123 protein-coding genes, 5 tRNA genes, 3 other RNA genes and 2 pseudogenes (1 of these 133 running past the window's edge) are annotated in these 109854 nt (G+C 57.8%); 94 read left to right on the forward strand and 39 right to left on the reverse strand.

The window, feature by feature from the left end; all coding sequences use genetic code 11:
• Nucleotides 1-191 precede the first annotated feature (191 nt).
• The 3 genes from fldA to ybfF all read right to left on the reverse strand — a co-directional run bounded on the left by fldA (nucleotide 192) and on the right by ybfF (nucleotide 2313).
• Nucleotides 192-731: a flavodoxin FldA gene (fldA, locus tag WA302_RS02150; RefSeq protein ID WP_025301862.1), complete on the reverse strand. Its 540-nt coding sequence runs from the start codon at nucleotides 729-731 to the stop codon at nucleotides 192-194.
• Nucleotides 732-995: 264 nt separating this feature from the next.
• On the reverse strand, nucleotides 996-1283 hold the full coding sequence (ybfE, locus tag WA302_RS02155) for a LexA regulated protein (protein ID WP_004939936.1): 288 nt from the start codon (nucleotides 1281-1283) through the stop codon (nucleotides 996-998).
• A 256-nt stretch (nucleotides 1284-1539) separates the two neighbouring features.
• On the reverse strand, nucleotides 1540-2313 hold the full coding sequence (gene ybfF, locus WA302_RS02160; protein ID WP_169540789.1) for an esterase: 774 nt from the start codon (nucleotides 2311-2313) through the stop codon (nucleotides 1540-1542).
• A 224-nt stretch (nucleotides 2314-2537) separates the two neighbouring features.
• Here ybfF and seqA point away from each other — a divergent pair, with 224 nt between their 5' ends.
• The 4 genes from seqA (at nucleotide 2538) to WA302_RS02180 (ending at nucleotide 5932) form a co-directional block, all read left to right on the forward strand.
• Nucleotides 2538-3080 carry a replication initiation negative regulator SeqA gene (gene seqA, locus WA302_RS02165; RefSeq protein WP_025301864.1) on the forward strand — a complete coding sequence of 181 codons (543 nt, stop codon included), beginning with the start codon at nucleotides 2538-2540 and terminating at the stop codon, nucleotides 3078-3080.
• Between the two features lie 77 nt (nucleotides 3081-3157).
• The gene (pgm, locus tag WA302_RS02170) at nucleotides 3158-4801 is read left to right on the forward strand and encodes a phosphoglucomutase (alpha-D-glucose-1,6-bisphosphate-dependent) (protein ID WP_016928750.1); all 1644 of its coding nucleotides are present in this window, start codon (nucleotides 3158-3160) and stop codon (nucleotides 4799-4801) included.
• 190 nt (nucleotides 4802-4991) lie between these two features.
• A complete protein-coding gene (locus WA302_RS02175) occupies nucleotides 4992-5633 on the forward strand; it encodes a PadR family transcriptional regulator (protein ID WP_025301865.1) in 642 nt (213 codons plus the stop codon).
• On the forward strand, nucleotides 5633-5932 hold the full coding sequence (locus WA302_RS02180; protein ID WP_004939927.1) for a DUF3861 domain-containing protein: 300 nt from the start codon (nucleotides 5633-5635) through the stop codon (nucleotides 5930-5932). The genes WA302_RS02175 and WA302_RS02180 overlap by 1 nt, the downstream gene beginning before the upstream one ends.
• Before the next feature lie 27 nt (nucleotides 5933-5959).
• On the opposite strand, the gene kdpE is transcribed toward WA302_RS02180, so the two are convergent.
• The 6 genes from kdpE to WA302_RS02210 form a co-directional block, all read right to left on the reverse strand.
• Nucleotides 5960-6649 (reverse strand): two-component system response regulator KdpE, encoded by a 690-nt coding sequence (gene kdpE / locus WA302_RS02185; RefSeq protein ID WP_016928747.1) that lies wholly within the window; start codon nucleotides 6647-6649, stop codon nucleotides 5960-5962.
• Nucleotides 6650-6665: 16 nt separating this feature from the next.
• Nucleotides 6666-9362: a two-component system sensor histidine kinase KdpD gene (gene kdpD, locus WA302_RS02190; protein ID WP_049208642.1), complete on the reverse strand. Its 2697-nt coding sequence runs from the start codon at nucleotides 9360-9362 to the stop codon at nucleotides 6666-6668.
• Between the two features lie 73 nt (nucleotides 9363-9435).
• Nucleotides 9436-10005, reverse strand: coding sequence for a potassium-transporting ATPase subunit KdpC (kdpC, locus tag WA302_RS02195; RefSeq protein WP_025301867.1), 570 nt, complete (start codon nucleotides 10003-10005; stop codon nucleotides 9436-9438).
• An 18-nt stretch (nucleotides 10006-10023) separates the two neighbouring features.
• Complete coding sequence (gene kdpB / locus WA302_RS02200) at nucleotides 10024-12093, reverse strand: potassium-transporting ATPase subunit KdpB (RefSeq protein WP_025301868.1); 2070 nt, start codon at nucleotides 12091-12093, stop codon at nucleotides 10024-10026.
• Nucleotides 12094-12119: 26 nt separating this feature from the next.
• The gene (gene kdpA / locus WA302_RS02205; protein WP_043136574.1) at nucleotides 12120-13808 is read right to left on the reverse strand and encodes a potassium-transporting ATPase subunit KdpA; all 1689 of its coding nucleotides are present in this window, start codon (nucleotides 13806-13808) and stop codon (nucleotides 12120-12122) included.
• The gene (locus tag WA302_RS02210; protein WP_016928742.1) at nucleotides 13808-13897 is read right to left on the reverse strand and encodes a K(+)-transporting ATPase subunit F; all 90 of its coding nucleotides are present in this window, start codon (nucleotides 13895-13897) and stop codon (nucleotides 13808-13810) included. Before WA302_RS02210 ends, kdpA begins: the two co-directional genes overlap by 1 nt.
• 441 nt (nucleotides 13898-14338) lie before the next feature.
• On the opposite strand from WA302_RS02210, the gene WA302_RS02215 reads away from it, so the two are divergent.
• The 12 genes from WA302_RS02215 to nei all read left to right on the forward strand — a co-directional run bounded on the left by WA302_RS02215 (nucleotide 14339) and on the right by nei (nucleotide 24639).
• Entirely contained in the window at nucleotides 14339-14548 is a 210-nt protein-coding gene (locus WA302_RS02215; protein ID WP_004939916.1) for a YbfA family protein, read from the forward strand.
• A gap of 142 nt (nucleotides 14549-14690) precedes the next feature.
• Complete coding sequence (locus tag WA302_RS02220; protein ID WP_025301870.1) at nucleotides 14691-15647, forward strand: YbgA family protein; 957 nt, start codon at nucleotides 14691-14693, stop codon at nucleotides 15645-15647.
• Between the two features lie 15 nt (nucleotides 15648-15662).
• Nucleotides 15663-17093, forward strand: a complete 1431-nt coding sequence (phrB, locus tag WA302_RS02225; protein ID WP_089180627.1) for a deoxyribodipyrimidine photo-lyase — start codon at nucleotides 15663-15665, stop codon at nucleotides 17091-17093.
• 22 nt (nucleotides 17094-17115) lie between these two features.
• Nucleotides 17116-18096: an MBL fold metallo-hydrolase gene (locus WA302_RS02230; RefSeq protein ID WP_025301872.1), complete on the forward strand. Its 981-nt coding sequence runs from the start codon at nucleotides 17116-17118 to the stop codon at nucleotides 18094-18096.
• A gap of 18 nt (nucleotides 18097-18114) precedes the next feature.
• The gene (locus WA302_RS02235; RefSeq protein WP_025301873.1) at nucleotides 18115-18858 is read left to right on the forward strand and encodes a type 2 GTP cyclohydrolase I; all 744 of its coding nucleotides are present in this window, start codon (nucleotides 18115-18117) and stop codon (nucleotides 18856-18858) included.
• Nucleotides 18859-19017: 159 nt separating this feature from the next.
• Nucleotides 19018-19674: a 5-oxoprolinase subunit PxpB gene (gene pxpB, locus WA302_RS02240; RefSeq protein ID WP_025301874.1), complete on the forward strand. Its 657-nt coding sequence runs from the start codon at nucleotides 19018-19020 to the stop codon at nucleotides 19672-19674.
• Nucleotides 19668-20600 carry a 5-oxoprolinase subunit PxpC gene (pxpC, locus tag WA302_RS02245; protein ID WP_025301875.1) on the forward strand — a complete coding sequence of 311 codons (933 nt, stop codon included), beginning with the start codon at nucleotides 19668-19670 and terminating at the stop codon, nucleotides 20598-20600. Before pxpB ends, pxpC begins: the two co-directional genes overlap by 7 nt.
• Nucleotides 20590-21330 (forward strand): 5-oxoprolinase subunit PxpA, encoded by a 741-nt coding sequence (gene pxpA / locus WA302_RS02250; protein WP_025301876.1) that lies wholly within the window; start codon nucleotides 20590-20592, stop codon nucleotides 21328-21330. The genes pxpC and pxpA overlap by 11 nt, the downstream gene beginning before the upstream one ends.
• 62 nt (nucleotides 21331-21392) lie before the next feature.
• A complete protein-coding gene (locus WA302_RS02255; RefSeq protein ID WP_016928734.1) occupies nucleotides 21393-22124 on the forward strand; it encodes a DUF969 domain-containing protein in 732 nt (243 codons plus the stop codon).
• Nucleotides 22121-23140, forward strand: coding sequence for a DUF979 domain-containing protein (locus WA302_RS02260; RefSeq protein ID WP_049205782.1), 1020 nt, complete (start codon nucleotides 22121-22123; stop codon nucleotides 23138-23140). The genes WA302_RS02255 and WA302_RS02260 overlap by 4 nt, the downstream gene beginning before the upstream one ends.
• 8 nt (nucleotides 23141-23148) lie before the next feature.
• Nucleotides 23149-23793, forward strand: coding sequence for a pyroglutamyl-peptidase I (gene pcp, locus WA302_RS02265; protein WP_016928732.1), 645 nt, complete (start codon nucleotides 23149-23151; stop codon nucleotides 23791-23793).
• A gap of 54 nt (nucleotides 23794-23847) precedes the next feature.
• Nucleotides 23848-24639 carry an endonuclease VIII gene (gene nei / locus WA302_RS02270; RefSeq protein ID WP_025301879.1) on the forward strand — a complete coding sequence of 264 codons (792 nt, stop codon included), beginning with the start codon at nucleotides 23848-23850 and terminating at the stop codon, nucleotides 24637-24639.
• Between the two features lie 60 nt (nucleotides 24640-24699).
• Here the strand turns inward: nei and WA302_RS02275 are convergent, their stop codons facing one another.
• Nucleotides 24700-25992 carry a citrate synthase gene (locus WA302_RS02275; protein ID WP_016928730.1) on the reverse strand — a complete coding sequence of 431 codons (1293 nt, stop codon included), beginning with the start codon at nucleotides 25990-25992 and terminating at the stop codon, nucleotides 24700-24702.
• Nucleotides 25993-26721: 729 nt separating this feature from the next.
• On the opposite strand from WA302_RS02275, the gene sdhC reads away from it, so the two are divergent.
• The 8 genes from sdhC to sucD all read left to right on the forward strand — a co-directional run bounded on the left by sdhC (nucleotide 26722) and on the right by sucD (nucleotide 36477).
• Nucleotides 26722-27111: a succinate dehydrogenase cytochrome b556 subunit gene (gene sdhC / locus WA302_RS02280; protein WP_004939893.1), complete on the forward strand. Its 390-nt coding sequence runs from the start codon at nucleotides 26722-26724 to the stop codon at nucleotides 27109-27111.
• Nucleotides 27105-27452 carry a succinate dehydrogenase membrane anchor subunit gene (sdhD, locus tag WA302_RS02285; RefSeq protein WP_004939891.1) on the forward strand — a complete coding sequence of 116 codons (348 nt, stop codon included), beginning with the start codon at nucleotides 27105-27107 and terminating at the stop codon, nucleotides 27450-27452. Before sdhC ends, sdhD begins: the two co-directional genes overlap by 7 nt.
• Nucleotides 27453-29219: a succinate dehydrogenase flavoprotein subunit gene (sdhA, locus tag WA302_RS02290; RefSeq protein ID WP_015376974.1), complete on the forward strand. Its 1767-nt coding sequence runs from the start codon at nucleotides 27453-27455 to the stop codon at nucleotides 29217-29219.
• 16 nt (nucleotides 29220-29235) lie between these two features.
• Complete coding sequence (locus tag WA302_RS02295) at nucleotides 29236-29952, forward strand: succinate dehydrogenase iron-sulfur subunit (protein ID WP_025301880.1); 717 nt, start codon at nucleotides 29236-29238, stop codon at nucleotides 29950-29952.
• A 275-nt stretch (nucleotides 29953-30227) separates the two neighbouring features.
• Nucleotides 30228-33035, forward strand: a complete 2808-nt coding sequence (gene sucA, locus WA302_RS02300) for a 2-oxoglutarate dehydrogenase E1 component (protein WP_025301881.1) — start codon at nucleotides 30228-30230, stop codon at nucleotides 33033-33035.
• Between the two features lie 63 nt (nucleotides 33036-33098).
• Nucleotides 33099-34316 (forward strand): 2-oxoglutarate dehydrogenase complex dihydrolipoyllysine-residue succinyltransferase, encoded by a 1218-nt coding sequence (gene odhB / locus WA302_RS02305; protein WP_060447623.1) that lies wholly within the window; start codon nucleotides 33099-33101, stop codon nucleotides 34314-34316.
• Nucleotides 34317-34438: 122 nt separating this feature from the next.
• The gene (gene sucC, locus WA302_RS02310; RefSeq protein ID WP_025301883.1) at nucleotides 34439-35605 is read left to right on the forward strand and encodes an ADP-forming succinate--CoA ligase subunit beta; all 1167 of its coding nucleotides are present in this window, start codon (nucleotides 34439-34441) and stop codon (nucleotides 35603-35605) included.
• Nucleotides 35605-36477, forward strand: a complete 873-nt coding sequence (gene sucD, locus WA302_RS02315) for a succinate--CoA ligase subunit alpha (protein WP_004939878.1) — start codon at nucleotides 35605-35607, stop codon at nucleotides 36475-36477. Before sucC ends, sucD begins: the two co-directional genes overlap by 1 nt.
• Nucleotides 36478-36549: 72 nt before the next feature.
• On the opposite strand, the gene WA302_RS02320 is transcribed toward sucD, so the two are convergent.
• Entirely contained in the window at nucleotides 36550-38448 is a 1899-nt protein-coding gene (locus WA302_RS02320; RefSeq protein ID WP_313259669.1) for a bifunctional metallophosphatase/5'-nucleotidase, read from the reverse strand.
• A gap of 683 nt (nucleotides 38449-39131) precedes the next feature.
• On the opposite strand from WA302_RS02320, the gene cydA reads away from it, so the two are divergent.
• From cydA to pnuC, 21 genes are all read left to right on the forward strand, one after another.
• Nucleotides 39132-40700, forward strand: coding sequence for a cytochrome ubiquinol oxidase subunit I (gene cydA, locus WA302_RS02325; protein WP_019454034.1), 1569 nt, complete (start codon nucleotides 39132-39134; stop codon nucleotides 40698-40700).
• Between the two features lie 14 nt (nucleotides 40701-40714).
• On the forward strand, nucleotides 40715-41854 hold the full coding sequence (cydB, locus tag WA302_RS02330) for a cytochrome d ubiquinol oxidase subunit II (RefSeq protein ID WP_019454033.1): 1140 nt from the start codon (nucleotides 40715-40717) through the stop codon (nucleotides 41852-41854).
• 17 nt (nucleotides 41855-41871) lie between these two features.
• Nucleotides 41872-41985: a cytochrome bd-I oxidase subunit CydX gene (gene cydX / locus WA302_RS02335; RefSeq protein ID WP_004939868.1), complete on the forward strand. Its 114-nt coding sequence runs from the start codon at nucleotides 41872-41874 to the stop codon at nucleotides 41983-41985.
• Nucleotides 41985-42281: a cyd operon protein YbgE gene (gene ybgE / locus WA302_RS02340; protein ID WP_025301885.1), complete on the forward strand. Its 297-nt coding sequence runs from the start codon at nucleotides 41985-41987 to the stop codon at nucleotides 42279-42281. The genes cydX and ybgE overlap by 1 nt, the downstream gene beginning before the upstream one ends.
• 130 nt (nucleotides 42282-42411) lie before the next feature.
• Nucleotides 42412-42816 (forward strand): tol-pal system-associated acyl-CoA thioesterase, encoded by a 405-nt coding sequence (ybgC, locus tag WA302_RS02345; protein WP_025160034.1) that lies wholly within the window; start codon nucleotides 42412-42414, stop codon nucleotides 42814-42816.
• Nucleotides 42813-43496, forward strand: coding sequence for a Tol-Pal system protein TolQ (tolQ, locus tag WA302_RS02350; RefSeq protein ID WP_004939862.1), 684 nt, complete (start codon nucleotides 42813-42815; stop codon nucleotides 43494-43496). Before ybgC ends, tolQ begins: the two co-directional genes overlap by 4 nt.
• 12 nt (nucleotides 43497-43508) lie before the next feature.
• Nucleotides 43509-43937 carry a colicin uptake protein TolR gene (gene tolR, locus WA302_RS02355; RefSeq protein WP_336062618.1) on the forward strand — a complete coding sequence of 143 codons (429 nt, stop codon included), beginning with the start codon at nucleotides 43509-43511 and terminating at the stop codon, nucleotides 43935-43937.
• Between the two features lie 81 nt (nucleotides 43938-44018).
• Nucleotides 44019-45224: a cell envelope integrity protein TolA gene (gene tolA, locus WA302_RS02360; protein ID WP_336062619.1), complete on the forward strand. Its 1206-nt coding sequence runs from the start codon at nucleotides 44019-44021 to the stop codon at nucleotides 45222-45224.
• 136 nt (nucleotides 45225-45360) lie between these two features.
• Entirely contained in the window at nucleotides 45361-46653 is a 1293-nt protein-coding gene (gene tolB, locus WA302_RS02365) for a Tol-Pal system beta propeller repeat protein TolB (RefSeq protein ID WP_025301887.1), read from the forward strand.
• Between the two features lie 44 nt (nucleotides 46654-46697).
• A complete protein-coding gene (gene pal, locus WA302_RS02370) occupies nucleotides 46698-47207 on the forward strand; it encodes a peptidoglycan-associated lipoprotein Pal (RefSeq protein WP_025160033.1) in 510 nt (169 codons plus the stop codon).
• A 9-nt stretch (nucleotides 47208-47216) separates the two neighbouring features.
• Nucleotides 47217-48011: a cell division protein CpoB gene (gene cpoB / locus WA302_RS02375; protein ID WP_025301888.1), complete on the forward strand. Its 795-nt coding sequence runs from the start codon at nucleotides 47217-47219 to the stop codon at nucleotides 48009-48011.
• A gap of 178 nt (nucleotides 48012-48189) precedes the next feature.
• Nucleotides 48190-48265, forward strand: a tRNA-Lys gene (locus tag WA302_RS02380).
• A gap of 131 nt (nucleotides 48266-48396) precedes the next feature.
• Nucleotides 48397-48472, forward strand: a tRNA-Val gene (locus tag WA302_RS02385).
• A gap of 7 nt (nucleotides 48473-48479) precedes the next feature.
• Nucleotides 48480-48555: transfer RNA gene (locus WA302_RS02390), tRNA-Lys, on the forward strand.
• Between the two features lie 13 nt (nucleotides 48556-48568).
• A non-coding RNA gene (locus WA302_RS02395) (RtT sRNA) lies at nucleotides 48569-48691 on the forward strand.
• Between the two features lie 35 nt (nucleotides 48692-48726).
• Nucleotides 48727-48802: transfer RNA gene (locus WA302_RS02400), tRNA-Val, on the forward strand.
• A 6-nt stretch (nucleotides 48803-48808) separates the two neighbouring features.
• A tRNA-Lys gene (locus WA302_RS02405) sits at nucleotides 48809-48884 on the forward strand.
• Between the two features lie 75 nt (nucleotides 48885-48959).
• Nucleotides 48960-49084: non-coding RNA, RtT sRNA (locus tag WA302_RS02410), on the forward strand.
• 75 nt (nucleotides 49085-49159) lie between these two features.
• Nucleotides 49160-49284, forward strand: a non-coding RNA gene (locus WA302_RS02415) — RtT sRNA.
• Nucleotides 49285-49608: 324 nt separating this feature from the next.
• Nucleotides 49609-50670, forward strand: a complete 1062-nt coding sequence (gene nadA, locus WA302_RS02420; RefSeq protein WP_015376982.1) for a quinolinate synthase NadA — start codon at nucleotides 49609-49611, stop codon at nucleotides 50668-50670.
• Nucleotides 50671-50690: 20 nt separating this feature from the next.
• On the forward strand, nucleotides 50691-51416 hold the full coding sequence (gene pnuC, locus WA302_RS02425; RefSeq protein ID WP_060432602.1) for a nicotinamide riboside transporter PnuC: 726 nt from the start codon (nucleotides 50691-50693) through the stop codon (nucleotides 51414-51416).
• Nucleotides 51417-51451: 35 nt separating this feature from the next.
• Here the strand turns inward: pnuC and zitB are convergent, their stop codons facing one another.
• From zitB to WA302_RS02440, 3 genes are read right to left on the reverse strand one after another with little or no spacing between them, the layout of a single operon-like run.
• Nucleotides 51452-52414: a CDF family zinc transporter ZitB gene (gene zitB, locus WA302_RS02430; RefSeq protein ID WP_025301890.1), complete on the reverse strand. Its 963-nt coding sequence runs from the start codon at nucleotides 52412-52414 to the stop codon at nucleotides 51452-51454.
• On the reverse strand, nucleotides 52414-55611 hold the full coding sequence (locus tag WA302_RS02435; protein WP_197832610.1) for an ATP-binding protein: 3198 nt from the start codon (nucleotides 55609-55611) through the stop codon (nucleotides 52414-52416). Before WA302_RS02435 ends, zitB begins: the two co-directional genes overlap by 1 nt.
• Nucleotides 55608-56213 carry a response regulator transcription factor gene (locus WA302_RS02440; RefSeq protein WP_025301892.1) on the reverse strand — a complete coding sequence of 202 codons (606 nt, stop codon included), beginning with the start codon at nucleotides 56211-56213 and terminating at the stop codon, nucleotides 55608-55610. Before WA302_RS02440 ends, WA302_RS02435 begins: the two co-directional genes overlap by 4 nt.
• 212 nt (nucleotides 56214-56425) lie before the next feature.
• On the opposite strand from WA302_RS02440, the gene aroG reads away from it, so the two are divergent.
• The 3 genes from aroG to WA302_RS02455 all read left to right on the forward strand — a co-directional run bounded on the left by aroG (nucleotide 56426) and on the right by WA302_RS02455 (nucleotide 59974).
• On the forward strand, nucleotides 56426-57478 hold the full coding sequence (gene aroG / locus WA302_RS02445; RefSeq protein WP_336062627.1) for a 3-deoxy-7-phosphoheptulonate synthase AroG: 1053 nt from the start codon (nucleotides 56426-56428) through the stop codon (nucleotides 57476-57478).
• Nucleotides 57479-57735: 257 nt separating this feature from the next.
• On the forward strand, nucleotides 57736-58926 hold the full coding sequence (locus tag WA302_RS02450) for a YjgN family protein (protein ID WP_049208997.1): 1191 nt from the start codon (nucleotides 57736-57738) through the stop codon (nucleotides 58924-58926).
• Nucleotides 58927-58933: 7 nt separating this feature from the next.
• Entirely contained in the window at nucleotides 58934-59974 is a 1041-nt protein-coding gene (locus WA302_RS02455; RefSeq protein ID WP_149570856.1) for a M48 family metallopeptidase, read from the forward strand.
• A 52-nt stretch (nucleotides 59975-60026) separates the two neighbouring features.
• On the opposite strand, the gene gpmA is transcribed toward WA302_RS02455, so the two are convergent.
• From gpmA to modE, 9 genes are all read right to left on the reverse strand, one after another.
• Entirely contained in the window at nucleotides 60027-60779 is a 753-nt protein-coding gene (gpmA, locus tag WA302_RS02460; protein ID WP_004939834.1) for a 2,3-diphosphoglycerate-dependent phosphoglycerate mutase, read from the reverse strand.
• Nucleotides 60780-60994: 215 nt separating this feature from the next.
• Entirely contained in the window at nucleotides 60995-61342 is a 348-nt protein-coding gene (locus WA302_RS02465; protein WP_025301896.1) for a PsiF family protein, read from the reverse strand.
• 197 nt (nucleotides 61343-61539) lie between these two features.
• The gene (gene galM, locus WA302_RS02470; protein ID WP_261456129.1) at nucleotides 61540-62583 is read right to left on the reverse strand and encodes a galactose-1-epimerase; all 1044 of its coding nucleotides are present in this window, start codon (nucleotides 62581-62583) and stop codon (nucleotides 61540-61542) included.
• Nucleotides 62577-63728, reverse strand: a complete 1152-nt coding sequence (gene galK / locus WA302_RS02475; protein WP_261456130.1) for a galactokinase — start codon at nucleotides 63726-63728, stop codon at nucleotides 62577-62579. Before galK ends, galM begins: the two co-directional genes overlap by 7 nt.
• Entirely contained in the window at nucleotides 63725-64777 is a 1053-nt protein-coding gene (gene galT / locus WA302_RS02480; protein WP_197835217.1) for a galactose-1-phosphate uridylyltransferase, read from the reverse strand. The genes galK and galT overlap by 4 nt, the downstream gene beginning before the upstream one ends.
• Nucleotides 64778-65060: 283 nt before the next feature.
• Nucleotides 65061-65879 carry a CPBP family intramembrane glutamic endopeptidase gene (locus WA302_RS02485; protein WP_025301900.1) on the reverse strand — a complete coding sequence of 273 codons (819 nt, stop codon included), beginning with the start codon at nucleotides 65877-65879 and terminating at the stop codon, nucleotides 65061-65063.
• 167 nt (nucleotides 65880-66046) lie between these two features.
• A complete protein-coding gene (locus WA302_RS02490) occupies nucleotides 66047-66619 on the reverse strand; it encodes a cysteine hydrolase family protein (RefSeq protein WP_261456131.1) in 573 nt (190 codons plus the stop codon).
• Nucleotides 66620-66714: 95 nt separating this feature from the next.
• Entirely contained in the window at nucleotides 66715-68202 is a 1488-nt protein-coding gene (gene modF, locus WA302_RS02495) for a molybdate ABC transporter ATP-binding protein ModF (RefSeq protein ID WP_261456132.1), read from the reverse strand.
• 90 nt (nucleotides 68203-68292) lie between these two features.
• A complete protein-coding gene (modE, locus tag WA302_RS02500) occupies nucleotides 68293-69084 on the reverse strand; it encodes a molybdenum-dependent transcriptional regulator (RefSeq protein WP_043136636.1) in 792 nt (263 codons plus the stop codon).
• Nucleotides 69085-69272: 188 nt separating this feature from the next.
• Between modE and WA302_RS02505 the strand changes: the two genes are divergently transcribed.
• The 9 genes from WA302_RS02505 to modC all read left to right on the forward strand — a co-directional run bounded on the left by WA302_RS02505 (nucleotide 69273) and on the right by modC (nucleotide 77986).
• Nucleotides 69273-71435, forward strand: coding sequence for a TonB-dependent siderophore receptor (locus WA302_RS02505; RefSeq protein ID WP_261456133.1), 2163 nt, complete (start codon nucleotides 69273-69275; stop codon nucleotides 71433-71435).
• Nucleotides 71436-71439: 4 nt separating this feature from the next.
• Complete coding sequence (locus WA302_RS02510) at nucleotides 71440-72435, forward strand: ABC transporter substrate-binding protein (protein ID WP_261456134.1); 996 nt, start codon at nucleotides 71440-71442, stop codon at nucleotides 72433-72435.
• 1 nt (nucleotide 72436) lies between these two features.
• Entirely contained in the window at nucleotides 72437-73192 is a 756-nt protein-coding gene (locus WA302_RS02515; RefSeq protein ID WP_169540803.1) for a class I SAM-dependent methyltransferase, read from the forward strand.
• A gap of 1 nt (nucleotide 73193) precedes the next feature.
• Entirely contained in the window at nucleotides 73194-74219 is a 1026-nt protein-coding gene (locus tag WA302_RS02520) for a FecCD family ABC transporter permease (protein WP_099816704.1), read from the forward strand.
• Nucleotides 74216-75004: an ABC transporter ATP-binding protein gene (locus tag WA302_RS02525; RefSeq protein ID WP_049208976.1), complete on the forward strand. Its 789-nt coding sequence runs from the start codon at nucleotides 74216-74218 to the stop codon at nucleotides 75002-75004. Before WA302_RS02520 ends, WA302_RS02525 begins: the two co-directional genes overlap by 4 nt.
• 146 nt (nucleotides 75005-75150) lie before the next feature.
• Nucleotides 75151-75300: an AcrZ family multidrug efflux pump-associated protein gene (locus tag WA302_RS02530; protein ID WP_004939813.1), complete on the forward strand. Its 150-nt coding sequence runs from the start codon at nucleotides 75151-75153 to the stop codon at nucleotides 75298-75300.
• Between the two features lie 158 nt (nucleotides 75301-75458).
• Nucleotides 75459-76232 carry a molybdate ABC transporter substrate-binding protein gene (gene modA / locus WA302_RS02535; RefSeq protein WP_060447615.1) on the forward strand — a complete coding sequence of 258 codons (774 nt, stop codon included), beginning with the start codon at nucleotides 75459-75461 and terminating at the stop codon, nucleotides 76230-76232.
• Entirely contained in the window at nucleotides 76229-76918 is a 690-nt protein-coding gene (modB, locus tag WA302_RS02540) for a molybdate ABC transporter permease subunit (protein ID WP_049203784.1), read from the forward strand. The genes modA and modB overlap by 4 nt, the downstream gene beginning before the upstream one ends.
• Nucleotides 76919-77986, forward strand: coding sequence for a molybdenum ABC transporter ATP-binding protein ModC (gene modC, locus WA302_RS02545; protein ID WP_049203786.1), 1068 nt, complete (start codon nucleotides 76919-76921; stop codon nucleotides 77984-77986).
• A gap of 31 nt (nucleotides 77987-78017) precedes the next feature.
• On the opposite strand, the gene WA302_RS02550 is transcribed toward modC, so the two are convergent.
• The 16 genes and pseudogenes from WA302_RS02550 to WA302_RS02625 form a co-directional block, all read right to left on the reverse strand.
• Nucleotides 78018-78836, reverse strand: coding sequence for a pyridoxal phosphatase (locus WA302_RS02550; RefSeq protein ID WP_043137190.1), 819 nt, complete (start codon nucleotides 78834-78836; stop codon nucleotides 78018-78020).
• A 128-nt stretch (nucleotides 78837-78964) separates the two neighbouring features.
• Nucleotides 78965-79216 (reverse strand): pyocin activator PrtN family protein, encoded by a 252-nt coding sequence (locus WA302_RS02555; protein WP_336062661.1) that lies wholly within the window; start codon nucleotides 79214-79216, stop codon nucleotides 78965-78967.
• A 56-nt stretch (nucleotides 79217-79272) separates the two neighbouring features.
• Complete coding sequence (locus WA302_RS02560; RefSeq protein ID WP_262211109.1) at nucleotides 79273-79617, reverse strand: hypothetical protein; 345 nt, start codon at nucleotides 79615-79617, stop codon at nucleotides 79273-79275.
• Nucleotides 79610-80191 carry a hypothetical protein gene (locus tag WA302_RS02565; protein ID WP_336062663.1) on the reverse strand — a complete coding sequence of 194 codons (582 nt, stop codon included), beginning with the start codon at nucleotides 80189-80191 and terminating at the stop codon, nucleotides 79610-79612. Before WA302_RS02565 ends, WA302_RS02560 begins: the two co-directional genes overlap by 8 nt.
• 172 nt (nucleotides 80192-80363) lie before the next feature.
• Entirely contained in the window at nucleotides 80364-81218 is an 855-nt protein-coding gene (locus WA302_RS02570) for a hypothetical protein (protein ID WP_336062665.1), read from the reverse strand.
• On the reverse strand, nucleotides 81215-81385 hold the full coding sequence (locus WA302_RS02575) for a hypothetical protein (protein ID WP_197837056.1): 171 nt from the start codon (nucleotides 81383-81385) through the stop codon (nucleotides 81215-81217). Before WA302_RS02575 ends, WA302_RS02570 begins: the two co-directional genes overlap by 4 nt.
• Complete coding sequence (gene sra / locus WA302_RS02580) at nucleotides 81382-81588, reverse strand: stationary-phase-induced ribosome-associated protein (RefSeq protein ID WP_336062668.1); 207 nt, start codon at nucleotides 81586-81588, stop codon at nucleotides 81382-81384. The genes WA302_RS02575 and sra overlap by 4 nt, the downstream gene beginning before the upstream one ends.
• Complete coding sequence (locus WA302_RS02585; protein ID WP_336062670.1) at nucleotides 81581-81829, reverse strand: hypothetical protein; 249 nt, start codon at nucleotides 81827-81829, stop codon at nucleotides 81581-81583. Before WA302_RS02585 ends, sra begins: the two co-directional genes overlap by 8 nt.
• A complete protein-coding gene (locus tag WA302_RS02590; protein WP_336062672.1) occupies nucleotides 81816-82037 on the reverse strand; it encodes a DNA translocase FtsK in 222 nt (73 codons plus the stop codon). The genes WA302_RS02585 and WA302_RS02590 overlap by 14 nt, the downstream gene beginning before the upstream one ends.
• A pseudogene (locus tag WA302_RS02595) lies at nucleotides 82034-82276 on the reverse strand (morphogenetic protein); the annotation flags it as partial. The pseudogene WA302_RS02595 and the gene WA302_RS02590, both read right to left, overlap by 4 nt.
• Before the next feature lie 213 nt (nucleotides 82277-82489).
• Nucleotides 82490-82768, reverse strand: a pseudogene (locus WA302_RS02600) (HNH endonuclease); the annotation flags it as partial.
• Between the two features lie 233 nt (nucleotides 82769-83001).
• Nucleotides 83002-83448: a hypothetical protein gene (locus tag WA302_RS02605; protein ID WP_336062674.1), complete on the reverse strand. Its 447-nt coding sequence runs from the start codon at nucleotides 83446-83448 to the stop codon at nucleotides 83002-83004.
• Nucleotides 83445-84065 (reverse strand): 3'-5' exonuclease, encoded by a 621-nt coding sequence (locus WA302_RS02610; RefSeq protein ID WP_336062675.1) that lies wholly within the window; start codon nucleotides 84063-84065, stop codon nucleotides 83445-83447. Before WA302_RS02610 ends, WA302_RS02605 begins: the two co-directional genes overlap by 4 nt.
• The gene (locus WA302_RS02615) at nucleotides 84065-84595 is read right to left on the reverse strand and encodes an HD family hydrolase (protein ID WP_336062677.1); all 531 of its coding nucleotides are present in this window, start codon (nucleotides 84593-84595) and stop codon (nucleotides 84065-84067) included. Before WA302_RS02615 ends, WA302_RS02610 begins: the two co-directional genes overlap by 1 nt.
• A gap of 968 nt (nucleotides 84596-85563) precedes the next feature.
• On the reverse strand, nucleotides 85564-85719 hold the full coding sequence (locus tag WA302_RS02620) for a hypothetical protein (RefSeq protein WP_187961418.1): 156 nt from the start codon (nucleotides 85717-85719) through the stop codon (nucleotides 85564-85566).
• A gap of 208 nt (nucleotides 85720-85927) precedes the next feature.
• Nucleotides 85928-86563 (reverse strand): LexA family protein, encoded by a 636-nt coding sequence (locus WA302_RS02625; RefSeq protein ID WP_261162319.1) that lies wholly within the window; start codon nucleotides 86561-86563, stop codon nucleotides 85928-85930.
• 99 nt (nucleotides 86564-86662) lie between these two features.
• Here WA302_RS02625 and WA302_RS02630 point away from each other — a divergent pair, with 99 nt between their 5' ends.
• The 37 genes from WA302_RS02630 to WA302_RS02805 all read left to right on the forward strand — a co-directional run.
• Nucleotides 86663-86860, forward strand: a complete 198-nt coding sequence (locus WA302_RS02630) for a Cro/CI family transcriptional regulator (protein ID WP_336062681.1) — start codon at nucleotides 86663-86665, stop codon at nucleotides 86858-86860.
• 27 nt (nucleotides 86861-86887) lie between these two features.
• Nucleotides 86888-87421 carry a YmfL family putative regulatory protein gene (locus tag WA302_RS02635; protein ID WP_336062683.1) on the forward strand — a complete coding sequence of 178 codons (534 nt, stop codon included), beginning with the start codon at nucleotides 86888-86890 and terminating at the stop codon, nucleotides 87419-87421.
• A 198-nt stretch (nucleotides 87422-87619) separates the two neighbouring features.
• Nucleotides 87620-88507 (forward strand): helix-turn-helix domain-containing protein, encoded by an 888-nt coding sequence (locus WA302_RS02640; protein WP_336062685.1) that lies wholly within the window; start codon nucleotides 87620-87622, stop codon nucleotides 88505-88507.
• On the forward strand, nucleotides 88504-89226 hold the full coding sequence (locus WA302_RS02645; RefSeq protein ID WP_336062687.1) for a replication protein P: 723 nt from the start codon (nucleotides 88504-88506) through the stop codon (nucleotides 89224-89226). The genes WA302_RS02640 and WA302_RS02645 overlap by 4 nt, the downstream gene beginning before the upstream one ends.
• Nucleotides 89223-89570: a hypothetical protein gene (locus WA302_RS02650; protein ID WP_336062689.1), complete on the forward strand. Its 348-nt coding sequence runs from the start codon at nucleotides 89223-89225 to the stop codon at nucleotides 89568-89570. Before WA302_RS02645 ends, WA302_RS02650 begins: the two co-directional genes overlap by 4 nt.
• Nucleotides 89567-90136, forward strand: coding sequence for an MT-A70 family methyltransferase (locus WA302_RS02655; protein WP_336062690.1), 570 nt, complete (start codon nucleotides 89567-89569; stop codon nucleotides 90134-90136). The genes WA302_RS02650 and WA302_RS02655 overlap by 4 nt, the downstream gene beginning before the upstream one ends.
• The gene (locus tag WA302_RS02660; protein ID WP_336062692.1) at nucleotides 90133-90777 is read left to right on the forward strand and encodes an adenylosuccinate synthase; all 645 of its coding nucleotides are present in this window, start codon (nucleotides 90133-90135) and stop codon (nucleotides 90775-90777) included. The genes WA302_RS02655 and WA302_RS02660 overlap by 4 nt, the downstream gene beginning before the upstream one ends.
• Entirely contained in the window at nucleotides 90768-91139 is a 372-nt protein-coding gene (locus WA302_RS02665; RefSeq protein ID WP_336062694.1) for a RusA family crossover junction endodeoxyribonuclease, read from the forward strand. The genes WA302_RS02660 and WA302_RS02665 overlap by 10 nt, the downstream gene beginning before the upstream one ends.
• Nucleotides 91136-92134, forward strand: a complete 999-nt coding sequence (locus tag WA302_RS02670) for a DUF968 domain-containing protein (protein ID WP_336062696.1) — start codon at nucleotides 91136-91138, stop codon at nucleotides 92132-92134. Before WA302_RS02665 ends, WA302_RS02670 begins: the two co-directional genes overlap by 4 nt.
• A gap of 52 nt (nucleotides 92135-92186) precedes the next feature.
• Entirely contained in the window at nucleotides 92187-92879 is a 693-nt protein-coding gene (locus WA302_RS02675) for a bacteriophage antitermination protein Q (RefSeq protein ID WP_336062698.1), read from the forward strand.
• A 245-nt stretch (nucleotides 92880-93124) separates the two neighbouring features.
• Nucleotides 93125-93502, forward strand: coding sequence for a phage holin family protein (locus WA302_RS02680; protein ID WP_261162330.1), 378 nt, complete (start codon nucleotides 93125-93127; stop codon nucleotides 93500-93502).
• The gene (locus tag WA302_RS02685) at nucleotides 93492-93812 is read left to right on the forward strand and encodes a phage holin family protein (RefSeq protein WP_315902334.1); all 321 of its coding nucleotides are present in this window, start codon (nucleotides 93492-93494) and stop codon (nucleotides 93810-93812) included. The genes WA302_RS02680 and WA302_RS02685 overlap by 11 nt, the downstream gene beginning before the upstream one ends.
• On the forward strand, nucleotides 93809-94420 hold the full coding sequence (locus WA302_RS02690) for a glycoside hydrolase family 19 protein (RefSeq protein ID WP_336062703.1): 612 nt from the start codon (nucleotides 93809-93811) through the stop codon (nucleotides 94418-94420). Before WA302_RS02685 ends, WA302_RS02690 begins: the two co-directional genes overlap by 4 nt.
• On the forward strand, nucleotides 94417-94803 hold the full coding sequence (locus WA302_RS02695; RefSeq protein ID WP_336062705.1) for a hypothetical protein: 387 nt from the start codon (nucleotides 94417-94419) through the stop codon (nucleotides 94801-94803). The genes WA302_RS02690 and WA302_RS02695 overlap by 4 nt, the downstream gene beginning before the upstream one ends.
• Nucleotides 94733-94957, forward strand: a complete 225-nt coding sequence (gene lysC, locus WA302_RS02700) for an Rz1-like lysis system protein LysC (protein ID WP_336062707.1) — start codon at nucleotides 94733-94735, stop codon at nucleotides 94955-94957. The genes WA302_RS02695 and lysC overlap by 71 nt, the downstream gene beginning before the upstream one ends.
• Nucleotides 94958-95128, forward strand: coding sequence for a hypothetical protein (locus tag WA302_RS02705; RefSeq protein WP_160312414.1), 171 nt, complete (start codon nucleotides 94958-94960; stop codon nucleotides 95126-95128).
• Nucleotides 95129-95671: 543 nt separating this feature from the next.
• Entirely contained in the window at nucleotides 95672-95917 is a 246-nt protein-coding gene (locus WA302_RS02710; RefSeq protein WP_336062710.1) for a DUF2560 family protein, read from the forward strand.
• 115 nt (nucleotides 95918-96032) lie between these two features.
• Nucleotides 96033-96242: a hypothetical protein gene (locus WA302_RS02715; protein ID WP_336062712.1), complete on the forward strand. Its 210-nt coding sequence runs from the start codon at nucleotides 96033-96035 to the stop codon at nucleotides 96240-96242.
• A gap of 9 nt (nucleotides 96243-96251) precedes the next feature.
• Nucleotides 96252-97712: a glycosyltransferase family 2 protein gene (locus WA302_RS02720; protein WP_336062714.1), complete on the forward strand. Its 1461-nt coding sequence runs from the start codon at nucleotides 96252-96254 to the stop codon at nucleotides 97710-97712.
• Complete coding sequence (locus tag WA302_RS02725; RefSeq protein ID WP_336062716.1) at nucleotides 97694-98293, forward strand: hypothetical protein; 600 nt, start codon at nucleotides 97694-97696, stop codon at nucleotides 98291-98293. Before WA302_RS02720 ends, WA302_RS02725 begins: the two co-directional genes overlap by 19 nt.
• On the forward strand, nucleotides 98280-98648 hold the full coding sequence (locus WA302_RS02730) for an HNH endonuclease (RefSeq protein ID WP_336062718.1): 369 nt from the start codon (nucleotides 98280-98282) through the stop codon (nucleotides 98646-98648). Before WA302_RS02725 ends, WA302_RS02730 begins: the two co-directional genes overlap by 14 nt.
• Nucleotides 98649-98838: 190 nt before the next feature.
• Nucleotides 98839-99300, forward strand: coding sequence for a terminase small subunit (locus tag WA302_RS02735; RefSeq protein WP_072628214.1), 462 nt, complete (start codon nucleotides 98839-98841; stop codon nucleotides 99298-99300).
• Between the two features lie 3 nt (nucleotides 99301-99303).
• A complete protein-coding gene (locus WA302_RS02740) occupies nucleotides 99304-100965 on the forward strand; it encodes a terminase large subunit (RefSeq protein WP_336062720.1) in 1662 nt (553 codons plus the stop codon).
• A 58-nt stretch (nucleotides 100966-101023) separates the two neighbouring features.
• Nucleotides 101024-102961 (forward strand): phage major capsid protein, encoded by a 1938-nt coding sequence (locus WA302_RS02745; protein ID WP_336062721.1) that lies wholly within the window; start codon nucleotides 101024-101026, stop codon nucleotides 102959-102961.
• Nucleotides 102962-102998: 37 nt separating this feature from the next.
• Nucleotides 102999-103169, forward strand: a complete 171-nt coding sequence (locus WA302_RS02750; protein ID WP_176167126.1) for a hypothetical protein — start codon at nucleotides 102999-103001, stop codon at nucleotides 103167-103169.
• Nucleotides 103169-104518: a phage portal protein gene (locus WA302_RS02755; RefSeq protein WP_336062723.1), complete on the forward strand. Its 1350-nt coding sequence runs from the start codon at nucleotides 103169-103171 to the stop codon at nucleotides 104516-104518. Before WA302_RS02750 ends, WA302_RS02755 begins: the two co-directional genes overlap by 1 nt.
• Nucleotides 104515-105417: a hypothetical protein gene (locus tag WA302_RS02760; protein ID WP_336062724.1), complete on the forward strand. Its 903-nt coding sequence runs from the start codon at nucleotides 104515-104517 to the stop codon at nucleotides 105415-105417. Before WA302_RS02755 ends, WA302_RS02760 begins: the two co-directional genes overlap by 4 nt.
• Complete coding sequence (locus tag WA302_RS02765) at nucleotides 105414-105740, forward strand: head-tail connector protein (RefSeq protein WP_079451447.1); 327 nt, start codon at nucleotides 105414-105416, stop codon at nucleotides 105738-105740. The genes WA302_RS02760 and WA302_RS02765 overlap by 4 nt, the downstream gene beginning before the upstream one ends.
• A gap of 67 nt (nucleotides 105741-105807) precedes the next feature.
• The gene (locus tag WA302_RS02770; RefSeq protein WP_336062726.1) at nucleotides 105808-106017 is read left to right on the forward strand and encodes a hypothetical protein; all 210 of its coding nucleotides are present in this window, start codon (nucleotides 105808-105810) and stop codon (nucleotides 106015-106017) included.
• Nucleotides 106018-106019: 2 nt separating this feature from the next.
• Nucleotides 106020-106352 (forward strand): phage head closure protein, encoded by a 333-nt coding sequence (locus WA302_RS02775; protein ID WP_336062728.1) that lies wholly within the window; start codon nucleotides 106020-106022, stop codon nucleotides 106350-106352.
• Entirely contained in the window at nucleotides 106345-106827 is a 483-nt protein-coding gene (locus WA302_RS02780; RefSeq protein WP_336062730.1) for an HK97-gp10 family putative phage morphogenesis protein, read from the forward strand. Before WA302_RS02775 ends, WA302_RS02780 begins: the two co-directional genes overlap by 8 nt.
• Nucleotides 106827-107192, forward strand: coding sequence for a tail completion protein gp17 (gene gp17, locus WA302_RS02785; protein ID WP_079451443.1), 366 nt, complete (start codon nucleotides 106827-106829; stop codon nucleotides 107190-107192). Before WA302_RS02780 ends, gp17 begins: the two co-directional genes overlap by 1 nt.
• A 59-nt stretch (nucleotides 107193-107251) precedes the next feature.
• Complete coding sequence (locus WA302_RS02790) at nucleotides 107252-107749, forward strand: phage tail tube protein (protein WP_072270288.1); 498 nt, start codon at nucleotides 107252-107254, stop codon at nucleotides 107747-107749.
• Nucleotides 107750-107806: 57 nt separating this feature from the next.
• Complete coding sequence (locus tag WA302_RS02795) at nucleotides 107807-108187, forward strand: phage tail assembly chaperone family protein, TAC (RefSeq protein ID WP_336062732.1); 381 nt, start codon at nucleotides 107807-107809, stop codon at nucleotides 108185-108187.
• Nucleotides 108188-108198: 11 nt separating this feature from the next.
• A complete protein-coding gene (locus WA302_RS25300) occupies nucleotides 108199-108459 on the forward strand; it encodes a phage tail assembly protein T (protein ID WP_443018043.1) in 261 nt (86 codons plus the stop codon).
• A 41-nt stretch (nucleotides 108460-108500) separates the two neighbouring features.
• The gene (gene bamE / locus WA302_RS02800) at nucleotides 108501-108860 is read left to right on the forward strand and encodes an outer membrane protein assembly factor BamE domain-containing protein (protein ID WP_336062734.1); all 360 of its coding nucleotides are present in this window, start codon (nucleotides 108501-108503) and stop codon (nucleotides 108858-108860) included.
• Nucleotides 108861-108918: 58 nt separating this feature from the next.
• Nucleotides 108919-109854, forward strand: partial view of a phage tail tape measure protein gene (locus WA302_RS02805; protein WP_336062735.1) — the 5' portion only. 1632 nt of this gene lie beyond the right edge of the window; only the first 936 of its 2568 coding nucleotides appear in the window; it begins with the start codon at nucleotides 108919-108921; its stop codon lies beyond the right edge, outside the window.

Genomic DNA, 109854 nt, shown 5'->3' on the forward strand with positions numbered 1-109854 from the left:
TTGCACTATTGCATGTTTTGCATGCAACGCCTTGATGGATGGGATAAACCGATATCTCAGTCTACCGTGACGGGGTGGGAAGTTACAAATCTGTAGCTTCTATCGCAGCAATCCCTGTTGCCGATGACGGCCCTGTCGGCACACTATGCACTTTACAGGGCCTTTGTTCAACCTTTCGCCAGTGCCGGGGTTTAGCCGACAATATCGGCCAGGCTCAGCTCTTCGACAATCTGTTTGACCCAAGCGTCCACGCGCTCGTTGGTCAGCTCCGGCTGACGGTCTTCGTCGATCGCCAGACCGATGAAGTGATCGTCGTCCGCCAGGCCTTTGGAGGCCTCGAAGTGGTAGCCTTTGGTCGGCCAGTGGCCCACGATGGCTGCGCCGCGCGGTTCGATGATGTCGCGGATGGTGCCCATCGCGTCACAGAAGTATTCCGCGTAGTCTTCCTGGTCGCCGCAGCCGAACAGCGCCACCAGTTTGCCGTTGAAGTCGACTTCTTCCAGCGTCGGGAAGAAATCATCCCAGTCACACTGCGCTTCACCGTAGTACCAGGTCGGGATACCCAGCAGCAGGATATCGAACCCTTCCAGGTCTTCTTTGCTGCTTTTAGCGATGTCATGCACTTCAGAGACGTCGTCGCCAAACTGTTTCTGGAGAATTTTCTGGATCATTTTGGCAATGTTTTCGGTATTGCCAGTGTCGCTGCCAAAGAAAATGCCTACAGTAGCCATATCGCGTATAACCTTTAAATTCAAGTAATTGCATTACTCGATGCCAGCACTGCCGCCGCTGACGCCGATTAAAATGATGCCATGGCAAGAGCCTTTCGCCTCCGGGGCGGGCGCCGACAGGCGCAGTCTCTTACCGGTAAATGCGTATCATGCCAGAAAGTGGCGCCGGGGTTTTATCGCATTTATGCGATGCCGGAGAATGAAGAAAAGCGGGGTCGATCCGGCGTTGTCCTTAACGCCGCGCCGCGCGTGCGGCCGAAGAGATCAATGTTCCGGCTGTTCTTCCGCCAGTTGTGCCAACAGCATCTGCTCGATGAGTTCGCTGCGGCTGATGTTGCGCTGTTCCGCCAGTTTGTTCAGGGCATCCACCGCGTCCGCGTTGATTTTCAGCTCTACGCGTCGCAATCCACGCACTTTATCGCGCCGTAACTGATTGCGCTTATTGATTCTAAGCTGTTCATCGCGGGAAAGCGGGTTGGTTTTCGGGCGCCCCGGACGGCGTTCATCTGCGAACAGATCCAGCGTCGTGCGATCCGTTTGTTCTTTTGCCATAGGTAGCGGTACTGCAAGGGAGTTTGCATCAAAAAGCGCTCGCACGCTTCCGGAGGCATCGGTTAACACACTTCGGGCCAATAAACCCTAACCCAAATTCACCTCCGAACCGGCGTTCGCGAACGCGCTGGCGCGGCGGCAAAATTATAGCGCGCCATATTACCCCAGCAGATGGAGCGGCGACAATGCCTAACTGCGGGCTAAACGCGCTAAGCCGTTATCTTTAGCGCGTTTTTTCGCCAGATTAACGTATTTTTCAGGCTTTGCCGAGGAAACGGTGGATGGCGCGCAGCACCGCTTCCGGTTTTTCGGCGTGCACCCAATGGCCGGTGCCGGCGACGACGTGTGCGCGGGCCTGCGGGAACTGGCGGGCGATGTCTGCACGGTAGCTGTCCTGCACGTACGGCGACAGGCCGCCGCGAATGAACAGGGTCGGGTGTGGCCAGGCCGGGACTTCCTGCCAGCCGGTAATGTCTGCGTAGCGTTCAATCAGTACCGGTAGGTTGAAGCGCCATTCACCGTTATGGAAGGACTTCAGCAGGAACTGGATGACGCCTTCTTCCTGCAGGTAGTCGCGCATCAGTTGGGCAGCCGCCTGGCGCTGGGTAATGCCGGCGGCGCTGACGGCCTTCAGCGCGGCGAAGATCTCGTCGTGGCGGCGGGTTTGGTAATCCACGGGCGCGACGTCGATGACGATCAGCCTGGCGATGCGCTCGGGCGCGATGGCGGTCAGTGCCATCGCCGCTTTGCCGCCCATCGAATGGCCGATGACGATCGCTTTTTCCAGCTGCAGTTCGTCGAGCAGCGCCAGCAGATCCTGCGCCATGGCGGGGTAGTTCATGTCGTCGGCGCGCGGGGAGAGGCCGTGGTTGCGCAGATCGACCTTGATCACACTGTGCTGTTTATGCAGATCGCGCGCCAGCACGCCCAGATTGTCCAGATTGCCGAACAGCCCGTGGATCAGCAGCACCGGCAGCGCGTCTGACTCGGCGGCCAGCAGTTGATAATGTAATTTCATGGCGAAGTTCATACTGAGAGAGATTCAGATTAGGGTATCATGATTGAATCGCACGATGAATCATGCGGAATTTTCGCGGCGCGGGCTTGGCAGTGCCGGCTATAGGTATTAGTCTGCATTTGCCGTCCGGAGGCACATTGTTGTGTTCGCCCCAGCGCTTTTAACCTTATAATCCCATGGCTTGAATGCAGGATCTGGCTTCAGGTTCTAAGTAGAAAAAACAGTATTGGATAAAGATGAAAACTATTGAAGTCGACGAAGAGCTTTACCGTTATATTGCCAGCCACACGCAACACATCGGTGAAAGCGCGTCCGATATTTTACGCCGCATGTTGAAATTCACCGCCGGGCAACCGGTGCGCGCGTTGCCTGCCGCCAGTGCGTCACAGTCCGTCGAGCTGGAAAAAGCGGTGCCGGCTCAGCGTCCGCGCGATCGCGTACGCGCCGTGCGTGAACTGCTGCTGTCGGATGAATACGCCGAGCAGAACAAAGCGGTCAACCGTTTCATGCTGGTGCTGTCCACGCTGTACACCCTCGATGCCGCCGGTTTCGCCGCCGCTACCGAGGCGTTGACCGGCCGTACCCGCACCTATTTCGCCGGCGATCAGCAGACCCTGCTGGCCAACGGCACGCACACCAAGCCGAAGCATGTACCGGGCACCCCTTACTGGGTGATCACCAATACCAATACCGGCCGCAAGCGCAGCATGATCGAACACATCATGCAGGCGATGCAGTTCCCGGCGGAACTGATCGAGAAAGTTTGCGGTACCGTCTAATTTAGCGAACAGCCCGTCATGATGGCCGTGCGCGACGTATTTGCCCGGTCACCGACAGGGATGAGGGAGATATGTCGATGGCGAATAATCCACGTGCCGGGCAGCCCGCCCGCCAAAGCGATCTGATCAACGTAGCCCAGCTGACGTCGCAGTACTATGTGCTGCAACCGGAAGCCGGCAATGCCGCACATGCGGTGAAGTTTGGTACCTCCGGCCACCGCGGCAGCGCGCAGCGCCACAGCTTCAACGAAGCGCACATCCTCGCCATCGCTCAGGCGATCGCCGAAGTTCGTCATCAGCAAGGCACTACCGGCCCGTGCTACGTGGGCAAAGACACCCATGCACTGTCCGAGCCGGCCTTCATTTCCGTGCTGGAAGTGCTGACCGCCAACGGCGTCGATGTGATCGTGCAGGAAAACAACGGCTTCACGCCAACGCCGGCGGTATCGCACGCCATTCTGTGCCACAACCGCCGCGGCGGCGCGCAGGCCGACGGCATCGTCATTACGCCGTCCCATAACCCGCCGGAAGATGGCGGTATCAAATACAATCCGCCGAACGGCGGCCCGGCTGACACCAACCTGACGTCGGTGATCGAGAAGCGCGCCAACGAACTGCTGGCGCAGCAGTTGAAAGGCGTTCAGCGTCAGTCGCTGGATAAGGCCTGGAACAGCGGCCACCTGCATGCCAAAGATCTGGTGCAGCCTTATGTAGAAGGCCTGGTTGACGTGGTCGACATGCCGGCCATTCAACGCGCCGGCCTGAAGCTGGGCGTGGATCCGCTCGGCGGCTCCGGCATCGCCTATTGGCAGCGGGTGGCGGAACACTACAAGCTGGATCTGACGCTGGTGAACGACTCCATCGATCAGACCTTCCGCTTTATGCACCTGGACCATGACGGCATCATCCGCATGGACTGCTCGTCCGAGTCGGCGATGGCCGGCCTGCTGGCGCTGCGCGACAAATTCGATCTGGCGTTCGCCAACGATCCGGATTACGACCGCCATGGCATCGTCACGCCGAAGGGGCTGATGAACCCGAACCACTATCTGGCGGTAGCCATCAACTACCTGTTCCAACATCGCCCGCAGTGGGGCGCCGATGTGGCGGTAGGTAAAACGCTGGTATCCAGCGCGATGATCGACCGCGTGGTGGCTGACCTGGGGCGCAAGCTGGTGGAAGTGCCGGTCGGCTTCAAGTGGTTCGTGGACGGCCTGTTCGACGGCAGCCTGGGCTTCGGCGGCGAAGAAAGCGCCGGGGCCTCGTTCCTGCGCTTCAACGGCCAGCCGTGGTCGACCGACAAAGACGGTATCATCATGTGCCTGCTGGCGGCTGAAATCACCGCGGTAACCGGTGAGAACCCGCAGCATCATTATGACGATCTGGCCAAGCGCTTCGGCGCGCCGAGCTACAACCGCATCCAGGCGCCGGCAACCCATGCGCAGAAAGCGGCGCTGTCCAAACTGTCGCCGGAGATGGTCAAGGCCAGTACGCTGGGCGGGGATCCGATCACCGCACGTCTGACAGCGGCGCCGGGCAACGGCGCGTCGATCGGCGGCTTGAAAGTGATGACTGACAATGGCTGGTTCGCGGCCCGTCCTTCCGGTACTGAAGAGGCTTACAAGATCTACTGCGAGAGCTTCCTCGGGGCGGAACACCGCGAGAAGATTGAGCACGAAGCGGTCGAGATCGTCAGCGAAGTGCTGGCTTCCGCCAAGTAATCGCTTTTCTTGATGGATAAAAAGCGCTGTTTTTACAGCGCTTTTTTTATGCCTGTAATTTAGATATATCTTTTTCACGGTACGTGCTTGCGCATTTAGATATATCGATCTAGATTAGCGCTATCGACGCTGTTTAGATATATCTAAACAACCTCGTATTGATGTTCACTGTTAAGCGAGGTATCACCTTATGTTTCATCGATTAGGTTTACACCGGCATCACCACCACCATCATGAGTGCGAAGAGGGCCGCCGTCATCGCGGCGGGCGCCATCACTTCGGCGGCGAAGGCGAAGAACACGGCCGAGGTGGGCGCGGTGGCCGGGGCGGGCGTCATCGTCTGTTCGAACACGGCGATCTGCGCCTGGTGTTGCTGGCGCTGGTGGCGCGTAAGCCCAGCCACGGGTACGAATTGATCAAGGCGATCGAGGAAGCGTCATCCGGCCTGTACGTGCCGAGCCCGGGGGTGATTTACCCCACGCTGACGCTGCTGGAAGAACAGGATTTCCTTGAGCCGCTCACCACCGGCAACGGCCGCAAAAGCTACCGTATCACCGTGGCGGGCGAGGGCGAGCTGCAAAAGCATCAACAGGTGGTTGACGTCATTCTGGCGCGCCTGGCGGGCGCCGGCCGCGAGCATCATCGGCACGGCAACCTGGCGGAAGGCATCTACGACGCCATGAACCGTCTGCGCAGCCTGCTGCGCGGCAACGTGATGCGCGCCGATCTCACGCCGCAGCAGGTGGAGCGCATCAACGCCGCGTTGCTGACCGCCGTGGCGGCGATCGAAAGCGAAATGCATATTCAACCCACGCAGCAGGAGAAGAACTGATGCCCGGCCACCGTTTTAACATTACCGTTGAAGCCCTGAGCGATCGCCAGGGCAACCCCGTCGAGAAAGCACCGCTGAGTTTTGAGGTGACCAACCACGACGATATTCTCGAGATCGTCGAGCGCATTCGGGCGCGTGACGATCTGAACTTCGGCCCCGAGCAGAGCGCGGCCTTCGCCGTAGGATTGAAGCTGTTCTCCGAAGTGATGATCGAAAACCGCAAACACCCGGTGTTCGCTCCGCTGCGCGAGGCGTTTAAGGAATTTATGGTCGGATTGAAGAAGGGCCCGGCGGCGTAAAGGCGCGGCAAACCGCGCCCACCGGGGTTAAGGCATGAAGCGATAGCCGACGCCGGTTTCGGTCAGCAGGTGTTTGGGCCGGGCCGGATCGGCTTCGAGCTTCTGCCGCAGGTGGCCCATGTAGATGCGCAGATAGTGGCTGTGCTCCACGTAGTTCGGCCCCCAGACGTGGCTCAACAGCTGGCGTTGGGTGATCACTTTGCCGGCGTTGGCCAGTAGCTCCGCCAGCAGGCGAAACTCGATCGGCGTCAGATGCAGATCTTCGTCGTTGCGCAGCACCCGGCGATTCACCAGATCGACGGTGATCGCCGAAAAGCTCACCAGCGGGCTTTCCTGTTGGTTAGCTGAGTGGCGGCGCAGTGCGACCCGCACCCGCGCCAGCAGCTCGCCGATGCCGAACGGTTTGCTGAGGTAGTCGTCGGCGCCGGCATCCAGCGCGGCGATCTTGTCCTCTTCGGCGTTGCGCGCCGACAGCACGATCACTGGAATGGCGCTCCACTGCCGCAGATCGCGGATGTAGCTCAGCCCGTCACCGTCCGGCAAGCCCAAATCCAGGATGATCAGATCCGGTTTGCGCGTGCCGGCTTCAATCAACCCGCGCTGCAGCGTTTCACTTTCAAATACCCGCAGGCCTTCGCTCTCCAGCGCGGTGCGCACGAAGCGGCGGATCTCTTTTTCATCTTCAACAATCAGAATGTTGGTTGGCGTTATGCTCACGTTTCCCCTGCGTTGATTACAGATCGAAGGCATCGCCGTCGATCTCGGGCGGTTTTTCCAGCGGCAGCACGAAGCGGAAGCTGGCGCCGCCGTTGGCGCCGTTTTCCGCCCAGATGCGGCCGTCATGCACTTCAATAATGGCACGACAAATCGCTAACCCCAAGCCGACGCCGGGGATCGCCGACTCTTTATTGCCGCGTGAAAACTTGTCGAAAATTAGCTGCAGCTGATCGGCGGGGATGCCGGGGCCGTTATCCCAGACCTCGACTTCCAGCCACTCGGGCAGCGTGCGGGCGCGAATGCCGATGGTGGCCTCGGCGCCGGCGTATTTATTGGCGTTTTCCAACAGGTTGGTGAACACCCGTTCCAGCAGGCTACCGTCGCAGTTGACCAGGATCTGTTCCGGCGGCAGCTCGACCTCGATCGGATGCTGGCTGAGCAGCGGCTCCAGCATGTGCAGCGAAGCGCCGACGATCTCTTCCAGCGACTGCCACTCTTTGCGCAGGCTGAAACCGCCGGACTGGATGCGCGCCATATCCAGCAGGTTGTTCACCAGCCGGGTGGTGCTCAGCACCTGCTGGCGGATCTGGCTGGCCTGGGTGGCGTGATTGGAGCCTTCGGCCGCCAGGTCCAGCGTGAGGATTTCCGCCTGGCCGAACAGTACCGTCAGCGGCGTGCGCAGATCGTGCGACAGCGCCGCCAGCAGCGAGTTGCGCAGCTGTTCGCGTTCGGCGTCCAGCTTGGCTTCTTCGGCGCTGCGCGCCAGGTGCAGTCGTTCCAGCGCGCTGGCGATCAGCACTGCGAAGGTTTGCAGCAACCGCTGCTGTTCCGGCACCATCAGCTGGCGCAGGTTATTGGGCTCGATCGCCAACAGGCCGAAGGTCTGCTTGGGGGTATTGAGCGGTAGAAGTTGGTAAGGCACGCCGGGCAGGGTGTCGGTGCCGGCGCCGGCCGGCAAGCCTTTATCGAAACTCCAGCGCGCGATGGCTTCGTCTACCGACAGCAGCCCGCCTTCCTCGCCGACCATTTGCTGCAGCCGGCCGCCTTCCTGCGGCAGCAGCAGCACGGTTTTCGCCTGGAAGCTGCTGGAGAGGAAATGACGGCTGGTGTTGGCGATGTCGGCCACGGTCAGCGCGCGGCTCAGCCCGCGTGACATTTCGTACAGATGGCGCGCCCGCTGCTCGCGGTAGCGCGCCACCCGGGCCTGATAACGCACCCCGGCGGTCAGGTTGCCGATGATGATGCCGACGGCGAGCATCACGCCGAAGGTCAGCAGATACTGCATATCGCTGACGGCGAACGACCATTCGGGCTGAACGAAGAACAGATCGAAACTGGCGACGTTGATCACCGCCGCCAGCACCGATGGCCAGCGGCCGAAGAACAGTGCGACGATCGCCACGCCGAGCAGGTAGACCATCACCAGGTTGGCCTGATCGAAGCCCGGCAGCAGCCACTGCGAGAGCAGGGTGATCAGCGCGCACAGCGCCACCGCCACCGCGCAGCCGCGCAGCTGCATGCGCCATTTCTCATTGAAGCTGCGGCCGTCGTGCTCCTTGCCTGGCGGCGGCTGTGCGGCGTCGCTCTCCAGCGCGACGATCACCAGATCGAGATCCGGGCCCAGCCGGCCGAGGCGATCGGCGAAGCTGCCGCGCAGCTTCCAGCGCTGCTCGCTGCGGCGGCCGATGATGATTTTGCCGAGGTTATGCTCGCGGGCGTAGCGCAGCACCGCACGCTCTTCGGACGGATCGGCTAGGGTAGCGGTTTCGGCACCCAGTTCCTGCGCCAGCCGCAGCGCGCGCAGAATGGCGCGGCGCTGGTTTTCCGGCAGCCGGTGCAGCTTGGGGGTTTCCACGTAGACCGCATGCCAGTGGCAGCCAAGCCGCGCCGCCAGCCGGGCGGCGATGCGCACCAGCTTTTCGTTGCCGCTGTTGTGGCCGACGCACAGCAGAATGCTGTCGCGGGTGTGCCACACTTTCTCGCGCCCCTGGGTGTCACGAAATTCGCGCATCTGGTCATCGACCCGATCGGCGGTGCGGCGCAGCGCCAGCTCGCGCAGGGCGATCAGGTTACCTTTGCGGAAGAAGTGCTCGATGGCGCGCTCGGCTTGGCCGGGAATATACACTTTGCCTTCGTGCAGCCGTCGGCGCAGATCGTCCGGCGGCAGATCGACCAGCACCACTTCGCTGGCCTCGTCAAACACGTGGTCGGGCACCGTTTCGCGCACCCGCACGCCGGTCACGCCGCCCACCACGTCGTTCAGACTTTCCAAATGTTGCACGTTGACGGTCGTCAGCACGTCGATGCCGGCGTCCAGCAGCTCTTCCACATCCTGCCAGCGTTTGGGGTGGCGCGAACCGTGGGCGTTGCTGTGCGCCAGTTCGTCCATCAGGATCAGCGCCGGGTGGCGCGCCAACGCGGCGTCGAGGTCGAATTCCTGCACCAGTCGCCCGCGATGCTGGATGCGCTTTTGCGGCAGCAGCGCCAGGCCGTCGAGCAGGGCGGCGGTCTCGCTGCGGCCGTGGGTTTCCACCACGCCGACCAACACGTCCAGCCCCTGAGCGCGCAAGCGCTGGGCCTCCTGCAGCATGGCGTAGGTCTTGCCGACGCCGGCGCAGGCGCCGAAGAATACCTTCAACCGGCCGCGCGGTTTTTCATTGGCCAGCGCCAGCAGGCTGTCGGGATCGGGACGCTGCTGTTCTTCTTCGACCATGACAATTCCTTGTGTTACCAAGCAAAAAGGGGTTCGGCATGCCGAACCCTATCACTATGCTGAATACGGCGCGTTACTTCAACGCATCCAGCGCCAGGTTCAGCTTCAGCACGTTCACCACCGATTCGCCCATGAAGTTGGGCGTGGCCCGATCGGTGTTGTCTTCGATCAGTTTGGCGACCTGTTCCGGCGGCAAATGACGCGCCGCCGCGACCCGCGCCAGCTGATACCGCGCCGCGGCGATCGAGATCTGCGGATCCAACCCACTGCCGGAGGCGGTCAGCAGATCGACCGGGATCGGGCCGCTCATCGCAGGATTGGCCTGGCGCAGCTGCGCTGCGCGCTCGGCGATAGCCTTATCCAGCGCCGGGTTGGTGGCCGCCAGGTTGCTGCCGGCGGAGGCCAGCGAATTATAGGCCGAATCGCCGGTGGCCGATGGGCGGCCCCAGAAATAGTCGGCGCGCGTGAAGTTCTGGCCGATCAGTGCGGAGCCGACCGCCTTGTCGCCCTGGTACAGCAGCGAACCGTTGGCCGCGCCCGAAAACAGCAGCTGCGCCAGCCCGGTGGTCAGCAGCGGATAGGCGATGCCGGTGATCAGCGTCAGCAGGATCAACATCACCAGCGCAGGTCGTAAATACGTCATGTTCATTTCCCTCAATGGTTAACCGGCGACGTGCAGCGCGACCAGGATCAGGTCGATCAGTTTGATGCCGACGAACGGCACCAGCAGACCGCCGACCCCGTACAGCCACAGGTTGCGGCGCAGCAGGGCCGCGGCGCTCATCGGTTTGTAACTCACCCCTTTCAACGCCAGCGGGATCAGGAACACGATCACCAGGGCGTTGAAGATCACCGCCGACATGATGGCGGAGGCAGGGGAGTGCAGGTGCATCACGTTCAGCGCGTTCAGCTGCGGATAGGTGGCCGCGAACGCCGCCGGAATAATGGCGAAGTATTTGGCCACGTCGTTGGCGATGCTGAAGGTGGTCAGCGAGCCGCGCGTCATCAGCATCTGTTTGCCGATGTGTACCACTTCGATCAGCTTGGTCGGGTTGGAATCCAGATCGACCATGTTGCCCGCCTCTTTGGCGGCCTGGGTGCCGGAGTTCATCGCCACCGCCACATCGGCCTGCGCCAGCGCCGGGGCGTCGTTGGTGCCGTCGCCGGTCATCGCCACCAGACGGCCTTCCGCCTGATACTGGCGGATCAGCGCCAGCTTGGCTTCCGGCGTGGCTTCCGACAGGAAGTCGTCCACCCCGGCTTCGGCGGCGATCGCCGCCGCGGTCAGCGGGTTATCGCCGGTGATCATCACCGTTTTGATGCCCATCTTGCGCAGCTCATTGAAGCGTTCCTTGATGCCGCCCTTGACGATATCCTTCAGCGCCACCACGCCCAGCACTCGGGCGCCTTCCGCCACCACCAGCGGCGTGCCGCCGGTGCGCGCCACGCTTTCCACCAGATCGTCCACCGCCCGCGGGAAGTGCCCCTGATTGGTTTCGACGTGACGGCGAATGGCATCCACTGCGCCTTTACGGATCATGCGCTCCTGCACGTTGACGCCGCTCATGCGGGTCTGGGCGGAGAAGGGCACGAAGGTGGCGTTCAGCGCCTGCAGATCGCGTTCGCGCAGGTTGAAGCGCTGTTTGGCCAGCACCACGATGCTGCGGCCTTCCGGCGTTTCGTCCGCCAGCGAGGCCAGCTGCGCGGCGTCCGCCAGCTCTTGCTCTTTCACGCCCGGCGCCGGCAGGAACTCTGAAGCCTGGCGGTTGCCCAGCGTGATGGTGCCGGTTTTATCCAGCAGAAGCACGTCCACGTCGCCGGCGGCTTCCACCGCGCGGCCGCTGGTGGCGATCACGTTGGCGCCGAGCATGCGGCTCATCCCGGCCACGCCGATGGCGGACAGCAGGCCACCGATGGTGGTGGGGATCAGGCAAACCAGCAAGGCGACCAGCACGGTGATGGTGACCACGCTGCCGCTGCCGGCCGCTTCCACGCTGTATTGCGAGAACGGGAACAGGGTGGCGGTGGCCAGGACGAACACGATGGTCAGCGCCACCAGCAGAATAGTCAGCGCGATCTCGTTCGGCGTTTTGCGGCGCTTGGCGCCTTCCACCATGGCGATCATGCGATCGAGGAAGGTTTCCCCCGGGTTGACGCTGCACTGTACCACCAGCCAGTCGGACAGCACGCGGGTGCCGCCGGTGACCGAGGAGAAGTCCCCGCCGGATTCGCGGATCACCGGGGCGGATTCGCCGGTGATGGCGCTTTCATCTACCGAGGCGCCGCCTTCCAGCACTTCGCCGTCGCACGGGACGGTATCGCCGGCTTCCACCAGTACGATATCGCCTTTGCGCAGGCTTTCGGCGGCCACTTTCTCCGTGGCGCCGTCGCGGCGCGGGCCGGCCAGCTTTTTCGCCCAGCTGGTTTTCTTGGTGCCTTTCAGGCTTTCCGCCTGGGCCTTGCTGCGGCCTTCGGCCAGCGCCTCGGCGAAGTTGGCGAACAGCACGGTGAACCACAACCACAGGGCGACGCTGCCGGTAAAGGCGGCGGCACCGTCGGTTTGGCCGGCGAGGATCGCCAGCCAGATGGCGGTGGTCAGCAGGCTGCCGATATACACCACGAACATCACCGGGTTGCGCCATTGAACGCGAGGATCCAGTTTTTTCACCGCATCGATCAGCGCGGTGCGCACCAGAGCCGGTTCAAACAGCGCGCGTTGTTTGCGAGTCATCTCTTATTCTCTCTCTGTGACGTCGGTTAGTTTGCCAACCAAAGCTGCAAATGCTCGGCCACCGGGCCTAGCGCCAGCGCCGGCACGAAGGTCAGTGCACCCACCAGCAATACGGTGCCGATCAGCAGACCGATAAACAGCGGCCCATAGGTCGGCAGGGTGCCGTTGCCCGCCGGCTGGCGTTGTTTGGCGCTCAGCGAACCGGCGATCGCCAGCACCGGCAGGATCACCCCGAAGCGGCCGACGAACATGGCGAAGGCCAGCAGCAGGTTGTAGAACGGCGTATTGACGCTCAACCCGGCGAAGGCGCTGCCGTTGTTGTTGGCGGCGGAGGACAGGGCGTACAGCACTTCGCTGAAGCCGTGAGCGCCCGGGTTGAGGATGCCGGCGCGGCCCGCGTCGGTGCCGATGGCCAGCGCGCTGCCCAGCAACACCAGCGTCGGCGTGACCAGGATCGCCAGCGCGGTCATCTTCATGTCGTAAACGTCGATTTTCTTGCCCAGGTATTCCGGGGTGCGGCCGATCATCAGGCCGGCGATAAATACCGTCAGCAGTACGAACAGCAGCATGCCGTACAGGCCGGAGCCTACGCCGCCGAACACCACTTCACCGATCTGCATCAGCCACATCGGTACCATGCCGCCCAGCGCGGTGAAGGAGTCGTGCATGGCGTTGACCGCCCCGCAGGACGCGGCGGTGGTCACCACCGAGAACAGGCTGGTGGCGAGAATGCCAAAGCGCGACTCTTTGCCTTCCATATTGATGTTGCTGTCGGCGCCCAGCGCGCTCAGGTGCGGGTTGCCCGCCAGCTCGGCGACCATCACCACCACCACCGCCACCACGAAGATCAGCGCCATCGCCCAGATCAGCGCGTGGCCCTGACGGTTTTCACCGGCCAACTGGCCGAAGGAGAAGCACAGCGCGCAGGGGATCAGGAAGATGGCCAGCATCTGCACGAAGTTGGTCAGCACGGTTGGGTTCTCGAACGGGTGCGCCGAGTTGGCGCCGAAGAAGCCGCCGCCGTTGGTGCCGAGCATCTTGATCGCTTCCTGCGAGGCCACTGGCCCCATCGGCAGCGTCTGCTGCGCGCCTTCGAGCGTGGTGACGTGCAGGTAAGGCAGGAAGTTTTGCAGCGTGCCCTGGCTGACGAAGAACAGGGCGATCAGCAGCGCGATCGGCAGCAGCACATACAGCGTGATGCGGAACAGATCGGCCCAGGCGTTGCCGACGGTCTTGCCGGCGCGGCGGGTAAAGGCGCGGATCAGCGCAAAGGCCACGGCGATGCCGGTGGAGGCGGAGACGAAGTTCTGCACCGCCAGCCCGGCCATCTGGCTGAAATAGCTGAGAGCGCTTTCACCGCTGTAGGCCTGCCAGTTGGTGTTGGTGACGAAGCTGACGGCGGTGTTGAGTGCCAGATCCCAGGAGAGGCCCGGGAAGCCTTGCGGGTTGAGCGGCAGCGAGCCCTGCGTCATCAGCAGGGCGAACAGCAACGCCAGGCCGAGCAGGTTGAACGCCAGGATCGCCAGCGCGTACTGCCACCAGTTCATCTCGGTGGCGCGGATGCCGCAGGCGCGCCAGACGCCGGCTTCCACCCCGCGCAGCGCAGGCAGCGGCTCACCTTCGATCAGGCGCGCCATAAAGCCGCCCAGCGGCCGGGCCAGCAGCAGAAGCACCAGCAGGAAACTGGCGATCAGTAAAAAGGCTGAAGCCGCCATCAGAAATCCTCCGCGTTAAACAGGGCGTAGACCAGATAGGCCAACAGCAGCAGGACCAACAGCGCACCACCAATAACGCTGAAACTCACGGGACACCTCCAGAGGTGTTGTTTTTGATAGAGGCAGTGTAGGGAGCGGGGTAGAAAGAAGATGAAAAAATCGCGCGGGCGGGTGTAAAAAAAGTATAAAAATGGCTGAAATTTCAGCGGAAATTGAGCATTTCAAGCAGCAGGTTGGCGGCGAGATTGCGCCTGATGAGTGAATAAGCAAGGGCAGAGGCGTGGAAGCAGGAACCGGATAATAACCACAATGTAACCCATGATAAGTTAAAAATTAACCTGACTGTAACAAAATTACGAATCGCTGCGGTGATTAGCGATTTTTTGTGCGATTTAGTGGTCGGATGAGTAGTAAACTTTCATCAAGTGCGCTAAAATTTTGCTCAGTTACCAAATTACCGATTGTTCATTTGATACGCCCACGCCGTTTTCCCTGACAAATCAACGGCAGGCGTTTTTAAGGAGGTTCGCATGTCTACGACCTATCACGCTTATTCACTGCATCGGATTCTCCTGCGCCGCAGCGCAGTGGTTATCGCGGGCATTTTGGCCCTGCCGGTGATGCTGTTCCGCAGCGATCGCGGGCGTTTTTACAGCTACCTGCACCGCGTCTGGTCAAAAACCAGCGATAAGCCGGTCTGGCTGCAGCAGGCGGAACTGGCGTCCTGCGATTTCTACTGAGTCGCTGCCGATTCACGAAAAAACCCTCGCCCTGTGGCGGGGGTTTTTTTATGCCTCTGGCCACCCCTATCAAGCGCAAGGTCGTATTTGGCAAGCCATTCTTCTACACTTTCCTCATCGGTCAACAACATGGGAGAGCGGTATGAGCGACAAGATCCCTATCGGCATCAGCGCCTGTTTACTGGGCGACGCGGTGCGTTTCGACGGTGGCCACAAGCGGCTGGCTTTTGCGGTGGAACAGTTGGCGCCCTATGTGCGCTTTGAGCCCGTTTGCCCGGAAATGGCGATCGGCCTGCCCACGCCGCGCCCGGCGCTGCGCCTGGTGAAACAGGCGCAGCCGTGGCCGGCGATGCGCTACAGCAACGACGCCGGCGTGGATCTGACCGAGGAGATGCGCAGTTTCTCCGCGCAGCGCGTGGCCGCGTTGCAGCATCTGTGCGGCTATATCGTCTGCGCCAAGTCGCCGAGCTGCGGCCTGGAACGGGTGCGGGTCTACAGCGAGAACGGCAAGGACTCGCGTAAAAACGGCGTTGGGCTGTTTACCGCCGAACTGCTGCGCCAGATGCCGTGGCTGCCGGTGGAAGAAGATGGACGATTGCAGGATGCGGCGCTGCGGGAAAACTTTATCGAGCGAGTGTACGCGCTGTATGAGTTGAACATGCTGTGGCGTCAGGGGCTGACCCGCGGCGGGCTGATCGCGTTTCACAGCCGCTACAAGCTGTCGCTGCTGGCGCATTCGCAGCCGGCGTACCGCGAGCTGGGGCGCTTCGTCGCCGATATTCACCGCTGGGACTCGCTGGAGGCCTTCGCCGTGGAATACCGCAGCCGCCTGATGGCGCTGTTGGCGCACAAAGCGACGCGGCGCAACCACACCAACGTGTTAATGCACGTGCAGGGCTACTTCCGTCGTCAGCTTAGCGCGGCGCAGCGCCAGGAGCTGGCGCACCTGATCGATCGCTACCGGCAGGGCATGCAGCCGCTGCTGGCGCCGATCGCGCTGCTCAAGCATTACATGGCGGAATACCCCGATCGCTATCTGGCGGAACAACGCTATTTCGAACCTTACCCGGAGGCGCTGCGTTTGCGTTACGGCCATTGATTGACAAGGAGTTTTATGACCACGCATCTGGTCTGGTTGCGTAACGATCTGCGTATCACCGACAACAAAGCCCTGCACGCCGCCTGCAGCGATCCGAAAGCCCGGGTGCTGGCGGTGTTTATCGCCACACCGGAGCAGTGGCGGCAACATGAGATGGCGCCGCGGCAGGCGGCGCTGATCCACGCCAGCCTGCAGGCGGTGCAACAGGCGCTGGCGCAAAAGAGCATTGCGCTGCATTGCCATGCCTGTGCGGACTTTGCCGCGTCGATCGACTGGCTGGCGGACTATTGCGAGCGAGAGCAGGTAGATGCGCTGTTTTACAACCGCCAGTATGAACTGAATGAACGGCGACGCGATGTGCGGCTGGAGCAGCAGTTGAATGGACGGGTAACGTGCCACGGTTTTGATGACAGCCTGCTGTTGCCGCCGGGCAGCGTGCTCACCGGCGGCGGCGAGATGTACAAGGTTTATACGCCGTTTCGCAACGCCTTTATTCAGCGCCTGACCGAGTCCGACGTGAGCTGCCTGCCGGCGCCGAAGATCCGTGCCGATGGCGCGTTGCCTGCGCCTGAGGCGCCGGCGGCGTTCGATTATCCCGCGGCGGAAATTGGGGATGACTATCCCGCCGGCGAGGAGGCCGCGCTGCAGCGGCTGCGCGCCTTTTGTCGTGAGCAGGTGCAGGATTACCTTCGGCAGCGCGATCTGCCCGCCATTGCCGGCACCAGCAGCCTGTCGCCCTATCTGGCGATCGGTGCGCTGTCGCCGCGCCAGTGCTTCAACCGCCTGCGCGCCGAATGCCCGCAGCTGCTGGAAGATCGCGAGAGCGGCGCTTTCGCCTGGCTGAACGAGCTGATTTGGCGCGAGTTCTACCGCCATCTGCTGGTGGCCTATCCCGAGCTGTGTCGCCATCGGCCGTTTATCGCCTGGACGGACAAGGTGCGCTGGTGCGATGACGCGGCGAAGCTGCAGGCCTGGCAGCGGGGCGAAACCGGTTATCCGATCGTCGATGCCGCCATGCGCCAACTGAATGCCACCGGCTGGATGCACAACCGGCTGCGCATGATCAGCGCCAGTTTTCTGGTGAAAGATCTGCTGATCGACTGGCGCGCCGGGGAGCGCTATTTCATGTCGCAACTGCTGGACGGGGATCTGGCGGCCAACAACGGCGGCTGGCAGTGGGCGGCCTCCACCGGCACCGACGCCGCGCCGTATTTCCGCATCTTCAACCCGACCACCCAGGGTGAACGTTTTGATCCACAAGGCACTTTTATCCGTAAATGGTTGCCGGAACTGGCGGATGTGCCCGACAATGACATCCATCATCCCCATCGCTGGGCGGAAAAGCAGCGATGCACGCTGAACTACCCGCTGCCGATCGTCGATCACAAACAAGCCCGCATGGAGACGTTGGCGGCGTTCGAGGCGGCGAAACGGGGAGAGTCTTGAGGCAACTGCAAGGAGCGACGCAATGATGAAAAAGGTGCTGGCCCTGTGCCTGAGCGGCTATTCGGCGCTGGCGATAGCCGGCTTTGACGTGGTGGCGCTGGGCGTCGACGGCGGCGTTAGCGACGGCAACCTGACCTCTTATCTGATCCGCAGCGATAATCAGCCGCAGTATGTGGCGCTGGACGCCGGCTCGCTGCTACCGGGCATCGCCAAAGGGTTGGAGAAGGGCAGTTTCCCGCAGGTGACCCCCGAGCTGGCCGCGCCTTACACGCCGCAGGGCTATGTGTTCCGGCAGTTGATCGGCAGTTACTTTATCAGCCATGGCCATCTGGACCACGTGGCGGGGCTGATCGTCGGCTCGCCCGAGGACAATAAAAAAACCGTTTACGCCCAGGCGGACACCGTGCTGACCCTGCGTAATCACTACTTCAACTGGAAGGCCTGGCCGAACTTTACCGACGCCGGCAACGGTTCGCGGCTGGGCACTTACCGGCTGCAAACGGTGCGGCCGCAGCAGCGCTTTACCCTCGGCCTGACCGGGTTGACCGGCGTGATGTACCCGCTTAGCCACGATCGCTACCCGTCGTCGATGCTGCTGATTTCCAACGGCAGCGAGTTCTTCGCCTACTTCGGCGATACCGGGCCGGATAAGGTGGAGCAATCACGCGATCTCGATACCGTCTGGCGCACGCTGGGGCCGCTTGTCGAGCAGAAAAAGCTCAAAGGCATGATTATCGAAACCTCGTACCCCAATGGGATGGAGGATAAACATCTGTACGGCCATTTGACGCCGGCCTGGCTGCTGAAGGAGTTGAAGAACCTGACGCAGTACAGCGGCGGTGAAGGTTCGCTGAACGGTCTGCCGGTGGTGATCAGCCACATCAAGCCCAGCCTGAAGCAGGGCGAAGACACGCGCGCCGCCATTGCGCAGCAGCTGGCGCAGGGCAACGATCTGGGCGTGAAATTCATCCTGATGGCGCAGGGCGACCGGCAGACATTTTGACTATGAAGAGAGAAGAGAATGCGTAACCTCGATCTGGAACAACTGATCAATACGGAACTGAACGCCGCGGCGTTTCAGGACTACGCCCCTAACGGATTGCAGGTAGAAGGCCGCCCGCACGTGCAGCGCATCGTGACCGGTGTCACCGCCTGTCAGGCGCTGCTGGATGCCGCAGTGGCGCATCAGGCCGACGCGATTATCGTGCACCACGGCTATTTCTGGAAAAATGAGGCACCGGCGGTGCGCGGCATGAAGCGCAATCGTCTGAAAACGCTGTTGACTCACGATATTAACCTGTACGGCTACCACCTGCCGCTGGACGCACATCCGGTGCTGGGTAACAACGCGCAGCTGGCGCAGGCGCTGGGCATTCGGGTGATTGGCGACGTCGAGCCGCTGGTGCCACACGGCGAATTTGAACAGCCGCTGACCGGCGAGGCGCTGCAGCAGCGTATCGAAAGCCGGCTGGGGCGCGCGGTGCTGCACTGCGGCGATAACGCGCCTGAGCACATTCGCCGGGTGGCCTGGTGCACCGGCGGTGGCCAGGGCTTTATCGACAGCGCGGCGCGCTTCGGCGTCGATGCGTTCATCAGCGGTGAAGTGTCTGAGCAGACCATTCATAGCGCGCGCGAAATGGGCGTGCATTTCTTCGCCGCCGGTCACCATGCGACCGAGCGCGGTGGCGTGAAAGCGTTGGGGGACTGGCTGGCCCAGCACCACGGCTTTGATGTGACCTTTATCGATATCCCGAATCCCGCCTGATTTTTTTCTTCCCCGGATCCAGCCCGGCCTGTGCGCCGGCTGAATCCTTTTATCGCGCTATTTCCTTATTTTCCTTATGGTTGCGTTCTATTGACAGCCGGGGCCGCGTCACGCATAACTGGTGTGTTTTTCATCGCGATAATAATAAGGAGAATAAGGGTGCAACAAGCACGTTATTACCTGTTGGGTGAAAGAGCGGTAGTGCTTGAACTGTCGCCGCCGGTGACGTTACCGAGCCAGCAGCGCATCTGGGCGCTGGCGGAAAAGCTGAATCACCACCCCGACGTGCGGGAAGTGGTGCCGGGGATGAACAACCTGACGCTGTTGCTGCATACGCCGCAGGCCGACGCCGAAGCGATGCTTGCGTTGCTGCAGCAGGGCTGGGAAAGCAAAGAGCGCCTGACGCCGGAGTCGCGCCAGGTGGATATTCCGGTGGTCTACGGCGGGGAGCAAGGCCCCGATCTGGATGACGTGGCGCGCCATACCGGCATGACCCCGCGGCAGGTGGTGGAATGCCACGCGGCGGCGGCCTATGTGGTCTATTTCCTCGGCTTTCAGCCGGGCTTCTCCTATTTGGGCGGCATGCCGGAAAAATTGGCGACGCCGCGCCGCGCCGAACCGCGTCTGGCGGTGGCGGCCGGCTCCGTCGGCATCGGCGGCGGCCAGACCGGCATCTATCCGCTGGTGACGCCCGGCGGCTGGCAACTGATTGGCCGCACGCCGCTGGCGTTGTTCAATCCGCATGAAATGCCGCCGACGCTGCTGCGCCCGGGCGATAGCGTGCGCTTCGTGCCGCAGAAGGAGGGCGTATGCTGATTATTCTGCGTGCCGGCATCTATACCACGGTGCAGGATTTGGGCCGCGAGGGATTCCGCCGCCTGGGCATCAGCACCGGCGGGGCGTTGGATCAACCGGCGCTGAAGATCGCCAACCTGCTGGTGGGCAACGCGCCGGAGGCCGCCGGGCTGGAGATCACGCTCGGCCAGTTCAGCGCCGAGTTTACCCGCTCTGGCTGGATTGCCCTGACCGGCGCCGGCTGCGACGCGCAGCTGGACGGCAAGCCGCTGTGGACCGGCTGGCGCTACCCGGTGAAAAAGGGGCAGCGGCTGGCGCTGGGCACGCCGAAACGCGGCATGCGCAGCTACCTGGCGATCTCGGGCGGTATCGCCGTGCCGGAAATGCTGGGCTCGTGCAGCACCGACATGAAAGCCGCCTTTGGCGGCCACGAAGGCCGTAACCTGAAGGACGGCGATCGGCTGCCGCTGGGCAAATCAGCCGCTCAACCGCAACATCGCTGCGGCGTGAAACAGCTGCTGTTCACCAACCGCATCCGCGCGCTGCCGGGGCCGGAGTACGCCGAATTCAGCGAAGAGGCGCAGGATACGTTTTGGCGCACCGCCTGGCAGCTCAGTCCGCAGAGCAACCGCATGGGCTACCGCCTGCACGGCGGTACGCCGCTGGAGCGCACCACCGACCGCGAGATGCTGTCGCATGGCCTGATGCCCGGCGTGGTGCAGGTGCCGCATAACGGCCAGCCGATCGTGCTGATGGCCGATGCGCAAACCACCGGCGGTTACCCGCGTATCGCCTGCGTGATCGAAGCCGATCTCTACCACTTGGCGCAGATCCGTCTCGGCGAACCGATCCACTTCGTTCTCTGCTCACTGACGGAGGCGCAGCGCGCCAAAGCCGAGCAGGATCTCTTCCTTCGACAGATTGCCTGGGGGTTACATGATCGTTGATTTGAACGCCGATCTCGGCGAAGGCTGCGCCAACGATCAGGCGCTGTTGCAATTGGTGAGCTCGGCCAACATCGCCTGCGGCTTCCACGCCGGCGATGCGCAGACCATGCGTCAATCGGTGCGCTGGGCATTGCAGTACGGCGTGGCGATCGGCGCCCATCCGAGTTTTCCCGATCGGGAGAACTTCGGCCGCACCCGCATGCAGCTGCCGCCGGAAACGGTGTACGCGCAGGTGGTGTATCAGCTCGGGGCGCTGGCGGCGATCGCCCGCGCCGAGGGTGGGGTGATGGTACATGTTAAGCCGCACGGCATGCTGTATAACCAGGCGGCGGTTGAACCGGCGCTGGCGGAAGCGATCGCCCGGGCGGTGCAGGCGGTCGATCCGGCGCTGCGGCTGGTGGGGCTGGCCGGGAGCGAGCTGATCCGCGCCGGGGAAAAACTCGGTCTGACCACCCGGCAGGAGGTGTTCGCCGATCGCGGTTATCAGGCCGACGGCACGCTGGTGCCGCGCGGTTTGCCGGGGGCATTGATCGAGGATGACGAACAGGCGCTGGCGCAAACGCTGGAGATGGTGCGCCATCACCGGGTGCGCAGCGTGGATGGCGTCTGGGCCGCCGTTCAGGCGGAAACTGTCTGCCTGCACGGGGACGGCGAACATGCGCTGGCGTATGCGCGCAAGCTGCGGGACAGTTTTGTTCAACAGGGTATTCGCGTCAGCGCGGAGCAATAAAGCCGTAAAGCAAGACACAACATCACAAGCAAAAAACTATTAGAAAATATCGAGGGAAGACTATGGAACAGGCCGTGAATCTCTGGCCACTGATCGGCATCGCCGCCATCGTGGTCGGATTTGTATTGCGTTTCAACCCGGTGCTGGTGGTGATCGCCGCCGGCATCATCACCGGTTTGGCGGCGCTGATGCCGCTGGACGTCATTCTGGAAAAGCTCGGCGAGGGCTTTCTCAACACCCGCAACCTGCCGCTGATCCTGCTGCTGCCGCTGGCGGTGATCGGCCTGCTGGAGCGCCACGGGCTGAAAGAGCGGGCGCAGGCGTGGATCGCCAAGATCAAAAGCGCCACCGCCGGCCGTTTGCTGATCGTGTACCTGTTCGTGCGCGAGATCACCGCGGCGATGGGGCTGACCAGCCTGGGCGGGCACCCGCAAATGGTGCGGCCGCTGCTGGCGCCGATGGCGGAAGGGGCAACGGAAAACCGCTATGGCGAACTGCCGGAGCGTACGCGCCACCGCCTGCGCGCCATGTCGGCCGCGACCGACAACGTCGGGCTGTTCTTCGGTGAGGATATCTTCGTGGCCTTCGGCGCGATCATCTTCATGCATAACTTTATGCTGGAGTCCGGCGGCATTCAGACCGAGCCGCTGCATATCGCGCTGTGGGGCATTCCGACCGCCATTTTCGCTTTCCTGATCCACGCGTTCCGGCTGTATCGGATGGATAAGCAGCTGAGCGCCGAGCTGGCGCAGCTGAATCAGGCGGCGCTGCAGGCGAAGGGGGAGGCGCGATGAACTTCCAGCAACAATATCTCTACTGGCTGGCCGGCGCGGTGCTGCTGATTGTGGCGGTGATGTCCTTCCGCGATCGCGCCAACCCGCGCCGCATCACCACCGGGCTGTTTTGGGGGCTGTACGGCCTGGTATTCCTGGTCGGCGACTGGACTTACCGCCTGCTGGGCGACGTGCTCGGCGAGGGCAGCAACGAAAAACGCATGCTGCACATCATCGTTGGCGCGGTGGTGGTGGTGATGGCCCTGATTGCCGGCTTCGGCGGCGTGCGCCTCGGCAGCTATCACCAGCGGACGCCGCAGGAACGCGAGGCCAGCGCCAAGCGTTTGGGCAACAAGCTGTTTATCCCCGCACTGGCGATCCCGGTGGTGACGGTGATCGGCGTGCTGCTGTTCAACAACGTGCCGGCGTTGCAGAGCGCGGTATTCGGCAGCGGTAACCACGCGACGCTGATCACCCTGTTCTCGATGACCGTCGGCTGCCTGATCGGTCTGGCGATCGCCGTGAAAATGACCCATGAGAAGGCCCTGCAGCCAATACAGGAAGCGCGGCGCCTGCTAGATTCGATCGGCTGGGCGTTCATTCTGCCGCAGATCCTCGCCACGCTGGGGCTGCTGTTTACCGTCGCCGGCGTCGGCACTGCGATCTCGCATCTGACCCAGGAGTATCTGGCGGTCGATAACCGCTTTATCGCCGTGGCGGTCTACGCTATCGGTATGGCGGTGCTGACTATGGTGATGGGCAACGCCTTCGCCGCTTTCCCGATCGTTACCGCCGGCATCGGCATTCCGATCCTGGTATTGCAGCATGGCGGCAACCCGGCGGTGATGGCGGCGATCGGCATGTTCTCCGGCTATTGCGGCACCCTGATGACGCCGATGGCGGCGAACTTCAACATTGTGCCGGCGGCGCTGCTGGAGCTGCCGGACAAGAATGCGGTGATCAAGGCGCAGGTGCCGACCGGCGTGCTGCTGCTGTTGGTTAACGTGTTCCTGCTGTATTTCCTGATGTTCCTGTAGGAGTAAGGATGCAAAAAGTATTGATTACCGGCTTTGAGCCGTTTGGCGGCGAACGCCTTAACCCCTCCTGGGAAGTGGTGAAGCAGCTCAATGATATGGAGCTGGTCGGCACGCGCATCGTGGCGCGCCAGCTGCCGTGCGTGTTCGGCGCGGCGCTGGAGGCGCTCAATGCGGCGATCGATGAGGTGCAGCCGGTGATGGTGCTGGCTATCGGCCAGGCCGGCGGCCGCACCGATATCACGATTGAACGGGTGGCGATCAACGTCGACGATGCGCGCATTCCCGACAATCAGGGGCAGCAGCCGGTGGACGAGCCGATTGTCGCCGGCGGTCCGGCGGCCTATTTCAGCACCTTGCCGATCAAAGCGATGGTCAGTTCGATGCGCGAAGCTGGCATTCCGGCCGCCGTTTCGCAGACTGCCGGCACCTACGTGTGCAACCATGTGATGTATGGGCTGCTGCACCGTTTGAGCGGCCAGCGTGAGGTGAAGGGCGGCTTTATCCATATTCCGTACCTGCCGGAACAGGCGGCGGCCCACCCCGGTGCGCCGAGCATGGCGGCTTCGACGGTGCTGTTTGCGCTGGAGCTGGCCGTTTCCATTGCTTTGCAGGTGGAACACGATCTGAAAGTGGTGGGCGGCGCGACGCATTAATCAAGAGAATCCCCGGCGCATCGGGCTGCGCCGGGTCTACGCAAGGAGTGGTCTATGCCGGAAGGACCGGAGATTCGCCGGGCGGCGGACAAGCTGGCGGCGGCGGTGATCGATCAGCCGTTGACCGCCGTCGATTTCGCTTTTCCTCAGTTGAAACACTATCGCCAGCGTCTGATCGGCGAGCGTATCGTCGCCATCGAGCCGCGCGGCAAGGCGCTGCTGACCCATTTCTCCAATGGGCTGACGATGTACAGCCATAACCAGCTGTATGGCGTGTGGAAAGTGGCGGCGGCAGGAGAGACGCCGGAGACCAAACGCGATCTGCGGGTGCGACTGGAAACCGCCCGCAGCGCGATATTGCTCTACAGCGCTTCCGACATTACCGTCGGGCCGCGCGAGGAAATAGAACAGCACCCGTTTTTGCAACGCATCGGCCCTGACGTGTTGGACATGTCGCTGACGGTAGACGCCGTGGCGGAGCGGTTGCTGACGCCGCGTTTTCGCCGCAGGCAGCTGAGCGGCATGCTGCTCGACCAGGCATTTCTTGCCGGATTGGGCAATTATCTGCGTGCCGAAATCCTGTGGCAGGCCGAACTGGCGCCGCAGCATAAACCGCAGGATTTGACGCCAGAAGCGCTGCGCCGTCTGGCGGAGGCGTTGCTGGCAGTGCCGCGCCTTTCCTACCAGACGCGCGGGCAGGCGGATGACAACCGGCATCACGGCGCGCTGTTTCGCTTCAAGGTATTTCATCGCAGCGGTGAGCCTTGCGAACGCTGCGGCGCGATGATTGTGCGCACCGAGCTGTCATCGCGGCCGTTTTATTGGTGCCCGGGTTGCCAGAAATAAGCAAAAAAAACGCCGCCCGAAGGGGCGGCGCTGTGCGGTTTCAGCCAGGAAAGCGGCGGCTTACTTGTTTTTCAGCTGGGATTTGAAATCACGCTCGGCATAGCCGGTGTACAGCTGACGCGGACGGGCAATTTTGATGCCTTCGTCGTGCATTTCGTTCCAGTGGGCGATCCAGCCGATGGTGCGTGCGATGGCGAAGATCACGGTGAACATGGAAGAAGGAATGCCCATCGCCTTCAGGATGATGCCTGAGTAGAAGTCGACGTTCGGGTACAGTTTCTTCTCGATGAAGTACGGGTCGTTCAGCGCGATGTGTTCCAGCTCCATCGCGACCTGCAGCAGGTTGTCGTCCTTCTTGTTCAACTCTTTCAGCACTTCGTGACAGGTTTCGCGCATCACGGTGGCGCGCGGATCGTAGTTCTTGTACACGCGGTGGCCGAAGCCCATCAGGCGGAAGGAGTCGTTCTTGTCCTTGGCGCGCTTGATGAACTCTGGAATGTGCTCGACGGTCTTGATCTCTTCCAGCATTTTCAGCGCCGCTTCGTTGGCGCCGCCGTGTGCCGGCCCCCACAGGGAGGCGATACCGGCCGCGATGCAGGCGAACGGGTTGGCGCCGGAAGAGCCGGCGGTGCGCACGGTCGAGGTAGAGGCGTTCTGCTCATGGTCGGCGTGCAGGATCAGGATGCGGTCCATGGCGCGTTCCAGCACCGGGTTCACCACGTACTCTTCGCACGGGGTGGCGAACATCATGTGCAGGAAGTTGCCGGCATAGGACAGATCGTTGCGCGGGTAAACGAACGGCTGGCCCAGGGAGTATTTGTAGCACATCGCGGCCACGGTCGGCATTTTGGACAGCAGACGGAACGCGGTGATTTCGCGGTGACGTTCGTTGTTGACGTCCAGCGCATCGTGGTAGAACGCCGCCAGCGCACCGGTCACGCCGCACAGCACTGCCATCGGGTGCGAGTCGCGACGGAAGCCACGGAACAGATGGGTGATCTGGTCGTGGATCATGGTGTGACGGGTTACGGTCGTCTTGAAGGTTTCGAACTCTTCCGGCGTTGGGGTCTCGCCGTACAGCAGGATGTAGCACACTTCCAGGTAGGAAGATTCTTTCGCCAGCTGCTCGATAGGGAAGCCGCGGTGCAGCAGCACGCCTTTGTCGCCGTCGATGAAGGTAATCTTGGATTCGCAAGAAGCGGTGGAGGTAAAGCCGGGATCAAATGTGAAATAACCTTTGGAACCCAGAGCGCGGACATCGAGGACATCAGGGCCCAGTGTCGGTGTCAATACGCCCAGTTCGATCGGAGCTTCGCTGTCGTTAATGGTTAGCGTCGCTTTCTTATCAGTCATTTACTGTCTCCTTAGCGCCTTATTTTAAAAAACCACTAACAACTGAAATACCTTAAATCTCTGCAGGTTGCCCGCAAAAAATGGTGCGGACGCTAACTCTGTGAGCGACTGCGCAACTGTGCGCGGGTAGGGTACAGAGTGCTGACCAGGCGAACGAGACGGGTGACCAGTTGTTAACGATTCAGAGTAATTCGTTATAGTCTGTTAATCTTACCTATGAGCTGTTCGAAGAGATGTGAACCTATCCCAATAATCTGTTTTTATGTGCTTTATTTGCTTTTGACGCCGGCAAACTCGAGCGGGAAACAACGTCTATTGGGATAGGTTCGCCAAATACACTGTTGCATAACTCGAACCCGGGAGGAAGTGTATCTGCTGACCCATAGCGCATCATAGGACCGTTTGTGCCCCTATATGTAATGGAAATGTTGATCTCTTGTCAAATCAGATAATTAATTTTGCACTAATTGTGAAATCCGTGATCTGAATCACTGTTCGGGGGAAATGTTATCAAAGCGGTTGTATGAGAATTGTAATCAGAATGTGATCCTCCTATACTGCCGCCAGGTCTCCGGATTACCCTGAAGTAGGAGCACCCAGCGTTATAAATGCGCGCCGTTTGAGCACAGAGGATGTTGATGTTTGAGCGCGTGACGTGTAAGGGTTTTAGGCTCTTAACGCTGTCTGATCCCCGCCCAGGCCCGGAGGAAGGAAAATAATAAGAGCTGTGTGGGCAAATACGTGAAAAAACAACGACCTGTCAACTTGGATCTGCAAACGATCCGGTTCCCCGTAACTGCGATAGCGTCTATCTTACACCGAGTCTCTGGCGTAATTACCTTCGTTGCCGTGGGTATCCTCCTCTGGCTGCTGGGCCTGTCACTCTCTTCCCAAGAGGGGTTCCTGCAGGCGGCCGCCATCATGAATAGCTTCATCGTCAAATTCATATTCTGGGGCATCCTCACGGCGCTGGCCTATCACATTTGCGGTGGCATCCGTCACTTGTTAATGGATTTTGGCTACATCGAAGAGAGTTTGGCCGCCGGTACCCGTTCCGCCCAGGTGGCGATCGGTCTGACCGTCGTGCTGTCAGTTCTGGCTGGAGTCCTCGTATGGTAAACAACGTTTCTGCATTAGGGCGCAACGGCGTGCACGATTGGCTGCTGCTGCGTGCTTCCGCGATCATCATCACCCTGTACGTCCTGTATATCCTGGGCTTTTTCGTCACGGCTCCGGAACTCACTTATGACATTTGGCGCGGTTTCTTCGCCACTTCCATTACGAAAGTGTTCACTCTGCTGACCTTGCTGTCGATTCTGGTGCACGCCTGGATCGGGCTGTGGCAGGTGCTGACGGACTACGTCAAGCCGCTGGCGGTTCGCCTGGTGTTGCAGCTGGCTGTCGTGGTCGCGTTGCTGGTCTATTTACTGTACGGAACAATCGTAGTGTGGGGTGCTTAAATGAAACTGCCAGTCAGAGAGTTTGATGCCGTCGTAATCGGCGCCGGCGGTGCGGGCATGCGTGCCGCGCTGCAAATTTCCCAAGCGGGCTCGACCTGTGCCCTGCTGTCCAAAGTTTTCCCGACCCGTTCCCATACCGTGTCTGCACAGGGCGGCATTACCGTCGCGCTGGGCAACAGCCACGAGGACAACTGGGAATGGCATATGTACGACACGGTGAAAGGGTCCGACTATATCGGTGACCAGGACGCCATCGAATATATGTGTAAAACCGGCCCGGAAGCAATTCTGGAACTGGAACACATGGGCCTGCCGTTCTCTCGTCTGGACGACGGCCGCATTTATCAGCGCCCGTTCGGCGGTCAGTCGCTGAACTTCGGCGGCGAGCAGGCGGCGCGTACCGCAGCCGCAGCCGACCGTACCGGTCACGCGCTGTTGCACACCCTGTACCAACAGAACCTGAAAAACCACACCACCATCTTCTCCGAGTGGTATGCGCTCGATCTGGTGAAAAACCAGGATGGCGCGGTGGTCGGCACCACGGCTATCTGCATCGAAACCGGTGAAGTGGTTTACTTCAAAGCCAAGGCCACCGTGCTGGCGACCGGCGGCGCAGGCCGTATTTATCAGTCCACCACCAATGCCCACATCAACACCGGCGACGGTGTCGGCATGGCGCTGCGCGCTGGCGTGCCGGTGCAGGACATGGAAATGTGGCAGTTCCACCCGACCGGCATCGCTGGCGCGGGCGTACTGGTGACTGAAGGCTGCCGCGGCGAAGGCGGTTACCTGCTGAACAAACACGGCGAGCGCTTCATGGAGCGTTATGCGCCGAATGCCAAAGATCTGGCGGGCCGCGACGTGGTTGCCCGTTCGATCATGATCGAAATCCGCGAAGGCCGCGGTTGCGACGGTCCTTGGGGCCCGCACGCCAAGCTGAAGCTGGATCACCTGGGCAAAGAGGTACTGGAATCCCGTCTGCCGGGCATTCTGGAGCTGTCCCGCACCTTCGCGCACGTCGATCCGGTGAAAGAGCCGATCCCGGTTATCCCAACCTGTCACTATATGATGGGCGGCATTCCGACCAAGGTGACCGGCCAGGCGCTGACCGTGAACGAGAAGGGTGAAGACGTGGTGATCCCGGGGCTGTTCGCCGTGGGCGAAATCGCCTGCGTATCGGTGCACGGCGCCAACCGCCTGGGCGGCAACTCGCTGCTCGACCTGGTGGTGTTCGGCCGTTCCGCCGGCATGCACCTGCAGGAATCGCTGGAAGAGCAGGGCGTGAGCCGTGACGCCAGCGACTCCGACGTGGAAGCCTCGCTGGACCGTCTGAACCGTTGGAACAACACCCGTTCCGGCGAAGACCCGGTCGAAATTCGCAAAGCGCTGCAGTCTTGCATGCAGCACAACTTCTCGGTATTCCGCGAAGGCGATGCGATGGCCAAGGGCCTGGAAGAACTGAAAGTGATCCGTGAACGTCTGAAGAACGCACGCCTGGACGATACCTCCAGCGAGTTCAACACCCAGCGCATCGAGTGCCTGGAGTTGGATAACCTGATGGAGACCGCGTATTCCACCGCCGTGTCGGCCAACTTCCGTACCGAGAGCCGTGGCGCGCACAGCCGCTTCGACTACCCGGAACGCGATGACGCCAACTGGCTGTGCCATTCGCTGTATCTGCCGCAATCGGAAAGCATGACGCGTCGTGAAGTGAACATGCAACCGAAGCTGCGCCCGGCATTCCCGCCGAAAGTGCGTTCTTACTAATTGCGGAGATCGACAGATGAAACTCGAATTTTCCATTTATCGCTACAACCCGGATGTCGATGACGCGCCGCACATGCAGGATTACACCCTGGAAGCGGAAGAAGGTCGCGACATGATGCTGCTGGATGCGTTGATCCAGTTGAAAGAAAAAGACCCGACCCTGTCGTTCCGTCGCTCATGCCGTGAAGGCGTATGCGGTTCCGATGGCCTGAACATGAACGGTAAAAACGGCCTGGCGTGCATCACCCCGATTTCGTCGCTGCGCAAAGGCAACGGCAAGATCGTGATCCGTCCGCTGCCGGGCCTGCCGGTGGTGCGCGATCTGGTGGTGGATATGGGCCAGTTCTATACCCAGTATGAAAAGATCAAGCCATACCTGCTGAACGACGGCAAGAACCCGCCGGCGCGCGAGCACCTGCAGTCGCCGGACCAACGCGCCAAGCTGGACGGTCTGTACGAGTGCATCCTGTGCGCCTGTTGCTCGACCTCTTGCCCATCGTTCTGGTGGAACCCGGACAAGTTCATTGGCCCAGCCGGTCTGTTGGCGGCGTATCGCTTCCTGATCGACAGCCGTGACACGGAAACGCAAGAACGTTTAGATGATCTGGACGACGCTTTTAGTGTTTTCCGCTGCCATAGCATTATGAATTGTGTCAGTGTATGTCCTAAAGGCTTGAACCCGACGCGTGCGATCGGGCATATCAAGTCCATGCTGCTGCAACGCGGCGCATAAACGGAATGAGATGCTGCGCCGGGCTCTTTTCCGGCGCACATCCCATAGGGGAGGGAACCTCTAAAAACTGACCCGCGGCTGCGGCGCTATGCAGCCTGGTTCTTCCGCCGGTTTTTAGAGGTTCCTTGTAAGGGACCGCAAGGTCCATAACAGAACGTATCGGGCCGTCATGGCCGCAAGTACGTCGAGTGAACCGTTTTACGGCAAACCGTATTCATCACGGTAATTATGTTAACCACGGCGAAAACTAAAGCTTCAAAGCTTAAGGGATCATGATGCAGAACGGCGCAATGAAGGCCTGGCTGGATTCCTCCTATCTGGCGGGCGCGAACCAGTCTTACATAGAACAGCTCTATGAAGACTTCTTAACCGATCCGGGTTCCGTTGAAGATAGCTGGCGTTCCATTTTTCAACAGCTACCAACCGCGGGTGTCAAACCCGATCAGCTTCACTCTCAAACGCGCGATTACTTCCGCCGCCTGGCGAAAGACTCCGCGCGCTACAATACCACCATCACCGATCCGGAAACCGACGCCAAACAGGTCAAGGTACTGCAGCTGATCAACGCCTTCCGCTTCCGCGGGCATCAGCATGCCAACCTCGATCCGCTCGGCCTGTGGCAGCGCGAGCAAGTTCCTGACCTTGATCCCGCTTACCACAACCTGACCGAAGCCGATTTCCAGGAAACCTTCAACGTGGGCTCTTTCGCCATCGGCAAAGAAACCATGAAGCTGGGCGATCTGTACGCCGCGCTGAAGCAGACCTATTGCGGGTCGATCGGTGCTGAGTACATGCATATCACCAACACCGAAGAGAAACGCTGGATCCAGCAGCGCATCGAATCGGTGGTGGGGCGCGCCAGCTTTACCGCCGACGAAAAACGCCGTTTCCTGAACGAGCTGACTGCGGCGGAAGGCCTGGAACGCTACCTGGGCGCCAAATTCCCGGGCGCCAAACGCTTCTCGCTGGAAGGCGGCGACGCGTTGGTGCCGATGCTGAAAGAGATGGTGCGCCACGCCGGTAAGAACGGCACGCGCGAAGTGGTGTTGGGCATGGCCCACCGCGGCCGTCTGAACGTGCTGATCAACGTGCTGGGCAAAAAGCCGGCCGATCTGTTCGACGAATTCGCCGGTAAGCATAAAGAACACCTCGGCACCGGTGACGTGAAATATCACCAGGGCTTCTCTTCCGACGTGGAAACCGAAGGCGGCATGGTTCACCTGGCGCTGGCGTTCAACCCGTCGCACCTGGAGATCGTCAGCCCGGTGGTCATGGGCTCGGTACGTGCCCGTCGCGATCGTCTGGACGAAGCGCGCAGCAACATGGTGCTGCCGATCACCATCCACGGCGACGCCGCCATCACCGGCCAGGGCGTGGTTCAGGAAACCCTGAACATGTCTCAGGCTCGCGGTTACGAAGTGGGCGGCACCGTGCGTATCGTCATCAACAACCAGGTTGGCTTCACCACCTCCAACCCGCTGGATGCGCGCTCTACCGAATACTGCACCGACATCGCCAAAATGGTTCAGTCGCCGATCTTCCACGTTAACGCGGACGATCCGGAGGCCGTGGCCTTCGTCACCCGCCTGGCGTTGGATTTCCGTAACACCTTTAAGCGTGACGTGATGATCGATCTGGTCTGCTACCGTCGCCATGGGCACAACGAGGCCGACGAGCCGAGCGCTACCCAGCCGGTGATGTATCAGAAGATCAAGAAACACCCTACGCCGCGCAAAATCTACGCTGACGTGCTGACCGAGCAGAAAGTGGCCAGTCTGGAAGATGCCACGGAAATGGTCAACCTGTACCGCGACGCGCTCGACCGCGGCGATTGCGTGGTTGAAGAGTGGCGTCCGATGAACCTGCACTCCTTCACCTGGTCACCGTATCTGAACCACGAGTGGGACGAAGAGTACCCGAGCAAGGTTGAGATGAAGCGCCTGCAAGAGCTGGCACGTCGCATCAGCACCGTGCCGGAAGCGATTGAAATGCAGTCGCGCGTGGCGAAAATCTACGCTGACCGCGCCGAGATGGCGGCGGGCAACAAGCCGTTCGACTGGGGCGCTGCCGAAACGCTGGCTTACGCGACCATGGCGGATGAAGGCATCCCGATCCGCATCTCCGGTGAAGACGCCGGCCGCGGCACCTTCTTCCACCGTCATGCAGTGGTGCACAACCAGAAAAACGGTTCCGTCTACGTTCCGCTGGCGAACATCCACAGCGGCCAGGGCGAATTCAAAGTCTGGGACTCTGTGCTGTCCGAAGAGGCGGTGCTGGCGTTCGAATACGGCTACGCCACGGCGGAACCGCGCACGCTGACCATCTGGGAAGCGCAGTTCGGTGACTTCGCCAACGGCGCACAGGTCGTTATCGACCAGTTCATCAGCTCCGGCGAGCAAAAATGGGGCCGTATGTGCGGCCTGGTGATGCTGCTGCCGCACGGCTATGAAGGCCAGGGCCCTGAGCACTCTTCCGCGCGTCTGGAACGCTATCTGCAGCTGTGCGCAGAGCAGAACATGCAGGTGTGCGTCCCGTCTACGCCGGCGCAGGTTTACCATATGCTGCGTCGTCAGGCGCTGCGCGGTATGCGCCGTCCGCTGGTGGTGATGTCGCCGAAGTCGCTGCTGCGTCACCCGCTGGCGATTTCTTCGCTGGACGAGCTGGCCAACGGTACCTTCCTGCCGGCGATCGGCGAGATCGACGACTTGGATCCGAAAGCGGTCAAGCGCGTCGTGCTGTGCTCCGGCAAGGTCTATTACGACCTGCTGGAACAGCGTCGCAAGAACGAGCAGAAAGACGTGGCCATCGTGCGTATCGAGCAGCTGTATCCGTTCCCGCATCAGGCCGTGCAGGCCGTGCTGGAACAATACTCGCACGTGCATGATTTCGTCTGGTGTCAGGAAGAGCCGCTGAACCAGGGCGCCTGGTACTGCAGCCAACACAACTTCCGTGAAGTAGTGCCGTTCGGCGCTTCTTTACGTTACGCAGGACGTCCGGCCTCCGCCTCTCCGGCGGTGGGCTATATGTCCGTACACCAGAAGCAGCAGCAGGCTCTGGTGAACGACGCGCTGAATATTGACTAATGTTCGCTCGCTTGCCGGCCGAGGGCCGGCAAGCAGATGATAAAAAACTTAAGGGAAAGCTAAATGAGTAGCGTAGATATTCTGGTTCCTGACCTTCCTGAATCGGTTGCCGATGCGACCGTAGCCACCTGGCACAAAAAACCGGGCGACAGCGTGCAGCGTGATGAAGTCCTGGTTGAAATCGAAACCGACAAAGTGGTGTTGGAAGTGCCGGCCAGTGAAGCGGGTATTCTCGATGCTATCGTGGAAGAAGAGGGCGCGACCGTGCTGTCTCGCCAGCTGCTCGGCCGCATCCGTCCGGGCGACAGCTCCGGCAAGCCGACCGCTGAGAAGAGCCAAGAGAAAGAAGCCACGCCTGCACAGCGCGCTACCGCGAGCCTGGAAGAAGAAAGCAATGACGCGCTCAGCCCGGCGATTCGCCGCCTGATCGCTGAACACGATCTCGATGCTGGCGCCATCAAAGGCACCGGCGTGGGTGGCCGCATCACGCGTGAAGACGTGGAAGCGCACCTGGCCAAAGGCGGCGCCGCTGCCAAACCGGCCGCCGCCGCTGAAGCCGCACCGCAGCCTGTTCTGGCCGGCCGCAGCGAAAAACGCGTGCCGATGACTCGCCTGCGCAAACGCGTTGCCGAGCGTCTGCTGGAGGCGAAGAACAGCACCGCGATGCTGACCACCTTCAACGAAATCAACATGCAGCCGATCATGGACCTGCGCAAGCAGTACGGCGAAGCCTTCGAAAAGCGCCACGGCGTGCGTCTGGGCTTCATGTCCTTCTACATCAAGGCCGTGGTTGAAGCGCTGAAGCGCTTCCCGGAAGTGAACGCGTCGATCGACGGTTCCGACGTGGTTTACCACAACTACTTCGACATCAGCATCGCGGTTTCTACCCCGCGCGGCCTGGTGACGCCGGTACTGCGCGATGTAGACGCCATGAGCATGGCTGACATCGAGAAGAAAATCAAAGAGCTGGCCGTTAAGGGCCGCGACGGCAAACTGACCGTTGAAGAGCTGACCGGCGGTAACTTCACCATTACCAACGGCGGCGTATTCGGCTCCCTGATGTCTACCCCGATCATCAACCCGCCGCAGAGCGCCATCCTGGGCATGCACGCCATCAAAGATCGCCCAATGGCGGTCAATGGTCAGGTGGTGATCCAGCCGATGATGTATCTGGCGCTGTCTTATGACCACCGCCTGATCGACGGTAAAGAATCCGTCGGTTATCTGGTGACGGTCAAAGAGATGCTGGAAGATCCGGCTCGTCTGCTGCTGGACGTCTAGTAACCCTTGCCGGGCGCGGCGTGCCGCGCCCGCACTCTGTGCTATGTGGCCGGAAAACCATGCGGTTTATCGCGTAATAATGGTCCGGCTAAAAACCTTCAGAACTGAATGGATAGAACATCATGAATTTACACGAATATCAGGCAAAACAGCTGTTTGCTCGGTATGGCATGCCGGCACCAACCGGTTACGCCTGTACCACTCCGCGTGAAGCAGAAGAAGCCGCATCCAAAATCGGCTCCGGCCCGTGGGTGGTGAAATGTCAGGTTCATGCTGGCGGCCGCGGTAAAGCGGGCGGCGTTAAAGTCGTCAACAGCAAAGAAGATATCCGTGCTTTCGCGGAAGCCTGGTTGGGCAAGCGTCTGGTGACTTACCAGACTGACGCGCTGGGCCAGCCGGTTCACCAGATCCTGGTAGAAGCGGCGACCGACATCGATAAAGAGCTGTACCTGGGCGCGGTAGTGGATCGTTCTACCCGTCGCGTGGTGTTCATGGCGTCTACCGAAGGCGGCGTGGAAATCGAGAAGGTGGCGGAAGAAACCCCAGAACTGATCCACAAAATGACCATCGATCCGCTGGCGGGTCCACAGCCTTATCAGGGCCGTGAGCTGGCCTTCAAACTGGGTCTGACCGGTAAGCAAGTCAGCCAGTTCGCCAAGATCTTCATGGGCCTGGCGACGCTGTTCCTGGAGCGCGATCTGGCGATGGTTGAGATCAACCCGCTGGTGATCACCAAGCAGGGCGATCTGGTGTGCCTGGACGGCAAACTGGGCGCCGACGGTAACGCCCTGTTCCGCCAGCCGGAACTGCGTGAAATGCGTGACCCTTCGCAGGAAGACGAGCGCGAATCCCGTGCGGCTCAGTGGGAGCTGAACTACGTTGCCCTCGACGGCAACATCGGCTGCATGGTTAACGGCGCCGGTCTGGCGATGGGCACTATGGACATCGTTAAACTGCACGGCGGCGAACCGGCCAACTTCCTGGACGTTGGCGGCGGCGCGACCAAAGAGCGCGTGACCGAAGCGTTCAAAATCATCCTGTCCGATGACAAGGTGAAAGCGGTTCTGGTTAACATCTTCGGTGGTATCGTACGTTGCGATCTGATCGCCGACGGCATCATCGGCGCAGTGGCCGAAGTGGGCGTTAACGTCCCGGTCGTGGTGCGCCTGGAAGGGAACAATGCCGAACTGGGCGCCAAGAAACTGGCGGACAGCGGCCTGAATATCATTGCTGCGACCAGCCTGACTGATGCGGCTCAGCAAGTTGTTGCAGCAGTGGAGGGTAAATAATGTCCATCTTAATCGATAAAAACACCAAAGTAATTTGCCAGGGCTTCACCGGTAGCCAGGGGACTTTCCACTCTGAACAGGCTATCGCTTACGGCACCAAAATGGTTGGCGGCGTCACCCCGGGCAAAGGTGGCACTCAGCATCTGGGTCTGCCGGTGTTCAACACCGTGCGCGAAGCGGTTGAAGCGACCGGCGCGACTGCCTCGGTCATCTACGTTCCAGCGCCGTTCTGCAAAGACTCCATCCTGGAAGCGATCGATGCCGGCATCAAACTGATCATCACCATCACCGAAGGCATCCCGACCCTGGATATGCTGACCGTGAAAGTGAAGCTGGACGAAGCCGGTGTGCGCATGATCGGGCCGAACTGCCCTGGCGTGATCACCCCGGGCGAGTGCAAAATCGGCATCATGCCTGGCCACATCCACCTGCCGGGCAAAGTGGGCATCGTTTCCCGCTCCGGTACCCTGACCTATGAAGCGGTGAAACAAACCACCGATGCCGGTCTGGGCCAGTCCACCTGCGTGGGTATCGGCGGCGACCCGATCCCGGGCTCCAACTTCATCGATATCCTGAAGATGTTCCAACAGGATCCGCAGACCGAAGCGATCGTGATGATCGGTGAGATCGGCGGCAGCGCTGAAGAAGAAGCGGCAGCTTACATCAAAGAACACGTCACTAAACCGGTTGTCGGCTACATCGCCGGCGTAACCGCGCCGAAAGGCAAGCGTATGGGCCACGCGGGCGCCATCATCGCAGGCGGCAAAGGCACGGCGGACGAGAAGTTTGCTGCGCTGGAAGCGGCGGGCGTGAAAACCGTTCGCAGCCTGGCGGACATCGGCGACGCGGTAAAAGCGGTGCTGAAGCGCTAAGATCTTAGTACGAAATAATAATATCTCGACATGTTTGGCCACCCATTGGGTGGCCTTTTTTATGGGCGAAGATCAGAAATCGTTGAGTGCTTTGATCAGCGCGATCCGATCCTGCAGGCGGCGCTGTTGTACCGGATCCACGGTAGTTTGCCGCTGTTTTTCCAGCGAGGTGAGGGCGGTGCGGTAATCGTCGGCGTTGCGGAACAGCGCGTCTTTGACGTTGATCGAGGCGACGTTGGTGTAGCGGCCATCGTCGGTGGTCGGCACCTGGATAACGCCTTCATTGAGCAGCCGTTTGACGATCGCCCGCTGCGGTTCGTACCCCTCCAGGCCGATCAGCTTCCAGCGCTGCGGCGTCACGCCCTGGTACTGGCCGTGTTTCACTTCCGCCAGGTAGCGCAGGGCCAGGTGGCGAATAGTGCCTTCTTCTTCACCGTATTGCGCTTTGCTGTCAAACAGCACCGGGAAGGATTGCCCCTCCAGCGCGCCGCCCTTTTGCGTCAGGTGGCCCATGCGGTAACTGTTCATGCCCAGGCGGATCGGCATGTCGTCGGTGACCGGCGTCCCGTCCGCCAGGCGCAGATCGACGATGCGCGAGCCGGCGGGCTGGCGCAGATCGATGGTGTAAGTGACGCCGTCGAAGAAATCGTTGGTGGAATATTTGGACGATCGCCGCGCCGGGTTAAAGCTGTAGGTGACGTCGCCCGGCTGCAGCTGATTGAAATAGTCGGCGGACCACTCCATGTAGCGTTTAAGCGCTTTGCCGTTGAGCTGATACACGGTGATCTCGCCGCCGGCGTATTGGTAGTTAAAGGCGATATCCTTGGCCTTGATGTCGCCGACGTCCAATTTGGCGCGATCGTTGTCGATCTGCAGGGCAATCACCTGCGCCAGCGGCGCATAGTGGCGGGCGGCCTGCTGGAACAGCGCGCTGATGCCGGTATCCTGCACGTGTACCTGAGGAATGCCGCGGAACTCGTCGGCGGGCACCAGATCGCTGCCGCTCAGCTTCGCCACGACCCGGTTGGCGTTGGCGCGCAAAATGTCATGGTACGGCTGGTAGAGCGCTTGCATGGCGCTGTCCGGCGCCAGCCCTTTGATCGGGTAGGTGTAGCTGTTTTTGTCGATCAGCGTGAATTTGCCGTCGCGGTGTTCAAACTGCAGGTCGATGCGCGACAGTGCGCGGCCGTATTTATCCGGCTCGGTGATGATGACGCCATTAACCACCGCTTTATCGATCTTCACATGCATGTGGCCGGCGACGATCGCCGCCAGCTCCGGGTTGGCGTTGGCGATGTCGGCCACGCCGGTGCCGGGGCGCTGGTTCTCGTTGTCGATGCCCATATGCGCCACCAGCACGATCGCGTCGACCTGGCTGTCGATTTGCCTGATGACCTGTTTCACCGCCTGCACCGGATCGGTAAAGTTCAGCCCTTTGATGCGATCTGTGCCCTTGGCGAATTCCGCGGTCATCGGCGTATCCATACCGATAATGCCAATTTTCACGCCCTGGCGTTCGACGATGGTGTAGGCCGGCAGGTAAGGCTTGCCGTTGTCCCAGACGATATTGCCCGCCAGCGCCGCGCCTTTGAACTGCTTGAGCGGCGTAGCCAGTACCGGCAGGCCGAAGTCGAACTCGTGGTTACCCATTACCCAGACATCATAATTGAGCGCGTTGAGGCCCAGCATCATCGGGCTGACGGCCTCATGCTTGAAGGTTTCGACGAAGTTGCCCTGAATGGTGTCGCCGGCGTCCACCAGGATCAGGTTGGGCTGCTCGGCCCGCACCTGTTTGACCCGAGTGGCTATCTGGCTCAGGCTGCCCGCCAGATTTTCCGTGTCGCTGGCGTAGTCCCAGGGCACGAAAGTGCCGTGCAGATCGGAAGTACCCAGCAAGGTGATATTTACCGTTTCGGCGGCCATGACGTTTCCCGAGAGTCCCAAGACAGAGGCAAAGATGATTTTTTTCATAAGTTATTGTCACTCAATGTAATTTTAACATTATTGGTCATTTTGCTACAAAATCGCAACCTTTACGATCCCATCGCGAGAAATAGACTAATATTGGAGAGAGATTTGTTGTTTTGTGACTGCTATCACTGTCACGGCTTATTGGAAATAAAAGGTTAATTATGTCGCATAATAAGCGCGTAATAATACAATGGCGGCTCTTTTAAATTACATTTATTTAACACAAAAATATCATTAAAAAACAATTAAACCATTGCGCAACATGACCCTAAGAAAATTATGCGAAATGTGCTGATGAATATGGAAATAAGATGCGGATAGGCTTAAATTGTCTCAGATCAAATTAGCCCGAAGTACCTCTTTCGGCTAAGATTTGACCTGTAACCAAAAGTCTAACCCACGTCACGTAAAAACCTATTTATTGTGTGGGATTGGGCGAGTATCATCCATGTTGTGATTATGGATGGTTGATCTTGTTGCATTTGTTACCCGTTGTCGGTTTTCAGTGGCGTGCTTGTCGAGGGCCCGAGGGGCTATTGGCCGAGTGTGCGGTTGAAAGCGGAGAAGCTGGATCAAATTTGTTGTGTTTAAGGGCATTCACTGCGGGGCGTTACTGGCAGCTTTGAAAGAAGCGTGCCGATAACCGCGTGTCGGAGTCTTCCTGCGAGGAGCAAGGAGTCAAGATGTTTGATATTGTCGAACTGTCGCGCTTACAGTTTGCTTTAACGGCGATGTACCATTTCTTATTTGTCCCATTAACGCTCGGTATGGCGTTCTTGCTGGCAATTATGGAAACGGTATATGTCCTGTCTGGCAAACAAATTTATAAAGACATGACCAAATTCTGGGGAAAGTTATTTGCGATTAACTTTGCTCTGGGTGTGGCCACCGGTTTGACCATGGAGTTCCAGTTCGGGACTAACTGGTCGTATTTCTCTCACTACGTCGGCGATATCTTCGGGGCCCCTCTGGCTATCGAAGGTCTGATGGCGTTCTTCCTTGAATCGACGCTGGTCGGCCTGTTCTTCTTCGGCTGGGATCGTCTGAGCAAGGTGCAGCACATGGCGGTAACCTGGTTCGTGGCTCTCGGCTCCAACCTGTCCGCGCTGTGGATCCTGGTCGCCAACGGCTGGATGCAGAACCCGATCGCTTCGGATTTCAACTTCGAAACCATGCGCATGGAGATGGTCAGCTTCTCCGAACTGGTGCTTAACCCGGTTGCGCAGGTGAAATTCGTTCACACCGTGGCTTCCGGCTACACCTGCGGCGCGATGTTCGTTCTGGGCATCAGCTCCTACTACCTGCTAAAAGGCCGCGACATCGCCTTTGCCAAGCGCTCCTTCGCCATCGCTGCCAGCTTCGGTATGGCTGCCATTCTGTCCGTTATCGTTCTGGGTGATGAATCCGGCTACGAAATGGGCGACGTGCAGAAAACCAAACTGGCCGCTATCGAAGCGGAATGGGACACTCAGCCGGCGCCGGCCTCCTTCACCCTGTTCGGCATTCCCGATCAGGACAAGATGGAAAACTCCTTCTCTATTCAGATCCCGTATGCGCTTGGCCTGATCGCCACCCGCTCCACGGACACTCAGGTCACCGGCCTGAAAGATCTGATGGCGCAGCATGAAGTGCGTATCCGCAACGGGATGAAAGCCTACCAGCTGCTGGAAGAGCTGCGCGGCGGCAACACCGATCCTGCGGTGCGTGCCGAATTCAACAAAACCAAGCAAGATCTGGGCTACGGCATGCTGCTGAAGCGCTATACCCCGAACGTCACCGACGCGACGGAAGCGCAAATCCAGCTGGCGACCAAGGACTCCATTCCGCGCGTGGCGCCGCTGTACTTCGCCTTCCGCATCATGGTGGCCTGTGGCGTGATCATGCTGTTGATCATCGGCCTGTCGTTCTGGAACGTGATCCGCGGCCGCATCGGCCAGAAAAAATGGCTGCACCGCGCGGCGCTGTACGGTTTGCCGCTGCCTTGGATCGCGATCGAGTCGGGTTGGTTCGTGGCGGAATACGGCCGTCAACCGTGGGCGATTGGTGAGGTGCTGCCGACGGCGGTCGCCAACTCTTCGCTGACCGCGGGCGACATTCTGTTCTCAATGGGGCTGATCTGCGGCTTGTACACCCTGTTCCTGGTGGCTGAATTGTACCTGATGTTTAAGTTTGCGCGTCTGGGTCCAAGCAGCCTGAAAACCGGCCGCTATCACTTTGAACAACCGACTGCCGCCGTGCAGGAAGCGCGCTAAACAGGAGTCCACGTATGTTTGACTATGAAGTACTGCGATTTATTTGGTGGGTCCTGGTTGGCGTTCTGCTGATCGGCTTCGCCGTCACCGACGGTTTCGACATGGGCGTCGGCATTCTGGTGCGCATCATCGGCAAAACCGACACCGAGCGCCGGGTGATGATCAACTCCATCGCTCCGCACTGGGACGGTAACCAGGTGTGGCTGATCACCGCCGGCGGCGCGCTGTTCGCCGCCTGGCCGATGGTCTACGCAGCGGCCTTCTCCGGCTTCTACGTCGCCATGATCCTGGTGCTGGCCGCCTTGTTCTTCCGCCCGGTCGGTTTCGACTACCGTTCCAAGCTGGAGAGCAGCCGCTGGCGCAACATGTGGGACTGGGGCATCTTCATCGGCTCCTTCGTGCCTGCAGTGGTATTCGGCGTGGCGTTCGGTAACCTGCTGCAGGGCGTGCCGTTCCACATGGACGAGTACATGCGCCTGTTCTACACCGGCAACTTCTTCCAACTGCTGAACCCGTTCGGTCTGTTGGCGGGCGTGGTCAGCCTGACCATGCTGGTCACCCAGGGCGCGACCTACCTGCAAATGCGCACCACCGGCGAGATCCACCTGCGTTCACGCGCTGCGGCACAGATCGCGACGCTGATCATGGCGGTATGTTTCCTGCTGGCGGGCGTATGGCTGGTGAAAGGCATCGACGGCTTCGTCGTGACGTCGGCGCTGGACACCCTGGCGGAATCCAACCCGATGCGTAAAGAAGTGGCGCATCAGGCCGGTGCTTGGCTGATCAACTTCAACAAGTATCCGCTGCTGTGGGCCTTGCCTGCGCTGGGCGTGGTGCTGCCGTTGTTCACCATCCTGTTCTCGCGTCTGGAGAAGGGCGCGCTGGCGTTCGTCACCTCGTCGTTGACCATCGCCTGCGTCATCCTCACCGCCGGGGTCACCATGTTCCCGTTCGTGATGCCGTCGAGCACTGTGCCTAACGTCAGCCTGACCATGTGGGATGCGACCTCGAGCCTGTTGACGCTGAAAGTGATGACCGTCGTGGCGGCGATCTTCGTGCCTATCGTTTTGGCGTACACCAGCTGGTCGTACTACAAAATGTTCGGTCGCCTCGACAAGAACTACATCGAAAACAACAAGCATTCGCTGTACTAAGGATAAGGAGCTAAACCATGTGGTATTTTGCCTGGATTCTCGGAACGCTTCTTGCCTGCGCCTTCGGCATTATCACGGCGCTGGCGCTTGAGCAGAGCGAAGCGACCAAAGCTCAGCAAGACGGTAAGTGATGAGCTCGTCCGTGATTGACAAGCTGTACGCTGTCACCGACAAGGGCCCGATCCGGGCCCTTTCCCTGGTGCTGGCGTTGATTTTGGCGGGGTGCGTGTTCTGGGATCCGACGCGTTTCGCCGCCAAAACCAGCTCGCTGGAGATTTGGGAAGGGCTGTTGCTGATTTGGGCGGTGTGCGCCGGGGTGATCCACGGTTTCGGATTCCGCCCGCAGCGCAGCGTCTGGCGCGCTTTTTTCGCGCCGCTTCCCGCCATTGTGATCTTGTTCGCAGGATTACTTTACGTTTCTTTATAATCTCCCCGATGTCCCCTTGTTATGGGCCCTCACGGCCCATAATTATTTTCATTCCCATCTTGTAACCCATTCCCAACCCGATCCGTCTTGCGTATAGTAGCAGCGTTAAATTGCATTGCTGGGAAGTAGAGTGAGTAATACGTTGTTTCGATGGCCGGTTCGCGTTTACTACGAGGATACCGATGCCAGTGGTGTGGTCTATCACGCCCGCTACGTCGCCTTTTTTGAAAGAGCGCGCACAGAGATGCTGCGTCAGCACAACTTTCATCAACAGCAGCTGCTCAGTGAACAAGTCGCTTTTGTCGTCCGGCGCATGACGGTGGATTATCTGGCTCCGGCTCGTCTCGACGAGCAACTGGAGGTCCAGAGCGAAATCACCTGTCTGCGCGGGGCTTCTCTCACGTTTGCTCAACGCATTGTCAATTCTGACGGGGCCCTACTGAGCCAGGCAGATGTCCTGATTGCCTGTATTGATCCACACCAAATGAAGCCAAGAGCGCTTCCTAAGTCTATTGTCGCGGAGTTTAAGCAGTGACTGACATGAACATCCTAGATTTATTCTTGAAGGCGAGCCTGCTGGTTAAGCTTATCATGTTGATTTTGATATGCTTCTCGGTAGCTTCTTGGGCGATCATCATTCAGCGCACCCGCATCCTCAATGCGGCGACGCGTGACGCCGAAGCCTTTGAAGACAAATTCTGGTCCGGTATCGAGCTTTCCCGTCTGTACCAGGAAAGTCAGGCGCGTCGCGATAGCCTGACCGGTTCCGAGCAGATCTTCCATTCCGGCTTCAAAGAGTTCGCCCGCCTGCACCGCGCCAACAACCATGCGCCGGAGTCGGTGATCGAAGGGGCGTCGCGCGCGATGCGCATTTCGATGAACCGCGAGCTGGAAACGCTGGAAACCCATATTCCGTTCCTCGGCACCGTCGGTTCGATCAGCCCGTACATCGGCCTGTTCGGCACCGTGTGGGGGATCATGCACGCCTTTATCGCGCTGGGCGCGGTGAAACAAGCCACGCTGCAGATGGTAGCGCCGGGTATCGCCGAAGCGCTGATCGCCACCGCGATCGGTCTGTTCGCCGCTATCCCGGCGGTAATGGCCTACAACCGTCTCAACCAGCGCGTCAACAAGCTTGAGCAGAATTACGACAACTTTATGGAAGAGTTCACCGCTATTCTGCATCGTCAGGCCTTCTCCAGCGACAGCAAATAAGTAGGAGGTAGCATGACGAGAGTACGTGGACGTAGTCGGCGCGAGCTGAAGTCCGAAATTAACATCGTTCCGCTGCTCGACGTGTTGCTGGTGCTGCTGCTGATCTTTATGGCAACCGCGCCAATCATCACGCAGAGCGTGGAGGTTGACCTGCCGGACGCCACCGATTCCAAAACGGTGTCCAGCGATGACAATCCGCCGGTGATCCTTGAGGTTTCCGGCGTAGGTCAATACACCCTGGTGGTGGATCACAACCGTATGGAGCTGCTGCCGCCTGAGCAAGTCGCGGCCGAAGCCAAGTCGCGTTTGGCGGCTAACCCGAAAACGGTCTTTTTGATCGGCGGTGCGAAGGAAGTCCCTTACGATGAGATTATCAAGGCATTGAATATTCTCCATCAGGCGGGCGTAGCTTCCGTGGGGCTGATGACCCAGCCGATCTGACCGTAAGGCGAACGGCAACCCGGTTCCTGCGCTGCGGCCCAGGAACCCCGTATAAGCAACACCAGTTTTTGGGAATCTATTTTGGTAAAGGCAACTGAGCAAAACGATAAGCTGAACCGCGCCGTTATTGTTTCGGTCGTTCTGCACTTCATATTGATTGCCCTGCTGATTTGGGGATCGCTGCAGGAAAAGGTCGACATGGGCGCCGGCGGTGGCGGTGATGGCACCGTGGTGGGCGCAGTGATGGTCGATCCTGGCGCGGTGGTGGAGCAATACAACCGCCAGCAGCAGCAGAGCAACGATGCGCAGCGTGCCGAGAAGCAGCGCCAGAAAAAGGCGGAGCAACAGGCCGAAGAGCTTCAGCAGAAGCAGGCGGAGCAACAGCAGCGCCTGAAAGAGCTGGAGAAAGAGCGTTTGGCGGCGCAGGAGAAAGCTGCGCAGGACGCCAAAGCGCAGGCTGAGCAACAGCAGAAGGCAGCGGAGCAGCAGAAGCAGGCCGCCGAGCAGCAAAAAGCGGCGGAAGCCGCCGCAGCCAAGGCTAAAGAGCAACAGAAGGTCGCCGAAGCCGCCGCCGCCAAGGCGAAGGCCGAAGCGGACAAGGTCGCCAAGGCGCAGGCGGACGCGCAGAAGAAAGCCGAAGCGGAAGCCAAGAAAGAAGCGGCCGCCGCTGCCGCCGCCAAGAAACAGGCGGAAGAGGCGAAGAAAGCCGCGGTTGCCGCCGCAGAGCAAAAAGCCGCTGAGGCCGCGGAGAAGAAAGCGGCCGCTGAAGCCGAGAAGAAAGCCGCAGCGGAAGCCGAGAAGAAGGCCGCCGCTGAAGCGGAGAAGAAAGCTGCTGCCAAGAAAGCCGCTGCGGACGCCAAGAAGAAGGCCGCCGCTGAGGCTGCGAAACAATCGGATGAAGTTAGCGATCTGTTTGGCGGCCTGGCGGACGGCAAGAACGCGCCGAAGGGCGGCGGTGCCAAATCGAAAGGTGATGGTAAACCGGCCGGGCAGGGCAATGCCAAGGCGGCAGGCGCCAGCGGGGCGGATATCAATGGTTATATTGGGCAGGTTAAAAACGCGATTGAAAGCAAGTTCTATGATGCCAGTTCGTTCGCCGGAAAAACCTGTGACCTGCGTATCAAGCTGGCGCCGGACGGCCTGCTGATAAGTGTACAACCGGCGGGAGGCGATCCGGCATTGTGCCAGGCCGCGGTATCTGCCGCCAAGTTGGCGCATATACCGAAGCCGCCGAGCGATGCCGTTTATCAGCATGTTAAGAATGCTACCCTTGAATTCAAACCTTAATAATGGTTGTTTGAGCTGAGTAAGATCACAGGGATGTACTAAGGTAACCAACAGGGATTATGTAGTTTTACGTAAGTTGGTTTGTTAAAATTCTGCTAATTTATCGCAGGCATCCCGCCTGGATAAGGGAGATGAGATGAAGCAGGCATTTCGAGTAGCGCTAGGTTTTTTAATTCTGTGGGCGTCCGTGTTGCACGCGGAAGTTCGCATTGAAATCACCCAAGGGGTCGACTCCGCTCGCCCGATTGGCGTGGTGCCGTTTAAGTGGGCGGGCCCAGGCACGCCGCCGGAAGATATCGGCAAGATTGTCGGCGCGGATCTGCGCAACAGCGGCAAATTCAACCCGATCGACGTGGCGCGCATGCCGCAGCAACCGACCTCCGCGTCTGAAGTGACGCCGGCGGCCTGGACTGCATTGGGCATCGACGCCGTGGTTGTCGGCCAGGTTCAGCCTGGCGCCGACGGCAGCTACCTGATCTCCTACCAGCTGGTGGACACCTCGGGTTCGCCGGGCACCGTATTGGCGCAGAACCAGTATAAAGTGACCAAACAGTGGTTGCGTTATTCTGCCCATACCGCCAGCGACGAAGTGTTCGAGAAGCTGACCGGCATCAAGGGCGCGTTCCGTACCCGTATCGCCTACGTCGTGCAGACCAACGGGGGGAAATTCCCGTATGAGCTGCGCGTAGCGGATTACGACGGTTACAACCAGTTCACGGTGCACCGTTCGCCTGAGCCGCTGATGTCGCCGGCCTGGTCGCCGGACGGCAGCAAGCTGGCTTACGTGACCTTCGAGAGCGGCCGTTCCGCGCTGGTGGTACAGACCCTGGCTAACGGCGCTATCCGCCAGATCGCCTCGTTCCCGCGCCACAACGGTGCGCCGGCGTTCTCTCCGGACGGCAGCAGGCTGGCGTTCGCGCTGTCCAAGAGCGGCAGCCTGAACCTGTACGTGATGAACCTCGGCTCCGGCCAAATCACGCAGCTGACCGATGGTCGCAACAACAACACCGAACCGACCTGGTTCCCGGATGGCCAGTCGCTGGCGTTTACCTCCGACCAGGGCGGGCGTCCGCAGATTTATAAAATCAGCGCCAGCGGCGGTGCCGCACAGCGTCTGACGTGGGAAGGCTCTCAGAACCAGGATTCTGAAGTCAGCTCCGACGGTAAATTCCTGGTGATGGTGAGCACCAACAGTGGTGCACAACACATCGCCAAACAAGATCTTGGATCGGGCGCCGTTCAGGTTTTGACCGGCACCTTCCTGGATGAAACGCCTAGTATTGCGCCAAACGGCACCATGGTGATCTATAGCTCCACGCAAGGTATGGGCTCCGTGCTGCAGTTGGTGTCAACTGATGGGCGTTTCAAAGCGCGTCTTCCGGCAACTGATGGACAGGTCAAATTCCCTGCCTGGTCGCCGTATCTGTGATGCATGTGTAAATATGTATGGCAAACTATAAAAGGATCAAAGAAATGCAACTGAACAAAGTGCTGAAAGGGCTTCTGCTGGCACTGCCAGTTCTGGCTGTAGCAGCTTGTAGTTCTAACAAAAGCGCGAACAACGACCAATCTGGTATGGGCGCTGGCACTGGTATGGAAAACGGCAGCAGCAACCTGTCTTCCGAAGAACAAGCTCGTCTGCAGATGCAAGAACTGCAGAAGAACAACATCGTTTACTTCGGCCTGGACAAGTATGACGTTAGCTCCGAATTCGCTCAGATGCTGGACGCGCACGCTGCATTCCTGCGTAACAACCCGTCTTACAAAGTGACCGTTGAAGGCCATGCTGACGAACGCGGCACGCCGGAATACAACATCGCTCTGGGTGAGCGCCGTGCTAACGCCGTTAAAATGTACCTGCAGGGTAAAGGCGTTTCCGCTGACCAGATCTCTATCGTTTCTTACGGTAAAGAAAAACCAGCAGTACTGGGCCACGACGAAGCGGCTTATGCTAAAAACCGTCGTGCCGTTCTGGTTTACTAAGAGAATCGCATGAACAGTAACTTCAGACGTCACCTGTTGAGTCTGTCGTTACTGGTTGGCGTAGCGGCCCCCTGGGCCGCTACTGCCCAAGCGCCAATCAGTAATGTCGGCTCCGGCTCGGTCGAAGACCGCGTCACCTCGCTTGAGCGCATCAGCAATGCTCAAGGCCAGCTTTTAAACCAACTCCAGCAACAACTCTCTGATAACCAACGCGACATTGATTCTCTCCGTGGACAAATCCAGGAAAGTCAGTATCAGTTGAATCAGGTGGTTGAACGCCAGAAGCAAATCTATCAGCAGATGGATAGCCTCAGCCAGGGCGGCGCTCAGAGCGCCTCTGCGGCCGCGGGCACTGCCGGTGGGGCAGCCGCAGGCGCATCTTCCGATGCGGGCAGCAGCGCGCCTGCAGCCGCGTCTGCAACGCCGAGCGGCGGTGATGAGAACAGCGACTACAACGCCGCTGTTTCTCTGGCGCTGGAAAAAAAACAGTATGACCAGGCGATTTCTGCCTTTCAGTCCTTCGTAAAACAGTACCCGAAGTCTACCTATCAGCCCAACGCCAATTATTGGCTGGGTCAGTTGTTCTACAACAAGGGTAAAAAAGACGACGCGGCCTACTATTTTGCGGTGGTGGTGAAGAATTACGCTAAATCACCGAAGGCGCCGGACGCCATGTACAAGGTGGGTATCATCATGCAGGAGAAAGGGCAGGCCGATAAAGCCAAAGCCGTGTTCCAACAGGTGATTAAACAATACCCAACCAGTGCGGCGGCCAAACAGGCGAAAAGTCGCGTAGGCGGTTAACAGTCAGAAAAATGAGCCCAGAAGTTAGTCGATTTGACCGATTTCTGGGCTCATTCGCGTGAAGAACAAGCAGTTGAACGCATCGGTAAAAAATTTAGGTTGCGCTGCCAAGATAAATTAGTAATATATGCCGCCGTTGCCAAGACATCTTGCAAGATGTTAAAGCGGCAGGGAAATTGGGTCGTTAGCTCAGTTGGTAGAGCAGTTGACTTTTAATCAATTGGTCGCAGGTTCGAATCCTGCACGACCCACCAATTTTGAAGCAAGAAATGAAGTGGAATCGGGAAGGATAACATCACGAAGTGATGGCCCGTCAGGGCGAGGCTAAAGGCCGAGTCATCCTGCACGACCCACCAATTTCTGAAGTAGCAGTAACCACAACAGTGGGTGATTAGCTCAGTTGGTAGAGCATCTCCTTTACACGGAGGGGGTCGGCGGTTCGAGCCCGTCATCACCCACCACTGTTATGGGTCGTTAGCTCAGTTGGTAGAGCAGTTGACTTTTAATCAATTGGTCGCAGGTTCGAATCCTGCACGACCCACCACTCTTTAATAGAGCAAGGTGTTAAATCGTCAGGATGAGAACCGTAAAGGTTCGAGTCTCGCGAAGCGAGACAACATCACTCCGGTGATGGCCCGAAGGGCGAGGCCCAAGGCCGAGTTATCCTGCACGACCCACCACTCTTTGAGAGTGAAAATAGCAGTACCACAGCAGTGGGTGATTAGCTCAGTTGGTAGAGCATCTCCTTTACACGGAGGGGGTCGGCGGTTCGAGCCCGTCATCACCCACCACACTGCGGGTCGTTAGCTCAGTTGGTAGAGCAGTTGACTTTTAATCAATTGGTCGCAGGTTCGAATCCTGCACGACCCACCAATTCAGAAAAAAGCGCCTTTTGGCGCTTTTTTCGCATCTGCGCCACCTGACTCTACCTTTATCTTCTTGCTGACATAGCCCTCTGAGTCGTGCGGGTGAGATCCTGCGTTCAGGTTCGAGCATCGCGCAGCGATACGACAACGCGCAGCGTTGCCCGTAGGGTGAGGCCACAGGCCGAATCAATCCTGCACGACCCACCAATTCAGAAAAAAGCGCCTTTTGGCGCTTTTTTCGCATCTGCGCCACCTGACTCTACCTTTATCTTCTTGCTGACATAGCCTTCTGAGTCGTGCGGGTGAGATCCTGCGTTCAGGTTCGAGCATCGCGCAGCGATACGACAACGCGCAGCGTTGCCCGTAGGGTGAGGCCAAAGGCCGAATCAATCCTGCACGACCCACCAATTCAGAAAAAAGCGCCTTTGGGCGCTTTTTTCGTATCCGCATCACCGCAATCTGAATCCGCTGCTTTCTCGTTTCAACATGACACCGACTATCATCCCGCTCTTTTCTGAACGGCTATACGTTCTCCTCAGGCTGTTAATCCGCTGTGAACTGCGCGGCTAATGCCTATGTTTTTAATCTATTAAACATTGAGTGCGCAAAATTGAAAATATCAGCGGACTTTTCGCGCGATTTTAGGTATTTTGTTTAGTATATAAAACGAAGGGCGTTGCGGTAGGCGATATTCACGCGGCAGGCGCCCAGCCTAGCATGAGATTGCAGCGATGAGTGAAATGTTTGATGTCAATGCGGCGGTGTATCCCTTCCCGCCTAAACCGGTACCGCTGGACGTAGCCGAAAAAGCCTTTTATCGCGAGAAGATCAAAACCCTGCTCAAGCAGCGCAATGCGGTGATGGTCGCCCACTATTATACCGATCCGGAAATCCAGGCGCTGGCGGAAGAAACCGGCGGCTGCGTGGCGGATTCGCTGGAAATGGCGCGCTTCGGCAGCGCCCATCCGGCTTCCACGCTGTTGGTGGCCGGCGTGCGTTTCATGGGGGAAACCGCCAAAATCCTCAGCCCGGAAAAGCAGGTGCTGATGCCGACGCTGTTTGCCGAATGTTCGCTGGATCTGGGCTGCCCGGAAGAGGAGTTTCATGCGTTTTGCGACAGCCATCCCGATCGCACCGTGGTGGTCTATGCGAACACTTCGGCGGCGGTCAAAGCGCGCGCTGACTGGGTGGTGACCTCCAGCATCGCCGTCGAACTGATCGAGCATCTGGATAGCCTGGGCGAGAAAATTATCTGGGCGCCGGATCGTCATCTCGGCAGCTACGTGCAGAAGCAGACCGGCGCTGACGTGTTGTGTTGGCAAGGCGCCTGCATTGTCCATGACGAGTTTAAGACCCAGGCGCTGCGGCGCATGAAGGCGCTCTATCCGCAGGCGGCCATCCTGGTGCATCCCGAATCGCCTCAGGCGGTGGTCGAGCTGGCGGATGCGGTGGGATCGACCAGCCAACTGATTCAGGCGGCGAAAACATTGCCGCATCAACAGCTGATCGTCGCCACCGATCGCGGTATCTTTTACAAGATGCAGCAGGCTTGTCCGGACAAGGAGCTGTTCGAAGCGCCGACCGCCGGGGAAGGCGCGACCTGCCGCAGCTGCGCGCATTGCCCGTGGATGGCGATGAATGGCCTGAAAGCAATTGCCGAAGGGCTGGAGCAGGGGGGCGCGCAGCATGAGATCCACGTGGACGCCGCGCTGCGTGAGAAGGCGCTGGTGCCGCTGAACCGCATGCTGGATTTCGCCGCTCAGCTTAAGATGCAGGTTAAAGGCAACGCTTAACCGTTTAAAAGGATGACCTCATGAGCTTCTTCAGTACCAGCAATATTCTGGTGCACATTCCGCTGGGCGCAGGCGGTTACGATCTGTCGTGGATCGAAGCTATCGGCACATTGTTCGGGTTGCTGTGCATCTGGTATGCCAGCAAGGAAAAAATCATCAACTACCTGTTCGGCCTGATCAACGTCACGCTGTTCGCGGTGATTTTCTTCCAGATCCAGCTGTACGCCAGCCTGCTGCTGCAGCTGTTTTTCTTCGGCGCCAATATTTACGGTTGGTATGCCTGGAGCCGCCAGACCCAGGATAATCAGGCCGAGCTGCAGATCCGCTGGCTGCCGCTGCCGAAAGCGTTGGCCTGGGCGGCGGTCTGCGTCATCGGCATCGGCCTGATGACCTTCAACATCGACCGCGTGTTCGCCTGGCTGACGCAGGTTGCGGTGGCGGTGATGCAAGGGCTGGGGCTGAACGTACAGATGCCGACGCTGCAGCCGGACGCCTTCCCGTTCTGGGATTCGGCGATGATGGTGCTCTCCATCGTGGCGATGATCCTGATGACGCGCAAGTACGTGGAAAACTGGCTGCTGTGGGTGGTTATTGATGTCATCAGCGTGGCGATCTTCGCCTACCAAGGGGTGTACGCGATGGCGCTGGAGTACGTCATTCTGACGCTGATCGCCCTGAACGGCTCCTGGCTGTGGATCAAGAGCGCCGGGCGCAACCATTCCAATCCGTTATCTTCCGCTCCGTAACAACGCAGAGGGCGCCGTGGTGGCGCCCTCTTGGCTTAGTGGCGATGTCCCAGATGGGAATGCGCTTCGGCATGTGAGTGTTCACTCGGCTCCGGCGCCCGGTTGATACCGCAGTCCGGCGTCTCGCAGTGCTGGTACTCCATCTGAATGGTCACGTGGCCAATTTTGTAGTGTTCCAACAGATAAGCCTGAATGCGTTGCAACAGCCCATCGTGGTCATGCGGCGGGATCACCTGCGCATGCAGCGTCATCAGCTTCTGGTCGCCAATCTGCCAGACGTGCACGTGGTGGATGTTGCGCACTTCCGGGATATTCAGGCACAGGTCTTTTTGCAGCTTGGCGATGTCGACCTCCTGCGGCGTGCCTTCCAACAGCTCGTGGAAGCTCTCCTTCAGCAGTCGCCAGGCGCTGCGCAGCACCAGACAGGAGACCAGCACCGACAGGATCGGGTCAATCGGCGTCCAGCCGGTGGCGAGAATGACGATGGCGGCGACGATGGCGCCCACCGAGCCGAGCAGGTCGCCCAACACATGCAGCGCGGCCGCCCTCACGTTGATATTTTTCTCTTCGCTGCCGCGATGCAACAGCCAGAAGGCGAACAGGTTCGCCAGTAGCCCCGCTATGGCGATGATCAGCATCGGAGTACCCATCACCGGCTGTGGTTCGAAGAAACGCCGTATCGCCTCCCACAGGATGAATACCACGATCACCAGCAGCGCCGCGGCGTTGAGGAAGGCCGCCAGGGTGGTCAGGCGCAGATAGCCGAAGGTGTGGCGCGCGTTGGGCTTGCGCTGGGAAAAGTGCACCGCCATCAGCGCCACCAACAGCGCGGCGGCATCGGTCAGCATGTGCCCGGCATCGGCTAACAGCGCCAGCGAGCCGGACAACAGGCCGCCGACCACCTCGGCCACCATAAAGACCGCGGTGACTAAAAAAGCGGTCAGTAGGCGTTTACTATTACTGTCTTTCGGCAGGTGTACGTGTGGAGTGTCCGACATTATTCATCCTTATGCATAAAAGAGGGGGCGGCGGCGAGCAGAGCGTCCAGCTCCGACACTATCCGCGCCACTGACGCCTTTAATTTAGTATAAGCGGCGGCGGCAAGCTCGCCTCGACGTGCGGTATCCACCAGCTGCTGGCACAGCTGCGCGGCTTCCGGCAGCTGCAGCATCAGCAGGCTGCCCTTGATGCGGTGCGCCGCCTGCTCCAGGCGCGGCCAGTCGTGCGCGTCGACGGCGTCCGCGAGCCGCTGCCGGTCTTGCCGCAGCGTATCGCCGAGCGTCTGCGCCAGCCGCTGCAGCATGGCGCGATCGCCACCCGCCATTTCGGCCAGCGTTTGCCGCAGGTCAGTAAGGACTGACTTTTCTTCCTGAGCCTGCGGCTGTTGAGCCAATACCTGGCCGATCGCCGCCAGTGAAATCGGTTTGGTCAGGAAGTGGTCGATCGCCACCAGCCCCGGCGGGATGCGGGTAAACTCCTGCACGTCTGCCGAGCAGAGCACGATGCGGCAAGGCGGGCGCTGCAGCCGCTGTTCGTCGCGTCGGATCAGTCTGGCCAGCGTCAGGCCGTCCGGGCGCGGCATGTTATAGTCGATAAACAGCAGATCGAACGGCTTTCGGCGCTGGGCCTTCAGCAGCGGATAGCCTTGTTCGAAGCGGGCCGGCTGTAATCCGAAGTGGCGCAGTTGGCGTTCCATCAGCAACAGATTGGTGGGATGATCGTCGATCAGCGCGGTACGTAAGGCGGAAGACGGCAGAGCAAAGGTGCGCTCTGCCGGGGCGACAGCCGGCAGCGCGCCGCTCAGCTCGACCGGTATCGCGACCTTGACACGGGTACCGACGCCCGGCTGCGAGTGCAGTTCGATGCGGCCGCCCATCTGTTCGACGATTTCTTTGCAGATCGACAGCCCCAAACCGGTGCCCTGCACCGAGATGCGTTGCGTGCCGCGTGCACGGTAAAACGGTTGGAACAGCTTGCCTATCTCATCGGCGGCGATGCCGCAGCCGCTGTCGTTCACCGTCAGATGCAATTCCCCCTGCCGCTCATCCTGCGCGTGCCAGCCGACCTCGACCTGAATGGTGCCGCGCGGCGTGAACTTTATCGCGTTGTTTATCAAGTTATTAGCCACCTGAAGTAAACGCTCACCATCAATAATCACCGCCTCCGGCAGCGCCGGATCCGCCACTACGCTCAGCGTCAACGGCCGTTCGCCGATCAGCGGCCGGTAGAGGGCGTCGATGCGCGCGACCCAGGGGCGCAGCGCCACCGGTTTCGGCGCCAGCGTCAGCGAACCGGTTTCCAGCCGAGCGTGATCCTGCAGGTCGTTGAGCAGGTTGAGCAGCGAAGAGGCCGAGCTGTATATCACCGGCAGGCCTTCCTGCGCGGGTTGGCGTTTGAGCTCCAGTTCCAGCAGGCCGAGGATGGCGTGCATCGGCGTGCGCAACTCGTGGCTGACGGTGGCGAGGAATTTGCTCTTCATGCGGTTTTCCGCTTCGGCGCGGCGGCGCGCCTGCTCGAGCTCTTCGCGTTCGCGTTTTTCACGGCGCTGCAGCATGAAACGGCGCAGCGTCAGCGCCAACAGCAGCACGGTGGCGGCGGCCAGCAGCGCCAGCAGCCAGGTAGTCTGCGGTGGCATGCGGTTATCGTTCACCGCATCGATCAGGTTGCTGCGATCGACGATCCACTCGTCGCGCAGCGATTGCAGGGTGTCCGCCGGGATCTGCATCAGGTTCTTATCGAGGATTGCCAGTAGCAGCGTCTGATCGCGACGCACGCCGAAGGCCACCGGATAGGGGATATTGTTGGCGGCGAAGGCCAGTTTGATGGCGCCGGAATAGCGCGACAACGCCAAAAAGTTGGCGGAAATGACGTTATCCACCAGCGCATCCAACTGGCCGTTGGCCAGCGCGTCGTACATCGACTTGCTGTCGGCGAAGCTGACGGTCTGCTCCTGTTCCGGTACCAGCCCCTGCGCCAAATCGCCCTGCAGCACGCCGATGCGCTTACCGGCCAAATCGCTCCAGGTTGAGATGCCGTTGGCGTATTGGCCGACGTAAACGCCCCACAGCGAACGATGGATCGGCATGCTGGCGCCGTAGCGCGCCTTGACGCCGCGCGCCAGCGGCAGGGCGGCGCGGAAGCTGGCCTGGCCGGACTGCACCAGCTCATCGGCCTGCTCGGCGTTGCGCGCCCACAGCGGCGCGAAACGCAGTCCGGTGTTTTGCGCGATGATGTTGAGAATGTCGATGGCGTAGCCACGCGGCTGGCCGTCGGAGCCGCGGTAGGCGAACGGGAAGTTGTTCTCGATGGCGGCGTAGTAAACCACGCGGTGGCTCGCCACCCAGTTTTTCTCCATCGCCGTCAGATCGGCATTGCCGGTGTCGAGGTAGCTGGGGATCTTTTTGCTCCAGCGGCTCTGCAGGGCATTCATCAGCTCCATCGGCGCGTCGGCGATGGCGGTGTCCAGCGTGTCTATCAGGCGCGGATCGGCGGCGGCGAACACGAAGGAAAGGTTGCCCAGGTTCTCGTTGCTTTCAATCTGATAGAGCTGGCCGAGCTGCAGCTGGTCGATGATAAAGCTGGCGCTGGCCTCGTCGGCGATAAAGTAGTCGCTGCTGCCGTTGAGCAGCGAATAGACCGCCTGCAGGTTGTTGTCGTAGCGCTGGATCTGCGATGCCACCGCCTGCAGGGCGCCGCCGGACTGCATGTCGGTCAGCGCGCCGATCGCGACGCGGGCGTTGGCGGAATTGAGCATCACCGGCCGATCGTTGCTGCGATCGCGCAATACGCGCAGATTGCTGACGTAGTAGGGCTGAGAGATCTCCAGCCCGTGCAGCGCTTCACTCTGCGGGATGCCGTACAGCAGATCGACCTTGCCGTCGTGCAGCGCCTGCTCCAGCTGCGTCAGGTCGGCGAAGCCGTAAATGGCGAAGCGGATGCCGGTCACCTGCTGAATATAGCCGAGGTAGTCGGCGTTCAGCCCATACAGATCGTCGTCCACGATGATGTTGTATGGGCTGGTGTTCTCACTGATGATGCCGACGCGCAGCGTGCGATCGCGCCAGGGATTTTTCTCGCCGACGATCAGCATGTTCTCGGGGGTATTCAGGTTGCTGACCAACTGATAGCGCACCGGCTCCGCCGCCTGCGCCAGACCGCACCACAGGATCAGCAGCAGCAGGGCGCGGCGCATCATGGCGCCAGCTCTTTAAACACCGCCACCAGCTCCAGCAGGTTGCCGGCGCCGGTTTTGCGCTGGATGTTTTTTTTGTGCGTGCTGACGGTCTTGTTGCTGATGTGCAGCCGGTCGGCGATCTGCAGGTTGGACAGCCCCTGGCTCAGCAAGCCCAGCACCTCGAGCTCCTTAGGGGTGAGCTGCCCGCCGTCCGCCGTCGGCGGCTCTTCGGCCAGCGCGGCGGCGGGGAAGCGGGTTTCACCGTCCAGCACCTGCTCGATCGCCTGCACCAACTCCGCCAGCGAGCTGCCTTTATTGACGAAACCGTCGGCGCCGGCGGCATGCGCCATGCGCGCATAGACATCGGCTTCCTGCGCGGTATAGATCAGGATTTTTTGTTGCGGATAGCGGCGGCGGATTTTTTTCAACAGCTGCAGCCCGTCGGCCTGCGGCAGGCCGATATCCAGGATCACCAGGCCAAAAGCGGCCTCGGCCAGCAGGGCCAGCGCCTGTACGTCATCCTGTGCCGCCTGCAGGCGGTAGGGGCGGGATGATTTCATTAGCGCCGCTTCCAGTGCGACATGAACCACCGGGTGGTCATCAACTAATAGCAGAGAGGGCATGTTCAACTCGGGTCACTTTATATTCTGATCGCTAGCATAGCGAAAAAGGAGGCTCTGCGCTCGCCAGATGAAACAGCACAATCTGCTGTTAATTTGGCGGTTCCAGCGGTGGGGGGCAAAGGTGATTTACAGCGCCATTCTCACAGGCTAGATTGTTGGGATCTACACCGTTACGCACTGCGAAATACCCCACGATACCGAATGGAAAAGCTATGAATTACCAAAACGACGATTTACGCATTAATGATATTAAGGAACTCCTGCCGCCGGTGGCTTTGCTGGAGAAATTCCCGGCCACTGAACGCGCGGCAAAGACGGTGTCCCAGGCCCGCAGCGCAATTCACAATATCCTCCGCGGCAGCGACGATCGCCTGCTGGTGGTGATTGGCCCTTGCTCCATCCATGATACCCAAGCCGCCAAAGAGTACGCGGGGCGCCTGCTGGCGCTGCGTGAAGAACTGAGCGGCGAGCTGGAAGTGGTGATGCGCGTGTACTTCGAAAAACCGCGCACCACCGTGGGCTGGAAAGGCCTGATCAACGATCCGCAAATGGACAACAGCTTCAACATCAACGACGGCCTGCGCCTGGCGCGCAAGCTGCTGGTGGAGATTAACGACAGCGGCCTGCCGGCCGCCGGCGAATTCCTCGACATGATCACGCCGCAGTACCTGGCGGATCTGATGAGCTGGGGCGCCATCGGCGCGCGCACCACGGAATCGCAGGTGCACCGTGAGCTGGCTTCCGGCCTTTCTTGCCCGGTCGGCTTCAAGAACGGCACCGACGGCACCATCAAGGTGGCGATCGACGCCATCAACGCCGCCGGCGCGCCGCACTGCTTCCTCTCGGTGACTAAATGGGGCCACTCGGCGATTGTTAACACCAGCGGCAACGGCGACTGCCACATTATCCTGCGCGGCGGCAAAGAGCCGAACTACAGCGCGGCGCACGTGAAGGGCGTCAAAGCCGGTCTGAGCAAAGCCGGGCTGCCGGCGCAGGTGATGATCGACTTCAGCCATGCCAACAGCAGCAAACAGTTCAAAAAGCAGATGGACGTGAGCGCCGATGTTTGCGGGCAAATTGGCGGCGGTGAAAAAGCGATTATCGGCGTGATGATCGAAAGCCATCTGGTGGAAGGCAACCAGAGCCTCGAAAGCGGCGAACCGCTGGTTTACGGCAAGAGCGTCACCGACGGCTGCATCGGCTGGCAGGATACCGAAACCGTGCTGCGCGATCTGGCGGCGGCGGTGAAAGCGCGCCGCGGTTAATCGCGTAAAGAAGGGCTCGCCAGCGGGCCCTTTTCTATTTATCTTAAATTTTTATATCTCCTGTCAATTTAAGGCCTACAGTTAATAGGCTTATTAAATCATTAAGCGACCGTCTTCGCATTATTCCTATTTAATAAAAGAATAATTGTCACCGCTCTCGGCATTGTGCTTATATAAGACGCTTTTTTATTCCACAAACTCCGCATGACGAATAAGCGGGGAGTGGTATGACCTATTCCTTTCAGGACGAAAGAATTATGACAAGTAATACCTCGCAGCCGCTGGGGCTGCACCGGATTAAATTCCATGGGAAAGGTGGTGAGTACTTCGCTATTTGGTTAGTCAACGCGTTATTGACGGCTCTGACCCTGGGCATCTATTCCGCCTGGGCGACGGTGCGTCGTCGTCGCTATTTTTACGGCAACACGGAATTGGACGGCGATCGTTTCGATTATCATGCACAACCGCTGCAAATTCTGAAAGGGCGGCTGTTGGTGATCGGCGGCATCATCGTGTTTTATATCTTGCTGGCGATAACGCCTCTGCTGGGGCTGCTGGCTTTGCTGGTGTTGCTTGCCCTGTTGCCGTGGATCGTTATCCGCAGCTGGCGTTACAATGCGATTATGTCGAGCTATCGCGGCGTGCGTTTTAATTATGTCTGCCGCACCGGGCGCGCCTATTGGGCTTTACTGTTCTGCCCGTTATTGCTGATTATCGGGCTGTATGTCGGTCTGATCGTCTTGCTTGGCATTGGCAGCGGTCTTGGCAGCATCAACGCCATTGCTTTTATGCTGGTGCTGACGCTGATTTTGGCCGTGCCGGCATTTGCGGCGGTAAACGGCATTATTAGCGCACTGCAGCATGACTTGTACGTTAATAACCTGTTTTTCGGGAAGACACCGTTTATTGCCGAACTGAAGAAATCGGCCTTTATCAAATTTGCCTTGGTTGGCCTGCTCATATTCCTGCCGTTCATGTTGGTCGCGCTGGTGTGCATCGGTTCGTTCTTCTTTACCCTCTATCAGATGGTGTTGATGGGCATGTTGACCAATGAAGCCATTGATGTGCTGGTGCTGGACAATATCAGCAGCCTGCTGCTGATGATGGTGGTGCTGCTGATCGGCGCCCTGGTGGCCAGCAGTTACCAGGTTGTCGCCCAACGCAACTACCTGTTTAACCAGGCAAGGCTGAACGGCGACATCAAGCTGCATTCCTCAATGAAAACGATGCCGTACATGGGATTGTTGATCACCAATACCCTGATTACCCTGTTCTCGCTCGGTTTGGCGGCGCCGGTGGCGGAAGTGCGCCATGCCCGTTATCTGGCGGCTTGCACGGCGGTTGAAGGCGATTTGGCGCTGCTGAACATTACTGCGCATCAGGAAACTGCCAACAGCGCGGTGGCCGAAGAAGCGGTGCAGGCGCTGGATCTGGGCGGCAGCTTCTGAGGCGCCGATGATCCTTGAAGGCGCTTATCAATTGCCGGGGCGGGCCGCACGTGAGGCGGCCCGTTTACTGGTGAACGAAAGCGGCGAAGGCGTGACGCTGCAGCGGCAGGATGAACAGCGTTACATCCCGCTGGCGGACATCACCGTTTCTGCCGCGCTGGGCAATATTCCGCTGACGCTCACCTTTAGCGACGGTGCGCGCTTTGTGCCGGATGACGATGCGGCCTTTCGCCGCTGGTTCTATCAGCGCCGTTCGCCGGGGTGGGTACATCGCCTGGAACGCCATAAACGCGGCGTTGCCTTAGCGCTGCTGATGACGCTGCTGGCGGTAGTGGCTTACGTTTACGTGGTGCTGCCGTGGGCGAGCAGCGAGATCGCCATGCGCATCCCCACCTCGGTGGAACAGACGCTGGGCGAGCATACACAGACGTTTTTGGACCAGAGCGGCTTCGCGCCCTCCGCACTCCCGGTCGAGAGGCAGCAGGCGTTGCAACAGCTGTTCCGGCAGGTGACGCCGCCTGAGATGCGCCAGGAGCGCACGCCGCTGTCGCTGAAGTTGATGGCGGCGCCCGGTGCGCCGAACGCCTTTATGTTGCCAGACGGCACGCTGGTGCTCAGCGATGAGCTGGTCACTTTGTCGAAAAACGACGATGGCTTGGCGGCGGTGATGCTGCACGAAATGGGGCATCACGCTTATCGTCATCCGATGCGCATGCTGGTGCGTTCGTCACTGGTGGCGTTGACGCTGATGTGGATGACGGGTGACGTCAGCGGCATCGGCGACACGTTGCTGCAGTCCGCGTCCTTCGTGAATGAGATGCAGTTTTCTCGCGGGATGGAGCGTGAGGCCGATGCGTTTGCGATAGCGGAAATGCAGCGCCAGGGGCGTTCGCTGGCGGAAATGGCGGCGATCTATCGCGCGTTGGCGCAGGCGCCTGAACGAGAAAAGACCGATGACTGGGCGCTGCCGGCCTGGCTCAGCACCCATCCGGCGATGCAGGAACGGCTGGACGCGGTGAATGAGGCGATGGCGCAGCAGCCGCGATAGTAATAAAAAAGCCCCCGGTTTTCACCGGGGGCTTTTTCGTTAACGGGCGAAATTACTTCGCTTTACCCTGGTTCGCCACGGCGGCCGCTTTTGCAGCGATTTCGTCGGCGTTACCCAGGTAGTAACGTTTGGTTGGCTTGAAGTTCTCATCGAACTCATACACCAACGGCACGCCGGTTGGGATGTTCAGTTCGAGGATTTCGTCTTCGCTCAGGTTATCCAGGTATTTCACCAGCGCGCGCAGCGAGTTGCCGTGTGCTGCAACGATCACGCGCTCGCCGCTCTTGATGCGTGGCAGGATCTCTTCGTCCCAGTAAGGGATAACGCGATCGATGGTCAGCGCCAGGCTCTCGGTCAGCGGCAGCTCTTGTTCGGTCAGGGAGGCGTAGCGCGGATCGTGGCCAGGGTAACGTTCGTCTTCTTTGGTCAGCTCAGGTGGGGTCACCGCGAAGCCGCGACGCCATTGCTTCACCTGCTCGTCGCCGTATTTTTCAGCGGTTTCGGCTTTGTTCAGACCCTGCAGCGCACCGTAGTGACGTTCGTTCAGCTTCCAGGATTTTTCGGTTGGCAACCAGGCCTGATCCAGCTCGTCGAGGATGTTCCACAGGGTGTGGATCGCGCGCTTCAGTACGGAGGTGTAAGCGAAGTCGAAAGTGAAACCTTCTTCTTTCAACAGCTTGCCTGCTGCTTTCGCTTCGGTGCGGCCCTTGTCGGACAGATCAACATCATACCAACCGGTGAAGCGGTTTTCTTGGTTCCACTGGCTTTCGCCGTGACGCACCAGAACCAGCTTAGTTACAGCCATAGCTTAACTCCTTAATAATCTGACATTTCAATGATAACGAAAATCATTATATTGCCGCGGGCCGGGGCTCGGCAATCGATAGTGTCTAACCATAGCCAATTTCTTGCCGCAAAGTAAGGGCTGGCGAAAGGAAAAAGCTGAATCGTTCAGGCTGGCGCTGTGAGGGGGAAACGGCGCGCCGAAATCGCTCCGGGCGCGCCGTGGCGTGGGGGAAATCAGGCCGATTTTTTCAGGCAGTTGCTCATGAAGGTTTTACGCGCGTCGCCCTTCAGATCTTTGGTCTTGGCGTCGGCGTTGCAGCTTTTCATTTTCTGCTGCTGCGGCGTCAGGGTTTTGCCCGCCGCGGCGGAGCCTTCGGATTTCAGACAGGTGCTCATGAAGGTGGAGCGATCGGCGCCTTTCAGCGATTTGGTGGATGCCTGCTGGTTGCAATCGGTCATGCGTTTCTGTTGGGCGGCCTGCGCCGGAGAAGGCGTTTTCGTCGCCGTCGTCGCGTCGGCCGCCATCAGATTGGTGCTCAGCATTAAGCCCGCCAGCAATGGAAGTGCAGTAATCAGACGCATAGGTGTTCCTTCAGCTATTGATTGGCCGCCATCGGCCGAAAATGGTGACGTTGCACAAGGCGTTGTGCTTATCACGGTAGCCTGAGTGTAGTGCGCGCTTTGGAATAAGGGAAGGTGGGCGCCGGTAGGGGGATAGCGCTAAAAGGTAAGCATTTATAACAAATTGCCCCCGGCCGCACGGCGAGGGGCGTAGCGGGTCAGATAGGATAAAACTGATAATGCGTGGCGCTGCGGTAGCGACTCCCCGGTTGCAGCCAGCAGTCCGGCTGCGGCCACTCGGGATGGTGCGGGCTGTCCGGCAAAAACTCGCTCTCCAGCGCCACGCCGGCATGGTTGGCGTAGCTGCCGCCATCGCGCGCCGGCGTGCCGGCCAGAAAATTGCCGCTGTAGAGTTGCAGTGCAGGCGCGTCGGTGAACACGCTCATTTGCACCTGGCCGTCGGCGGACCACAAATGGGCTGCCGGGCTCTCCAGCGCGCCGCAGGTGCGGTGCAGCAAGAATGCGTGATCGTAGCCTTTTACCCGCTGCTGGTCGCGATCGCGCAGGAAATCCTGCAGCAGCGTTTTCGGCTGACGAAAATCCATGCCGCTGTCGTCCACCGGCGTCAGATCGGCGCAGGGAATGCCCTCGGCGTCGACGGGCAGATAGCGATCGGCGAACAGCTGCAGCCGTTGGGCGCGGGCGTCGGTGCCGGCGCCGTCCAGATTGAAATAGGCGTGGTTGGTCAGGTTGACCGGGCAGGGGCGATCGACCTGTGCCAGATAGCTGATTTCCAAACGATTATCCGGGGTCAGACGGTAGCAGACCTGCACGTCGAGATTGCCGGGGAAACCCTGATCGCCCTCCGCCGAGTGCAGCGCATAGCAGACCTGTTGCGCATCCTGCTGGACCCGGCGCCAGCGGCGGGCATGAAAACCGTCGGGGCCGCCGTGCAGCTGGTGGAGGCCCTGATTGGCGGCCAGCGCATGGGGAGTCCCATCGATGGGCAGGCTGGCGTTGGCGATGCGGTTGGCGTAACGGCCGACGGTGGCGCCCAGATAGGCGCCTTGACGCGGGTAGTCTGCCGGGCTGCGGCAGCCGAGCAGCAGTTCGCGTTTTTCACCGGATTTGAGCGGCAAGACGGCGGACAGCCAGGTGGCGCCCCAGTCCATCAGCGTCACCGTCATGCCGGCGGCGTTTTGCAGCTGCGTCAGCTGATAAGGCTCCCCATCGGGCGCCGCTGCCGTGCTCATCGTCAGCATGTACCGGCCCCCTGCGAAGCCTGGCAGACATAGAACGTTTCCTGTAATCCGCCGGTTTGCCGCGGATACTCGTGCGCCACGGCGGCACGCACCGTCTCCACGAGATCCTGTGGCATCAGCGCGACGATGCAACCGCCAAAGCCGCCGCCGGTCATGCGCACGCCGCCGCGCGAGCCGATCGTCGCTTTGACAATCTCGACCAACCGATCGATTGGCGCCACGGTGATTTCGAAGTCGTCACGCATCGAGGCGTGGGACTCCGCCATCAGCCGGCCCATGCGTTGCAGATCGCCGGCCGCCAGCGCATCGACCGCCGCCAGCGTGCGGGCATTCTCGCTGATGACATGGCGCGCGCGTTTGGCCACCAACGGATCCAACTGATGTTGACGTGCTTCAAACTGTTCCGGGCTGACGTCACGCAGCGCCTTGACGCCGAAGAACCGAGCCGCTTCTTCACACTGTTTGCGGCGGGTGTTGTACTCGCTGTCCACCAGCCCGCGCTGCACATTGGAGTTGATGATCACCACCGCGACGCTGTCCGGCATCGGCACCGCACGGGTCTCCAGCGAGCGGCAGTCGATCAGCAGAGCGCTGTCGCGCCGGCCGAGCGCGGAGATCAGCTGGTCCATGATGCCGCAGTTGCAGCCGACGAACTGGTTTTCCGCCTCCTGGCCGTTCAGCGCCAGCGCCACGCCGTCCAGCGGCAGCTGATAGAGCGCCTGCAGCGCCTGGCCTACCGCCACTTCCAGCGCGGCGGAGGAGCTGAGCCCCGCGCCCTGCGGCACATTGCCGGCGATCACCAGATCCGCGCCGCCGAAATCGGGGTTGCGTCGCTGAAGATGTTTCACCACGCCGCGCACATAGTCGGACCAGCGCTGATCGGGGTGGTTGACGATCGGCTCGTCGAGCGAGAATTGATCCTGCTGATTCTGATAATCGGCGGCCAGTACGCGGATCTGGCGGTCGTCGCGCTTGGCGCAGGCGATGACGGTTTGGTAATCGATGGCGCAGGGCAACACGAAGCCGTCGTTGTAATCGGTATGCTCGCCGATCAAATTCACCCGCCCCGGCGCCTGGATGGTCAACGCCGGCGCGTAGCCGAAGTGTTCGGTAAACAGGGAATGGGTAAGCGGTTTCAGGCTCATGCTTGGGCTCCGGCTTCACGGTAATGAATATCGCTGACGGCGCGCAAACGCTCTGCGGCCTGTTCGGCGGTCAGATCGCGCTGGGTTTCCGCCAGCATCTCGTAACCGACCATAAATTTACGCACGCTGGCTGAACGCAGCAGCGGCGGATAGAAATGGGCGTGCAGCTGCCAGTGTCGGTTGTCGGCGCCGTTGAACGGCGCGCCGTGCCATCCCATCGAATAGGGGAAAGAACACTGGAACAGGTTGTCGTAGCGGCTGGTCAGCTTCTTCAGCGCCAGCGCCAGATCTTGGCTTTGTGCCGCGCTGAGATCGGTGATGCGCTGCACCGCCGTTTTCGGCAGCAGCAGCGTTTCAAACGGCCAGGCGGCCCAGTAGGGCACCACCGCCAGCCAGTGTTCGGTGTTCACCACGATGCGTTCGCCTGCGGCCAGCTCGCGCTGCGCATAATCCAGCAGCAGCGGGGAGGCATGTTCCCGGAAATAGTCGTGTTGCAGGCGATCTTCGCGCTCGGCCTCGTTTGGCAGAAAACTGTTGGCCCAGACCTGCCCGTGCGGGTGCGGGTTGGAGCAGCCCATCGCCGCGCCTTTGTTTTCGAACAATTGCACCCAGGGGTAGTGCTTGCCCAGCTCCTCGGTTTGCGCCTGCCAGGTGGTGACCACCTGCTCCAGCGCCGGCAGCGTCAGTTCGGGCAGAGTCTTGCTGTGATCGGGAGAGAAGCAGATCACCCGGCTGACGCCGCGCGCGCTCTGGCTGCGCATCAGCGGATCGTGACTGTCGGGCGCCGGCGGCGTATCGCTCATCAGTGCGGCGAAATCGTTGGTAAAGACATAGGTGCCGCGATATTCCGGATTGCGATCGCCGGTGACGCGCGCGTTGCCCGGGCACAGGAAACAGTCGGGATCGTGCGCCGGCAGCATTTCCGTGGGGACAGTCTCCTGCTGGCCCTGCCAGGGGCGCTTGGCGCGGTGCGGTGAGACCAGCACCCACTGGCCGCTCAGCGGGTTAAAGCGGCGGTGCGGATGGTCGATAGGGTTAAATTCCGTCATACGGTTCCTTCTTGGCGTCGACAAGGGTGTAATCGCTTCCAATTACCGTTTTAATACGCCCGTTGCTGAACAGGGAGAAGTCATTGCGCAAAAAGATAGCACGCTCGCGACGGTAAAAAGGTGATCTAACGCGAAAAATGGAATCGTTTACACTTCATTGAAAAGCACTGTACGGGCGGAGAAAAGCAGGGGGCGGCATGATTGAGGTCATACGGTGAGGTGCTAGTGATAGCGTTTTCACCCGACCAGCCGGCAGAAAGGGGCTCTCTGCCGGCGTCAGCCGTTAAGAATGCTGATACAGCGGGTAGGTGAAGAACAGCAGATGGGTCAGATTAAGCCCGAAATGGAACAGAATCGGCACCCACAGACGGCCGCTCCACATCCACGCCAGGCCGTAGATCACCCCGGCCAGCGTCGCGAAGATCACCATCAGCGTACCGCCGGCCAAATGTGCGGCGCCGAACACCAGGGAGGCGACGATCAGCGCCGGCCAGGCGCCCAGCCACTGGCTGAGGCGCTGTTGCAGGTAGCCACGAAACAGCGCTTCCTCGGCCATGCAGACGAAGAACAGGTTCGCCATCACGAAAGGCAGGATCCAGGCGGGCGCATGCAGCTCGATTTTTAAGCCGCCCAGCGCCACGGCTAGCAGCAACAGCGCCGGCACGGCCAGCAGCAGCGCAATCCAGCCCGCTTTGCCGGCGTTGCCGCCGGGTTCGGCGGAAAACAGCGTGGGCAAGCAGGCGAACAGCAGGAAGGGCACCATCGCCTTATCGAAGTTGTAATACATGGTGAACGGCGCGCTGAGCGGGCCGGCTCTTTCGCCGTCGATCATCAGCTGGTTGTGGATGCCCGGCACCAGATGCAAGAACAGCGCCACGCAGCCGGCGACCACCAACCCTTCGAGCGCGATCGCCAGATTGCGCTGCGCGCGAAAATGGTGACGCAACCCCGCTAGCGCTACGATCGCCAGCAGATAACTCAGGCTGAGCGGCGTCAGTACCCCATGATAAAGCCCCATACCCGCCGAGGCGGCCAGGATCACCCAGGCTATCAGCCGGTTAAACGGCAAGAAAAATAACGAAGCAGCCAGTACGCCCCACATAATATGTCCCTTTAAAATATGTACACGGCGCTCAGCGCCTTTGCGGCGTGCGATGATGGCGAAATTGAGCGCTAGAGCGGATAGTAGCACACCAGGATGACGCTAAAGGTCGGGGCAGTGATGCATCTGTGCATGATGCCGGCCCACACGATCGTCGGCGATGCGGGTCAGCCTTTCATCCATGCCTGCGAACGGGTGATTTCGGCCAGGTTTTGCAGGGTATCCAGACTCTGCTGGTGGATCTCCTGCGTAGGGGCTGCGCACAGATCGTGCAGTACGGTCACCTGAAAGCCGGCGTCGTGCGCCTGACGTGCGGTGCTTTCGATGGCGAGCGGCGTGCTGATGCCCGCCAGCAGCAAATGGTGGCACCGATGTTGCCGCAGCCAGGCTAACAAATTGTTACCGGAGAAGGCGCTAACCGCCGTTTTTTCAAACTGCAGATCGGTCTCTTCCTGATACAGTTCGGGCACCCAGCGGCAGCCCGGGCCATTTAGCCGCAGCGCACCGATCTGCTTGAGATGGTTGAACAACGGCGAGTGGGGCGGGATATCATGATAATCGTCGGCGAATCCCACCCGCACCCAGATCACCGGAATTTTTCGCACCCGGGCATAGGCCGTGGCGGCATTGACGTTAGCGAGCAGGTGGGTTGCCACCACCTGTTCACGGCAGTGGCTGGCGCGCCCTTTGGGCCCGATCAGATCCTCGATCAGGTCGATGATAATCAACGCAGCGGACATGGCGTCTCCAGAAAATGGCCTTCTTTCTTTCTATGATAAAAGGCCAAATGTGATGTGCTGCGGTGAAGTGTTGCCGGATATGTTTACGCCGCGTTTCAGGCGGAGGCCGCCTCCAGCCGCTGGTGTTGATAGCCGTAGCCGCCCTCGCCGTCGGGCACGAAGCTGAGGCGGTGAGTGATGCACTGCGGCGCGTCTTCGGCATGGTGCGAAACGAACAGCAACTGGGTGGCGCCCTGGCCGATCAGCACGTCGATGAAGCGGCGCACCAGCTGGCGATTGAGCGGATCCAGCCCTTGCAGCGGTTCGTCGAGGATCAGCAGCGCCGGGTGTTTCACCAGCGCACGGGCGATCAGCGCCAGCCGCTGTTGGCCCCAGGAAAGGCTATGGAACGGGGCATCACCACGCGCGCCGTCGAGCCCGAGCAGCGCCAGCCATTGCTCGGTCAGCTGCCGCTGACGATCCGAGACCGCCTGATAAATGCCGATCGAATCGAAGAACCCCGACAGCACCACGTTGCGCACGCTGGTGTTGACGCGATAATCCAGATGCAGGCTGCTGCTGACGTAGCCGATATGGCGCTTGATCTCCCAGATGGTTTCCCCGCTGCCGCGACGGCGGCCGAACAGCGTCAGATCGTTGCTGTAGCCCTGTGGATGATCGCCGGTGATCAAGCTGAGCAGCGTGGATTTTCCGGCGCCGTTCGGACCGACGATTTGCCAGTGCTCGCCGGGGTTAACCTGCCAGTTGAGGTGATTGAGGATCGGCCGATCGTTATAGCTGACCACGCCGTCGCGCAGGACGATCAGCGGCCGGTCCGTCGGCAGGGCTACTTTTTGCGTCGGATCCTCGGTTTCCGGCAGCGCCAGCCCGCTGAGGTTTTCGCTGTGCGCCAGCTGCGCCACCAGCGCGTCCGCCATCACCTGGCTGCGCGGCCCGCGGCTGGTTAGGGTGCAGTCCGCCAGCACGCCCACCTGCCGGACAAAATCCGGTATTTCGTCGAACCGGTTGAGCACCAGCACCACGGTCTGGCCCTGGGAGGAAAGCTCGCTCAGCAACGCGGCGAGCTGTGCGCGCGAGTGCACGTCCAGCCCGTCGAAGGGTTCGTCGAGGATCAGCAGGTCAGGCTCGGGCATCAGCGCCCGGCACAGCAGGGTCTTGCGCGTTTCGCCGGTGGAGAGGTATTTAAAGCGGCGGGTCAGCAGGGCGGTGATGCCAAACTGCGCGGCTAGTCGCTCACAGCGCGCGGCGTCTTTCACCTCTTCCTGAATGATCTCCGCCGCGGTGCGGCCGGTATCGTCCTCGTCCGCGCTGAGCAGGTCGGTGTTGTTGCGTTGCCACTCGTCGCTGACCATTTTTTGCAGCTGTTCGAAGGAGATGCGCACCGCATGCTGAAAGTCGCTGCGGCGTTCACCGCTCAGCAGAACCAGTTCGTCGGCCAGCGCGCGCGCCAGGGCGGATTTGCCGCTGCCGTTGGCGCCGACGAAGGCCCAGCTGTCGCCGGCCTGGATCGCCAGTGCATCCAGCGTCAGGGTACGGGTATCGCTTAAGCGGAATGAACCTTGCGAAATGTGCAACGACGACATCACCTGTTCCTTTTTTTGCAATTATTTGCCTTAGAAATAGGCGCATTGCACGGTGATGTCAATCAGCAAAAACGCAACGTTACGTTGCGCTTAACACAACGTGGCGATAATCACGTGGTCGGCGTTGAACAGGGCGTGTACGGCGGTACCGACGCTCAGCTGCAGGCGCTGCAACTCCGCCGTCGTCAGGGTGGCGCACAGGGTTTCGCCCCCCGCCAGCGTCACCAGCACCTCGCTGTGTTCGGCCCCCGGCTGAATGCCGGCTACCACGCCCGCCAGCGCGTTATCCGCACCGGTATGCTCCCCCGTCTCGACGCTTAACCGCACCCAGGGCGCTTTGATCAGCGCCAGCACCTCTTTGCCGGGCACCAGCTGCAGCCGGTCGGCGCTTTGCTGGGTGATGGCCGCCGTCAGGCGAGTGGTGCCGTCGTTCAACAAAATCGCCAGGTGCTGCTGCACCTGCTGATGATCGCGTTCGATCACGGTGCCGAAGAACTGATTGCGCGCGCTGGTTTGCAGCGAGAAGCGCGAGATGGCCGCCAGCAGGCTGTCGAGCGGCAGATCGTCCTGCTGCAACACGTCGAAGGCCTTTTGCTGCACCTGGCCCAGCAGGTCATACAGCTGGATCAGCCGTTGACCGTAGTGCGTCAGCTGCGCGCCGCCGCCGCCTTTGCCGCCGGTGGCGCGGTCCACCACCGTGTGTTCCGCCAGCTGGTTCATCTCATTGATGGCATCCCAGGCGCTTTTGTAGCTGATGCCCGCCAGTTTGGCGCCCTGGCTGATGGAGCCAGTGTGCTGAACCTGTTTCAGCAGCGCGATGCGGCGCGGATCGGCGAACAGCTTTTGCTGGAGTTTGAGAGTCAGAAGAATTTCGGCCTGCATAGCGCATCCTGTCGACGGCAAAAACCGTATTGTCGCCGATTTGGCGGCAAAGCGCCAAACGCCGTGCGTGGGAGAGTGGGGCAATAAAGACTGGCATTGCAATATTGTAATAATATAACATAACAGAAAAACGATAAGGCTTTACGCCGGCTGCGGCCGGTGTTTATTTCACCACAGGGATGCTCCACATGAGTACGACACGCCGGCGTCTTGGCACGCCCAAAAAACCTTTATGCCTTGCCGCCGCATGGATCGGCGGCGCACTGACAGCGCCGCTGGCTTTCGCCGCCGACTGCGATAAAGCCCGCAATGCCACGGGGTGTGAAGAACAGCTCACCGTGGAGGCGGCGGCCCCCGCCGGGCGTTACGATGCGTTGAACGCCGTGAGCCGCAGCGCTTCGCAGATCGGGCTGACCGCTCGGGAGACGCCGCGCAGCGTCGATATTATCAGCGCGCGGGCGATCCAACAGCGGGGCGATCGTTCGCTGGCCGCCGCCGTCGAGCACGCTACCGGTCTGTCCGGCGTCGCTTCGCCAACGTTGTCCAACAACTTTTCCGCACGCGGTTTTCGGCCGATCGCCTGGCTGTATAACGGCGTAGAGATGCCCGGAAGTACGCTGCAACTGGGCGATCCGGCGCATTACGACAGCATCGAGGTGCTGCGTGGGCCGGGGTCGGCCTTGAACGGGCTGAGCGCCGCAGGCGGCAGCGTCAACCTGATCTCGCGGCGGCCGACCTTCAACCGGCAGCCGTTCGAGCTCGATTATGGCCTCGGCAGCTACCGCAGCCAGCGTTTGCATCTGGGTGCCGGCGGCGCGCTGGTGGACGATGTGATGGCGTACCGGTTGGACGTCAGCGGCAACGACAGCGGCAGCAACGTGCAGTATGAACGCGATCGGCAGAAGCGGGTATCCGGCTCGCTGCTGTTTAAATTGACGGACGATGCGCTGCTGACGCTGAGCCTGGACCGCATGCTCAACCGCACCAACAACCCTTACTACGGCACGCCGCTGCTGAATGGGCGCATTGCCGGCGAGCTGCGCGACATCAATTACAACAACCTGACCGACAGCCGTATCCAGAGCAACGCCACCGCATTTCAGGCCAGTCTGGACTGGTTTATGACGCCCGAAGTGGAGTGGCATAACCAATTCTATTACTACAGCGGCTTTCGCGAATGGCGCAACGTCGAGCGTTTCCGCGTCGCGGCGGCGGCCCGGCCCGGCGACGTCAACCGCGACTCTTTCGGCGCTCTGGCGCACGACGACGATCTGATCGGCAACCGCAGTTCGCTGGTGTTCGATCGCGCTATCGCCGGTTTCGATAATCGGTTACTGGTCGGCTTCGATCTGAGCAAGCGGCATTTTCAGTACTACTCCAACGGTTTCCCCGGCTCCGAGGACGTGCCGCTCGGCGCGCCGCCCAGAGAGCCGTTCGCTCAGGGCACCGCCAGCCAGCGTGCGCCGGTGCGCCACGTCACTCAGAATCAGTACGCCGCCTTTCTTGAAGACCGCTTCAGCCTGACCGAGCGTTTAGCGCTGCTGGGCCAGCTGCGCTACAACCATATGAACATGGATTGGCGCTTCCAGGGGCCGCAGGAAGAGAGCCGCGCGCACACCTACGTTTTCAGCACCTGGAGCCTGGGCCCCAGCTATGCACTGACCGATAACCTCACGCTTTACGCCAACTACACCACCGGCCAGGAGCCGGGCAACGATCTGTTCTTCCTCAGCCCGACGCAGACCGATCTGCCGCTGACGCGAGCGCGCCAGTGGGAGGCCGGCGCCAAAGGGCAGTTTTGGGATAACAAGGGAGAGGCGACGCTGGCGCTGTACGAACTGCGCAAGGACAACCTGTTTGTGCCCGACGCGCAGCGGCCGGATGCGTTGAACGCGGTAGGCAGGCAGACGTCGCGCGGCATCGAGCTTGGCGTGGTGCTGCGTCCCGACGATCGTTGGGAGCTGGCCGGCAATGCCGCCTACACGCACGCCCGCTACGACGACTATCGCGGCGGTAGCCCGCTGCGCAGCTACAACGGCAATCGCCCGGCCTATATCCCGGACTGGACCGCCAACCTCAGCGTGCATTATCAGGCGACGGCGCGCCTGGGGCTGGCTTCTTCGCTGCGCTACGTCGGCAGCAGTTATAACGACGACGCCAACCAGCGCAAGATGCGCGCGTACACCACGCTCGATCTGGCGGCGGATTATCAGCTGACGCCGATCGTCGATGTCGGTTTCCGCATTCGCAACGCCACCAACCAGCTGTACGCCTATCAGCGCACCTACCCGGATCAGGCGCTGATCGCGCCGCCGCGCAGCTATGAAACCTTCGTGTCGGTCAGGTTCTGACGGCGTGAAACGCCGGCTTTGCCTGTTGTTGTGCGCCCTGGGGTTGGGCGGGGGCGTGCCGCTGCGTGCCGATAGCGTCAGCCTGCAAAATTGCGGGGTCACGCGCGATTACCCGCAGCCGCCGCAGCGGGTGCTGGTTTATGCCAATCCGGCGCTGGAAAACCTGCTGGCGCTGGGGCTGGCCGCCCGTGCAATCGGCGTGGTCGGGTATGACCGCATGCGCGATCCCGCGCCGACGGTGTCGGCCGATGCGCTGCGGGCGCCCACCAGCCCGGCGCCGCCCACGGCGGAAGCGTTGCTGCTGATGCGGCCGGATTTTGTCTATTCGGCCAGCTATTACTGGCTGCACAGCCCGGAAACGCCCGATCGGACGCGGCTGGCGGAATGGGGCATCGGCACTTACCTCTCTCCCGGCGCCTGCAGCGGCCAGCAAAGCGCGATCGCCGCTGCGCTGACGTTTGAAGACATCTTCACCGAGCTGCGGGAGCTTGCGCGCATTTTCAACGTCAGCCGCGGCGGTGAAGCGCTGATCGCGCGGCTACGTGGGCAACTCCAGGCGTTTGAGGCGCAGCGCGCGCCGCTGCCGCATTTACGTCTGCTGTGGTGGTATGCCGGCACGCAGACGCCCTACGTGGCGGGCTGCTGCGGCGCACCAGGTTTGCTGAGCCGAAGCGTCGGCAGCGAGAACCTGTTCGGCGATCTGCCCGAGCTGTGGCCGACGGTATCCTGGGAGGTTATCGCCGCCCGCGATCCGGATGCGATCGTGCTTGGCGATCTGCCGCGCGGCGGCTTCGGCGACAGCGCGGCCGACAAGATCGCCTTTCTGGAGCATCACCCGCTGACCGCTACGCTGCGCGCCGTGCGTCAGCGGCGCTACGTGATCCTCCCCGGTTACGACATGGACCCTTCCGCCCGCACCGTGGCGGCGCTGGGCCGTTTGATTCGAGGCCTGGCGGCCTTGCCGCCGCAGGCTGCGACTTTTTCCAACAAGGAACCTTGATATGACTGCCGTTTCATTATCTTCGCTGCTGGACTCCTGGGATCGCCAGCAGGCGGCCTACATCGCCGAGCGGGAAGCGCGTTTTAACGCCCAGCTGGAGGTGCTGGCGCTGGCCGCCGGCCAGGATTTTCACGTGGTGGATCTAGCCTGTGGCCCGGGATCGCTGAGCCTGCGCATTTTGCAGCGCTTTCCGCAGGCCAGGGTAACCGCCATCGATCTCGATCCGTTGCTGCTGGCGGTGGCGCGCGGCGCACTGGCGGAGTATGGCGATCGGATCCGCATTCTGCAGGCCGATCTGGCGGATCCTGCCTGTTTTTCCGCGCTGTCCGGCCCCGCGCCGCAGGCGGCGGTGTCCAGCACGGCGCTGCACTGGCTGATGCCGGAGCAGCAACTGGCGCTGTACCGCAACGTCGCCGGGCTGTTGGCCGACGGCGGCGTATTCCTCAATGCCGATCATCAGCGCTATGACCACCGTCAGCCACGGCTGAAGGCGTTGGCCGAGCGGCACGATGAGCAGACCCAGCAACGCGCCTGGGACAACGGCGTCGAGGATTGGGATCGCTGGTTCGCCAGCGCGCTGCAATTGCCGGCGTTGGCCGCTTATCAGGCCGAGCGTGAGGCGCTGTTCGCCGGCCGCCCGGTGCCGCCGCCGACGCCGGTGGATTTCCAGCTCGCGGCCCTCAGGCAGGCCGGTTTCAGCGAGGCGGGGACGGTGTGGCAGCTGTTGGACGACTATGTGTTCGCAGGTTGGAAATAGCATGAGCCGGCGGTTACTGCCCGGCCGTGAGGCCGGCTGGCTGCTGTTGCTGGCGGCGGCGCTGCCGATGGCCCTGCTGAGCGCCACCTTGTCGGGGCCTGCGCCGATCGCGTGGCACGACGCCTGGCGCATCGTATTCGGCGTCAGCGGCGGTGCGGCGACCGATGCCGAGGTGTATCAGCGCATCATCTGGTCGCTGCGGATGCCGCGCGCGCTGCTGGCGGCGCTGGCCGGCGCCGGGCTGGCGTTGGCGGGCACCGTGCTGCAGTCGCTGACCCGCAACCCGCTGGCCGATCCCTGGGTGCTGGGGATCTCCTCCGGCGCGGGCGTGGGGGCGGTGACGGTGCTGGTATTGGGGCTGGGGGGCGGCCTGCTGTCGGTGTCCGGCGGGGCGTTTATCGGCGCGCTGGGGGCATTTGCGCTGGTGATGTTGCTGGCCGGGCGTTCGCTGCAGGGGGAGTCCACGCTGTTTATTCTGGCCGGGGTGGCGGTGACGCAGCTGCTTTCTGCGTTGACTTCGCTGATCACCCTCTGGCAGGCGGACGCCAACGCCACGCGCGGCGTGATGTTCTGGCTGCTGGGATCGTTCAGCGACGCGCGCTGGCCGCAGGTCGGGCTGTGCGGGCTGGCGCTGGCGGCGACGCTGCTGCTTTGCTGGCTGCGGGCGGGTGAGCTGGACGCGCTGGCGTTCGGCGGCGTGACCGCCGCTTCGCTGGGGGTGGCGGTGGCCCCGCTGAAGCTGCTGTTGTATGTGGCGACCACCGCGCTAACGGCGGCGATCGTCGCGTTCAGCGGCGCGGTGGGGTTTATCGGGTTGACGGTGCCGCACGTCGCCCGGCGGCTGGTCGGCTCGCGGCATCGTCAGCTGTTGCCGGCCAGCGCGCTGTGCGGCGCTTTGTTCGCCGTGGCGGCGGACACGCTGGCCAGAACGCTGTTTGCCCCGCGCGAACTGCCGGTCGGCGTGTTGACGGCGCTATTGGGAGTGCCGGTATTCCTGCTGTTGCTGTATCGGAAGGTCAATGCATGACGGTTGAAAAAACGCAATCCGGTCTGTGCGCCGAGGGGGTAAGTTGGCGAGTGGGCGCGCGCACGGTGCTGGAAAACCTCAGTTTCTGCGCCTTGCCCGGTGAGATCACCGGCGTGCTCGGCGTCAACGGCAGCGGTAAATCCACGCTGCTCAAGCTGTTGGCCGGGCTGCAGCCCGCCGGCGGCGGCCGCGTTTGGCTGGAAGGGCGCGAGATCGCCGCGTTTACCGGGCGGGAACGCGCCAGGCGCATCGCTTTTCTCGAGCAATCCGCCCCCGGCACCTTCGCGCTGCCGGTGAAGGAGGCGGTATTGTTGGGGCGTCTGGCCCATATCGGCCGCTGGCGCGGTTTTGGTACCGAGGATCGCCGCCTCGCCGGGCAGGCGATGGAGCAGGTGGGCATCAGCCACCTGGCCGATCGCGATTGGCAGCGGCTGTCCGGCGGTGAACAGCAGCGGGTGCACCTGGCGCGCGCGCTGGCGCAGCAAACGCCGTGGCTGCTGCTGGACGAACCCGCCAACCACCTGGATATCGCTCATCAGCAGCAGTTTATGGCATTGCTGCGGCGGCTGAAGCTCAGCGTGGTGGTGACGCTGCACGATCTGAATCTGGCGGCCTGTTATTGCGATCGGGTCGCGCTGCTGCAGCGGGGCGGGATCTGTGCGGCGGGCACGCCGCAGCAGGCGCTGACGCCGGAGCACATTCGCGCGGTATACGGGGTGGAGGCCCGGCTGGCGGCGCCCGAAGGCTATGCGCCGCCGCTGATCTATTACCCCGCGGCGGGATGAGATCGGTCAAAAGGGCACGTTTGGCCGATCACAATTTCGCCTCGCTGGCTAAAATAACTCCGGTTTTAGCGATTTTTTTGGGTTAGAATAACCCGATATGCGGTGAAAGGCATTTGCCGCTCAATGGGCAGTTAAGCGAGGCTATCATGTTGGAATTATTGAAAAGTCTGTTATTCGCCGTGGTGATGGTGCCGGTGGTCATGGCGCTCATTCTCGGTCTGATCTACGGTTTTGGCGAAGTGTTCAACGTCTTCTCCAAAGTGGGCCGTTCGAAAGAAAACCGCACCCAGCACTGACCGTTCCCTATCCCGATACCCGTCGGCATCGCCCGGCGGGCATTCCTCAAGTTATCTCACGCTTTGCCGATAAACCGCATGACAAGCTTTCGCGCCACGTTATATTATTTTTTATATAACGAAGAGTGATAATGCACGTTAACTTGCGGAGAAAAACAATGAAACAGCAATGGACCCAATGGGTTGGCGGGATCGTGTTGGCATCGGGCCTGGTGGCTCAGGCCTCGGCGGCGGAAAAGATCACCGTGTTCGCCGCCGCGTCGCTGACCAACGCGCTGCAGGACATCGCCACCCAATATCAAAAAGGCAAGGACGTGCAGGTGGTTTCCTCCTTCGCGTCGTCTTCTACGCTGGCGCGCCAAATTGAGCAGGGCGCCCCGGCCGATCTGTTTATCTCCGCCGATCAGCAGTGGATGGATTACGCCATCGACAAGCAGCAGATGGTGAAAGACACCCGTTACACGCTGCTGGGCAATGAGCTGGTGCTGATCGCCGCCAAGAGCGATAAACAAGACAAGATCGCCATCGACAAGCAGACCGACTGGGCCAAGTTGCTCAGCGGCGGCCGCCTGGCGGTGGGCGATCCGGATCACGTGCCGGCCGGCATCTACGCCAAAGAGGCGCTGGAGCATCTGGGCGCCTGGAGCGCGCTGGAGCCGAAACTGGCGCGCGCCAACAACGTGCGCAGCGCGATGGCGCTGGTGGAGCGCGGTGAAGCGCCGCTCGGCATCGTCTACGGCTCCGACGCGGTCGCCAGCGACAAGGTGAAAGTGGTAGGCGTGTTCCCGGAAGACAGCCACAAACCGGTTGAATATCCGATGGCGATGGTGAAAGATCGTCAAAATCCGACGGTCAGCGCTTTCTATACCTATCTGAAGGGCCCGGAAGCCGCCGCTATTTTTGAACATTATGGATTCACCCCGCGTAAATGATTCTGAGTGAGTACGAGTGGCAGGCGGTTGAGCTGAGCCTGAAAGTCTCCGGTTTGGCGGTGGTCTGCAGCCTGCCGTTCGGCATTCTGATGGCCTGGGTGCTGGTGCGTTGCCGCTTTCCCGGCAAGGCGCTGCTGGACGGCGTCATTCACCTGCCCCTGGTGCTGCCGCCGGTGGTGGTCGGCTATTTGCTGCTGATCGCCATGGGGCGGCGCGGCGTCATCGGCGAGTGGCTGTACGACTGGTTCGGCTTCAGCTTCAGCTTTAGCTGGCGCGGCGCCGCGCTGGCGTCGGCGGTGGTGGCGTTTCCGCTGATGGTGCGCGCCATCCGGCTGGCGCTGGAGGCGGTGGATACCCGGCTGGAGCAGGCGGCGCGCACGCTGGGCGCCAACGCGTGGCGGGTGTTTTTCACCATCACGCTGCCGCTGTCGCTGCCCGGCGTCATTGTCGGCGTGGTGCTGGCCTTTGCCCGTTCGCTGGGGGAGTTCGGCGCCACCATCACCTTTGTCTCCAACATTCCCGGTGAAACCCGCACCATTCCGCTGGCGATGTATACGCTGATCGAAACGCCGGGGGCGGAAGCCGCCGCCGCGCGTCTGTGCGCGATCGCCATCGTGCTGTCGCTGGCTTCCCTGATGGTGTCCGAATGGCTGGCCCGCTGGGGCCGCAAACGGATGGGGGTGTAAATGCTGGAGCTGGATTTCTCGCAGCAGCTGGGCGACCTTAATCTCAACGTCCGCGCCGATTTGCCGGCGCAGGGCATCACCGCGATTTTCGGCCTGTCCGGCGCGGGCAAAACTTCCCTGATCAACGCCATCGGCGGCCTGACCCGTTTGCAACAGGGGCGCATCGCGCTCAATGGCCGCACGCTGGTGGATACCGCCACCGGTCTCTGCCTGCCGCCGGAAAAGCGCCGTATCGGCTATGTATTTCAGGATGCGCGCCTGTTCCCGCATTATCGGGTGCGCGGCAACCTGCAGTACGGCATGGCGGCCGGCATGCGCGCGCAGTTCAATACCATTGTCGAGCTGTTGGGCATCGGGCCACTGCTCAATCGGCTGCCGCTGACGCTCTCCGGCGGTGAAAAACAGCGGGTGGCGATCGGCCGCGCGCTGCTGACCGCGCCGGAACTGCTGCTGATGGACGAACCGCTGGCCTCGCTCGATCTGCCGCGCAAACGCGAGCTGCTGCCGTATCTGGAGCGGCTGGCGCAGGATGTCAACATCCCTATCCTCTACGTCAGCCACAGCCTGGACGAGATCCTGCGTCTGGCCGAGCAGGTGATGGTGCTGGATCGCGGCGAGGTGCGCGCGTTCGGCGGGCTGGAAGCCGTCTGGGCCAGCAGCGCGCTGCGGCCGTGGCTGCAGCGTGAAGATCAGAGCAGCGTGCTGCGCGTCAGCGTGATTGAGCATCATCAACGCTATGCCATGACCGCGCTGGCGCTCGGCGATCAGCGGCTGTGGGTCAGCGGCATCGACGCCGAACTGGGCACTCAGCTGCGCATTCGTATCAACGCCGCCGACGTCTCGCTGGTGCTGCAACCGCCGGTCAACAGCAGCATTCGCAACGTTTTGCCGGCCAAGGTCAGCGAGTGTCTGGACGTGGGCGGGCAGGTGGAAGTGAAGCTGGCGGTCGGGGAACACGTGCTGTGGGCGCGCATCACGCCGTGGGCGCGAGACGAACTGGCGATCCGCCCCGGGCAGTGGCTGTACGCGCAGGTGAAGAGCGTGTCGATCAGCCGCGAGAGCCGCTAAGACAGGCCCTCCCGGCGGGAGGGCGAAAAGACTAGAGTACGCGGGTGCGGATCACCTCGGCGATGCCCGGCTGCAGGTTATCGGCGATCACCAGATCGGCGCGTTCCTTGATCGCGTCATCGGCGTTGCCCATCGCCACGCCCAAACCGACCGCTTCCAGCATGCTGATATCATTGTAGTTGTCGCCGAACGCCACCACCTGATCCATGTTCAGTCCCTGCGATTCCACCCATTGGCGCAGGCGCTTGCCTTTGCTGTTGCCGCCTTTGGCGATATCCACCTGATCGTGCCAGGACCATTCGCACGCCAACCCCAGCTCTTTTTCCACCGTGTCGGCAAACTCGCGCAGCGCCGGAATATCGGCGTGCGAGGTGGCGAATTTCCAGATCGCCTGCGCGTCGTCGGCCGCCTGCGCCAGGCTGCCGACCTGCAGCAGCGTTGGGCGCTGCGCCGCAGGCAGGGTTTCCGCCCAGGCCAGCGAACGGGTCACGTGGCCGCTCGGTTCCTGATACAGCATGGCGTCGTCAACGTACATCAGCCCGTGAATGTCGGTCTGTTTGAGCATCTGCAGCACCTGTTTGGCCTGATCTTTCGCCAGCGGATCGGCGGCCAGCACCTTTTTCTGCTGAAAATCATACAGGTAGGTGCCGTTGCAGCAGATGGCCGGCGTGTCTATCTGCAGCGCCTGGTAGAACGGATGGATGGCGACGTGATGGCGGCCGGTGACCACCACCACCTGGACGCCGGCGGCGCGCGCCTGCGCCAGCGCTTCCAGCGACTGCGGTAAGATGCGTTTTTGATTGTCCAGCAGGGTGCCGTCAAGATCGAGGGCGATGACGCGGTAGCTCATAGGGTTCTCGTTATCGTTAGCCATAAAATTAATCCGATGGTACATCTTGTTTGTGTTGTTTATAAATCAATGCATTACATGTTTGTGGGGTGCTATAGGGGTGCTGGTGGGGCGAACCCCACACAGCATTATCTGCAGCGTTCCAGCTCTTCTTTTGCCGCCTTTCGGCGCTGATCTATTAACGTGGCCAAGTCTTCAATATGTACCAGGCGTGGCGCTTTTTGGGTGTTCCCCACACGAAACGTTGCAATAGGAAGCTTTCCTTCTGCCGCTTTCTGTTCAGCGGTAGCCGGTTTAAGCCCGAGGTAACGCTCTGCAATTTCTGATAGAGGAATATTGGACTTTTCATATTCAGCCATCAACAAAAACATTGTATTCATGATTGTCTCCACACGTTAAGCCCGCCGCATACGGGCATTAATTCAATCGTGACATGTCACACTATTAATTTAGTTTCGTGCCAACCGTAGGTTTGCCAGCACTCAGAATCTCCGAGGAAGTAACAACCCTCAGGATCCCCTGGTAGCTTGTCCTTGCACTTTCCACAGCACCGGTTATCGCGTGCCGCCAACAGCTTTTTTAACTCGGCGTTATCCTTCCTGATCAGCATGGTGATGTATTCGTCCATGTCATAAGGTTCACGTTGCGGCCGGCGAGCCGCACAGTTCTCCCGCAACATATCGATTTCCTGCTGATCCAGCTTAAGTTCGAAAGGGACAACACCTGCTTTACGCTGCCGCTCACGTTGTGCTGCTTTACGTTCCGCATCAGTCTTAGCCATTGCTGCCCTCCGGTGCTGCTGCCAGCATTGCGCGGTAGATGTTGTCGAAGTTAACGCAGAATGTTTCATCTGAATTGAACTCCACATCGTCGCAGTTCATTGCAGCGGCTAACATTTCCTCAGTCGGCTCTACGGGCACCAACTTGTAACCCTGGCTTACAGGTTGAGCCAGCATTGCGGCGCGACAGGCGTTCCAGCCCCATCGATAACCTTCCGCTTGCGCAATAGAAAGTTGATACCCGTTGGCGATAGCTCCTAGTGGGGCGGTAATTTCATCCGGCACTGCTGGCGCGGGCGGGGCGGTATAGATCAATGAGCCAACATCTGGCAATGGTAGCCCTCGGAGGACGCCAACTCTATTGCCGCTGACCTCTGCGATATACCCCACCGGCTGCGCCTCCCGGTTAGCCAGGAGTTCGGCAGTTACATCGTGCAGCGCGGATAAAATCGTATCTACGAACGTGTGATGCATGATTGTTTCGCCGCTGCTGGTCAACGCCGCGCATCCGCTTATTTGTTGCAGTCGAATCGCCAGCTTTGCAATTTCTGCCATGCGTTCATTCGTTAGTGTCATGCATCCTCCCTTACGTAGATTGGTTGCTTCCATCCGCAGTGGCAGTCCTGAAGCTCTCCACTACCTCCCTCCAGATACTCGCCACATTCCGGGCAGTAAAGCCGTGGCATGCCGTGTGTCTCCAGCAGGTGACTAACACGGCGAACGCGTTCTATGGTCATGACGGTCATGGCTACTCATCCCCCTCTACGGTGAAGGTGAAGCCAGCGGCCAGGATTGCTTTCTTGTCTTCTGCTAAGCGGGCATCCCACGCTATTTTCCTGTGCTCGAAAGCGGCCTGCCGTTCAACGCGGTGCTCCCAATCGTGAACTAGCATTTCACCCAGCAACCGCACCGGCGTAGCCAGCCGCTCTTTCAGCTTATCGATAGCCATCATGATCGACTCGTTGTCAGGATTGCAGCCCAGCTCGTTGCCGATTTCTTTGAACACCTGTGAGGCGTCTGATCGGATAGCTTCAAGTTCGATGATGCGCTGGCTCATCGTCGCGCACTCGTCAAAGTTACTGATTGCTTTTCGCTCCCATGTGGCAATAGCATCTTTGGAATATACCAGCCGCTTTTCTGCTTTTTCAGCGCGCTCGATGTTGTGCGCCAGCAGGCGTGAAAGCTCAGCGATTCGCTTCTCAAGCTCCTGTGCATGCTGCTGGTGAGCAGTGCGCTCAACGCGGAAAAGCCCCCGCTCTTGCTCGATACACCTGCCTTCCAGGGTCTTCGCTTCCAGCTCGGCGCGCAAGCGTCCAACAGTTAGCGCCAAGCCTTCATTCTCTGCATCGCGCTCTTTCGCGTACTGCTTTGACGCCTCCAGCTCTGCAAGCAGTGCGGAGACGTACTCTTGCGAGTAGAGCGGCTTGAGCTCTGTTACCTTCCCTTCTTCCACCATCCAATCTGGCGGGCAATAACGAGAGAGCTTATTATTCCAGTAAACCCATTTCCCATTTTCATTATGGCCATCTGCAATGTATGCATCTGCAATCTGATAGTCATACGCCACCGGCTTGCTCAGTTCGCTCAGCTTATTGTCCATCATTCGCACCTCCGCGCTTCATCGAACGCTTCTCGCGCATCTTTGGCTCGGTATCCCATGTTGAAAAAATAATTCCAATCATGTGGGCCTTTATTCCAGTTTTGCTCTGTGTATCCATGACCAATACAGATATATTTTATCCTCTCCAAAAATGCTTCTCTCTCGCTCATAATGCTTTCTCCTGGGCTTCGGCCCGCCGTGCAGCGATTGCTTTCCGTGAAAGGTAGAATGACTCGAAAACCTCCCAGCTATTCGTCTGAGTGACGAACCACATTCCTGTGTGGCGCTCTTTGGCCTGAAACTGAGAATTGCTGCGCCAATGAGGCATGCCCATGATTCTCCGCGCCGCTCTGTTGCTCTTACGCTTAGCCATGCTGGGCCTCCTCGCTGGCATCACCTGGACTGGCGTTGCGGATGGCAATCTTCAGCGCGTAGGCTTCCGCGTCATCGCGGCTGCTGAAATTCTTCATCCATGCCAATGCTGAATCACACCCGCCGCCGTTGTGCGTAGGGAACGTGGCGATGACGCATGGCCCTATACTCCAGAAGTTCGCATCAAAGCTCAGGACAATGCCGAGTGCTTCAGCCTGCTGCTTCAGTTCATTGGCTGGCATCACTACCTCCATGAATCACTGTGCGAATGCCATTCCATGCTGGGGCGGTTACGACGCCTTCTTCCTGCATGCGTTCGATAAGCCACGCTGCGCGGTTGAAGCCGATGCGGAAATGTCGCTGAATAGCCACGATGCCGATCGATGCGTGCAGGCGAGCAAATTCAACAGCCTCGCTGTAGAGGCGGTCGTCTATTTCGGATGCTTTCACTTTCCCACCTCCACGCGACGAAACTCGATAACCCACACCCAGGGATTGGCGCGCCAGCTTTCTTCGCCGTAGATGGACGCCCACAGACGCGCAAACACGTCAGCTACACAGTCGCCACTCTTCATGTCGGCGGTGCTGCAGCCCTCGCTAATCGCGTCACCGTCACTGATATCGTTCAGGTGCTCCACGCGCACAGCGGTGATTTCCAGCAGGATGCGGCAGGCTTTGCGCGGCATGTTAGGTGGGTTAGCTACTGGATTTTTATTCCATGTCTTAGCGTTTCGCACTGACCAGATGGTTGATTGCGATACCCCATACTTAACGGAGAGGGCTCTCTGGCTGAGTTGAGATTCACGGATATCATTTACGATTTCTGTCGTAAGCTTGGAGTTGTGATGATCTTCACCAAGGGACAGACCATTAACGAGTCGGTCTGACCAGTTCTGCTCCTGGGTTCCATAATCCAAATTTTCAGGGGCATTGTTTCTCTGGAAGCCATCAAGGTGTCTAATTTGCATCCCTTTCGGCCGCTCCCCAAGAAAATCCTCCGAAACCAAATGATGAACTGACCTGGTTTTGTACTTCCCATTGCTCGCCGGAGTTACTGTTAAATATCCTTTGCTGTTTGCGGAGCCAGAAAGTCGCCTCCATTCGCCACCTGAATTAGCCCGCGACCAAATATCCCCGAACACATCTGCGCAATATCTTCTGTCGAGTGATGGGATGTACATCGCTGGGATTAGCCGATCGCCTACCTGTCCGAATGGGCAGACCTTAAAGCAGTTGGCAAAATTTCTTACCGTGTCGCGGTATGTTGAACCAATGCCATATGCGGCACCATTCCAGTTAAACCCTGTCCGCTCGCTTAATGTTGGTTGCGGATTGATAACCCGCCGCGTCTGGGTCTTGCGGCCGTCGAGAATGGCGCGAACCATCTCGCCGTTGAAAATCACTGGGCGCTCTTTCATTTGGCCTCCCGCAGCTCGTTGGCGAATCGGCAAGACAGGAATACGATGTGCTTAAGTGCCTTTGCTCTAGCAGTGGTGCCTTTCTCGCATTGATATTTTTTGCCGAGGAAATCAGCTAACATTTCCACTCCCTGCGCTCGCAATTCAACGGGGGCAATAGAAGTCGGTGATTTGGTGATTACGTAAATGCTGTCCTCACCTGGCTCATGTCCGCATTGATATCCGTGCAGCACAGGTTGGTAGGTTTCTCTGGCAAATAGTCCGAGCTTTTCTCCAAGTTCCTGAATGTCCCCGCCACACCATGAACCGCCTTGGCCTGCGATGTTGAAACCTTCAATCACAAATGACATGAGTTGCTCGTTACGCACGGCAAGCGCATTAACTAGATCTGCCAGCTGGTCGCGCTCAGCCTTCAGTGCTTCGTAGGTCAATACGTCGGTCATGCCGAACCTACCTGTTGGCTATTCAGTTGATAGGCAATGGCCATCTGCTCGGCGTCGTTCATAGCGTCATGCAGGGAGTTATGCTTAACCATCGCGAAGCATGGCTGGTGGGTTTTAGGCAGGTAGCCTTTGGTGCCTTTGGTCATGGCATCGATATAGGTGCGTACGTCGCGCTTGCCGCCCCAGTGCCACGGGCATTCGATCTCATACATGCGGTAGGCATGCTCAAGGATAGAGCCGTCGAAGTCGGTGCCACGGAAGAAGATCCGCGCATTGGGGTGTTGCTTAATCCAGTTGGACAGCAGCCCAAGAGATTGACACAGAGGTTCGCGGTCACCGACTAAAGCTTCCTGCGCCTCTTTGCCTTGCTTGCGCCAGAAGGCCTGGGTTTCTGTGCTGACGGTACGGCCTTTCATCAACTGATCGAAAGTGTCAGCCAGGCAGTAAAATGCATTGGTTGAGTAGTCGGCTAACTCACCCTCACGCGCCACTTTTATGATGCTTTGCTGGGTCTGGTGAACGTCGTCAATATTGAAGCCAAACGCGCCGATAGAGAGAAGTACTGCCGATGGCAACACGTCCAGGGTTTCGGTATCGATCGTGATTGTGTTGATCATTACAGCACTCCCCATTCAGTCAACTCATTGAAGCGTGCAACGAACATTGCCCGCGCCTGCACCGGCATCACCGGATTAATCACGATGTCAGAAGGGAAAATGCCTTCCAGCATTGGCCATACCTTTCCATCGTCGATATCAAGATCCCGGCGTTCGGTAGCCAGCATCACCAGGTCTGCATACTTCACAGCGATATCCATCTGCAGAGGAAGGCCGAAGCGCTGGCGGATCACTGCGTCGAGCTGGTCTTCGATGAGCTGGTAATCCGGCAGCAGGCGCTTCAGTGGGGCAGGGATATCTTTGCAATAGGCTTCGGTGGCATCGTGCATCAGCGCCTCAAGAGCGAACTCTGGCGCCACAATTTGGCTGCATAGCACTGAGTGTTGCGCCACGCTGTAGAAGTTCGGCAGATGGCCGGCAAACCGGCACTCATGGGATAGTGCCTGGGCTATATCCTCAATACAGATGCTTTCGACTGTCGGCGCCGCAAAGTCCAAGTGACGGCCTGTAAAAGTGGTAATCCAGCTCATACGTTAATTCCCACACGCTGATTTTCGGCAAAGCGAAGCCCTGCCAGAATTGGCAACTTTTCGCAGAGAGAAAATCGGGTTTTAAAAATGGAGGCCAGACACCCGCATAGCGCTGGCTCCCGGTTAATTACTCACACATCAGGTGGCGCACCGCGCCGGGGCTTTATACTGTGTAAATGGATAAGGGGAACCCGGAACAGTACGCCACCTGATGTGTGAAAAAAATGCGGCTGACACCAACCCAAATCAGAGCAGCCGCAAAGGCTTCACTACACACAGCAAAACTCCGCCGGATATCTGCGCTTGCTTTCGCTGCAGTGCCGCCGGCGCGGCGCATTAGGTGTGGTGATGGGAGTTGAACCCACAGACGGGGAGGAAGCCCGTCCATCACCGGATACCACAACGGAAAGAGCACTACATTTTACCACCTTGCGCCGCTTGGCTTGAACGCGGTTTTCCGGCCTAACTACCTCGCCAGTAACTTGCATCAGAGGCTGCTATGCCACATATCCGGTGCAATGCTCTTACCTGTTGTGTGCCGGTTACGTTATCCGGCTCCCCAGCCTACGGCGAGGACGTGCATTCTTCTCATGTTTGAATTTTCGGGTAACCCGTTACCTGTCACATAATTAAGCCCCCCATTCGCGTGCCTGTTCTCGTCATGGGGCAGGCTCCCGGTTCTCATGTTCCCGCTGAAGCCGTCATAGCCGAAGCTGATAGCAACAGGGGTAAAAAGACGCTTCACATTGGGCTGCTCACTCACGAGTTAGGATCCTCCACCGCTCCCAGAACTGAGGGAAAGGGCGAGTGAGCATTCCGATGTGCGCCGGTCACCCGGCGACGAACATCACTATCCAAGTACCTAACAACAACCAAACAACCAAACCAACAACCGCGCTATAGACCAAAGCCTTCCAACCTTTTACGCTCATGATTGCCTCGGTGCGCCCCGTAGGGCGCGGTGGGTGTTAGCTGACCAGCCACTCGTCATAAGTTTTCAACGGCTTGCCGGTCATGAATTCGTTGCCTTTGCCGTCATCAGCGCAGGCCAGGTAAATCTGATATTCGCTGTCGTTGTCGCCGCGAGCTTTGGTCTGCCAATTGGCGTTCTGTTCGAGTTGCATCGTGTAACCCTCTGCTGTGACCCTGGTAAGCGAATCATCCCGATCTTCGTGTGCCTCGGGCGGCTACTTCGTGGGCGTCCTGCCTGTTCGCTGTTGATGGGTTAATATTAGATTACTTACATTTCAAGTCAAGATTAATTTGTAAGTAAACTTACTTTTATTTTTTTGACAAAGAAAAGCCCCGCTGATGCAGGGCTTGTTGTGGGGCTTATGGCAGGTCGATTATTATTTGTTTTACAATGCCGATGAGCTTAGTATTTTCATCAACTTCAATAGGTTTAAATGCATGATTCAATGGCATTAAATAGGCGTTAGGAGCATCAATTATGAGTTTCTTGATTGTTGCCTCTGAGCCATTAGAGGTTTGAGCAATGACAATTTTTTCATTTGCATCCTCAATGAACCCATATTCAGGGTCAACAATAACAATGGCCCCTTCAGGTATGCTCATAGAGCCATTAGAGGTCATTGAATCGCCTTTGACCCTCAAAGCAAAGGCAGAATCAGAAACTTTGGCTGAGGTTTTAACAAGTTCATGGGAAGTATCATGAAGAGTTTCAGTCCACGCACCAGCTTGTACCCAGGATATAACGGGCACTAGTTTGACGGATGCAGATGCCAAATCAACACCTGTCTCGATCTCACCTTTTCCTAACTGCAGCCATTCTGGGGAACATTTTAAAATTAGAGATGCTTTAAGTAGGCTATCACCAGACAGACCAGCCGCATCACTTTCCCATTGAGTAACTGCAGACGCAGATACACCAACGTATTCAGCAATGTCTTTCTGGGTCAGCTTTAACTGGCGCCTTCTGAAGCGTATGCGACTGCCAACGGTGTTCATCTCATACTCCAAATTTCAACGTTAGCTATCTTACATTTTATTGACGTAAGTATGCTGACGTTATAGCATGTAAGTATGCTAACTTTTACGGAGACAAGCATGTTAAAAACCATCGTCCTTAAATTCTATGATGGGCCAACAAAAGCCGCCGCGGCTTTGGGCATTACTCATAGTGCTGTTTGTCAGTGGGACAGCGTAATTCCAGAGCGTCAAGCAATGAAACTTGAACGGTTAACCAAAGGAAAGCTTACCTACGATCCATCTTATTACAAAAAGTCTACCGCTCCGGCGGCTTAACCAAAACCACAGAAGCGGAGAAACCTTGTGGACAACAAAGACTTTCCAACCCAGGACGACATCAGCGAAGCGATACACAAGCTGATCACTCAGTTCCCAGGTAAGTACACCGCGATGGCCAAGGAGTTGGATCCAGTAGCCGGTACTGAAAACGCACTGCGTAACCGTGTCCGCCAGGTATCAGGGCAGGTAGTGCCGTTGGGTATGGCAGTAGAAATGGAGTCAATCTCAGGACGTAGCGATATCACCGAGGCGATGTGTAAGCACGCTGGTGGCGTATTCGTGAAGCTGCCGGAAATTGAGCAGATGGGCAATGAGGAGCTGCTTTACAAATTTAACGATCTGCTGGCGTCTCTGGGCCAGTTCGCTCGCTTCCATAACGAGTCAACATCAGACGGTGTTCTGGATCGCGAAGAAAGCAGACGCATGAAAGCCAAAGGCTATCGGGTGCAGTGTTTGGTGGCAGAAATCATGGTCGTTACAGAGATGTTGTTTGGAGAGGGTGACGCCACAGATATGCGGTCTGTGGCGTCGGGCGCATTAACTAAACGTGTGGAGTAATTAACGCATGAACAGATTAACAGAATCTCGTTTGCGTGGGCAATTTCGTTGTGTAGCTGCGAGCTGCGCTAAACCGCCAGTGCCGTTGCGTTATGTGATGAGAATACCGGGCGGCTGGTTGCCTGTCACCCACAGCGCATTGCAGGAAGTTGTGGATCGCTTTAAGTATTTGGCACTGCCAGCGCCGGGAGCTGCTGCATGAGTATGAACCTGATGGCTCAAGCAATGAGCATAAAGGTTGGCAACCCCCTGCGTAAGCTGGTGCTGATAAAGATGGCTGATAACGCCAATGACAAGGGCGAATGCTGGCCGTCATATCAGCATATTGCTGACCATTGCGAATGCAGTAAGAGCGCTGTTAAGGCTCATATCACTGCATTGATAAAAATGGGGCTGCTCTCGAAAGAGAACCGCTTGGGTGTAAATAACGGAAAGGGTAATACATCAAACATTTACATGCTGACTCTGGATACCCCTGTGTCACCAGAAAGCATAGCCCCTAGGGTAGCAAAAAGCACAGGTATGGCAGGAGAAAACACAGGGGGGGCGTCAGAAAACACAGCCCCTATGTCACCTGCTGGCACCCCCTGTGGCACCACGTGGCACCAGAACCAGTCATTAGAACCTAAAGACAAAAAACCTTCTTGTCCGGTCGCTCCGCAACCCGACGAATCAGACGATGAGAAGTTTTTATCTCGACACCCAGAAGCGGTGGTATTCAGTGCCAAGAAAAAAATCTGGGGCAGTGCAGAAGACCTCAAATGTGCGGAATGGATCCGCTCACGCATCGTCAAGCTTTACGAGCAGGCTGCAGAGAGCGACGGCGAAGTGGCAAGACCAAAAGAACCAAACTGGGCTGACTGGGCAAATGAGATTCGCCTGATGAACACCCAGGATGGTCATACCCATAAACAAATCTGTGAGTTATTCGCGAAGGCTAACCGGGATCCGTTCTGGTGCAAGAACATCCTGAGCCCGTCAAAGCTGCGTGAAAAATGGGATGACCTGACATTGAAGCTGAGCGCGAGCCCGGCGGCAACTGGTGGTCATTGGAATACTGCTGAAGCCTGGGAGAACACCCTATGAATAAATTCATGAGTGCTGTTCAGAACCGTGACGGTGGCGCCCTGGCGCGAATGATGCCAGCAGAGCCACAGGCGCGGGTGGTTAACGGTAATGCGGAAAAATTGGTTGATTTGTTATTCACCAACCTGATGCAAGTCTTTCCCGCTGCAAAACAGACAGCGTTGAGCACACCTGCAGAAGTCGCAGCAGCAAAGCGTCAATGGATCCTCGCGTTTGCTGAGAATGGGATCACCTCCGTGGAGCAGCTACAAGCGGGAATGCGCATGGCGCGTCAGCAGGAAAGCGACTTCTGGCCGAGCTGTGGCAAGTTCATTGGTTGGTGTAAAACAGGCGCCGCTGAGAGTGCAGGCTTGCCATCTGTCGATGACGTTGAAGCAGAGTTCAAGCGCTACAACGCCAACCGTGGACGGCATGCAAGGCCTGAGGACTTCGACTGGTCAGCGCCTGTCATGTACTGGATCGTGATCGATGTTCGCCACCTGATGCACCAACACAACTACACCGATGGTGAGATCCGCAAGTCTATTCAGCTACACCTCGGCCGGTGGGCTAAGCGTCTGGCCAAAGGGGAGCGTGTACCGAATCCTGCACCGCAGATCACCCACAAAGAGTACATCCCAGCACCATCAGAACTGATGGACAAAGACGGCAAATATCAACGCAAGGGTGAAGAGCTGCTGGCGCGGTTGCGTTCGAAAAGAGAGGGGGAGTCATCATGAAAAAGTTATCGATCCCGGTTGATGTATTCGAAAGCGAACGCGTTAACAGCGGCATCCGTCGGCTAATCCTCACAGGCATGCTGAAGGACAACCCAGAAAACCAAATGGGCCGAGTTATTCAGGCTGCTGCCGGTGCTAAGTGGATGACGTTACGCGAATTGGAAAGAACCGTGTTCATGATGTTTTTCGTGGCTGATACCCAAGCGGCCATAAGCGCTCGATTGCGTGAGGTTAACCCTAAGGTGCATGGCCTGGTTAAGGAAAAACGCACGTTGAAGGATCCGGACACAGGCAAGCAGGTTTATTTCTACCGCCTGGTAGCCGTAGAGGAGCAGGCAGCATGAAATACTCACTGATTTATGCGGATCCACCATGGTCATACAACGATAAATGCGCTGATGGAAAGCGCGGCGCTGGTTTTAAATATCCAACCATGAGCGTAGCGGACATATGCCGGTTGCCGGTGTGGGATTTGGCTGCTGATTCTTGCCTGCTGGCAATGTGGTGGGTACCGACTCAACCCGAAGAAGCGCTGCAGGTGATGCGAGCTTGGGGTTTCCGCCTGATGACTATGAAGGGCTTCACCTGGCATAAGACCAACCGAGTGAAGGGCGGGAGCGCAATCGGTATGGGGTGGATGACCCGAGCCAACAGCGAGGACTGCTTGTTTGCAGTCAAAGGCAAGCTGCCACCGCGCCTGGATGCATCGATTTGCCAACACGTCACAGCACCACGCATGGAGCACAGCGCCAAGCCTGAGGTTTTTCGCGAGAAGCTGGTTCAGTTGCTAGGGGATGTGCCTCGTATAGAGCTCTTTGCGCGACAGCAGGACGATGGCTGGGATAGCTGGGGCAATCAGTGCGATCAGTCGGTGATATTGGTGCCTGGCAAGGCAGAGGTGGCAGCATGACACATAACGAACTAAACGTCATCGCTGCAAAGTGGCTCAAGCGCCCAGAAAGCGGAAATGGGCCTGGCTGTCAGGTGGCGATGACAGAGGTAGGCGGCCTGTATGGTGGAGAACGTGCCGACGCGTTTGGGTATCGCTGGGGTTGGGATGGTGGTTCTATTGTGGTCGAGTCGAAGGTAAGCCGTTCTGATTTTCTTGCTGACCGTGCTAAACCGCATCGCAACGGCACAACGCCTGGCATGGGTACATACCGGTATTACATCTGCCCTGAGGGGCTGATCGATATCAATGATCTTCCACACGGGTGGGGCTTGCTTTGGGTTAATAAACGCGGACACGTCAAATTGAAAGCTGGTCATGTTTGCTGCTGTCGAGTTATGGGTTATCGAGGCAGGGAGTTATACCCGTTCTGGCAGCATGATGCCGACCTGCGTTTTGAGCTTGATATGCTGGCGCATGCGCTGGTGCGGTTCGGGGATCCTGAGGAGACAAAGACGTTGGTTCGGGAGGCGCATCGGGTACAAAACCGTCTATCCAACGACGTGAACAAGCTGAAAGAAGAGCTTAAGGAATATAGCACCGATCGGTACTGGCTAAGCCGCTACAAAGAACAATACGGGGAGCTGAAAGCATGTTCTTAACTCTTCCATTCCCACCAAGCGTTAACGGCTACTGGCGTTCGCCGAACAAGGGATCATCACGTGGTCGTACTTTGGTCAGTGAGCGCGGCAGGGCATTTCAGACTGAGGCTATCGCTCAGGTAATTGAACAGCTGCGCCGTCGCCCGAAGCCAATCAGTGCTGACATATCTGTAGCGGTGGTGTTCTATCCGCCAACTAAAGCCCGTCGTGACCTGGATAACTTCTTCAAGGCTCTGTTTGATGCGATGACACAGGCTGGTGTGTGGCTCGATGACAGCCAAATTAAACACATCGATGCCAAGTGGGGGCCAGTTATCAAGGGCGGCAAGGTTGAGCTACAGATCAGCGAGGTGCAGGTATGAGAGGGATACTGAAACCGATCGTTGTCCGTGAGCTGGGGCAGGTCATATTAAAACCCGGAACAGAGTTGCTGGCGATGTTCGGCGACCGGGTGCTCGTGGCCACGGTACCGACTGAGTTTCGCAATATGCCGTCTGGTGCGCTGCCGGCGGTTAAGCAGCAGTTGGCCAGCGATCCGCGCTTCCGCCCATTCTTTCAGCATGAGCGTGTTCTTGCTGCCGCTGGTGGCATCAACAGCCTGGAGAGTTGGCTTGATCGCCGTAATGAATGCCAGTGGGCGTGTGCCGAGGACGATTATCACGACAAGAACATGGAGACCATGCGTTATGGCGCCGGTGCTATTCGTTTGTGCTGGCACCATTCGCATATGTACCGCGATAAGACAATGGATGAGCTATCAGCGATAGCAGAGCAAAATATTGCTGACTTCGTGGTGCACCGGGCCAGAATTCACTTCATGTTTGATGAGAGCCACCAACTGACCTTGCCGGAACTGTGCTGGTGGGCCTGGGTAAATGGGGTCATTGATCTGATCCCGGATGATGTAGCAGCCGCCTCGTTACGCATTAAACCGCGCACCATCCCAACCGGGCACCGAAGAGAGGCTGACATTACCCCCAGTTTGTCACCTACCCAACAGATAGCGGAGATAGCCAAGAAGGCTGCAAAGGTGTTGGTAATAGATCCGGAGCCGCCAAAGGCATTATTCAAGATCCCAAAGCGTGAGCGCTGGACCAGTGAGAAGTTTACCCGCTGGGTTAAGTCTCAGCCGTGCGCGTGCTGTGGCAACCCATCCGACGACCCACACCACATCATCGGCCATGGCCAAGGCGGCATGGCTACCAAGGCACATGATTTTTTTACCATCCCACTATGCCGGAAACATCACGATGAATTGCATCGTGACATGTCACGGTGGGAAGAAGAGTACGGCACTCAGATCGAGGTGTGGTTCAGGTTCATTGACCATTCGTTATCGATCGGTGCCATTTCATAAGTGTGGAGTATAGGCGAGCTGGCATGCGGGCCAGACGTCTGGAGATTAAAGCATGATCGTGACCCAGCAATATCTGCAGTACATTCGAGAGAGCTTCATGATGGCAACAGCTGACCTAAGCGGGAAAACGAAAGGGCAGTTGCAGGCATTCACTGAGTCAACACAGGTCAGCACAACGCGCCTGAAGCGCAAGCGGCGCACAATTGTAGAGCCAGACGGTACCCGGATCGTTATTCATAGCAATCCGGTACCGGGTACAGAAACGCGACCCAGCTCAGGATCAATTGCCCTGATAGAGCCGGAAACATTTTCAGCAACCTCATGGCGCCGCGCTGCATATCCGCTGGTAGGGTATCAGCGTAGTTGGCTGTCCTGGTGCTACGCGCAAGATCTGGACTTCAAACACCAGGTGGAGATCACGCAGTGGGGCTGGTCAGAATTCAATGAGAGCCTTAATGGTCAGAAGGTGGCCACAAAAACGCTGGATAGGTTGAAGGCCTTAATTTGGCTAGCTGCACAGGATGTTCGTTCAGAGATGAAAGGGCTTGCCACATATCAGCTTCAAGACCTCGCTGAGCTGGTAGGCGTGTCTGCACCGAACTGGTCGAAGAATTACAACGGCTACTGGTCAGGCATGCGCAGTGTCTTCCTGAGGTTGGATCGAGATGGTTTAGTTTCACTGTCGAGATCACGATCACAACAAAAAACGATATTTTCGCAGCAAGGTCTTGCAAAAGTTAATTAAATAGGCCATATTTAGCGTTAATTTGATATCGTGCCACAAATGTAATGACCGGCACCAAAATAAAAACCTCGCTCCGGCGGGGTTTTCTCGTTTTCAGCCCCAGCCAACATCCGACACACACCTGGCACACCCCGTATCGCCTACTCGTTTACGGCTGGTGGCTGAACCCTATTAGCCGTGGCATAGACCCCGGCTTTTTTATGCCCTCGGTATGGAGAGGACAATTACAGCAATGAGGAGTAACGATGTCCGATCCATTAACCACCGCCGCCGGTGTGTCGTTTGGTATTGCCACCGCTGCGGCACCGGCGGCAGGCGTTGATTACGGGATTATCTTCGGCGCCTTTATTGGCGCGATGTTCTACGTAACTCAGGCCAAAGATATCCCGCGTATCCGGCAAGCATTCTCTTTTGTCGTTTCCTTCGGTACCGGTGTTCTGGGTGCCAGTGTCACAGGGGCAAAGCTTGCGGGGTGGCTGAATTACAACGACACCCCATTAGAGCCGCTCGGCGCACTGATCATTTCGGCGGTGGCCGTCAAATTGCTGACCTTCATCAGTGAGAAGATGGAGGATCCGACGTCACTATTTAGCAAGTGGCGAGGAGGTTCGAATGGTAACTAACGAGTTAGCGCTGATGTGGTTCCGACTAACCCAAAGCGATCCGATGGTGGTAATGAATGTGCTGCTGTGTTCGGCCATTGTCTGCCGGCTGGCATTCTTCAGAAAGACTGGATACCGTCACCGGGCATGGGTAGCCTGGCTCGCATGGTTCCTCATCGCGGTTTATTCGTGGATCCCGTTCCGTTTCATAGCCCAGCAGTATCAGGACACACACTGGGGCGTTATCGCTGCCAATCTAATAATCTGCATCGCGCTGTACCGGGTTAAAGGGAATATCGCGAAGCTGTTGTATTCCCTGAGGCCACAATGACACAAAACGACTTTCAACAGGCGGCCGGTATAAGCGCCGGATTAGCTGCGCGTTGGTATCCGCACCTGGTCGTTGCTTTCGCTGAGTTCGGCATTACCAAACCAGCAGCGCAGGCAATGTTTATTGCGCAGGTTGGCCACGAGTCTGGAGGGTTTACCCGGACAGTAGAGAGCCTGAATTACACGCCGCAAGGGCTGCTGGCTACGTTTGGCAAACGCATCACGGTTTACCAGTCTGACATGTTAGGCCGTACGGCAGCACACCCGGCCAATCAGGAAGCTATCGCCAACCTGGTATACGCCGATCGCCTTGGCAATAAATCACGCGGTGACGGGTGGAAATATCGCGGCCGTGGCCTGATTCAGATTACAGGTCAGGATAATTACCGAGCATGCGGTACCGCGCTGAAGCTTGATCTGGTAGGGAATCCCCAACAGTTGGAGAGCGACGCTAACGCCATGCGATCTGCCGGCTGGTTCTGGAAGTCTCGCGACTGTGGCCGCAATGCAAACGACATCGAATGGGTGACCAAACGTATCAATGGCGGCGTCAATGGCTTTTCTGACCGTCAGGCTCGCTACGACATCGCCCGCAAGGTTTTGCTATGAGTGGGTGGTTGACTAAATTAGCAGGCAGCGGCCTGTTGATTATGCTGGTGGTATCAATCTGCCTTGGTGGTTATAGCTCGTTGTTGTCGCACCGGCTGGAGTTGACGCGCCAGCAGAACACGGAACAACAGAAGATGTTGGACCAGCAGGCCGGATTGATTGCCACACTGCAAACCCAGGATGCACAGAACCGAGTGCTGATGGCAGCCCAGCAACAGCAGGAACAGCAGTTGCGCCAGCAGGCCGATATCTATCAAAGGAAATACCGGGATGCGATCAAAAACAACAAATGTGCTGCTGAGCGCATGCCTGATGCTGTTCTTGAGCTCCTGCGCGGAACGGATACCAGCACCGCCAGCGCCAATCGTTCTGTTGCCCCCTGAATCGGTATTCACCCCCTGCGAGCAACCAAAACTGCAGGGTGATACATGGGGGGATATCGGCAGCCACGCGCTGGCGCTTCAAACAGCCCTATCAATCTGCGCCGGCCAGGTGGCCACGCTGAACCAATGGCGGGAAGCCGCCGGGAGAAACTGAATGACACCAGAGCAATTCGCATATTGGTTGCAGGGATTCGTTGAGCTTCATGGCGAATTACCAAGCGAGGAGCAGTGGAAGCTGATTAAAGAGCACCTCCAAACCGTCTTTAGCAAAGTTACGCCACCTCTGGGCAGCTTTGCTGTTGGCCTTGGCTCCCTGACGTGCTGAATGGGTGCTCCCAATATACAAAATTCTGCAAAAGGCATTCATTGAGTGCCTTTGACAGAATAAACACACTGAATCATCGCGTGGTGCTCAACTGCATCGCCGGGGTTATATCCAACTAACCAGCAGGAAATTCTAAATGATTATGACATACAGGGTCACGCTGCGCCGTGGTATGAAATGGTTGCTTGTCGTATCTGCGCTAACCCGCTGGGATTGGCTGACCAATAAGTGCTTCCGCCATGAACTAGTAACAGGCGAATCGGTTGAGATTTCAGGCGATTAAAATCGAGGTGAAAACAATGAGCACATTTCCTCCAAAGAATTTCGAGAACGAGTACAACGAGCAGATGCGAGACATTGAAAAAAGCTCGGAGCAAAATTCCCCCGACAAGGAATGAGACAGTGAAGCCCTGCAGGAGGTGATCACGTCTTGCTGGCGGGTAAGCCGCAAGTGGCCTAGCAACTCTGACAAGCGTGGCAACGCTGCGAAATATAGCCTCGCAATTGCGGGGATTTTTTATGCCCTGAAAACTGGAGGCTTTAATGTCAGAAACGGTAGAAATTACACAGGGGCAGAGTATTCGCCTCCGATTGTTAATGCTGGTTGGTTACGACACAGCAGCGGCAGCGCTGGCCATTGAGTTCGTAGCTGACAGTCCTTTCAAAGCGAACTTGTTCGAGCAGCAGTTTAACCGCACGACTGAGTTCCCTGACATCATTTCCCGAACCATGAAGTCGATCCAAGAAAGCAAAGAGGCACTCCCTCTGTTCGAGTTAGTTGGTTCATAAGCATCGCAACAGCCATTCAGTGAGTGGCTGATTCAATGCTACTAACGAGCCATCAACCTGCATCAGCGGGCTGGTGGCTTTTTTATTACCACTACCACCACCAAGAGAAATAACCATGTTCACACTGAAAATCATTACTTCAAGCCGAAACGAAATTATCAACGCTGTTGACTCCATCGAGTGGAAGAGATCCGAGAAGGCTGTATATGCCTACGCTTGCACGGGTGAGTTGCTAAAGCTAACTCTGTTGCCTGGTGATACTGCCTATCTGGTTAACAGCGATAACCGCACGGTGGCAACTTATACCAATCCTGCTGAGCAGTAAGGTATAACCATGCAGGTGTTTATTGACGGTGTTCCTTATGAGCCTGCCAACAAGCAGGCTTTTTCACGTATTGGTATAGCAATATCGACGTATCAGCGGCCAGAAGTGCTAGCAAGGGCTATCTCGCAACACCTTAAGCATTTGCCACCTGGTGCGCTGGTGGTTGTTGTAGACGATGGTTCAAACCCGGCAGCAGCTGTTCCTGATGGGATTCAGCTTTTCAGACATGAAGAATCTCGCGGTATTGTGGCAACGAAAAATTCCAGCCTTGAGGCGTTAATTAGTGCCGGTTGCGAACACCTGTTCTTATGGGACGATGACGCGTGGCCTATTGCGGACGGTTGGCATCTTCCATACATGGCCTCACCAGAACCGCACTTGGCATACCAATTCCTTGATCTAGCTGGTCCAAGAAAGCTTCAGGATCTTGCAGTACTGTATGCTGATGATGAGCACGTCGCCTACACAGGGCAGCGTGGAGTGATGCTTTACTATCATCGCAGCGCTATTGAACAGGTTGGAGGATTTGACCCTGTTTATGGCCGTGGTATGTACGAGCATAGTGATCTGGCGCTTCGCATTCACAATGCGGGGTTGACCGCTTGGGCCTATGCCGATGTTGTTGGTTCGGCATCACTGATTCACTCACTCGATGAGCATGAGGCGGTGGAGCGATCGGTACCAAAGCCTGATCGGATTGCTCTAGTTGAACGTAATGTGAAGATCCATAACGAGCGTCGTGACGCTGGTTTTACCGGATATGTTGAATACCGGTCACTGCGCGATGTGGTTATCACAACGCTTCTTACCAGCCAGCCAGACCCGCAACGCGGCACGAAAATGCCTGCATCACCTGCCGTGCTGGCGGAGTGGGCAGCTTCACTTCAGCAATGCAAACGTGTTGCTTTAGTGGATGAGCTCCAGGATGCCCCACTGGATGTTGAGCTGTACCGCGTTCCGGATGTGAAGATGAACGTCTACTTCCGCCGGTGGCTGCACATCTGGCAGCACTTACGCGATCATCCTGAATACCGGTTTGTTTGGTGTACAGATGGCACTGACGTGGAAATGCTTAGGGCTCCTTGGGATGAAATGGAGCCCGGCAAGGTTTATGTCGGTTCAGAACCGAAGACCTACGCAGACGCCTGGGCCAAGGAGAAGCACCCCGAACGCATTTATCAGGATTTCCTCGATCGGCATCGCAATGATGTGATGCTGAATGCCGGATTGCTGGGCGGCCAGCGTGAAGACATCATGGCGTTTGCACATGCCATCGTTCGTTTGTTCTATCGGATAGAGAGCTATCGATTCTGGAAGATGGAGAAGGCATCTGCTGCGGTAGGGGACATGATTGCGTTTGGCATTGTTGCCAAAACATTTGGCGACCGTGTCATTACCGGCCCGCGCGCGCATACCGTATTCCGCACTGATGGTATTGGAAGGGAGTACGCATGGTGGAAGCACAAATAAAGTTTGTTGTAGTCGGCCATCATTCCAGACGGACCCAGGCAGATGCGCTTGCCACATCGCTTCAGGCTCATTTGCTGATTGATGAAGGCGACAATGGCGCCAACTGGAACCACCGTCGCGCGCTTGAATGGGCTGCTGCTCAGATTTTCCGTGTTGTTGTGGTTGAGGACGACGCTGAGCCAGTACCAAACTTCCTTCCCCAGGTTGAAGGGTGGCTACAGCGCTACCCTGATTCGCTGGTGAGTTTTTATCTTGGTACCGGCCGACCGCCACAGTATCAGATGCAGATAGCTGAACGGTTGATAGTGGCTGACAAGACACGTGCTGACTTCATCGCGCTACCGCGCCTGATACACGGCGTGTGTTACAGCGTTCCGCGACAGCAGATTGAGCGCGTACTGAACCGCTGGGATACCCGAAAGCCGGCTGATTACGCGGTGGGTGATGCATACGCTGGGAATGTTATTTATCCCTGCTGGTCTCTGGTAGACCATGCAGATGGTGATCCTGTTGAGAGTCACCCAGATGGATCGCCACGTACTGAACGCCGCCGGGCATGGAGGATCAATGGCCAAGCTTAAAACACTCCAGCCAAGGCTCAAGGCTATCGACACCCGACGGATAAAGCCCATCTATGGTGAGCATAGGCGCGTAAGCGGCAGTGCAAGGGTTAGCCTGAAGCGTCGTGTGTATGTTCGTGATAGCGGTAAGTGCTGTATGTGTGGGCGTGTAGTTGACTTGCACGACAGTGAACTAGATCACCGCATCGCCATGCAGTTTGGTGGTGACAATGATGAATCTAACCTCTGGACGCTGTGCATCGAGTGTCATGCTGGAAAATCAGCAAGAGAGGCATCGACAAGTCAGCCAGATGTCGAAGCGCTGAAGCATTCAGTGCCTTCCTCGGTGCGAATCGATAGTGTCATCGTGATCTGATGAAAATGATAACTAATATCAATCACGTCGATATTTAGTTTCATTTGAAACTATATCAAATTAAGTGATGTCTATTCTCATTCGTACCATTGCCATATGGGGGGGGGAGGGGCGAAAGGTAAACGTCGATCGCCCTGGACACCGCGCCCCCTCTCACGCGTAGAAAAAATCCCCTTTGGAGGGTGTAAACATGTTAACAGGGCAGAAGCGCAAGTTTGCATTGGCGCTGATGTCTGGTTCAACTCAAGTCGCCGCTGCTATCAAGGCTGGCTATTCTGAGAAATCGGCGCGTTCCAAGGGTTCGCAGCTGAAGAAAGACCCGGACGTCATCGCGTTTATGAAGAAAAAACAAGGTGAGAAAGTCCGTGTTGATCATCAGGCTGAGGCCGCGATTTCTCCTCCTCCTCTTGTTAACAATACTGTTAAAGAATTTGATGACCCGCTTGATTTTCTTAAGTCGATCATGAACGACGTGACGGAGGAAATCGACGTCAGAAAAGATGCAGCAAAGGCAATGCTGCCATATCTTCATCCAAAGAAAGGTGAAGGTGGAAAGAAAGATGCTAGAAACGCAGCTGCAAAAGTGGCTGCAAGCGCCAGCAAGTTTGGCGCTATGGCGCCACCAAAACTGGTAGTCAACAATAATGGGTAACTTATGGTGCAGTGGACAACAGCATGCCCTGATTGGGAAAAGCGGCTTGTTGCCCGCGAATCGATAATCCCTCCGCCAATTTTTCCTGATCAGGCTGATTATGCCCTTGGCATTTTCAAAGAGCTCCGCGTTTCTGATTTACCAGGTAAGCCAACATTCGGAGAGTGCTCAGAGCCCTGGGTTTTCGATTATGTGAGAGCGATTTTTGGCGGTTACGAAGCTGAAACGGGCAATCAGCTTATTCGTGAATATGGCCTCCTCATTAGTAAGAAAAATACAAAATCGACTATTGCAGCTGGAATTATGCTCACAGCTTTAATTCTCTGCTGGCGAGAGGATGAGGAACACCTGATCTTGGCGCCAACAAAAGAGGTTGCTGACAACAGCTTCAAACCAGCTGCCGGCATGATCCGCGCCGATGATGAACTGTCTGACATGTTTCAGATTCAGGACCATATCAGGACGATAACCCACCGCGTAACGCGCAATACATTGAAGGTTGTTGCGGCTGATACTGATACCGTTTCAGGAAAGAAAGCTGGTCGCATCCTCGTTGATGAGCTCTGGCTTTTCGGCAAGCGTCAGAACGCTGAAGCCATGTTTATGGAGGCTCTTGGCGGGCAAGTGTCGAGAAATGAAGGTTGGGTTATTTTCTTGACTACGCAAAGCGATGACCCGCCAGCTGGTGTATTTAAGGAACGCCTTGATTATTGGCGTGCTGTGCGTGATGGAACGATAAAGGATCCAAAAACACTCGGGGTTCTCTATGAATTCCCTGATGCTATGGTGGAAGGTAAGGCGTACCTGTTGCCTGAAAATTTCTACATCACAAACCCTAATATTGGTCGTTCCGTTAGCGCTGAATGGATCGAGGACCAGCTTAGAAAGAACCAGGCAAAAACTGATGGCACACTGCAACAGTTCTTGGCCAAGCATCTTAACATTGAGATCGGACTGAACCTGAGAAGTGATCGATGGGCTGGAGTTGATTTCTGGGAGCCGCAGGGGAAAAAGCAAGTAACGTTTGATGAAATCATGCGACGTTGCGAGGTAGTTACTGTAGGAATCGACGGCGGCGGCTTAGATGATTTGCTCGGTATGTCGGCGGTAGGTCGCGATAAGGAAACGCGAGAATGGCTTTGCTGGTGCCATGCATGGGCACACGAAATAGTTTTAAAACGCCGGAAAAGTGAAGCATCAAGGTTGCATGATTTTGTGGCCTCAGGCGATCTCACATTGGTTAAACAGATAGGGCAAGACACTTTAGAGGTCGCACTTTATGTTAAGCGGCTCTATGAGGCTGAATTATTAGACAAGATCGGAATTGACCCGTCAGGTGTTGGGCAAATACTTGACGCAATGATAGAAGAGGATATTCCTGCTGATTTAGTCGTTGGTATAAGTCAGGGCTGGCGCCTTGGTGGAGCGATAAAAACTACTGAGCGTAAGCTGGCAGAGGGGATTCTTATTCATGGTAATCAGCCAATGATGGCCTGGTGCGTTGGCAACGCCCGCGTAGAGCCAAAAGGGAACGCAATTCTGATCACCAAGCAGGCCAGCGGAAAAGGGAAAATAGACCCTTTGATGGCGCTTTTCAATGCTGTCTCTCTCATGTCGCTTAACCCTGAAGCGAAAAAGCGGGATTACCAGGTATTTTTCATATGACAAAAACGTCAGTTACTGACCCGCTTCGGCGGGTTTTTTCGTTTCAGGAGGCAAGCAAATGACGCTTAATCGCGCCTGTACCCTCATGACGGTTAAATCGGTAGATGAAGATAAGCGGATTATTGTCGGCATAGCTTCAACACCCTCGCCGGATCGTGACGGAGACATTATGGAGCCAGGAGGTGCGCGGTTCGGAAGTGAGAACCCATTCCTTTGGCAACATGACAGATCACAACCCATCGGTAACTGTTCCGCAAAAAAGGTCAATGACGGCCTGCAGATTACAGCGCAGTTAGTAAAGCCGACGCCTGATATGCCATCCCAACTTATTGCCCGGCTTGATGAGGCATGGGCGTCGATTAAGTCAGGGTTGGTAAAAGGTCTGTCGATTGGTTTCAAACCAATCAAATACGCATTTCTTGATGCTGGTGGCATTCATTTTTTGGAGTGGGAGCTACTGGAAGTTTCTGCCGTAACCATTCCAGCGAATGCGGAATGCAGCATCACAACCGTTAAGTCGTGTGACCGCCAGTTTCTCGCCGCGTCAGGCAATGAGAAACCCATGGTTAAAACAAACCCTATCGCTGGCGCTACAGCAAAAAAATATACTGAAATTAAAGGAAAAACCATGAATATTGCAGAGCAAATCAAAAGCTTTGAGAACAAACGTGCAGCGCTGGCAGCATCACTTAATGATGTTATGAGCAAAGCCGCAGATGAAGGCCGCACCCTGGATAGCGAAGAAACTGAGCAATACGATAATGTATCTGCTGAAATCAAATCAGTAGACTCCCACCTGGGCCGCCTGCGCGATATGGAAGCGAACATGGCCGCCACCGCAAAGCCCGTCACGAAAGCCGCAAGTGGCGCTGTTAATGTGGTTGATAACCGTGCTCCTGGCATCATCAGGGTCGAGCAGAAGTTAGAAAAAGGTGTGGCATTTGCGCGGTTCACCAAGGCTCTTGCCGTCGCTAAAGGGGTGCGATCTGAAGCGCTCCAGATCGCTAAAAATAAATATCCTGACGATACAAAGCTACATCATGTTTTGAAGGCCGCTGTAAGCGCCGGTACAACTACTGATCCTGATTGGGCTGGTTCATTAGTTGAATATCAGGATTTTGCCAATGACTTTGTAGATTTTCTTCGTCCGAAAACTATCATCGGGCAGTTTGGCGTCGGCAATATTCCTTCGCTGAGAAATGTTCCGTTCAATATCCGTATTCCTGTGCAGACATCTGGTGGTTCGGCACAATGGGTTGGTCAAGGTAAGGCAAAACCTTTGACAAAATTTGATTTTGAGACGATTACATTCGGCTTCTCAAAAGTAGCCGCGATTTCTGTACTGACTGAAGAATTACTGCGATTCTCGAACCCAAAAGCCGACGTGCTGGTACGTGACTCCCTTGCAGAATCGGTTATTGCACGCCTTGATCAGGATTTCGTAGATCCGACTAAAGCGGCACAAGCTGGTATTTCTCCAGCATCTATTACCAACGGGGCAGCAACAATTCCAAGTACCGGGGACCCTGATACCGATAGCACGGCCGCATTCCAAGTATTTATTAACGCTAACCTGCAACCTACCGGTGCAGTCTGGTTAATGTCCAGCACAACAGCGCTGGCATTATCTAAGCGTAAAACTCCCTTGGGCACCAAAGAGTATCCTGAAATGACTATGTTTGGTGGTACCTATGAGGGGCTGCCAGCGATTGTTTCTCAATACGTTGGTAACCAAATCATCTTGATGAATGCGCCAGATATTTATCTTGCTGATGACGGTGGCGTAGCAGTCGATATGTCCAGCGAAGCATCTCTGGAAATGGAATCTGCGCCTACAGGAGACAGCGTAACTCCGACAGGCGTTGAATTAGTCTCCATGTGGCAGACCAATAGTGTCGCAATCCGCGCTGAACGCTGGATTAACTGGCAGCGCCGCCGAACCGCAGCTGTAGCAGTTATTAGCGGTGTTAACTACGGCTCCGGCCAGGGCAGCTGATAATTCAAGGAGGGCGGGGGAAACCCCGCCATTTTGCATGGCAAAAATCAGGTATCTACAGCGCACGCACGATTCTTTTCCAGGTGATGAGAAAAGCGTGAATGATCAGTGCGCCAAAGTTCTGGTGCTGCTGGGCAAGGCTGAGTACATCAGCAACAAACGTGCTGGTGGTCGTTCAAATAATAAAAAAGCTGCGGGGACTGGCTGATGTGGAATCCTTTCCGTAAAAAAGAAAAATCACTGCAACAGCCATCTGGTCAAGGAACTTGGCAGCGTATATTTTCTTTTATTCGTGAGCCTTTTGGTGGTGCATGGCAGAGAAATCTTGAGATAAATAACCAAACCGTAATGTCTTTCTACGCGGTTTTTTCATGCATCTCATTAATTGCAAGCGACATATCAAAGATGCCAGCAAGGCATCAGCGCCGTGACTCTAATGGTGTATGGAAAGATCAGGTAACAGGTTCTATTCCAGCCTTGCTGGAAAAGCCAAATACATTCCAGAATCGGATACAGTTTTTTGAAAATTGGGTAAACTCAAAATTATGTCATGGCAACACCTATGTCATGAAGATTAGAGATAATACCGGTGCCATAAAAGAACTAAGAATACTAGATCCAAACAAAGTAATTCCTCTGGTAGCAGATGATGGATCTGTTTTTTATCAGATCAACCCTGACAATATTGCAGGGTTGCCAACGCAGGTAACAGTTCCGGCGCGGGAAATTATTCACGATAGATTTAATTGCTTTTTTCATCCATTAGTTGGGTTGTCGCCGCTTTATGCAGCTGGGCTTGCTGCTATGCAAGGGCATCATATTCAGGAAAACTCAGCATTCTTCTTTAAGAATGGTGGAAAGCCAAGCGGTGTGATTGAGGTTCCTGGTTCTCTTACTGAGGAAAATGCCAAAAGTATTAAGGCTAACTGGGATACAGGATATACAGGTGAGAATGCTGGTAAGACGGGCATCCTAAGTAATGGAGCAAAATACAATCCAATATCCATGTCTGCAGTTGATGCGCAGATCGTTGAACAGCTAAAAATGACAGCAGAAATTGTCTGCTCAGTTTTTCATGTCCCTTCTTACAAGGTAGGGGTAGGTGATCCACCTTCATATAACAATATTGAAGCGCTGGAACAGCAGTATTACTCACAGTGTCTTCAGATCCTGATTGAGTCTGTAGAGTTACTTCTTGATGAAGCACTTGGCCTATCAGGAAATGAAGGAACTGAGTTTGAAGTAAATGCACTACTACGTATGGATACAGAACGCCGAATTAAAACGCTGGGTGAAGCGGTTAAAAATACCATCATGTCGCCCAACGAAGCCCGTCGCAAAGAGAATCTTCCACCGGTTCCTGGTGGCGATTCTCTGTATCTACAGCAACAGAACTTCAGCCTTGAAGCATTGGCACGCCGAGATGCTTCCGATGATCCGTTCAGCAAAACTGCACCGGCTACCACAAGCCAAGCAGCCAGCGATGATAGTAAGGCGCTGTCAGAACCTGAGTTGAACATTGCCAAGGCCATGATTAGGGGATTATTAGCCAAATGAATGATCGCGACTTATCCATAATCACGGTGATGTCTGAAGAGTTTTCAAAAGCTCTTCTCGGCGTCAAAGAGGATTTCAATAAACGGATTGAAGAACAGCAAGAGACATTTAACAAAGGGATTGCTGAATTGAAAGAGGCCTTTGCCGGCTTAAACCTGGTGACTAAGGAAGATGTAACATTAGCGATTGATGCTGCAGTGGAAGCCATTATTCCACCTGAAATTCCTGAGTTACCCGATGTATCAAAAATGGTTTATGAAGCCATTGCTGAATTGCCTGTGCCGGCAGATGGGAAAAGCCTCACCCCGGAAGATATACGACCATTGCTAAAAGATATGATTGAAGAAGCTGTTTCAGATATCCCAATCCCACGTGATGGTAAAGATGCCGATCCTGAAGTGATAAAAGCGGCGGTTTCCGATGCAATGGCCGCATTGCCAGCACCTGAAACGCCAAAGCCTGGTGCTGACGGCCGCGATGCACTGCAGATTGAAATATTGCCAGGCATTGAAGCAGAGAAGAGTTATCCGAGAGGAAGCTATGCTACGCATAACGGGGGGCTTTGGCGTTCATTCGAAAAAACAGCCGGAATGCGCGGGTGGGAGTGTCTGGTTGATGGCATCTCTGCTGTTGATGTTGCCAATGACGATGAACGAATGTTTACCGTGACAGTCACAAGAGCAAGTGGCGCATGTGAAACAAAAGCGTTCGGTATTCCTGTGATGATTTATCGCGGGGTTTTCAAAGCTGAAAGCAGTTATCAGCCAGGTGACACAGTTACCTGGGGCGGATCGCTCTGGCATTGCGACCAAACAACAGCAGATAAACCAGGCGAGCTCGGATCAAAAGGATGGACACTGGCAGCCAAGCGCGGGCGAGATGGGAAGGATAAATCATGATCGAACTCGTAACGCTGGAAGAAGCAAAGTTACACCTACGCATTGATGACGATTATGGCGACGATGACCTTACCCTGAAAATTCAGGGTGGCAGCGCCGCCATTCTCGCTTATGTGCAGGGAAGCCGGCAGTTGATTGTTGATGATGCCGGGAAATCTATTGATGGTGAGCCGCTTTCCCGAGCTAAAACAGCATTGCTTGTTCTACTTGGTATTTTGGATCGTAACCGAGGCGGTGAAGAAGAAGAAAAATTGAAACAGGGGGAGTTGCCTTTCTCCGTCTCAATGCTTATCTACGATTTGCGCCGACCAAGCATTTTGTGAGGGTATATGGCCTGTGAAGGATGCCGGCGCCGCCGGGAATGGTTAAAGAACTGGTTGAGGATTGCCCATGAACGTGCAACAGGTAAACGCACTGATAGCAGCACTGCAGGAAGAGACGAAGGCAAAGCAGGAACAGACAGCAGCATTAACCCGCCTGGCGGAGTCCAATGAATCGTTGGTCGCTGTTCTGGCCGATGCATTTAGTAGTGATGCTGATCTTATCGAAACGACGTCCATTGATGATCAGCGCCCTAAGTATCTGAGTGCCAGGGGGTAATCATGCAGGCTGGAAAACTGAGCCACCGGATTACCCTGCAGAAACCCGTTAAGGTGCAAGACACCACCTCTGGTGAAATGATCGACACTTGGCAGGATGTGTCTAATCTCTGGGCCGAAGTTTCCCCGCTCTCTGCCCGTGAGTTTGTTGCTGCGCAGGCTATGCAAAATGCAGTTACCACCAGGATTAAAATCCGGTACCGCCAAGATATTTCAGCAAAGTATCGCATTCTGTTTCGCGGGAAAATTTACAACGTTGAAGGCGTTCTGCCAGACCCGGATAGCGGCCTGGAATATTTGACCCTTCCATGCTCAGAGGGTACGAACGATGGCTGATGGCGTTGAATACACCCTCACTGGTGTCGATGAGCTGATGGGTAAACTTGCCTCAATCAGCGATGACATGAAGCGCAAAGGAGGGCGTGCGGCCTTGAGAAAGGCTGCCAACGTTATCGCTAACAGGGCAAAGGCAAATGCTCAGCGACTGGATGATCCAGAAACAGGGCGCAGCATTGCGGACAATATCGCAGTGCGTTGGAATGGCCGCGAATTTAAGAGAAACGGGAACCTGGCTTTTCGAATCGGCGTTCAGCACGGGGCTGTACTGAAAAAACATCCGGATAAAGCCAAAAATGCCCCAACACCACACTGGCGCTTATTGGAGTTCGGTACGGAAAATATGCCGGCTCAACCTTTCATGCGGCCGGCAGCAGAGAACAGCGCCGCCGAGGCATCCAATACGTTCGTTGTGGAATATGGAAAAGCTATCGACAGGGCAATATCCAGAGCAGCCAAGAAAGGGGCCAGATGATGATCGCACCAATTTTTAAAGTCTGCGCCGCCAGTCAGGCTGTAACGGCATTGATTGGAGAAAGTCCGGTTAGGCTCTATCCCTTTGGCCTGCAGGATGACAATGTGGTCTATCCCTATGTCGTTTGGCAGAACATCAGCGGTTCCCCTGAGAATTACCTGGACAAACGCCCCGACGCTGACAGCTACACGCTGCAGGTAGATGTCTATGCCGATACGGTTGCGTCTGCTGCATCCGTGGCCGCAGCGTTGCGTGATGCCATCGAGCCACACGCCTACATTACCAGATGGGGCGGCCAGAGCCGCGACCCAGAAACAAAGCGCTATCGCTATTCCTTCGACGTTGATTGGATAGTGCTTCGTTAACATTCCCAACTTTTCAACATACCGGCCTTGCGCCGGTTTTTTTATGACCGGAGATCACCATGTCTGTATTGACACAAGGCACGCAGTTATATGTGCTCGCTAATGGAGTCGTAAGCGAGATTGAATGTATTACCAACTTTACGGCGGGCGGAAACCCAGCAGATCAAATTGAAAATACATGCCTTTCAGAACGTAAATCTAAGACATATGTGAAAGGTCTGCAGACGCCGGGGCAGGCGTCCGTAACTCTAAACGCGGATCCGGCAAATGCCAGCCATCTGATGCTGCATAACCTGGCTGAGACTGACGATGAAACACCACTTACGTGGGCGTTAGGCTGGTCTGATGGTGAATCTGTACCAACAGCAGCGGCTCCCGGCGCTCCAAACTCTGTAGATGGTCTGTTGTTGCCTGAAGATCGTACCTGGTATGTCTTCCAAGGTTACGTGTCAGATTTCCCGTTCGACTTCCAACAAAATACCGTTGTCAGTACAGCTGCAACTATCCAGCGTTCTGGCCCTGCTGTCTGGGTTCCAAAGGCTCAAGCCGGCAGCTAATCAATCTATCCGCCGGGGCTGAGTGCCCCGCGTTAACTTCTCATTGAGGGTAATGACATGAAATTAACTCTGGAATCGTTGAAAGAACATGGCGCCTTTACCGGTCGCCCGGTAGATAAAGAAATCACCTGGAAGCAGGGTGAGAAAGAACTGACGGCAACGGTGTTTGTACGGCCTTTGGGTTACTACACTGCTCGATCAGATATTCTCGCGGTAGGTGGAAAAGTTGATGGCGTCGCTGGCCGCATCGCAGCTTCGATTTGTGATGAGAATGGCCAGCCAGTATTTACCCCTGCAGATATCACAGGTGAGGCGGATCCGGAGCGTGGTGCTCTAGATGGTAATTTAACGGTGGCATTGCTGGTGGCCATCCAAGAAGTAAATAATTTGGGAAAGACGGAGCCATCAGCGCAGACGACGAAGCCTGGTGCGAATTAGTCCTTAACGGCATCGGCGGTAGGACGGTAGCTGAAGCTCAGGAGCGTCTAAGCCTTTCCGAGTTTCGCCTGTGGATGAAGTACCGTAATAAGTACGGCAGTCTAAACCCCATGATGAGGACTGAGTGGGGCGCCGCGCTGGTGGCCAGTACGATCGCTAATGTAAACAGGGGCAAGAACACACCTCCATTCTTGATCACAGATTTTTCACCACATCTTGAGCATAAAGAAAAAACAATCAGTTTAGACGAAGCGATGAAAGAATGGTCATAACTTGCTACAATACCGTAACTTAATCTAAAAAGGATACGGATATGAAATGGTTTTTGACTTCTATTTTTATTTTGATGCTTTCTGGTTGCGCAAATAAAATTGATTATAATAAAGCCTCTCTTAACCTTGCTTTGGGGATGAGTAAAAGTCAAGTTCAAGGGGTAATGGGGGCTCCGCGGAGGACAGATGTTAATCAAGACAGAGAAAGATGGATATACTGGAATCCTGTTATTGTTGGTTTAACTCCAATCGATAATGAACAGTTGTCTCAAGATAGACTTGTTGTTACGTTTATTGACAACAAAGTTACCAAGTGGGGGCAACAAACTCTTTCGGATGACATTCTAGAATCATCTCAAAAAACAACACAGGCTTATATGGATGCGTTGAATAAGAAGTGATTTTTAATTATGAAACTAAACCCTGCCTCGGCGGGGTTTTTTATTGCCCGGAGTTAGTATGGCTAGCAAGTCTCTTGGTACACTGACAATTGATCTTATCGCCAAAGTAGGCGGTTTTGTTTCAGGCATGGATAAGGCTGAGAGAGCATCTGAAAAGTGGGGTAAGCAAGTTCAAAAAGATGCTGCTGAATCAGGAAAAGCATTGGCTGGGATAGCTAGTGCAGCAGCAGCAGCGGCAACTGCTGTTGGAGTTGCAGGTTATCAATTGCTTAAGTCAACTTCGGAGCAGGTTGCATCAACAGATAAATGGGCAAAGTCTTTAAACATGTCAACCCAAGAGTTGTTGGCATGGCAATTTGCTGCTGAGAAAGCTGGTTTATCCGGCGATAACATGGCTGACATATTCAAAGACCTAGGTGACAAGATTGGCGATGCCGTTTTAAATAAATCAGGTGAAGCTGTCGATGCTTTAAATGCACTTGGATTATCTGCTGAAAAGTTATCAAAGGTATCACCGGATAAGCAACTTCTTGCCATAGGTGATGCATTAGGAAAAATCAGCACAAACTCTGCAAAGATAAATATCCTAGAAGGAATCGGAAACGATCTTTCTAAGATGATACCGCTATTTGATAATAACAATGAAAAATTAAAACAATTCATTCAGCTTGCAAAAAATTACGGTGTTGCCCCAGACCCATCATCAATAGATGATTTGGTGAAAGTAAACGACATTTTTCAAGATATGGAAAGCCAAGTAAAAGGGCTTAAAATTGAAATAGCAACTGGGCTTGCTAAAGTTGATTTGTCACCTCTTCAAGATTCCTTGGATAAGTTAAGAACCGTTCTTACCGATCCTGCTGTTCAGCAAGGGCTGGTGGATTTAGTTAACAATACGGCACAGCTTGCTGGGTGGTTTGTTAAGGTTGCGGCATCTGCCGGTACCCTTCTGAAGTTTCAGAATAATAGAGTATCTGTTCTTGGTGGGAATATA

It is taken from the genome of Serratia sp. 201, assembly GCF_037027545.1.
Classification (GTDB): Bacteria; Pseudomonadota; Gammaproteobacteria; order Enterobacterales; family Enterobacteriaceae; genus Serratia; species Serratia bockelmannii.

What these genes read in the sequence shown, in the direction of transcription:
- WA302_RS02645 (WP_336062687.1), top strand. Translation starts at nt 88,504, where the DNA reads ATGAATAAATTCATGAGTGCTGTTCAGAACCGTGACGGTGGCGCCCTG.
- WA302_RS02620 (WP_187961418.1), bottom strand. Translation starts at nt 85,719, where the DNA reads ATGCAACTCGAACAGAACGCCAATTGGCAGACCAAAGCTCGCGGCGAC.
- WA302_RS02795 (WP_336062732.1), top strand. Translation starts at nt 107,807, where the DNA reads ATGAAATTAACTCTGGAATCGTTGAAAGAACATGGCGCCTTTACCGGT.
- WA302_RS02450 (WP_049208997.1), top strand. Translation starts at nt 57,736, where the DNA reads ATGACAAGTAATACCTCGCAGCCGCTGGGGCTGCACCGGATTAAATTC.
- WA302_RS02555 (WP_336062661.1), bottom strand. Translation starts at nt 79,216, where the DNA reads ATGAATACAATGTTTTTGTTGATGGCTGAATATGAAAAGTCCAATATT.
- kdpA (WP_043136574.1), bottom strand. Translation starts at nt 13,808, where the DNA reads ATGGCGGCTTCAGCCTTTTTACTGATCGCCAGTTTCCTGCTGGTGCTT.
- gp17 (WP_079451443.1), top strand. Translation starts at nt 106,827, where the DNA reads ATGATCGCACCAATTTTTAAAGTCTGCGCCGCCAGTCAGGCTGTAACG.
- WA302_RS02550 (WP_043137190.1), bottom strand. Translation starts at nt 78,836, where the DNA reads ATGAGCTACCGCGTCATCGCCCTCGATCTTGACGGCACCCTGCTGGAC.
- tolR (WP_336062618.1), top strand. Translation starts at nt 43,509, where the DNA reads ATGACGAGAGTACGTGGACGTAGTCGGCGCGAGCTGAAGTCCGAAATT.
- WA302_RS02725 (WP_336062716.1), top strand. Translation starts at nt 97,694, where the DNA reads ATGGTGGAAGCACAAATAAAGTTTGTTGTAGTCGGCCATCATTCCAGA.
- nei (WP_025301879.1), top strand. Translation starts at nt 23,848, where the DNA reads ATGCCGGAAGGACCGGAGATTCGCCGGGCGGCGGACAAGCTGGCGGCG.
- fldA (WP_025301862.1), bottom strand. Translation starts at nt 731, where the DNA reads ATGGCTACTGTAGGCATTTTCTTTGGCAGCGACACTGGCAATACCGAA.
- WA302_RS02570 (WP_336062665.1), bottom strand. Translation starts at nt 81,218, where the DNA reads ATGATGGACAATAAGCTGAGCGAACTGAGCAAGCCGGTGGCGTATGAC.
- pcp (WP_016928732.1), top strand. Translation starts at nt 23,149, where the DNA reads ATGCAAAAAGTATTGATTACCGGCTTTGAGCCGTTTGGCGGCGAACGC.
- modA (WP_060447615.1), top strand. Translation starts at nt 75,459, where the DNA reads ATGAAACAGCAATGGACCCAATGGGTTGGCGGGATCGTGTTGGCATCG.
- WA302_RS02685 (WP_315902334.1), top strand. Translation starts at nt 93,492, where the DNA reads ATGGTAACTAACGAGTTAGCGCTGATGTGGTTCCGACTAACCCAAAGC.
- WA302_RS02525 (WP_049208976.1), top strand. Translation starts at nt 74,216, where the DNA reads ATGACGGTTGAAAAAACGCAATCCGGTCTGTGCGCCGAGGGGGTAAGT.
- WA302_RS02625 (WP_261162319.1), bottom strand. Translation starts at nt 86,563, where the DNA reads ATGAACACCGTTGGCAGTCGCATACGCTTCAGAAGGCGCCAGTTAAAG.
- WA302_RS02755 (WP_336062723.1), top strand. Translation starts at nt 103,169, where the DNA reads ATGTGGAATCCTTTCCGTAAAAAAGAAAAATCACTGCAACAGCCATCT.
- cydX (WP_004939868.1), top strand. Translation starts at nt 41,872, where the DNA reads ATGTGGTATTTTGCCTGGATTCTCGGAACGCTTCTTGCCTGCGCCTTC.
- pnuC (WP_060432602.1), top strand. Translation starts at nt 50,691, where the DNA reads ATGAGCTTCTTCAGTACCAGCAATATTCTGGTGCACATTCCGCTGGGC.
- WA302_RS02180 (WP_004939927.1), top strand. Translation starts at nt 5,633, where the DNA reads ATGCCCGGCCACCGTTTTAACATTACCGTTGAAGCCCTGAGCGATCGC.
- WA302_RS02485 (WP_025301900.1), bottom strand. Translation starts at nt 65,879, where the DNA reads ATGTGGGGCGTACTGGCTGCTTCGTTATTTTTCTTGCCGTTTAACCGG.
- sucC (WP_025301883.1), top strand. Translation starts at nt 34,439, where the DNA reads ATGAATTTACACGAATATCAGGCAAAACAGCTGTTTGCTCGGTATGGC.
- WA302_RS02295 (WP_025301880.1), top strand. Translation starts at nt 29,236, where the DNA reads ATGAAACTCGAATTTTCCATTTATCGCTACAACCCGGATGTCGATGAC.
- WA302_RS02515 (WP_169540803.1), top strand. Translation starts at nt 72,437, where the DNA reads ATGACTGCCGTTTCATTATCTTCGCTGCTGGACTCCTGGGATCGCCAG.
- WA302_RS02780 (WP_336062730.1), top strand. Translation starts at nt 106,345, where the DNA reads ATGGCTGATGGCGTTGAATACACCCTCACTGGTGTCGATGAGCTGATG.
- sucA (WP_025301881.1), top strand. Translation starts at nt 30,228, where the DNA reads ATGCAGAACGGCGCAATGAAGGCCTGGCTGGATTCCTCCTATCTGGCG.
- WA302_RS02715 (WP_336062712.1), top strand. Translation starts at nt 96,033, where the DNA reads ATGTTCACACTGAAAATCATTACTTCAAGCCGAAACGAAATTATCAAC.
- WA302_RS02605 (WP_336062674.1), bottom strand. Translation starts at nt 83,448, where the DNA reads ATGACCGACGTATTGACCTACGAAGCACTGAAGGCTGAGCGCGACCAG.
- sdhD (WP_004939891.1), top strand. Translation starts at nt 27,105, where the DNA reads ATGGTAAACAACGTTTCTGCATTAGGGCGCAACGGCGTGCACGATTGG.
- WA302_RS02235 (WP_025301873.1), top strand. Translation starts at nt 18,115, where the DNA reads ATGCGTAACCTCGATCTGGAACAACTGATCAATACGGAACTGAACGCC.
- WA302_RS02660 (WP_336062692.1), top strand. Translation starts at nt 90,133, where the DNA reads ATGACACATAACGAACTAAACGTCATCGCTGCAAAGTGGCTCAAGCGC.
- WA302_RS02435 (WP_197832610.1), bottom strand. Translation starts at nt 55,611, where the DNA reads ATGATGCGCCGCGCCCTGCTGCTGCTGATCCTGTGGTGCGGTCTGGCG.
- pxpA (WP_025301876.1), top strand. Translation starts at nt 20,590, where the DNA reads ATGATCGTTGATTTGAACGCCGATCTCGGCGAAGGCTGCGCCAACGAT.
- cydA (WP_019454034.1), top strand. Translation starts at nt 39,132, where the DNA reads ATGTTTGATATTGTCGAACTGTCGCGCTTACAGTTTGCTTTAACGGCG.
- nadA (WP_015376982.1), top strand. Translation starts at nt 49,609, where the DNA reads ATGAGTGAAATGTTTGATGTCAATGCGGCGGTGTATCCCTTCCCGCCT.
- seqA (WP_025301864.1), top strand. Translation starts at nt 2,538, where the DNA reads ATGAAAACTATTGAAGTCGACGAAGAGCTTTACCGTTATATTGCCAGC.
- WA302_RS02670 (WP_336062696.1), top strand. Translation starts at nt 91,136, where the DNA reads ATGAGAGGGATACTGAAACCGATCGTTGTCCGTGAGCTGGGGCAGGTC.
- WA302_RS02575 (WP_197837056.1), bottom strand. Translation starts at nt 81,385, where the DNA reads ATGAGCGAGAGAGAAGCATTTTTGGAGAGGATAAAATATATCTGTATT.
- WA302_RS02255 (WP_016928734.1), top strand. Translation starts at nt 21,393, where the DNA reads ATGGAACAGGCCGTGAATCTCTGGCCACTGATCGGCATCGCCGCCATC.
- pgm (WP_016928750.1), top strand. Translation starts at nt 3,158, where the DNA reads ATGGCGAATAATCCACGTGCCGGGCAGCCCGCCCGCCAAAGCGATCTG.
- WA302_RS02615 (WP_336062677.1), bottom strand. Translation starts at nt 84,595, where the DNA reads ATGAGCTGGATTACCACTTTTACAGGCCGTCACTTGGACTTTGCGGCG.
- WA302_RS02465 (WP_025301896.1), bottom strand. Translation starts at nt 61,342, where the DNA reads ATGCGTCTGATTACTGCACTTCCATTGCTGGCGGGCTTAATGCTGAGC.
- WA302_RS02440 (WP_025301892.1), bottom strand. Translation starts at nt 56,213, where the DNA reads ATGCCCTCTCTGCTATTAGTTGATGACCACCCGGTGGTTCATGTCGCA.
- gpmA (WP_004939834.1), bottom strand. Translation starts at nt 60,779, where the DNA reads ATGGCTGTAACTAAGCTGGTTCTGGTGCGTCACGGCGAAAGCCAGTGG.
- zitB (WP_025301890.1), bottom strand. Translation starts at nt 52,414, where the DNA reads ATGTCGGACACTCCACACGTACACCTGCCGAAAGACAGTAATAGTAAA.
- WA302_RS02760 (WP_336062724.1), top strand. Translation starts at nt 104,515, where the DNA reads ATGAATGATCGCGACTTATCCATAATCACGGTGATGTCTGAAGAGTTT.
- pal (WP_025160033.1), top strand. Translation starts at nt 46,698, where the DNA reads ATGCAACTGAACAAAGTGCTGAAAGGGCTTCTGCTGGCACTGCCAGTT.
- WA302_RS02585 (WP_336062670.1), bottom strand. Translation starts at nt 81,829, where the DNA reads ATGCCAGCCAATGAACTGAAGCAGCAGGCTGAAGCACTCGGCATTGTC.
- WA302_RS02650 (WP_336062689.1), top strand. Translation starts at nt 89,223, where the DNA reads ATGAAAAAGTTATCGATCCCGGTTGATGTATTCGAAAGCGAACGCGTT.
- WA302_RS02560 (WP_262211109.1), bottom strand. Translation starts at nt 79,617, where the DNA reads ATGGCTAAGACTGATGCGGAACGTAAAGCAGCACAACGTGAGCGGCAG.
- aroG (WP_336062627.1), top strand. Translation starts at nt 56,426, where the DNA reads ATGAATTACCAAAACGACGATTTACGCATTAATGATATTAAGGAACTC.
- WA302_RS02710 (WP_336062710.1), top strand. Translation starts at nt 95,672, where the DNA reads ATGTCAGAAACGGTAGAAATTACACAGGGGCAGAGTATTCGCCTCCGA.
- galT (WP_197835217.1), bottom strand. Translation starts at nt 64,777, where the DNA reads ATGACGGAATTTAACCCTATCGACCATCCGCACCGCCGCTTTAACCCG.
- sdhA (WP_015376974.1), top strand. Translation starts at nt 27,453, where the DNA reads ATGAAACTGCCAGTCAGAGAGTTTGATGCCGTCGTAATCGGCGCCGGC.
- pxpC (WP_025301875.1), top strand. Translation starts at nt 19,668, where the DNA reads ATGCTGATTATTCTGCGTGCCGGCATCTATACCACGGTGCAGGATTTG.
- WA302_RS02735 (WP_072628214.1), top strand. Translation starts at nt 98,839, where the DNA reads ATGTTAACAGGGCAGAAGCGCAAGTTTGCATTGGCGCTGATGTCTGGT.
- WA302_RS02455 (WP_149570856.1), top strand. Translation starts at nt 58,934, where the DNA reads ATGATCCTTGAAGGCGCTTATCAATTGCCGGGGCGGGCCGCACGTGAG.
- WA302_RS02490 (WP_261456131.1), bottom strand. Translation starts at nt 66,619, where the DNA reads ATGTCCGCTGCGTTGATTATCATCGACCTGATCGAGGATCTGATCGGG.
- kdpC (WP_025301867.1), bottom strand. Translation starts at nt 10,005, where the DNA reads ATGACGTATTTACGACCTGCGCTGGTGATGTTGATCCTGCTGACGCTG.
- WA302_RS02520 (WP_099816704.1), top strand. Translation starts at nt 73,194, where the DNA reads ATGAGCCGGCGGTTACTGCCCGGCCGTGAGGCCGGCTGGCTGCTGTTG.
- modF (WP_261456132.1), bottom strand. Translation starts at nt 68,202, where the DNA reads ATGTCGTCGTTGCACATTTCGCAAGGTTCATTCCGCTTAAGCGATACC.
- WA302_RS02680 (WP_261162330.1), top strand. Translation starts at nt 93,125, where the DNA reads ATGTCCGATCCATTAACCACCGCCGCCGGTGTGTCGTTTGGTATTGCC.
- WA302_RS02610 (WP_336062675.1), bottom strand. Translation starts at nt 84,065, where the DNA reads ATGATCAACACAATCACGATCGATACCGAAACCCTGGACGTGTTGCCA.
- WA302_RS02175 (WP_025301865.1), top strand. Translation starts at nt 4,992, where the DNA reads ATGTTTCATCGATTAGGTTTACACCGGCATCACCACCACCATCATGAG.
- WA302_RS02260 (WP_049205782.1), top strand. Translation starts at nt 22,121, where the DNA reads ATGAACTTCCAGCAACAATATCTCTACTGGCTGGCCGGCGCGGTGCTG.
- WA302_RS02690 (WP_336062703.1), top strand. Translation starts at nt 93,809, where the DNA reads ATGACACAAAACGACTTTCAACAGGCGGCCGGTATAAGCGCCGGATTA.
- WA302_RS02630 (WP_336062681.1), top strand. Translation starts at nt 86,663, where the DNA reads ATGTTAAAAACCATCGTCCTTAAATTCTATGATGGGCCAACAAAAGCC.
- WA302_RS02565 (WP_336062663.1), bottom strand. Translation starts at nt 80,191, where the DNA reads ATGACACTAACGAATGAACGCATGGCAGAAATTGCAAAGCTGGCGATT.
- modB (WP_049203784.1), top strand. Translation starts at nt 76,229, where the DNA reads ATGATTCTGAGTGAGTACGAGTGGCAGGCGGTTGAGCTGAGCCTGAAA.
- cydB (WP_019454033.1), top strand. Translation starts at nt 40,715, where the DNA reads ATGTTTGACTATGAAGTACTGCGATTTATTTGGTGGGTCCTGGTTGGC.
- modC (WP_049203786.1), top strand. Translation starts at nt 76,919, where the DNA reads ATGCTGGAGCTGGATTTCTCGCAGCAGCTGGGCGACCTTAATCTCAAC.
- WA302_RS02745 (WP_336062721.1), top strand. Translation starts at nt 101,024, where the DNA reads ATGACGCTTAATCGCGCCTGTACCCTCATGACGGTTAAATCGGTAGAT.
- WA302_RS02740 (WP_336062720.1), top strand. Translation starts at nt 99,304, where the DNA reads ATGGTGCAGTGGACAACAGCATGCCCTGATTGGGAAAAGCGGCTTGTT.
- modE (WP_043136636.1), bottom strand. Translation starts at nt 69,084, where the DNA reads ATGCAGGCCGAAATTCTTCTGACTCTCAAACTCCAGCAAAAGCTGTTC.
- WA302_RS02705 (WP_160312414.1), top strand. Translation starts at nt 94,958, where the DNA reads ATGACACCAGAGCAATTCGCATATTGGTTGCAGGGATTCGTTGAGCTT.
- WA302_RS02775 (WP_336062728.1), top strand. Translation starts at nt 106,020, where the DNA reads ATGCAGGCTGGAAAACTGAGCCACCGGATTACCCTGCAGAAACCCGTT.
- WA302_RS02220 (WP_025301870.1), top strand. Translation starts at nt 14,691, where the DNA reads ATGAGCGACAAGATCCCTATCGGCATCAGCGCCTGTTTACTGGGCGAC.
- bamE (WP_336062734.1), top strand. Translation starts at nt 108,501, where the DNA reads ATGAAATGGTTTTTGACTTCTATTTTTATTTTGATGCTTTCTGGTTGC.
- lysC (WP_336062707.1), top strand. Translation starts at nt 94,733, where the DNA reads ATGCTGTTCTTGAGCTCCTGCGCGGAACGGATACCAGCACCGCCAGCG.
- phrB (WP_089180627.1), top strand. Translation starts at nt 15,663, where the DNA reads ATGACCACGCATCTGGTCTGGTTGCGTAACGATCTGCGTATCACCGAC.
- WA302_RS02730 (WP_336062718.1), top strand. Translation starts at nt 98,280, where the DNA reads ATGGCCAAGCTTAAAACACTCCAGCCAAGGCTCAAGGCTATCGACACC.
- ybfE (WP_004939936.1), bottom strand. Translation starts at nt 1,283, where the DNA reads ATGGCAAAAGAACAAACGGATCGCACGACGCTGGATCTGTTCGCAGAT.
- galM (WP_261456129.1), bottom strand. Translation starts at nt 62,583, where the DNA reads ATGCTGACGATGAGCACGGCAGCGGCGCCCGATGGGGAGCCTTATCAG.
- WA302_RS02695 (WP_336062705.1), top strand. Translation starts at nt 94,417, where the DNA reads ATGAGTGGGTGGTTGACTAAATTAGCAGGCAGCGGCCTGTTGATTATG.
- WA302_RS02765 (WP_079451447.1), top strand. Translation starts at nt 105,414, where the DNA reads ATGATCGAACTCGTAACGCTGGAAGAAGCAAAGTTACACCTACGCATT.
- WA302_RS02640 (WP_336062685.1), top strand. Translation starts at nt 87,620, where the DNA reads ATGAGTATGAACCTGATGGCTCAAGCAATGAGCATAAAGGTTGGCAAC.
- tolB (WP_025301887.1), top strand. Translation starts at nt 45,361, where the DNA reads ATGAAGCAGGCATTTCGAGTAGCGCTAGGTTTTTTAATTCTGTGGGCG.
- cpoB (WP_025301888.1), top strand. Translation starts at nt 47,217, where the DNA reads ATGAACAGTAACTTCAGACGTCACCTGTTGAGTCTGTCGTTACTGGTT.
- WA302_RS02275 (WP_016928730.1), bottom strand. Translation starts at nt 25,992, where the DNA reads ATGACTGATAAGAAAGCGACGCTAACCATTAACGACAGCGAAGCTCCG.
- sra (WP_336062668.1), bottom strand. Translation starts at nt 81,588, where the DNA reads ATGGCTAAGCGTAAGAGCAACAGAGCGGCGCGGAGAATCATGGGCATG.
- WA302_RS02675 (WP_336062698.1), top strand. Translation starts at nt 92,187, where the DNA reads ATGATCGTGACCCAGCAATATCTGCAGTACATTCGAGAGAGCTTCATG.
- WA302_RS02665 (WP_336062694.1), top strand. Translation starts at nt 90,768, where the DNA reads ATGTTCTTAACTCTTCCATTCCCACCAAGCGTTAACGGCTACTGGCGT.
- galK (WP_261456130.1), bottom strand. Translation starts at nt 63,728, where the DNA reads ATGAGCCTGAAACCGCTTACCCATTCCCTGTTTACCGAACACTTCGGC.
- WA302_RS02215 (WP_004939916.1), top strand. Translation starts at nt 14,339, where the DNA reads ATGTCTACGACCTATCACGCTTATTCACTGCATCGGATTCTCCTGCGC.
- odhB (WP_060447623.1), top strand. Translation starts at nt 33,099, where the DNA reads ATGAGTAGCGTAGATATTCTGGTTCCTGACCTTCCTGAATCGGTTGCC.
- WA302_RS02750 (WP_176167126.1), top strand. Translation starts at nt 102,999, where the DNA reads ATGGCAAAAATCAGGTATCTACAGCGCACGCACGATTCTTTTCCAGGT.
- sucD (WP_004939878.1), top strand. Translation starts at nt 35,605, where the DNA reads ATGTCCATCTTAATCGATAAAAACACCAAAGTAATTTGCCAGGGCTTC.
- WA302_RS02230 (WP_025301872.1), top strand. Translation starts at nt 17,116, where the DNA reads ATGATGAAAAAGGTGCTGGCCCTGTGCCTGAGCGGCTATTCGGCGCTG.
- kdpD (WP_049208642.1), bottom strand. Translation starts at nt 9,362, where the DNA reads ATGGTCGAAGAAGAACAGCAGCGTCCCGATCCCGACAGCCTGCTGGCG.
- WA302_RS02790 (WP_072270288.1), top strand. Translation starts at nt 107,252, where the DNA reads ATGTCTGTATTGACACAAGGCACGCAGTTATATGTGCTCGCTAATGGA.
- WA302_RS02655 (WP_336062690.1), top strand. Translation starts at nt 89,567, where the DNA reads ATGAAATACTCACTGATTTATGCGGATCCACCATGGTCATACAACGAT.
- WA302_RS02530 (WP_004939813.1), top strand. Translation starts at nt 75,151, where the DNA reads ATGTTGGAATTATTGAAAAGTCTGTTATTCGCCGTGGTGATGGTGCCG.
- WA302_RS02320 (WP_313259669.1), bottom strand. Translation starts at nt 38,448, where the DNA reads ATGAAAAAAATCATCTTTGCCTCTGTCTTGGGACTCTCGGGAAACGTC.
- WA302_RS02770 (WP_336062726.1), top strand. Translation starts at nt 105,808, where the DNA reads ATGAACGTGCAACAGGTAAACGCACTGATAGCAGCACTGCAGGAAGAG.
- ybgE (WP_025301885.1), top strand. Translation starts at nt 41,985, where the DNA reads ATGAGCTCGTCCGTGATTGACAAGCTGTACGCTGTCACCGACAAGGGC.
- WA302_RS02720 (WP_336062714.1), top strand. Translation starts at nt 96,252, where the DNA reads ATGCAGGTGTTTATTGACGGTGTTCCTTATGAGCCTGCCAACAAGCAG.
- kdpB (WP_025301868.1), bottom strand. Translation starts at nt 12,093, where the DNA reads ATGACTCGCAAACAACGCGCGCTGTTTGAACCGGCTCTGGTGCGCACC.
- ybfF (WP_169540789.1), bottom strand. Translation starts at nt 2,313, where the DNA reads ATGAACTTCGCCATGAAATTACATTATCAACTGCTGGCCGCCGAGTCA.
- WA302_RS02505 (WP_261456133.1), top strand. Translation starts at nt 69,273, where the DNA reads ATGAGTACGACACGCCGGCGTCTTGGCACGCCCAAAAAACCTTTATGC.